The 115,343-nt window shown below is 71.6% G+C and carries 95 protein-coding genes, 3 pseudogenes and 1 riboswitch (1 of these 99 running past the window's edge); of the genes and pseudogenes, 74 read left to right on the top strand and 24 right to left on the bottom strand.

Annotation, left to right across the window (positions count from 1 at the left end; translation table 11 throughout):
- The 3 genes and pseudogenes from IE134_RS34150 to IE134_RS15275 form a co-directional block, all read left to right on the top strand.
- Window positions 1-790 (top strand): annotated as a pseudogene (locus tag IE134_RS34150) (hypothetical protein); the annotation flags it as partial.
- Window positions 787-1,491, top strand: coding sequence for a Pvc16 family protein (locus IE134_RS15270; RefSeq protein ID WP_030714990.1), 705 nt, complete (start codon window positions 787-789; stop codon window positions 1,489-1,491). The pseudogene IE134_RS34150 and the gene IE134_RS15270, both read left to right, overlap by 4 nt.
- Complete coding sequence (locus IE134_RS15275; RefSeq protein ID WP_189430764.1) at window positions 1,488-3,623, top strand: ATP-binding protein; 2,136 nt, start codon at window positions 1,488-1,490, stop codon at window positions 3,621-3,623. The genes IE134_RS15270 and IE134_RS15275 overlap by 4 nt, the downstream gene beginning before the upstream one ends.
- A 102-nt stretch (window positions 3,624-3,725) precedes the next feature.
- Here IE134_RS15275 and IE134_RS15280 read toward each other — a convergent pair whose 3' ends face one another.
- From IE134_RS15280 to IE134_RS15295, 4 genes are all read right to left on the bottom strand, one after another.
- Window positions 3,726-4,982: an arginine deiminase gene (locus tag IE134_RS15280; protein ID WP_098018562.1), complete on the bottom strand. Its 1,257-nt coding sequence runs from the start codon at window positions 4,980-4,982 to the stop codon at window positions 3,726-3,728.
- A 47-nt stretch (window positions 4,983-5,029) separates the two neighbouring features.
- Window positions 5,030-6,469 (bottom strand): basic amino acid/polyamine antiporter, encoded by a 1,440-nt coding sequence (locus IE134_RS15285; protein ID WP_189430766.1) that lies wholly within the window; start codon window positions 6,467-6,469, stop codon window positions 5,030-5,032.
- A gap of 172 nt (window positions 6,470-6,641) precedes the next feature.
- Window positions 6,642-7,841, bottom strand: coding sequence for a S1 family peptidase (locus tag IE134_RS15290; RefSeq protein WP_030714981.1), 1,200 nt, complete (start codon window positions 7,839-7,841; stop codon window positions 6,642-6,644).
- A gap of 186 nt (window positions 7,842-8,027) precedes the next feature.
- The gene (locus IE134_RS15295) at window positions 8,028-9,608 is read right to left on the bottom strand and encodes an ABC transporter substrate-binding protein (protein WP_189430768.1); all 1,581 of its coding nucleotides are present in this window, start codon (window positions 9,606-9,608) and stop codon (window positions 8,028-8,030) included.
- Between the two features lie 330 nt (window positions 9,609-9,938).
- On the opposite strand from IE134_RS15295, the gene IE134_RS15300 reads away from it, so the two are divergent.
- Entirely contained in the window at window positions 9,939-10,262 is a 324-nt protein-coding gene (locus IE134_RS15300; RefSeq protein WP_189430770.1) for a hypothetical protein, read from the top strand.
- Between the two features lie 32 nt (window positions 10,263-10,294).
- Here the strand turns inward: IE134_RS15300 and IE134_RS15305 are convergent, their stop codons facing one another.
- Window positions 10,295-13,093, bottom strand: coding sequence for a helix-turn-helix transcriptional regulator (locus IE134_RS15305; RefSeq protein WP_126930714.1), 2,799 nt, complete (start codon window positions 13,091-13,093; stop codon window positions 10,295-10,297).
- Window positions 13,094-13,560: 467 nt separating this feature from the next.
- Here IE134_RS15305 and IE134_RS15310 point away from each other — a divergent pair, with 467 nt between their 5' ends.
- Window positions 13,561-14,067, top strand: coding sequence for a cupin domain-containing protein (locus IE134_RS15310; protein WP_189430772.1), 507 nt, complete (start codon window positions 13,561-13,563; stop codon window positions 14,065-14,067).
- Window positions 14,068-14,266: 199 nt separating this feature from the next.
- Here IE134_RS15310 and IE134_RS15315 read toward each other — a convergent pair whose 3' ends face one another.
- The 6 genes from IE134_RS15315 to gcvT all read right to left on the bottom strand — a co-directional run bounded on the left by IE134_RS15315 (window position 14,267) and on the right by gcvT (window position 19,621).
- Window positions 14,267-14,659, bottom strand: a complete 393-nt coding sequence (locus IE134_RS15315) for a type II toxin-antitoxin system VapC family toxin (RefSeq protein ID WP_126930713.1) — start codon at window positions 14,657-14,659, stop codon at window positions 14,267-14,269.
- Entirely contained in the window at window positions 14,656-14,928 is a 273-nt protein-coding gene (locus IE134_RS15320) for a hypothetical protein (RefSeq protein WP_097887073.1), read from the bottom strand. Before IE134_RS15320 ends, IE134_RS15315 begins: the two co-directional genes overlap by 4 nt.
- A gap of 241 nt (window positions 14,929-15,169) precedes the next feature.
- Window positions 15,170-16,555 carry an L-serine ammonia-lyase gene (locus IE134_RS15325; protein ID WP_030714969.1) on the bottom strand — a complete coding sequence of 462 codons (1,386 nt, stop codon included), beginning with the start codon at window positions 16,553-16,555 and terminating at the stop codon, window positions 15,170-15,172.
- A 171-nt stretch (window positions 16,556-16,726) separates the two neighbouring features.
- Window positions 16,727-17,986, bottom strand: coding sequence for a serine hydroxymethyltransferase (gene glyA, locus IE134_RS15330; RefSeq protein WP_097985901.1), 1,260 nt, complete (start codon window positions 17,984-17,986; stop codon window positions 16,727-16,729).
- Window positions 17,987-18,005: 19 nt separating this feature from the next.
- Complete coding sequence (gene gcvH, locus IE134_RS15335) at window positions 18,006-18,383, bottom strand: glycine cleavage system protein GcvH (RefSeq protein WP_010060008.1); 378 nt, start codon at window positions 18,381-18,383, stop codon at window positions 18,006-18,008.
- 122 nt (window positions 18,384-18,505) lie between these two features.
- Window positions 18,506-19,621, bottom strand: coding sequence for a glycine cleavage system aminomethyltransferase GcvT (gene gcvT / locus IE134_RS15340; RefSeq protein ID WP_030714965.1), 1,116 nt, complete (start codon window positions 19,619-19,621; stop codon window positions 18,506-18,508).
- Window positions 19,622-19,798: 177 nt separating this feature from the next.
- Window positions 19,799-19,896: riboswitch (glycine riboswitch) on the bottom strand.
- A gap of 204 nt (window positions 19,897-20,100) precedes the next feature.
- Here gcvT and IE134_RS15345 point away from each other — a divergent pair.
- From IE134_RS15345 to IE134_RS15390, 10 genes are all read left to right on the top strand, one after another.
- Window positions 20,101-20,775: an AAA family ATPase gene (locus tag IE134_RS15345; RefSeq protein ID WP_030714964.1), complete on the top strand. Its 675-nt coding sequence runs from the start codon at window positions 20,101-20,103 to the stop codon at window positions 20,773-20,775.
- An 89-nt stretch (window positions 20,776-20,864) separates the two neighbouring features.
- Window positions 20,865-21,635 carry an enhanced serine sensitivity protein SseB gene (locus IE134_RS15350; RefSeq protein ID WP_010060002.1) on the top strand — a complete coding sequence of 257 codons (771 nt, stop codon included), beginning with the start codon at window positions 20,865-20,867 and terminating at the stop codon, window positions 21,633-21,635.
- A gap of 188 nt (window positions 21,636-21,823) precedes the next feature.
- Window positions 21,824-22,612: an enhanced serine sensitivity protein SseB C-terminal domain-containing protein gene (locus IE134_RS15355; protein ID WP_030714961.1), complete on the top strand. Its 789-nt coding sequence runs from the start codon at window positions 21,824-21,826 to the stop codon at window positions 22,610-22,612.
- Window positions 22,613-22,864: 252 nt separating this feature from the next.
- Window positions 22,865-24,535: an ABC transporter substrate-binding protein gene (locus IE134_RS15360; RefSeq protein ID WP_097985904.1), complete on the top strand. Its 1,671-nt coding sequence runs from the start codon at window positions 22,865-22,867 to the stop codon at window positions 24,533-24,535.
- 85 nt (window positions 24,536-24,620) lie between these two features.
- Entirely contained in the window at window positions 24,621-25,625 is a 1,005-nt protein-coding gene (locus tag IE134_RS15365) for an ABC transporter permease (protein WP_030714956.1), read from the top strand.
- A 1-nt stretch (window position 25,626) separates the two neighbouring features.
- Window positions 25,627-26,589 (top strand): ABC transporter permease, encoded by a 963-nt coding sequence (locus tag IE134_RS15370; protein ID WP_030714954.1) that lies wholly within the window; start codon window positions 25,627-25,629, stop codon window positions 26,587-26,589.
- 6 nt (window positions 26,590-26,595) lie between these two features.
- The gene (locus tag IE134_RS15375) at window positions 26,596-27,588 is read left to right on the top strand and encodes an ABC transporter ATP-binding protein (protein ID WP_030714952.1); all 993 of its coding nucleotides are present in this window, start codon (window positions 26,596-26,598) and stop codon (window positions 27,586-27,588) included.
- Window positions 27,585-28,877 carry an ABC transporter ATP-binding protein gene (locus IE134_RS15380; protein ID WP_189430774.1) on the top strand — a complete coding sequence of 431 codons (1,293 nt, stop codon included), beginning with the start codon at window positions 27,585-27,587 and terminating at the stop codon, window positions 28,875-28,877. The genes IE134_RS15375 and IE134_RS15380 overlap by 4 nt, the downstream gene beginning before the upstream one ends.
- A gap of 29 nt (window positions 28,878-28,906) precedes the next feature.
- Complete coding sequence (locus IE134_RS15385) at window positions 28,907-29,578, top strand: trimeric intracellular cation channel family protein (protein ID WP_010059993.1); 672 nt, start codon at window positions 28,907-28,909, stop codon at window positions 29,576-29,578.
- Window positions 29,579-29,663: 85 nt separating this feature from the next.
- Window positions 29,664-30,545, top strand: coding sequence for a thioesterase family protein (locus IE134_RS15390; RefSeq protein WP_189430776.1), 882 nt, complete (start codon window positions 29,664-29,666; stop codon window positions 30,543-30,545).
- Between the two features lie 108 nt (window positions 30,546-30,653).
- Here the strand turns inward: IE134_RS15390 and IE134_RS15395 are convergent, their stop codons facing one another.
- Window positions 30,654-31,292, bottom strand: coding sequence for a TetR family transcriptional regulator (locus IE134_RS15395; RefSeq protein ID WP_030714939.1), 639 nt, complete (start codon window positions 31,290-31,292; stop codon window positions 30,654-30,656).
- 116 nt (window positions 31,293-31,408) lie between these two features.
- On the opposite strand from IE134_RS15395, the gene IE134_RS15400 reads away from it, so the two are divergent.
- From IE134_RS15400 to IE134_RS15410, 3 genes are all read left to right on the top strand, one after another.
- Window positions 31,409-31,564 carry a hypothetical protein gene (locus IE134_RS15400; RefSeq protein WP_030714935.1) on the top strand — a complete coding sequence of 52 codons (156 nt, stop codon included), beginning with the start codon at window positions 31,409-31,411 and terminating at the stop codon, window positions 31,562-31,564.
- 73 nt (window positions 31,565-31,637) lie between these two features.
- Window positions 31,638-32,015 (top strand): DUF4190 domain-containing protein, encoded by a 378-nt coding sequence (locus IE134_RS15405; protein ID WP_030714925.1) that lies wholly within the window; start codon window positions 31,638-31,640, stop codon window positions 32,013-32,015.
- A gap of 176 nt (window positions 32,016-32,191) precedes the next feature.
- A complete protein-coding gene (locus tag IE134_RS15410; RefSeq protein WP_189430779.1) occupies window positions 32,192-33,361 on the top strand; it encodes a cysteine desulfurase family protein in 1,170 nt (389 codons plus the stop codon).
- Window positions 33,362-33,383: 22 nt separating this feature from the next.
- On the opposite strand, the gene IE134_RS15415 is transcribed toward IE134_RS15410, so the two are convergent.
- A complete protein-coding gene (locus IE134_RS15415; protein ID WP_030714919.1) occupies window positions 33,384-34,121 on the bottom strand; it encodes an N-acetylmuramoyl-L-alanine amidase in 738 nt (245 codons plus the stop codon).
- Window positions 34,122-34,182: 61 nt separating this feature from the next.
- Between IE134_RS15415 and mnmA the strand changes: the two genes are divergently transcribed.
- On the top strand, window positions 34,183-35,319 hold the full coding sequence (gene mnmA, locus IE134_RS15420) for a tRNA 2-thiouridine(34) synthase MnmA (protein ID WP_030714916.1): 1,137 nt from the start codon (window positions 34,183-34,185) through the stop codon (window positions 35,317-35,319).
- A 50-nt stretch (window positions 35,320-35,369) separates the two neighbouring features.
- On the opposite strand, the gene IE134_RS15425 is transcribed toward mnmA, so the two are convergent.
- Window positions 35,370-36,173, bottom strand: coding sequence for an alpha/beta fold hydrolase (locus tag IE134_RS15425; RefSeq protein ID WP_030714913.1), 804 nt, complete (start codon window positions 36,171-36,173; stop codon window positions 35,370-35,372).
- A gap of 76 nt (window positions 36,174-36,249) precedes the next feature.
- Window positions 36,250-36,585, bottom strand: coding sequence for a DUF427 domain-containing protein (locus IE134_RS15430; RefSeq protein WP_030714909.1), 336 nt, complete (start codon window positions 36,583-36,585; stop codon window positions 36,250-36,252).
- A 105-nt stretch (window positions 36,586-36,690) separates the two neighbouring features.
- Between IE134_RS15430 and IE134_RS15435 the strand changes: the two genes are divergently transcribed.
- From IE134_RS15435 to IE134_RS15510, 16 genes are all read left to right on the top strand, one after another.
- The gene (locus IE134_RS15435; protein ID WP_030714906.1) at window positions 36,691-37,230 is read left to right on the top strand and encodes an LOG family protein; all 540 of its coding nucleotides are present in this window, start codon (window positions 36,691-36,693) and stop codon (window positions 37,228-37,230) included.
- An 83-nt stretch (window positions 37,231-37,313) separates the two neighbouring features.
- Window positions 37,314-38,003: an SDR family oxidoreductase gene (locus IE134_RS15440; protein WP_030714904.1), complete on the top strand. Its 690-nt coding sequence runs from the start codon at window positions 37,314-37,316 to the stop codon at window positions 38,001-38,003.
- 46 nt (window positions 38,004-38,049) lie between these two features.
- Entirely contained in the window at window positions 38,050-39,078 is a 1,029-nt protein-coding gene (locus tag IE134_RS15445; protein WP_030714900.1) for a methionine synthase, read from the top strand.
- Window positions 39,079-39,110: 32 nt separating this feature from the next.
- Window positions 39,111-41,342, top strand: coding sequence for an NAD-dependent DNA ligase LigA (gene ligA / locus IE134_RS15450; protein ID WP_030714897.1), 2,232 nt, complete (start codon window positions 39,111-39,113; stop codon window positions 41,340-41,342).
- A gap of 370 nt (window positions 41,343-41,712) precedes the next feature.
- On the top strand, window positions 41,713-43,905 hold the full coding sequence (locus IE134_RS15455; protein WP_030714894.1) for a putative bifunctional diguanylate cyclase/phosphodiesterase: 2,193 nt from the start codon (window positions 41,713-41,715) through the stop codon (window positions 43,903-43,905).
- Between the two features lie 116 nt (window positions 43,906-44,021).
- Window positions 44,022-44,318 (top strand): Asp-tRNA(Asn)/Glu-tRNA(Gln) amidotransferase subunit GatC, encoded by a 297-nt coding sequence (gatC, locus tag IE134_RS15460; RefSeq protein ID WP_003966094.1) that lies wholly within the window; start codon window positions 44,022-44,024, stop codon window positions 44,316-44,318.
- A gap of 5 nt (window positions 44,319-44,323) precedes the next feature.
- The gene (gene gatA / locus IE134_RS15465; RefSeq protein ID WP_030714891.1) at window positions 44,324-45,817 is read left to right on the top strand and encodes an Asp-tRNA(Asn)/Glu-tRNA(Gln) amidotransferase subunit GatA; all 1,494 of its coding nucleotides are present in this window, start codon (window positions 44,324-44,326) and stop codon (window positions 45,815-45,817) included.
- 5 nt (window positions 45,818-45,822) lie between these two features.
- Window positions 45,823-46,056 (top strand): hypothetical protein, encoded by a 234-nt coding sequence (locus tag IE134_RS15470; RefSeq protein ID WP_010059966.1) that lies wholly within the window; start codon window positions 45,823-45,825, stop codon window positions 46,054-46,056.
- 16 nt (window positions 46,057-46,072) lie between these two features.
- Window positions 46,073-47,581, top strand: coding sequence for an Asp-tRNA(Asn)/Glu-tRNA(Gln) amidotransferase subunit GatB (gene gatB, locus IE134_RS15475; protein ID WP_030714889.1), 1,509 nt, complete (start codon window positions 46,073-46,075; stop codon window positions 47,579-47,581).
- A 115-nt stretch (window positions 47,582-47,696) separates the two neighbouring features.
- The gene (locus IE134_RS15480) at window positions 47,697-48,935 is read left to right on the top strand and encodes an arsenic transporter (protein ID WP_373296731.1); all 1,239 of its coding nucleotides are present in this window, start codon (window positions 47,697-47,699) and stop codon (window positions 48,933-48,935) included.
- Window positions 48,936-49,069: 134 nt separating this feature from the next.
- Entirely contained in the window at window positions 49,070-51,172 is a 2,103-nt protein-coding gene (locus IE134_RS15485; protein WP_189430781.1) for a phosphocholine-specific phospholipase C, read from the top strand.
- 190 nt (window positions 51,173-51,362) lie between these two features.
- Window positions 51,363-53,603 carry an MMPL family transporter gene (locus IE134_RS15490; protein WP_098894675.1) on the top strand — a complete coding sequence of 747 codons (2,241 nt, stop codon included), beginning with the start codon at window positions 51,363-51,365 and terminating at the stop codon, window positions 53,601-53,603.
- Window positions 53,581-54,138: a GNAT family N-acetyltransferase gene (locus IE134_RS15495; protein WP_030714878.1), complete on the top strand. Its 558-nt coding sequence runs from the start codon at window positions 53,581-53,583 to the stop codon at window positions 54,136-54,138. Before IE134_RS15490 ends, IE134_RS15495 begins: the two co-directional genes overlap by 23 nt.
- A 59-nt stretch (window positions 54,139-54,197) precedes the next feature.
- The gene (locus IE134_RS15500) at window positions 54,198-54,830 is read left to right on the top strand and encodes a hypothetical protein (RefSeq protein ID WP_098018584.1); all 633 of its coding nucleotides are present in this window, start codon (window positions 54,198-54,200) and stop codon (window positions 54,828-54,830) included.
- Window positions 54,831-55,064: 234 nt separating this feature from the next.
- A complete protein-coding gene (locus IE134_RS15505) occupies window positions 55,065-55,241 on the top strand; it encodes a hypothetical protein (RefSeq protein ID WP_179888043.1) in 177 nt (58 codons plus the stop codon).
- A gap of 2 nt (window positions 55,242-55,243) precedes the next feature.
- A complete protein-coding gene (locus tag IE134_RS15510; RefSeq protein WP_189430783.1) occupies window positions 55,244-58,486 on the top strand; it encodes a helix-turn-helix transcriptional regulator in 3,243 nt (1,080 codons plus the stop codon).
- Between the two features lie 27 nt (window positions 58,487-58,513).
- Here the strand turns inward: IE134_RS15510 and IE134_RS15515 are convergent, their stop codons facing one another.
- Window positions 58,514-59,728, bottom strand: coding sequence for a PQQ-dependent sugar dehydrogenase (locus IE134_RS15515; RefSeq protein ID WP_078614416.1), 1,215 nt, complete (start codon window positions 59,726-59,728; stop codon window positions 58,514-58,516).
- Between the two features lie 128 nt (window positions 59,729-59,856).
- Window positions 59,857-60,813 carry an aldo/keto reductase gene (locus IE134_RS15520; protein WP_030714865.1) on the bottom strand — a complete coding sequence of 319 codons (957 nt, stop codon included), beginning with the start codon at window positions 60,811-60,813 and terminating at the stop codon, window positions 59,857-59,859.
- 164 nt (window positions 60,814-60,977) lie between these two features.
- On the opposite strand from IE134_RS15520, the gene IE134_RS15525 reads away from it, so the two are divergent.
- From IE134_RS15525 to IE134_RS15570, 10 genes are all read left to right on the top strand, one after another.
- Window positions 60,978-61,925 carry a 2-hydroxyacid dehydrogenase gene (locus IE134_RS15525; protein WP_030714862.1) on the top strand — a complete coding sequence of 316 codons (948 nt, stop codon included), beginning with the start codon at window positions 60,978-60,980 and terminating at the stop codon, window positions 61,923-61,925.
- Between the two features lie 408 nt (window positions 61,926-62,333).
- The gene (locus IE134_RS15530; protein WP_030714859.1) at window positions 62,334-65,159 is read left to right on the top strand and encodes a putative bifunctional diguanylate cyclase/phosphodiesterase; all 2,826 of its coding nucleotides are present in this window, start codon (window positions 62,334-62,336) and stop codon (window positions 65,157-65,159) included.
- 218 nt (window positions 65,160-65,377) lie between these two features.
- Window positions 65,378-67,234: an acetolactate synthase large subunit gene (locus tag IE134_RS15535; protein WP_073774728.1), complete on the top strand. Its 1,857-nt coding sequence runs from the start codon at window positions 65,378-65,380 to the stop codon at window positions 67,232-67,234.
- A 23-nt stretch (window positions 67,235-67,257) separates the two neighbouring features.
- Window positions 67,258-67,785 carry an acetolactate synthase small subunit gene (gene ilvN / locus IE134_RS15540; RefSeq protein WP_006127785.1) on the top strand — a complete coding sequence of 176 codons (528 nt, stop codon included), beginning with the start codon at window positions 67,258-67,260 and terminating at the stop codon, window positions 67,783-67,785.
- A gap of 110 nt (window positions 67,786-67,895) precedes the next feature.
- Entirely contained in the window at window positions 67,896-68,897 is a 1,002-nt protein-coding gene (ilvC, locus tag IE134_RS15545) for a ketol-acid reductoisomerase (RefSeq protein WP_010056416.1), read from the top strand.
- A gap of 263 nt (window positions 68,898-69,160) precedes the next feature.
- Window positions 69,161-70,753, top strand: a complete 1,593-nt coding sequence (gene serA, locus IE134_RS15550; protein ID WP_006127787.1) for a phosphoglycerate dehydrogenase — start codon at window positions 69,161-69,163, stop codon at window positions 70,751-70,753.
- Between the two features lie 193 nt (window positions 70,754-70,946).
- Complete coding sequence (locus tag IE134_RS15555; RefSeq protein ID WP_030714853.1) at window positions 70,947-73,508, top strand: Tox-REase-5 domain-containing protein; 2,562 nt, start codon at window positions 70,947-70,949, stop codon at window positions 73,506-73,508.
- 61 nt (window positions 73,509-73,569) lie between these two features.
- A complete protein-coding gene (locus tag IE134_RS15560; protein ID WP_098896218.1) occupies window positions 73,570-74,268 on the top strand; it encodes a hypothetical protein in 699 nt (232 codons plus the stop codon).
- A complete protein-coding gene (locus tag IE134_RS15565; RefSeq protein ID WP_030714847.1) occupies window positions 74,265-74,795 on the top strand; it encodes a hypothetical protein in 531 nt (176 codons plus the stop codon). Before IE134_RS15560 ends, IE134_RS15565 begins: the two co-directional genes overlap by 4 nt.
- A gap of 105 nt (window positions 74,796-74,900) precedes the next feature.
- Window positions 74,901-75,683 carry an isoprenyl transferase gene (locus IE134_RS15570; protein WP_030714843.1) on the top strand — a complete coding sequence of 261 codons (783 nt, stop codon included), beginning with the start codon at window positions 74,901-74,903 and terminating at the stop codon, window positions 75,681-75,683.
- 15 nt (window positions 75,684-75,698) lie between these two features.
- Here IE134_RS15570 and IE134_RS15575 read toward each other — a convergent pair whose 3' ends face one another.
- Window positions 75,699-76,847 (bottom strand): PucR family transcriptional regulator, encoded by a 1,149-nt coding sequence (locus tag IE134_RS15575; protein WP_126930706.1) that lies wholly within the window; start codon window positions 76,845-76,847, stop codon window positions 75,699-75,701.
- Window positions 76,848-77,038: 191 nt separating this feature from the next.
- Here IE134_RS15575 and IE134_RS15580 point away from each other — a divergent pair, with 191 nt between their 5' ends.
- From IE134_RS15580 to IE134_RS15665, 19 genes are all read left to right on the top strand, one after another.
- Window positions 77,039-77,965: a proline dehydrogenase family protein gene (locus IE134_RS15580; protein ID WP_030714837.1), complete on the top strand. Its 927-nt coding sequence runs from the start codon at window positions 77,039-77,041 to the stop codon at window positions 77,963-77,965.
- A gap of 53 nt (window positions 77,966-78,018) precedes the next feature.
- Window positions 78,019-79,650, top strand: coding sequence for an L-glutamate gamma-semialdehyde dehydrogenase (gene pruA / locus IE134_RS15585; protein ID WP_030714834.1), 1,632 nt, complete (start codon window positions 78,019-78,021; stop codon window positions 79,648-79,650).
- A gap of 236 nt (window positions 79,651-79,886) precedes the next feature.
- Window positions 79,887-80,954, top strand: a complete 1,068-nt coding sequence (locus IE134_RS15590; protein ID WP_126930705.1) for a S1 family peptidase — start codon at window positions 79,887-79,889, stop codon at window positions 80,952-80,954.
- A 209-nt stretch (window positions 80,955-81,163) separates the two neighbouring features.
- A complete protein-coding gene (locus IE134_RS15595) occupies window positions 81,164-81,712 on the top strand; it encodes a GNAT family N-acetyltransferase (protein ID WP_098895138.1) in 549 nt (182 codons plus the stop codon).
- Between the two features lie 339 nt (window positions 81,713-82,051).
- A complete protein-coding gene (locus tag IE134_RS34435; protein ID WP_098018916.1) occupies window positions 82,052-82,180 on the top strand; it encodes a hypothetical protein in 129 nt (42 codons plus the stop codon).
- Window positions 82,181-82,308: 128 nt separating this feature from the next.
- The gene (locus IE134_RS15600) at window positions 82,309-83,352 is read left to right on the top strand and encodes a 3-isopropylmalate dehydrogenase (RefSeq protein ID WP_030714825.1); all 1,044 of its coding nucleotides are present in this window, start codon (window positions 82,309-82,311) and stop codon (window positions 83,350-83,352) included.
- 255 nt (window positions 83,353-83,607) lie between these two features.
- Entirely contained in the window at window positions 83,608-84,711 is a 1,104-nt protein-coding gene (locus IE134_RS15605; RefSeq protein ID WP_030714822.1) for a branched-chain amino acid aminotransferase, read from the top strand.
- A 164-nt stretch (window positions 84,712-84,875) separates the two neighbouring features.
- Window positions 84,876-85,907: an agmatine deiminase family protein gene (locus tag IE134_RS15610; RefSeq protein WP_189430785.1), complete on the top strand. Its 1,032-nt coding sequence runs from the start codon at window positions 84,876-84,878 to the stop codon at window positions 85,905-85,907.
- A gap of 50 nt (window positions 85,908-85,957) precedes the next feature.
- The gene (locus IE134_RS15615) at window positions 85,958-86,605 is read left to right on the top strand and encodes a TetR/AcrR family transcriptional regulator (protein ID WP_189430787.1); all 648 of its coding nucleotides are present in this window, start codon (window positions 85,958-85,960) and stop codon (window positions 86,603-86,605) included.
- Window positions 86,606-86,882: 277 nt separating this feature from the next.
- A complete protein-coding gene (gene cimA, locus IE134_RS15620) occupies window positions 86,883-88,490 on the top strand; it encodes a citramalate synthase (protein WP_032783898.1) in 1,608 nt (535 codons plus the stop codon).
- Between the two features lie 290 nt (window positions 88,491-88,780).
- A complete protein-coding gene (locus IE134_RS15625) occupies window positions 88,781-89,755 on the top strand; it encodes a LacI family DNA-binding transcriptional regulator (protein ID WP_030714813.1) in 975 nt (324 codons plus the stop codon).
- An 86-nt stretch (window positions 89,756-89,841) separates the two neighbouring features.
- Complete coding sequence (locus IE134_RS15630; protein WP_030714810.1) at window positions 89,842-91,518, top strand: ABC transporter substrate-binding protein; 1,677 nt, start codon at window positions 89,842-89,844, stop codon at window positions 91,516-91,518.
- A gap of 42 nt (window positions 91,519-91,560) precedes the next feature.
- Window positions 91,561-92,694: an ABC transporter ATP-binding protein gene (locus IE134_RS15635; RefSeq protein WP_229823581.1), complete on the top strand. Its 1,134-nt coding sequence runs from the start codon at window positions 91,561-91,563 to the stop codon at window positions 92,692-92,694.
- Entirely contained in the window at window positions 92,691-93,671 is a 981-nt protein-coding gene (locus tag IE134_RS15640) for an ABC transporter permease (protein WP_032770450.1), read from the top strand. Before IE134_RS15635 ends, IE134_RS15640 begins: the two co-directional genes overlap by 4 nt.
- 3 nt (window positions 93,672-93,674) lie before the next feature.
- The gene (locus tag IE134_RS15645) at window positions 93,675-94,679 is read left to right on the top strand and encodes an ABC transporter permease (RefSeq protein ID WP_098895134.1); all 1,005 of its coding nucleotides are present in this window, start codon (window positions 93,675-93,677) and stop codon (window positions 94,677-94,679) included.
- Complete coding sequence (locus tag IE134_RS15650; RefSeq protein ID WP_126930703.1) at window positions 94,676-95,662, top strand: ABC transporter ATP-binding protein; 987 nt, start codon at window positions 94,676-94,678, stop codon at window positions 95,660-95,662. The genes IE134_RS15645 and IE134_RS15650 overlap by 4 nt, the downstream gene beginning before the upstream one ends.
- A 32-nt stretch (window positions 95,663-95,694) precedes the next feature.
- Window positions 95,695-97,110: a GH1 family beta-glucosidase gene (locus IE134_RS15655; protein ID WP_098018927.1), complete on the top strand. Its 1,416-nt coding sequence runs from the start codon at window positions 95,695-95,697 to the stop codon at window positions 97,108-97,110.
- Window positions 97,111-97,178: 68 nt separating this feature from the next.
- Window positions 97,179-100,280 (top strand): glycoside hydrolase family 3 N-terminal domain-containing protein, encoded by a 3,102-nt coding sequence (locus IE134_RS15660; RefSeq protein ID WP_098895132.1) that lies wholly within the window; start codon window positions 97,179-97,181, stop codon window positions 100,278-100,280.
- Between the two features lie 58 nt (window positions 100,281-100,338).
- Window positions 100,339-101,718 carry a hypothetical protein gene (locus tag IE134_RS15665; RefSeq protein WP_189430789.1) on the top strand — a complete coding sequence of 460 codons (1,380 nt, stop codon included), beginning with the start codon at window positions 100,339-100,341 and terminating at the stop codon, window positions 101,716-101,718.
- Window positions 101,719-101,838: 120 nt separating this feature from the next.
- Here IE134_RS15665 and IE134_RS15670 read toward each other — a convergent pair whose 3' ends face one another.
- Both IE134_RS15670 and IE134_RS15675 read right to left on the bottom strand, forming a co-directional pair.
- Window positions 101,839-104,139, bottom strand: a complete 2,301-nt coding sequence (locus IE134_RS15670; RefSeq protein ID WP_189430791.1) for a FlgD immunoglobulin-like domain containing protein — start codon at window positions 104,137-104,139, stop codon at window positions 101,839-101,841.
- 121 nt (window positions 104,140-104,260) lie between these two features.
- Window positions 104,261-105,265 (bottom strand): YdcF family protein, encoded by a 1,005-nt coding sequence (locus IE134_RS15675; protein WP_189430793.1) that lies wholly within the window; start codon window positions 105,263-105,265, stop codon window positions 104,261-104,263.
- Between the two features lie 133 nt (window positions 105,266-105,398).
- Here IE134_RS15675 and IE134_RS15680 point away from each other — a divergent pair, with 133 nt between their 5' ends.
- Window positions 105,399-105,632: a hypothetical protein gene (locus IE134_RS15680; RefSeq protein WP_010056370.1), complete on the top strand. Its 234-nt coding sequence runs from the start codon at window positions 105,399-105,401 to the stop codon at window positions 105,630-105,632.
- A 67-nt stretch (window positions 105,633-105,699) separates the two neighbouring features.
- Here IE134_RS15680 and IE134_RS15685 read toward each other — a convergent pair whose 3' ends face one another.
- The gene (locus IE134_RS15685; RefSeq protein WP_098018939.1) at window positions 105,700-106,287 is read right to left on the bottom strand and encodes a TetR/AcrR family transcriptional regulator; all 588 of its coding nucleotides are present in this window, start codon (window positions 106,285-106,287) and stop codon (window positions 105,700-105,702) included.
- A 145-nt stretch (window positions 106,288-106,432) separates the two neighbouring features.
- On the opposite strand from IE134_RS15685, the gene IE134_RS15690 reads away from it, so the two are divergent.
- The 3 genes from IE134_RS15690 to IE134_RS15700 all read left to right on the top strand — a co-directional run bounded on the left by IE134_RS15690 (window position 106,433) and on the right by IE134_RS15700 (window position 108,721).
- A complete protein-coding gene (locus tag IE134_RS15690) occupies window positions 106,433-107,380 on the top strand; it encodes an NAD(P)-dependent oxidoreductase (protein ID WP_098018942.1) in 948 nt (315 codons plus the stop codon).
- Between the two features lie 25 nt (window positions 107,381-107,405).
- Complete coding sequence (locus tag IE134_RS15695; protein WP_098018945.1) at window positions 107,406-108,281, top strand: AraC family transcriptional regulator; 876 nt, start codon at window positions 107,406-107,408, stop codon at window positions 108,279-108,281.
- Window positions 108,282-108,478: 197 nt separating this feature from the next.
- Window positions 108,479-108,721, top strand: a complete 243-nt coding sequence (locus IE134_RS15700; protein ID WP_003966035.1) for a hypothetical protein — start codon at window positions 108,479-108,481, stop codon at window positions 108,719-108,721.
- 72 nt (window positions 108,722-108,793) lie between these two features.
- Here the strand turns inward: IE134_RS15700 and IE134_RS15705 are convergent, their stop codons facing one another.
- Together IE134_RS15705 and IE134_RS34645 are read right to left on the bottom strand one after the other, a co-directional pair.
- Entirely contained in the window at window positions 108,794-108,976 is a 183-nt protein-coding gene (locus tag IE134_RS15705; RefSeq protein WP_189430809.1) for a DUF397 domain-containing protein, read from the bottom strand.
- A pseudogene (locus IE134_RS34645) lies at window positions 108,907-109,886 on the bottom strand (helix-turn-helix domain-containing protein). Before IE134_RS34645 ends, IE134_RS15705 begins: the two are co-directional and overlap by 70 nt.
- A gap of 130 nt (window positions 109,887-110,016) precedes the next feature.
- On the opposite strand from IE134_RS34645, the pseudogene IE134_RS15715 reads away from it, so the two are divergent.
- From IE134_RS15715 to IE134_RS15735, 5 genes and pseudogenes are all read left to right on the top strand, one after another.
- Window positions 110,017-110,283 (top strand): annotated as a pseudogene (locus tag IE134_RS15715) (ATP-binding protein); the annotation flags it as partial.
- A 96-nt stretch (window positions 110,284-110,379) separates the two neighbouring features.
- Window positions 110,380-111,345 carry an NAD(P)/FAD-dependent oxidoreductase gene (locus IE134_RS15720; protein WP_189430795.1) on the top strand — a complete coding sequence of 322 codons (966 nt, stop codon included), beginning with the start codon at window positions 110,380-110,382 and terminating at the stop codon, window positions 111,343-111,345.
- A gap of 82 nt (window positions 111,346-111,427) precedes the next feature.
- On the top strand, window positions 111,428-112,033 hold the full coding sequence (locus tag IE134_RS15725) for a dihydrofolate reductase family protein (RefSeq protein ID WP_030714756.1): 606 nt from the start codon (window positions 111,428-111,430) through the stop codon (window positions 112,031-112,033).
- A gap of 188 nt (window positions 112,034-112,221) precedes the next feature.
- Window positions 112,222-112,488: a GlsB/YeaQ/YmgE family stress response membrane protein gene (locus IE134_RS15730; protein ID WP_006127827.1), complete on the top strand. Its 267-nt coding sequence runs from the start codon at window positions 112,222-112,224 to the stop codon at window positions 112,486-112,488.
- 138 nt (window positions 112,489-112,626) lie between these two features.
- The gene (locus tag IE134_RS15735; protein ID WP_030714753.1) at window positions 112,627-114,150 is read left to right on the top strand and encodes a catalase; all 1,524 of its coding nucleotides are present in this window, start codon (window positions 112,627-112,629) and stop codon (window positions 114,148-114,150) included.
- A gap of 65 nt (window positions 114,151-114,215) precedes the next feature.
- Here IE134_RS15735 and IE134_RS15740 read toward each other — a convergent pair whose 3' ends face one another.
- Window positions 114,216-114,689 carry an NUDIX hydrolase gene (locus IE134_RS15740; protein WP_098895126.1) on the bottom strand — a complete coding sequence of 158 codons (474 nt, stop codon included), beginning with the start codon at window positions 114,687-114,689 and terminating at the stop codon, window positions 114,216-114,218.
- Window positions 114,690-114,785: 96 nt separating this feature from the next.
- Here IE134_RS15740 and IE134_RS15745 point away from each other — a divergent pair, with 96 nt between their 5' ends.
- Window positions 114,786-115,343: the 5' portion of a GNAT family N-acetyltransferase gene (locus IE134_RS15745; RefSeq protein ID WP_098895125.1), read on the top strand. The gene runs 60 nt beyond the window's last position; the window shows 558 of its 618 coding nt (coding positions 1-558); its start codon is at window positions 114,786-114,788; the stop codon falls past the right edge of the window.

The raw sequence follows: 115,343 nt of genomic DNA on the forward strand, positions 1-115,343 counted from the left end.
GCCGCCCACCCCGCCCCCGACGACGCCTCCGCCGACCACGGACCCGCCGTCCCCGACCCCCACCCCGACGACCCCGGCGCCCACCCCGCCGCCGACGACCACACCGCCCCCGCCGCCGGCCCCCGCACCCCCGCCGCCCGCGCCCGAGGCCGGACCCGCCGTCACCGTGCGGGCCCAGCCCAGCCCCGGCTACGTCGGCGGCAAGGTGGTCGTCACGTACACCGTGCGCAACGGCAGGAACGCCCTGGCCACCGGCCTCCGGCTGGACCTCGGACTGCCCCGGGGCATCCCCGCCGGCGCCCTCCCTGCGGGCTGCGCCCGTGGCGCGTGCACGCTCCCCGACCTCGCGCCCCGCGCGTCCACGGTCATCAGCGTCGTCCTCTCGCCCGACAAGGCGCTCCGTACGACCATCACCGCGTCGCTCACCACCACCGGCACCGACGCGAACCTCCGCGACAACGTCTCCCGGATCCCGCTGCGCATCCTGCAGCCCCGGATCATCGCGGTGCCCGAGGTCGGCAAGCCCGGGTTCGTCACCTCCGTACGCGGCAAGGACTTCCCGCCCGGCGCACCCGTCACCCTCAGCTGGAAGCCCGGCATCACCGCCGCGGCCGCCCCGACCCGGCCGCTGGGCGACGGCACGTTCATCGCCCAGCTCCTCATCCTGGCCAAGGACGAGACCGGGCCGCGCGACATCATCGCGAAGGGCCCCGGGTTCAGCCCGGTGAAGACGGACTTCCTCGTCGTGCTCGGCACCATCACGCCGCCCGACACGGTGATCCGCCGATGATCCACGAAGTCGACGAAGGGCTACGGCTGTTGCTTGCCGAGGCCGGACTGGAGGACAGCGGCGTCGACCTGGTCTTCGACGCCCCGACGAAGGACTGGTCCGCCCGCCGCAACGCCCCGACCATCAGCGTCTTCCTGCACGGCATCCGCGAGGACGCGGGCCGTCGGCGTACCGGCACGGCGGAGACGCACGACGAGGAGGGCGTGATCACCGGGTGGCGGACCCCGCCGCGCTGGTTCGAGCTGACCTATCTGGTCACCGCCTGGACCAACCGGCCGCAGGACGAACACCGGCTGCTCTCCGAGGTGTTGCGCACCCTCGTCCGCACGGACACGCTGCCCGCCCGGCTGCACACCGGCAGCCTCGCCGAACTCGGCCTGACCGTCGAGCTGGAGGCGGCGGGCCCCGGAGCCGGCGGCCCGTCCGCCTCCGACGTCTGGTCCGCGCTCGGCGGCGAACTGAAGGCCGCCATCGACCTCCGGGTCCTCGCCCCGCTGGCCGGTGAACGCACCGCCGCCGGACCGCCGGTCACCGAGGGCCTCGTCATGAAGGCCGCGCCGCACGTGGACGGCGAACCCGGCGACCCGGGCCGCCGCCTGCGCTACGACGGGGCGACCGACCCCGGCGGACAGGGCTTCGCCGCACCCCGGGAACGGCGACTGCCGCCCGGCCGACGCAGGCGGGGGAACGCCGCACGATGACCCCGGCAGTACAACAGGCCCAGCAGGCACGTGAATTGACCGACGTGGAGGCGCTCTGGGAGCGGCTCGGCCAGGTCGAGCAGCGCGTCCGGGAAGCCGTCGCCGCCCGCCGGGCCGTCGACCCGGACCCCGACGACCCCTACCGGGGGCAGTACCTCACCCCCGAGGCCGCGGACCGCGTCCTGGAGACCCGCGACGCGTTCACGCCCGTACCGGCGTACGGGGACGGGGAACCGGCCGGGGAACCGTCCGGCGCGGAAGGCGGCGGCCGAATCGGTGAGTTGGCCGGACGCTTCGGCCTCGCCCCGCCGGACGTCGACCTCCTGCTGGTCGCCCTCGCCCCGGACATCGACCCCCGGTTCGAGCGGCTGTACGGCTACCTCAACGACGACCTCACCCGCCGCCGCCCCACCGTCGGCCTGGCCCTGGAACTCTGCGGGCTCCCCGCCGCCGGCTCCGGGCGCTTCCGGTTCTCGCCTGCCGCCCCGCTCGTCGCGGGCGGCCTGCTGGAGATCGCCGACACCGAACGGCCGTTGCTCTCGCGCTTGTTGTGCGTACCCGACCGGGTCACCGCGTATCTCCTCGGCGACGACGAGACCGACGGCCGGCTGCGCGGCATCGTCCGCGAGGACACCCGCGCCCCGGAGCCGGACGAACGGCCCGAGGTCCCCCGGGTCGCGGCCGCCCTCGGCACCGGCAGCGGCCTGGTCCACCTGCTCGACCGGGGCGGCGACCCCCACGGACTCGCGGTCCAGGCCCTGCGCACCGCCGGCCGGCGCCCGCTCGTCGTCGACATCGCCGCGCTCGCCACGGCCCCCGAACCAGCGCCGCTCGTAAGGGCGTTGGCGACGGAAGCCCGCCTCGGCCGGGCCGGGGTGGTCCTCGGCCCGCTCGAAACGCTCGCCCCCGAACGCCCCGAGGGGGCCCGGCTGCTGGGGTCCCTGTGCGCGGCGCTCGGCTCGACACCCCTCATCGCGTACGGGAAGAAGAACTGGGACCCGCTGTGGACCCCGGAGAGCCCGGTGCCCGTCACGGTCCCGCCGCCCGGCCCCGACGGCATGGCGCGGCAGTGGCGGCGGGCACTCGCCGACGCGGGTCGTTCGGTCGGTCTGTCCGCCGCGTACGCCGCCGCCGACGACGCGCTGATCGAGGCGGCCGCCGCCTACCGGCTCGACTCCGGACAGCTGCGCCGGGCCGCGACCGTCGCCTCCCGGCTGGCCGTCCTCGGGCCCCGGCCCGTCACCCCGGAGGACCTGCGGGCGGCGGTCCGCGCCCAGAACGGCGCGGGCCTGGAGCGGCTCGCCCGCCGCATCGAGCCCGGCGTCGGCTGGGACGACCTGGTGCTGCCCCCGGCCACCCGCACCCAGCTCGCCGAACTCGCCCTGCGCGCCCGCCACCGCGAGACGGTCCTCGGACAGTGGCGGATGCGGCCGGGCGGCGGCCGGGGGAGAGGCGTCATCGCCCTGTTCGCCGGAGAGTCCGGCACCGGGAAGACCATGTCCGCCGAGGTGGTCGCCGCCGACCTGGGCATGGAGCTGTACGTCGTGGACCTCTCCACGGTGGTGGACAAGTACATCGGGGAGACCGAGAAGAACCTGGAGCGCATCTTCGTCGAGGCGTCCGACGTCAACGGCATCCTGCTGTTCGACGAGGCCGACGCGATCTTCGGCAAGCGCTCCCAGGTGAACGACTCCCGCGACAAGCACGCCAACATGGAGTCGGCCTATCTGCTCCAGCGCATGGAGTCCTTCGACGGCATCGCCGTGCTCACCACCAACCTCCGGGCCAACCTCGACGAGGCGTTCACCCGCCGCCTCGACGTCATCGCGGAGTTCCCGATGCCCGACGCCCGCCAGCGCCTCGCCCTGTGGGACCGCTGCCTGGGCCCGGCGGTCCCGCGCGACGCCACGCTCGACCTGGAGTTCTGCGCGGACCGCTTCGAGCTGGCCGGCGGCTCGATCCGGGCCTGCGCGGTGACCGCCGCCTACCTCGCGGCCGAGTCGGGGGCCCCGCTGACCATGGACCAGCTCGTCACGGCGGTGCTCCAGGAGTACCGCAAGCTGGGGCGACTGGTGCTGGAGAGCGAGTTCGGCCCCTGGCTGGCGAAGGAACGGGCGCGCGCCGGGCGGTAGCTCGTACGGGTACGGGTGCGGGGCCCGCGCCGGGCGGTAGCTCGTACGGTACGGATCCGGGGCCCGCGCCCTCCGCGGATCCGTACCCGTGCCCGTACACCGTCAGAACGCCACCGCGTCACGGATCAGCGGGCAGGTCATGCAGTGCCCGCCGCCCCGGCCCCGCCCCAGCTCCGCGCCGACGATCGTGATGACCTCCACCCCGGCCCGCCGCAGCAGGGCGTTGGTCTGGGTGTTGCGGTCGTAGGTGAAGACCACCCCGGGCTCCAGCGCCACCGCGTTGTTGCCGCTGTCCCACTGCTGGCGCTCCGAGGCGTAGACGTCGCCGCCCGTCTCGATCACCCGCAGCTGGGGCAGGCCCAGGGCGCGGGCCACCACCTCGGTGAACGGCGTCGAACCCTCGTCGGTGATCTCGATTCCGGGCGCCCGGTCCGAGGGGCGTAGCGAGAACGTGTGGACTCCGTCCATGATGCGCGGGTACAGCGTGACGATGTCGCGGTCCGCGAAGGTGAACACCGTGTCCAGGTGCATCGCCGAGCGCAGCTTCGGCATCCCGGCGACGATGACGTGCTCGGCCGCCCCCTGTGCGAAGAGCGCGGCCGCGACCTGGGTGATCGCCTGGCGGGAGGTCCGTTCGCTCATGCCCATGAGGACGACGCCGTTGCCGACCGGCATGATGTCCCCGCCCTCGAAGGTGGCCCGGCCCCAGTCCTTCTCGGGGTCGCCCCACCAGATCGTGGAGCCCCGGAAGTCGGGGTGGAAGGTGTAGACCGCCTTCATCAGCAGGGTCTCGTCGTGCCGGGCGGGCCAGTAGAGCGGGTTGAGCGTCACCCCGCTGTAGAGCCAGCAGGTGGTGTCCCGGGTGTAGAGGGTGTTGGGCAGCGGCGGCATCAGGTACTCCCGCGCCCCCGTGCCCTCCCGGGCCAGACCCACGTAAGCCGAACGGAACTCCTCCGGGAGGTCGGCGATGGCCAGGCCGCCGATGAGATGGTCGGACAGCCGTCGCGGGGTCAGGGAGTCGAGGAAGGCGCGGGTGTCGTCGACCAGTCCGAGACCCACCTCGTTCGCGTCGATCTTCCGGTCGAGCAGCCAGGACCTGGCCGCGGGGATCTCCATGGTGGCGGCCAGCAGCGCGTGCAGTTCGACGACCTCCACCCCCCGTTCGGTGAGCTGGGCGACGAAGTCGGCGTGGTCGCGCTGGGCGTTCTCCACCCACATCACGTCGTCGAAGAGGAGATCGTCGGAGTTGGTCGGGGTCAGCCGGCGGTGGGCCATGCCGGGGGCGCAGACCAGGACCTTGCGCAGCCGCCCCACTTCGGAGTGGACGCCGAGGGCGGAGGCGGGGGCGGTAGGTGTCACGGTGGGCCTTTCACTCGGTAGGGAGGAGGGGCGACGGGTGCGGGCGCTCAGAGTTCGATCCAGCCGGCGGACAGGGCCGCGATCCCGATCGCGGCGCCGATGACCGACACCGCGCAGATGACCGCCTCACCGGGGGAGAAGAGCCTGCGTCGCTGTTCCCTGCGGGACTTGACGAAGAGGAAGGTCGCCGGGGCGTAGAGGATGAAGGAGACGAGGACGAACTTCGGCCCGGCCGCGTACAGCAGGAACGCGGTGTAGAGCGTCGCCACGACGGCGGTGACCAGCTCGCGCCGGGTGGAGCGCCCCACCGCGCCCCAGCGTTCCGGCCGGGCCGCGACCTTCAGCGCGAAGGCGGCGGCGAGCAGGAACGGGATCAGGCTCAGTGCGCTGGTCAGATCGAGGGCGAAGGTGAACGCGTCGTCGGAGAAGAGCGTCACGACGAGCACGATCTGGCTCAGGCACGTGGTCAGGAGCAGCGCGTTCTCAGGCACGTCCGCCGCGGTCGACTGCCCCAGGAAGCGCGGCATGTCCTTGTCCTTGGCGGCGACGAAGAGGACCTCGGCGGCCATCAGGGTCCAGGCGAGATAAGCCCCGAGCACGGAGACGATGAGGCCGACGCTGATGAAGACCTTCCCCCACGTCCCGACCGCCGACTCCAGTACCTCGGCCATCGACGGCTGCCGCAGCTCGGCGATCTCGGCCATCGGCAGCAGCCCGTAACTGACGATCGTGACGGAGGCGAAGACGGCGAACACGCTCAGGAAGCCCAGGACGGTGGCCCGGCCCACGTCCTCACGGCGTTTCGCGTGCCGCGAGTAGACGCTGGCGCCCTCGACGCCGAGGAAGACGAACACGGTGGCGAGCATCGTCCCGCGGACCTGGTCGAAGAGGGTGCCGGCCTCGTCGGTCCCGCTGAAGTTGTCGGCGAAGACGGACGGTTCGAAGTAGAAGAGCGCCAGCACGACGAAGAAGAGGATCGGCACGATCTTCGCGACGGTGACGATCCGGTTGATCGCCGCCGCCTCCTTCACACCTCGCCGGATCAGCAGGAAGAACCCCCACAGCCCCACCGAGGAGACCACCACCGCCGTCACCGTGTCGCCGTCGCCCAGCACCGGTGCCACCGCGCCGACCGTCGACATGATGAGCACCCAGTAGGTGACGTTGCCGACGCAGGCGCTGGCCCAGTAGCCGAAGGCGGAGAAGAAGCCGAGATACTCCCCGAACCCGGCCTTCGCGTACGCGTAGACCCCGGCGTCCAGGTCCGGCCGCCGCACGGCGAGCGCCTGGAAGACGAAGGCGAGCATCAGCATGCCCGTCCCCGCGACCGCCCAGGCGATCAGGGCCCCCGCGACCCCGGTCTCCTGCGCGAACCGGCTCGGCAGCGAGAAGACTCCGGCCCCGACCATCGAGCCGACCACCATCGCGGTCAGGGTCGGGAGCGTCAGTTTGGCGGCCGGTCGGGGCGGGGCCTCGGGGTGGCTCATGGTTTCCCTCGTCGATGCGGTCATCGGCCAACCAGGGAAAGCTAGCAACATATCGGGCGATTTGTCCCAGAGTGTGGGGCGGTGGCGCGACCGGGGGCCGCTCGCAGGTCGTGCGAGCGGCCCCCGGCCTGTTCTGTCAGGGGTGTCTCCCCTTCGGCGCCTCTGTCGGTGCCTAGTTGGTGTTGAGCGTTAGCCCGTAGTAGCGGAGGGCGTCGTCGAGCGGCTGGAAGTAGGAGGAGCCGCGCGAGTTGACCCCGCCGGTGCACTGCTGGTTGGTCGGGCCGCCGGAGGTCATGCCCTGCGCCTGGTTTCCGGAGATGTACGCACCGCCGCTGTCGCCGCCCTCGACGCAGACGCTGGAGGTGGCCAGGCCGCTGACGACCGTGTCGGGGCCGCCGTTGAGGTCGACGTAGGTGACGGTGTTGTTGTACGAGCCGATCGTGCCGCAGGTCCAGCCGGTGGTGGCGCCGGACTTGCAGACCGCGGCGCCGGACGAGGCGCGGGTGCCGCCGCGGACGGCGACCGGGCTGCTGTTGCCCCAGGTGCCGACGCTGGTGGTGATCGAGTGACCGGAGTTGATGGTCAGGATGCCCATGTCGACGCTGCGGGTGCCGAGCGCGTACCGGCTCTTGTAGCCCTGGGCGAAGGCCGCCCCGTCGTAGCGCAGGGTGTTCGTGACGCAGTGCCCGGCGGTCACCAGGTACTGCCTGCCGGAGCTGTCCCGGGCGCCGTAGCCGACGGAGCACCACTGGGTGGTGTTGTTGAACGTCATCTTGCTGCCGGGGTAGATCGCGGCCTTGGCCTCCAGTTTCTCCTGGCCGCGCACGATCCGGACGGCGGAGCCGTGCTCGGCGGCCTGGGCGAGGAACGCCTTGGCGGCGGCTCCCCGCTCGTTGTTGACCTTCACGGTCACCTGGTCGGCGGGCAGGTCCACGGACCAGGCGACCACACCGGAGGGGGTCTTCCCGGCGGCGAGGCGGTCCAGCTCGGCCTTGATCCTGTCGAGTGCGGCCTGGCCTCTGGCGGGCACGCGGGCATCGAGGCCGGCCTGCTCGATCCGGGCCGCCTCGGCCTGGTCGCCGGCGTTGACGGTCAGCCGGCCCGAGGCGTCGAAGAACGCCCCGTCGCCGGATATGCCGCGCTTCCGCAGCTCGGCGAGCTTGCCCTGCTGGGCGTCCTGCCGGTCCAGCCGGTCGGCCGCGGCCTTCTCGCTCACACCGAGCGAAGCGGCCAACGCCCGGACCATCTCGGGCTGGTAGCGGGGCGTGGTCGCCGCGTCCTGTGCCTGCGCCATGCTCTGGGTGCCCAGAACCGTGGCGGCCGAGAGCAGGACGCCCGCGGCGGCAAGGCTGTACTTCCGTGTGTTGCGCACGCTGATTCCTTCCGGATGACAGCCGGAGACCCGTATGGGGGGTGAAGCGCCGGGCCCCGGCCGACGGCGAGTTCAGAACTCGCCGCGAGCCGAACTATTGAGGCCCGGCGTTCGCCGGGATACCCGGAGCGGCGCATTCACGGATACGCAGATAATGCGAAGGGAGCTTCCGAGGCTCAAGGCGCCTCAGAGCCGGCGGAGTTCCCACAACCGCCAGATCGCGTCCTCGGCGAGCAGATGCCCGCCCAGGACGGTGGAACGCGTCACGACATGGCGCTGTTTGTGCCAGACGGGAATCAGGGGAGCGTCCTTCGCGATCGTGTCCTGGACCGCCCGGAACCGCTGAATGGCCTTGCTGCGATCGGTGAACCGCTGGGTGTCCCTGATGGCGTGGTCGACCTCGGCCGATGTGTAGCCGTTGCCGAGGACGTTGCCGGTCCCCACCAAAGGCTGGACGAACGTGTCCGCGTCGGGGAAGTCCGGTATCCACTGGTAGAGGTGGACGTCGAACTCACCCTTCAGGCTGCGCTTCTGGTACGTCGTGAAGTCACGCTCCTCGACCAGCTCCACCCGGAACAGGCCGTCCTTCTCCCACTGCTCCTTCAGCGCACGCGCCTCGACGGCGGCGATCCCGTTCTGGTGGCCGAGCTTGATGCGTACCGGAGTGCTGACGCCGGCGGACCGCAGGCGTTCGGCCGCGTACGTGGCGTCCGCCTCCGGGTAGCGGTCGAAGAACGCCGTGCTGTGTCCGACGACGCCCTGCGGGACGAGTGAGTACAGCGGCGTCACGGTGTGCTCGAACACCTCGCCCGCCAGGTGCCCGCGGTCGATGAGCGAGGCCAGGGCTCTGCGGGTCTCGGCGCGCCCCAACGGCTCCCGCTGGGAGCGCATGTTCAGCACGAGGTAGTGGGCTTCGGCGCTGTCTCCGGCGGAGAGGCGTACGTCCTCGTCGCTGGGGTCGATCCCGGCGAGGGTGGCGGCCGGAAGTCCCGCGTAGGCGATGTCGACCGTCCGGGCGTTCCAGGCCTCTTCGACGTTCTGCGATGTCTCGAAGTAATGGACCTCGACCGCGACCCCGCGTCTGGTCACGGCGCCCTTGTACGCGGCGTTCGGCTTCAGGGTGATGGACTTCTCGGCCGTGTAGGACGCGATGACATAGGGCCCCGAACCCGAGGCGCTCTTCTCCTCCCGCAGCCGGTCCGCCGGGAACTCCGCCGGGTCGACGAGGGACCCGGCTCCGGTGGCGATCTTCGACGGCCAGGTGGCATCCGCGGTCGCGAGACGGAACGTCACGAGGGAACCCCGGGCGTCCACGGAAAGGAGGTTCGCGAACAACGGGCCGGGCCCCAGCGGATCGCGGATACGCAGAATGCGTTCGAACGAATGCTTCACCGCCGTCGCCGTGAGGGGATTCCCGTTGGAGAACGTGAGGCCGTCACGGAGTTCGCACCGGTACGTGGTGAGTGCGGGGGAGGTGAATTCACAGGACTCGGCCGCGTCGGGCTTCGGGGTGGGCGACCCCGGTTCGAAGGTGAGCAGGTTCTGGTAAATGTTGGTGAAGACCGCCCAGGAGCCGGCGTCGTACACCCCGGCGGGGTCCAGTCCCGCCAGAACACTGGACGTCCCGATGGTGATGGGCTTTTCGTCCGCGGAATCGGTGGGGGATAACTGGCAGCCACTGGCGAACAGAAGTGCGAAGGATCCTGCCAGGATTCCGGGGCGGATGAATGTCATGGAGGTGCTCATGCTTCCCTTGGTCATGGGCATGGCGATGTTGCGTCGGTGGGGGAACCTAGTGACAGAGCGTGCGCGTTTTTTATCCGTGGGCGTGAATCACGGATACGGCGTTGTGCGCACGGACCGGCCCGCTGCGGTGTGCGTCGCGGCGGGGCCACGGCGTCGGGCACGCCGCTCGCCCGCCGTCGCCGGGCTCCGGTCGGCCGGATGCGGGGCGAGCGCGGCCGGGATTGCCCTTCGGATGCCGGGATACGTACGGGGCGCGTACGAGATACGTATAGGTGATCGGGTCATTCCGGATATTGAGGGCCGGACGCACCTCGTACGTTGGAGATACCGCGACACCGAGGAGATGGCGTCATGGCCGAGTTCTACTTCCAGGTCAATGTCCCCACCCGGAACACCGTGCAGCCCGACCGGTGCGGCCTGCACGTCTTCACCGGGTGCGCGGAGACCGAGTCGGATGCCCTGCGCATCGCGCGCGAGGCGTGCGACGCGGCGGTCGCCGCACAGAAAGCCGGCTTCGCCATCCCGCGCCGGCGCCCGGACGGCTGGGGAGCGCGCGGCGTACGTTCCGGCTGGGTGTTCGACTGGGCGGCCGCGACCGTGGCCGTCTGGGAACACGACCGGACCTTCTGGGCCGCCAGGTCCTTTCTGCCGGTGGACGCCCCTCGGAGCCGGTGAGCCCGGAGCCCGTGACCTCGGAGCCGGTGACCTCAGAGCCGGTGGGTGAGGTCGCGGCGGGAGAGCGCGCCGGTCTTCCGCATGGCACCGGCGATGTGCTGCTCCACGGTCCGCGGGGAGAGATGCAGGGTCGCGGCGATCTCCCGGTTGGTGAGGCCGGAGGACGCGAGCTGCGCGACCTCCGCCTCCCGGGGGGACAACTGGTCGGAGTGCGACGGACGTCCGGGCGGGCGGCCCTTCTTGGCCGGCTGCCGGGTACGCAGCAGGGCCCGGGCCCGCGTCGCGTCCCAGACGGCGCCGAGGTCGGTGAAGTGCTGGGCGCAGGACTCCAGTTCGGCGATGGCGGAGGCGGTGGTGGCGGGGTTCGGGGAGCTTTCCGGACCTGCCGGGGCCGCCGGCCCGGTCCGGCCCTCACCCGCGCCGGCCGCCGCTGACTCTCCGGCCCCGCCCTCCGCCACGCCCTCCGTGTCCGCCGCGAGTTCGCACCGCGCCGCGCACTCCGTGGTCAGTGCCTGGCTGTAGGGGCGCGGAAGCTCCGCGTAGGCCGCCGCCGCCTTCCGGTACGTCTCCGCGGCTGCCGGCAGGCCGTCCGGCCGCCCCTCGGCCAGGGCCTCGCTCTCCGCGAGTACGGCCCGGCTCCAGGTCAGCGCGGCCCTGGCGGCGGGCGCGTCCGCATCGCCGAGGCCCTGGGCGAAGTCCCGGACCATCGAGTGCGCCGTGGCTGTGTCGCCCGCCCGCGCCAGGGCCTCCACGGCCCACGGCGCGAGTTCCGCGGCCCAGGGCCACACCCCCTTGTCGGCCACCACCGTCCATGCCGCCCGTGCCTGTTCCGCCGCGTCGGCCACCTCCTGGCGGGCCAGCGTCAGACGGATCACGGCGCCGGCCGCCGTCGCGCCCAGGGGCACCGGCAGGTTCTCCGTACCGAACGTTCCGCGCTGGGACAGCCAGGCCCGGGCCTCTCCCCAGTCCCCCTGGGCGACGGCGAGCAGGCCGCGTACGACGTAGGCGTCGGAGGAGAGGAACGGCATGTCCGCCGTGTCGGCGACGAAGTCCTCGCACCGCTTGGCCAGGCCCAGCCACTGGCCGGTCCACCACTCCTGGAGCAGCCGCGTCCCCGACGCGCTGTGCTCCGTGTACGGCGCGCCGCTGCGGGTGGCCAGCTCGCGGCCCTCGGTGAGCAGACCGTCCACGCGCCGGTAGAAGCCGAGCCAGACGGCGGAGTCGGCGGCGTTGCACAGACCGCGCGCCGCCTGCCGGGCGCAGGCGGGGTCCGTGCTCTGTACGGGCAGCCGCTCCACCAGGTCCCAGGCCTCGGGGTCGGCCCAACTCATGGCCAGCCCCACGTGGTTGGCCAGCACCGCCGTCCGCATGGCGTCGTCCCCGCTGTCGTCCGCGGCGGCCGCCGCCTTGATCAGCCACCCCCGGTGGACGTCGAGGGAGGCGCCCGGCCAGTAGGGGGTGACCAGGGCCGCCATGGCGCGGGCGGCCAGCACGGATCGCACCTCGCGCAGTTCGGCGGCGGCGACCTCCAGGACCCGCCAGCCCTCGGCGAACCGGCCCATCTGGTTGGAGAGCATCAGCCCCAGGTCGAGCCGCAGCTCCCCGCGTACGGCCGGCGGAAGATCCGCGTCCCGCACGATCTGCTCCAGCACCTCCACGGTCTGGTCCGAGCGCAGCCCGGTCACCGCGTTACGGGCCAGCAGCGGCGCCAGCCGGGCCCGGGCCTGCGGAGGGATGCCCGGGGTGGCGAGCGTCCGCTCCAGCAGGGTGATCGCCTCCTGGTGCCGGCCGGACGCCGCCGCCGACTCGGCCGCCTTCTCCACCGCCCTGAGCCAGCCGCGGTGCTCGCCGGCCGCCCGGTGGTGTGCGCCCACGGCGGCCCACGGCACGGGCTGCCTGCGGCTGAGCACCCCGGCCGCCCGCCGGTGCAGGTCCTGCCGTACGGGACCGGGCACGGTGTCCCGTACGGCGTCGGCGGCCAGCGGCACGGCGAAGCCGTAACGCCCCTCGCCCAGCTCCGCCAGCGCCGCGCTCTCCAGGGCCCGCAGCAGCGCGTCGCTCCCCGGTACGGCCCCGAGCCCCGACACCGCGATCAGCTCGTCCCGGGCGGCGGGCCCGTCCAGGACGGCGGCCGCCCAGACCAGCGGCCGGTGCGCCGGGGACACCGCGTACGTGCGGCTGAGCACCAGCTCCGCCAGGCGGGCCGGCACCCCGGCCGCGGCCACCTCGGCGGCGGTGCCGGTGAAGGCGGGCCGCTGTTCCCGCAGCATGGCCAGCAGATCGACGACCGCCCGGGGAACCCCGCCGGTGCGCTCGCGCAGCGCGCTCACGGCCTCGGCCGTACAGCTCTCGCCCAGCACCTCGGCGGCGGCCCGGCGGACGCGGTCCTCGTCCCAGGGCGCCAGCCGGTCCCCGAGCACCGTCAGCCGGAAGGGGTACGTCATGGCGGAGCCGCCCAACGGCATGCCGGGGACGGGGAGTTCCTCGGGGCGGTAGGTCACGGCGGCCGCCGATCCGGGCTCCATCCCCGCCAGCACCCGGCGCAGCTGTCGCAGCTCGTCCTCGTCCGCCCGGTGGACGTCGTCCACCAGCAGCAGGGCCGGCTCCCGCCAGACCTCGCCCTCCGCCGGCTCCGGCCGCCCGCCGTCGGCCCCGCACCGCCACCACAGGCGGGCCACATCCGGTGTCCCGGGCAGCTCGGCCAGCTCGCGCAGCAGATGCGTCTTGCCGAGGCCGGCGGCGCCTTCGACGAACAGCAGCACCGGCCCGGCGTCGGGGGCGGCGAAGGCGCGGGCGAGGGACCGCCGGGCAGAACCACACGTCGCGATCACGTCGCCACCCTCGCTCTCCGTCGTCCCGCTGCCCCGGCCCACCACAGTGATGCCCAGGCCCATTCTCGGCGAACGACAACGGACGTACCTCTTCACGGGTAGTCGCCCGCGGTCACGGTCCGCGCACGCGGGGGGATGCGGATGCCCGGGCGTACGGAAGGCCCTTCGGCGAAACGGCGCGCAGCGGAGCACGCCCGGCCGACTGCTGCCCGCAGGGCGCAGGGCCCTTCCGGCTGGGACCCGGGAGGACGACGCGCGCAGGTTCCTTCCGCAAGCCCGGTCACCGCGGCCCGAAGCTATGCCACGGCTGTGCCTACGGATATCCGAGGAGGCGGATCCACGGATACGCAATCAAATGCTCGCCGTGCCGTGAGCCCGCCCCGGGACCGGCGGACTGCGGCGATGGCCGGGACGGAGCAGAAGCGGAATGATGGGACAGCGGGACGGATCGGAGACGGTGGTGCGGTATGAGTGATCCGGCAGTGGTGGCGGCCGGCCAGGGACGCAGGTTTCCCGGCCCGACCGGAGCGCCGATGACAGTGAAGATCGACAGCTCCGCGACCGGAGGGGCGTACTCGCTGATCGAGTACTCCCACGCTCCCCACGCGCCGGGCCCGCCACCCCATGTGCACGAGCACCACGATGAGGCTTTCCGGGTCCTTGCTGGCGAGCTGAGCCTGGATGTGGGCGCGCGGACGCTGACACTGAGCGCGGGGGAGTACGCGGTCGTGCCCCGGGGCGAGGTCCACCGGCCCTACAACGCCGGAGAGGTCGAGTGCCGGTTCCTGTTCATCACCTCGCCGGCCCTGGACGGGTTCTTCGCGGAGATGGCGGACCTGAACGCGGCGACGAACGGCCATCCGCCGACCGCCGCGCTGAAGGAACTCGGAGCGCGCTGGGACTGCGTGTTCTCCGAGCTGCCCGAGGCGGGAGACGCGGTGACCCGCATGGTGAACGAGACGCCCTCGTCCTGACCCGGGGCGTCATCGCTCGGAGAATGCCCCGGGGACTTCCGGACCCCACGCCCATCAGCACGGGTCAGGGCCCACTCCCTCAGCACTCGATGATGTTCACCGCGAGCCCGCCCCGCGCCGTCTCCTTGTACTTCACGCTCATGTCGGCCCCACAGTGCTCTGATTCGCACAAGAGGTGGGTCGGGTCGCGGCCTCGCGGTCAGACCTTGATGACGCGGATGCTGGGGCCGCAGAGCATCAGGAGGTCTTCGGGGTCGGATGTCAGGACGGTCGCTGGGGTTGGCGAGGTGAGTGCGGTGGCGGCCACGATGGCGTCGAGGGCGTACTTGTGGCCGTGCAGTCCGGCCGCGGCCAGGAGCTTGCTCGCTTGGCGGGCGACGGCTTCGGTGGGCGGGATGATGTTCACGCGGGAGACTGCGTAGTCGAATCGGGCCTGGTTGACCCTGGGGTCGCGTGCTTCGACGAGGGTGACGGAGCTGGTGATGACGCGGATGTCTTCGGCTTCGGCCGCGGCCAGCCACTCGCTGATCTCGGGCGTGCGTCGCACCAGTTTGGACAGGCCTTCGCAGTCCAGGACGAGCGTGCCGCTCACGCGGCGTCCGCCGAGCCCGCGGCGTCGCCGCGGAGAATGGCGCGTTTGGCGTCGACCGCCGCCTGATCGACCGGGCCGTGTTCGGCTTCCGCGTCTTCGATGAGCTCGCGCAGGCGGTCCCGTTCCAATTGGCGCTGGATCAGGGTCTCGACGTAGGCGGACATGCCTCGTTTGCCTGTACGTGCCTTGAGGGCAGCGATGGTGCCTTCGTGGAGGGAGACCGATACGGGTCGGACGGGTCCTTCGCCGGGCGCCTGGGAGGTAGCCATGCGGCCGAGTTTAACAAAACTCTTGTTATTGGATGAGGATGATTCTCCGACCGGGTGTGTCGGAGAGACATCCACAGATGCGCGGGTGTCGCGAACTTCCAGGTCAAGCGCACATCGCCGAGGGACCCGGCAGGGACTTTCGCGTCCGGCCCAGGGGCGGTCCAGGGACTTTCCGCCGTGCAAGCAGGGAAGGCCCTGACAGCGCTGAAAGATATAAACGCGCTGGTCAGGGCCCACGTCCTCAGCACTCGATGATGTTCACCGCGAGCCCGCCCCGCGCCGTCTCCTTGTACTTCACGCTCATGTCGGCCCCGGTCTCCTTCATGGTCTTGATGACCTTGTCGAGGGAGACCTTGTGGCTGCCGTCGCCCCGCAGCGCCATCCGCGCCGCCGTGACCGCCTTCACCGCCGCCATGCCGTTGCGCTCGATGCAGGGGATCTGGACGAGGCCGCCGACCGGGTCGCAGGTCAGGCCCAGGTTGTGTTCCATGCCGATCTCGGCGGCGTTCTCCACCTGCTCGGGGGAGCCGCCGAGGACCTCGGCCAAAGCGCCGGCCGCCATCGAGCAGGCCGAGCCGACCTCGCCCTGGCAGCCGACCTCGGCGCCGGAGATCGAGGCGTTCTCCTTGAAGAGCAGGCCGATCGCGCCCGCCGCGAGGAGGAAGCGGACGACGCTGTCCTCCTTCTCCGCCTCGGTGCAGCCGTGGGACGCGAAGTTCATGTAGTAGTGCAGGACGGCCGGGATGATGCCCGCCGCGCCGTTCGTGGGGGCGGTGACGACGCGGCCGCCCGCGGCGTTCTCCTCGTTGACCGCCATCGCGTAGAGGGTGATCCACTCCATCGCGTGGGCCTGCGGGTCGCCCTCGGCGCGCAGCTGGCGGGCCGTGTTCGCGGCGCGGCGGCGGACCTTGAGGCCGCCGGGGAGGATGCCCTCGCGGGACATACCGCGCGAGACGCAGGCCTGCATGACGCGCCAGATGTCCAGCAGACCGGAGCGGATCTCCGCCTCGGTGCGCCAGGCCAGCTCGTTCTCCAGCATCATCGAGGAGATGGACAGGCCGGTCTCGCGGGAGAGCCGCAGCAGTTCGTCGCCGGTACGGAAGGGGTGTTTGAGGACCGTGTCGTCCGGGACGATCGGGTTCTCCCCGGCCACCGCGTCCTCGTCGACGACGAAGCCGCCGCCGACCGAGTAGTACGTCTTCTCCAGGACCGGGGCGCCCTCGGTGTCGTACGCGAAGATCGTCATGCCGTTGGCGTGGTACGGGAGCGCCTTGCGGCGGTGCAGGACCAGGTCGTCGTCGAAGGCGAACGGGATCTCGTGCATGCCCAGCAGGTTGATCCGGCCGGTGGAGCGGATCTCCTCCACGCGGGTGTCGGCGCTCTCCACGTCCACCGTCTGCGGCGACTCGCCCTCCAGGCCGAGCAGGACCGCCTTGGGTGTCCCGTGCCCGTGGCCGGTCGCGCCGAGGGAGCCGTACAGCTCGGCCCGTATCGAGGCGGTGTGCGCGAGCAGGCCCTCGTTCTTCAGGCGGCGCGCGAACATCCGGGCGGCGCGCATCGGTCCCACCGTGTGGGAGCTGGAGGGGCCGATACCGACCGAGAAGAGGTCGAAGACCGAGATGGCCACGGGAAGACTCCTTGGGGGGTGGGAAGACGCCGTTGTCTGCCTGGGTGGTGCGGGACAAGCGGGGCAAGCGGGATGAGTAGGACCGGCGGGGGCAAGGAACGGGGCACCGCGCTCACTTTTCTCCAGTGTGCGCGGTGCCCCGTCCGGATGCGCGGAACCGCAGGCCAGGTGCTACTTCAGGCCGGGGTACAGCGGGAACTTCTCGGCCAGCGCGGCGACGCGGGCCTTGAGGTCGTCCGCGTCGTACGACGGCTTGAGGGCGGAGGCGATGATCTCCGCGACCTCCGCGAAGTCCTCGTCGCCGAAGCCGCGGGTGGCCAGCGCCGGGGTGCCGATCCGCAGGCCCGAGGTGACCATCGGGGGACGCGGGTCGTTCGGGATGGCGTTCCGGTTGACCGTGATGCCCAGCTCGTGGAGCCGGTCCTCGGCCTGCTGGCCGTCCAGCTCGGAGTTGCGCAGGTCGACCAGGACCAGGTGCACGTCGGTGCCGCCGGAGAGGACGGAGACGCCCACCTCGGTGACGTCCGGCTGGACCAGGCGCTCGGCCAGGATCCGCGCGCCGTCCAGGGTGCGCTGCTGGCGCTCCTTGAACTCCTCGCCCGCCGCGACCTTGAACGAGACCGCCTTCGCCGCGATCACGTGCTCCAGCGGGCCGCCCTGCTGGCCCGGGAAGACCGCCGAGTTGATCTTCTTGGCGAGCTCCTGGGTGGAGAGGATCACGCCGCCGCGCGGACCGCCGAGGGTCTTGTGCGTGGTGGTGGTCACGACGTGGGCGTGCGGCACCGGGTTGGGGTGCAGCCCGGCGGCGACCAGGCCCGCGAAGTGCGCCATGTCGACCATCAGGTACGCGCCGACCTCGTCCGCGATCCGGCGGAAGGCGGCGAAGTCCAGCTGGCGCGGGTAGGCGGACCAGCCGGCCACGATCAGCTTCGGCTGGGACTCCTTGGCGAGGCGCTCGACCTCCTCCATGTCCACGACGCCGGTCTCGTCGACGTGGTACGGGACCACGTTGTAGAGCTTGCCGGAGAAGTTGATCTTCATGCCGTGGGTCAGGTGACCGCCGTGGGCCAGGTTCAGGCCCATGATCGTGTCGCCCGGCTTCAGCAGCGCGAACATCGCGGCCGCGTTCGCCTGCGCACCGGAGTGCGGCTGCACGTTCGCGGCCTCGGCGCCGAACAGGGCCTTGATCCGGTCGATCGCGATCTGCTCGACGACGTCGACGTGCTCACAGCCGCCGTAGTAGCGGCGGCCGGGGTAGCCCTCGGCGTACTTGTTGGTGAGGACGGAGCCCTGCGCCTCCATGACGGCGACCGGAGCGAAGTTCTCCGAGGCGATCATTTCGAGGGTGGACTGCTGACGGTGGAGCTCGGCGTCGACGGCGGCGGCGACGTCCGGGTCCAGCTCGTGGAGGGAGGAGTTCAGAAGCGACATCAGGGGGTCCCTTAAGGTCTCAGTTGCCGGAGAACGCGGTGTACTCGTCGGCGGAGAGCAGATCGGCCGGCTCCTCCGCGACGCGCACCTTGAACAGCCAGCCGCCCTCGAAGGGAGCGGAGTTCACCAGCGAGGGGTCGTCCACGACGTCCTGGTTGGCCGCCGTCACCTCACCGGTCACCGGCGAGTACAGATCGCTGACGGACTTGGTCGACTCCAGTTCGCCGCAGGTCTCGCCCGCGGTCACCGTGTCACCGACCTCCGGGAGCTGGGCGTAGACGACGTCACCGAGCGCGTTGGCCGCGTACTCCGTGATGCCGATGGTGGCCACGCCGTCCTCGAGGGCCGACAGCCACTCGTGCTCCTTGCTGTACCGCAGCTGCTGGGGGTTGCTCATGACCTGAATTCTCCTGTACGCGGGGGAGTGCTGATGAACGGTGGTCTTGCGGTGTGAGACGGAGGTACGTCACTTCTGTGACGCCCGCACGCTGGCATGAGGGTCCGGGTTGTTCCGGAATATCACTTCTGGCGCTTGTAGAACGGCAGCGCGACGACCTCGTACGGCTCGTGCGCGCCCCGGATGTCCACGCCCACGCCCTCGGTGCCCGGCGCGGCGAAGGCCGCGTCCACGTACGCCATGGCGATCGGCTTGCCCAGGGTGGGGGAGGGGGCGCCGGAGGTGACCTCGCCGATCACCTTGCCGTCGGCCACGACCGGGAAACCGGCGCGCGGGACCCGGCGGCCCTCGGCGACCAGGCCGACCAGCTTGCGCGGCGGGGCGGTCTCGGCGCGCTCGGCGGCGGCCTTCAGCGCCTCGCGGCCGACGAAGTCGCCCTCCTTCTCGAACTTCACGACCCGGCCGAGGCCCGCGTCGAACGGGGTCAGCGCGGTCGTCAGCTCGTGCCCGTACAGCGGCATGCCCGCCTCCAGGCGCAGCGTGTCCCGGCAGGAGAGCCCGCACGGGATCAGGCCGTGCGGCGCGCCGGCCTCGGTCAGCGCCCGCCACAGCTGCTCGGCGTGCTCGGGCGCCACGAACAGTTCGAAGCCGTCCTCGCCGGTGTAGCCGGTACGGGCGATGAGCGCGGGGACCCCGGCGACCGTGCCCGGCAGGCCCGCGTAGTACTTCAGCCCGTCCAGATCGGCGTCGGTGACGGCCTTCATGATCGCGGGGGACTCCGGGCCCTGGACCGCGAGCAGCGCGTAGGCGTCCCGGTCGTCGCGCACCTCGGCATCGAAGCCGCCGACGCGCCCGGTCAGCGCGTCCAGCACGATCTGGGCGTTGCCCGCGTTGGCGACCACCATGTACTCGGTCTCGCCCAGCCGGTAGACGATCAGGTCGTCGACGATCCCGCCGTCCTCCTGGACGATCATCGTGTAGCGGGCCCGGCCGTTGCCGACGGTGGCGATGTTGCCCACCAGCGCGTAGCTCAGGAAGGCGGCGGCCTCGGGCCCGGTGACGGTGATCTCGCCCATGTGAGAGAGGTCGAAGAGACCGGCCCGGGTGCGTACGGCGTTGTGCTCGTCGCGCTCGCTGGCGTACCGCAGGGGCATGTCCCAGCCCGCGAAGTCGGTCATGGTGGCGCCGAGCGAGCGGTGCAGCGCGTCGAGGGCGGTGAGACGGGGGGCAGTGCTCATGGATACGGCTCCAGGGCATGACGACGTCAGGACGGAAAATCCTCCCCATCTGTCATCGGAACCTGAGAGGTTCGCCGATAGCCCCTGGCGGGGTATGCCCCTGGAGGGCGCCCCTGTTCAGGGGGCTCGGCTTGCACCTTGGGTGGAGTCGCGGGGCGACTCGCTTTTCAGATCTGCCTCATCCACGCGGTACGGGGCCTGAGAGATTCAAGGGAGGATCTTGCTCCTTCGGCGCCCGGCTCACACTGTGGCCGGAACTCTCCCGCGCGGATTCGAACGGCCGGTATGCAGTTGGCGGGGTCATCATCGCATGCATCGGGCCGGAGTGGGGGGCCCGGTCTCCACTCCGTTCCCCGGAGACGTGAAGCCCCGCGATCGGGGCATGATCCGGACGGCGGGTCCGATGTCGGTTGTGCCGCATTGCCTTTTCTTTACACTTCAGAAGCAGATGGGCGAGACCCGACAGCAGGGGGATGGCGATGACGTTGCAGCGGTCGGTACCGGCCGCGGGGGTCGCGCACGGCGCGGTGCCCGCCCGGCGCAGCGCTCCCGTGCGGGAGCTGCTGGAGACCCGTGCGCCGGTGGTACGTGACCTGCGCGGGCGCACCGGCAACGGCCCGTACAGCCTCGATCTCACCGCCGGTGACATCGTCGTGGTCTCCGGGCTCCCCGGCAGCGGCAAGTCCACCCTGATCCGGCGGGCCGTGCAGGGGCGTGCCATCGACTCCCAGAACACCCGCGACAGCTGGGCCGCCGCCGTGCCCGGATTACTGCCCTACGCCCTCTACCGGCCCCTCGTCCGCGCCGCGCACTACCTCGGCCTGCGGAAAGCCCTGCGCTCCGGTGAGTCCGTCGTCGTGCACGACTGCGGCACCCAGACCTGGGTACGCCGCTGGCTCGCCCGGCACGCGGTGGCCCGGGGCCGCACCTTCCATCTGATCCTGCTCGACGTGACGCCCGAGGTGGCCCGGCAGGGGCAGCGCGAGCGCGGCCGCGGGGTCTCCGGCTACGCCTTCGCCCGCCACCGGCACGCGGTGGCCCGGCTGCTCCGCGACACCGAACAGGGCCTGCTGCCCGCCGGCTGCACCTCCGCGGTGCTGCTCGACCGCGAGGCCGCGGGGGCGCTCGGCCGGATCTCGTTCACGGACGCCTGAGCTTCCACCGCCCGCTGCGGTTAGGGTGCTGGCCGGAGCAGAGGGCCGCCGCGGCGCGGCCCGGGCGGTTGAGAGAGGGCACAGAGCCAGTGGACATTCCGGCACCCGCACCGGCCCACCCCCAGCAGGGGTGGCCCGCCAACGAGCTCGAAGAGGTACTGACGGCCTCGCTCGGCGTCCCGGACGCGGGCGGCCGCCTGGTCGAGGTGCTCGGTCGCAGTTCCGTCTGGGTGCCCCTGCCGAACGGCGGCACCCCCGCGAGCGCGGACCTCGACCTGCCGATGATGGAGATCGACGGCGCCGCCTTCGTCCCGGTCTTCAGCTCGGAGGCCCAGTTCCTCAGCTGCGTCGGCAGCCACATGTCCTTCACCGTCGCGCCCGCCCGCGACTTCGCCCGGGGCCTGCCCCCGCAGGTCGGGATCGCCGTGAACCCGGGCGGCGCCGTCGGCATACCGCTGCCGCCGCCCGCCGTCGCCGAACTCTGCCGGGCGGGCCGCACGGCCTTGGACGGGCCCGCCACCGGCGGCCGGGTCCGGCTGTTCGAGCCGGACTGGCAGCACGACCCGGTCGACTTCCTCACCGCCGTGGCCGAGGAGTTCGAGGCCACCGGGGTCGTGAGCACCGCCCGCCGGACGCTGGCCAGCATCGAGGGCGGCGACCCGGTCCTCTTCGTCGGCGTCGAGTTCGCCACCTGGGACGGAGCGGGGCAGAGCGCCCCCATGGACGCCATCGGCCGGGCCCTCGGCCGGGTCCAGGTGCCCTGGCCGGTCAACCTGGTCCTGCTCGATGTGGCCCAGGACCTCGTGGGCGACTGGATGCGGGAGAAGGTACGCCCGTTCTACCGCCGCGAGGGCCACTGAGGGCCACTGACTCATCGGCGCGAGGGCCGGTGAGGGCCGCGGGGCCGGGCGCCGCGGGACCGCGGCGTCAAGTCGGTCCCTGAAGTGGCGCATAAGCTGGTTTGATGGCGTGGTCGCTCCCGTGTGCCCGGGAACGATGGCGTGAATGCGACGGATCTGCGACGGATCGACGAGGGGCGGAACCCAGGGTGAGTGCGTCAGGCACCGCGGCGGCCGGAAAGGTGGAGCAGCTGCTCCGCCAGGTGACCCCCGGGCGTTACGACGCCTACGAGGAGCTGCTCTCCGCTGTCGCCGAGGGCCGGATCTGGATGCTGCTCTGGCACGGGACGGCCGGCTCGCCGGACGCCCAGTACGGAAACATGGAGATCGACGGTCTGGGGTACGCCCCCTGCGTCACCTCCGCCCAGGAGCTCTCCGCCAGTGGCTGGAACCGGGCCCACGAGCTGGTCACCGGACGCGAGATCGCCCGCGCCCTGTTCCCCGACCGCTGGGGCATCTGGCTCAACCCGCACGCCCCCGGCGGCGGCGTCGGCATCCCCTGGCTCGATCTGCGCCGTATCGCGACCGGCCTGGACCGGCTGCCCGCCGGACCGCTCCGGCTGAGCGAACCCGCCATCGAACTCCCGCAGTTCTACGCCCTGCTCACCCAGAACGCCCACCGCACCCCCGCGATCCGCTCCCTGCGCCGCGCCTGGGTGCACCCCGCGATCGGCGTCCCGTACCTCGCGATCGGCCTCGACCTCTACGACACCGGCCGCGCCGCCGTCGAATCGGTGCGCGAGATGATGCGGCAGTCGGTCGGCGCGGTCCCCGACGGGCTGCCCGTCTCCACCGTCGCGCTCTCCGACGAGTACGACCCGGTCGGCATGTGGCTGCGCGCCAACACCCGCCCGTTCTACGACCGCGAGGCCCACGCCCCGGCGGGCCCGCCGCCGGCCTCCGCACCGGGCTACGGCTACCCGCCGCTTCCGCGCTGACCCGAAGAGCCCCGAGGGTCCGACGAACCCCCGTCGCGGGGAAGGGCTCCGCCCTCCGTCACCCTCCGTCGAACACCCCTCGATGTCCGGCTTGTTAACTTCCCCCGGGAGGATGTCCCGGAACTGGACGGTTTGTTAACTGTCCGGGTCTCGACTAGGTCTCACCGCTATCCGGACTGTTCTCTTGCGGCAGGCACCGTCTGTAGTGTGCGGCCATCAAACCTCACCACATGGCGAACCAGGGGTGGACCCATGCGCATATTCAAGTCCCGGGCTGTCCGGGCGATCACGACAGCGGTCGCTGTCGGTCTGATCGCCACGGGCTGTTCCAGCGATCGGGACGGGGGTGACGCCAAGGGGGGCGACAAGGACACCTTCGTCTTCGCCGGAGCCGGTGACCCCGGTTCCCTCGACCCGGCCCTCGCGAGCGACGGCGAGACGTTCCGCGTCACGCGTCAGGCCTTCGAGGCGCTTCTGGAGCACGAGCCCGGCGGCAGCAAGCTCGTCGGCGGTCTCGCCGAGAAGTGGTCGAGCGACGAGGCCGGCAAGGTCTGGACGTTCAACCTCCGCCAGAACGTCAAGTTCCACGACGGCGAGGCGTTCAACGCCGCCGCGGTCTGCGCGAACTACGACTACTGGTTCAACTGGAAGGGCACGTACCAGTCCAGCGCGGTCTCCTACTACTGGCAGACCATCATGGGCGGGTTCGCGAAGAACGAGGACCCCGAGACGCCCAAGCCGAACTACAAGTCCTGCACCGCCAAGGACGACAACACGGCTGTCATCGAGGTGAACGAGCCCTCGGCGAACCTCCCGGGCGGCTTCTCGCTCCAGGCCCTGGCGATCCACTCGCCGAAGGCCCTCAAGGAGTACGCGAAGCAGGACGCCAGCGCCAAGGGCGACGCGATCACGTACCCGAAGTACAGCCAGGAGGCCGGCACGGTCGCCGGCACCGGCCCGTACAAGATCACGAAGTGGAACAAGGGCAACAAGGAAGTCTCCTTGACGCGCTTCGACGACTACTGGGGCGCCAAGGCCAAGGTGAAGAACCTGGTCTTCCGCACCATCTCCACCGAGGAGACCCGCCGCCAGGCGCTCCAGGCGGGTGACATCGACGGCTACGACCTGGTCGCGCCGGCCGACGTGACGACGCTGGAGAAGGAGGGTTACGAGGTTCCGACCCGTGACGTCTTCAACATCTTCTACATCGGCATGAGCCAGTCGGCGAACCCGGCGCTGAAGAAGCCCGAGGTCCGTCAGGCGATCACGCACGCCATCGACCGCGAGAACCTCGTCAACACCCAGCTGCCCGAGGGCGGCAAGGTCGCGACCCAGTTCATGCCCGACACGGTCGCCGGCTACTCGGACAAGGTGAAGACCTACCCGTTCGACACCGCCAAGGCGAAGGACCTCCTCAAGCAGGCCGGTGAGGAGAAGCTGAGCATCGACTTCTGCTACCCGACCGAGGTCACCCGCCCGTACATGCCTGCCCCGCAGGACATGTTCGAGCTGATGAAGGCCGACCTGGAGAAGGCCGGCATCACCATCAAGCCGAAGGCCATGAAGTGGGCCCCGGACTACCTGGACGCCACCGAGGCGGGCTCCTGCGCCCTGCACATGCTCGGCTGGACCGGTGACTTCAACGACGGCTACAACTTCATCGGCACCTGGTTCGCCGGACCGGACAAGCAGTGGGGCTTCAAGGACCAGAAGGTCTTCGACGCCGTGAACGCCGCTTCGAAGATCACGGACCCGGCCGGCCGCACCGAGGCCTACAAGAAGGCCAACGAGGCCATCGCCGAGTACGTCCCGGGCGTGCCGATCTCCTCGTCGCCCCCGGCCATCGCGTTCGCGAAGAACGTCAACCCGCCGAAGGTCTCCCCGCTGACGCAGGAGAACTTCGCCGAGGTCTCCTTCAAGTAATCGCACACCAGCGGGTCCGCCCGGCCACAGCAACCAGGTGGCCGGGCGGTCCTGCTTCGACGCACGTGAGAAAGGGGCATGCGGGGTGCTGCGACTCGTCGTAAGAAGACTTCTCCAGCTCATTCCCACCCTGCTCGGCCTGTCGGTCCTGCTGTTCCTCTGGCTGAACCGACTGCCCGGCGGACCCGCCACAGCGATCCTGGGCGAGCGGGCCACCGAAGCCGAAGTGGCGAGAATCAACCGCGCACTCGGGCTCGACGAGCCGGTGCACGTCCAGTACTGGCGCTTTCTCAAGCGCATCTTCGAGCTCGATCTCGGAACCTCCACCCAGACCGGCCAGCCGGTGTGGGACGAATTCACCCGCGCCTTCCCCGCCACCGTGGAGCTGAGCCTCGCGGCGATCCTGATCGCCGTCGTCGTCGGCATCCCGATGGGCTACCTCGCGGCCAAGCACCGCGGCGGCTGGCTGGACGTCGCCTCCGTCTCCGGATCGCTGCTCGGCATCTGCATCCCGGTCTTCTTCCTGGCCGTGCTGCTGCGCGGGATCTTCTCCGTACAGCTGCAGTGGTTCCCGAGCCAGGGGCGGCTCGACTCCGGCATCAACGCCACCGACGTCACCGGATTCGCCGTCCTGGACGGCCTGTTGACCGGTGAGTTCGACGCGAGCTGGAACGCGATCATGCACTTGATCCTGCCCGCCGTCGCACTGTCCTCGATCCCCCTCGCCGTCATCGTCCGGATGACCCGCGCCAGCGTCCTGGAGGTGCTCGGCGAGGACTACATCCGCACCGCCGAGTCCAAGGGCCTCGACAAGAAGACCGTGCGCGGACGCCATGTGCTGCGCAACGCGCTGCTGCCGGTGATCACCGCGGTCGGCCTGCTGACCGGCAGCCTGCTCTCCGGAGCGGTGCTCACCGAGTCCGTCTTCGACTTCGGCGGCCTCGGCTCCTTCATCCGTACCGCGATCGACGGCCGCGACTACCCGGTCCTCGTCGGGTTCATCCTCTTCATCGCGATGGTGTACGTGCTGATCAACCTGCTGGTCGACCTCGCGTACAGCATCATCGACCCCAGAGTGCGGGTGCACTGACGTGACGATCCTGACCAACAAAGCAGACAAGATCGACCGTCTCGCCGAGCTGACGCAGAGCTCGGAGGCCGTCACGGGCACCAGCCTGTGGCGCGAGGCGTTCCGCCGGATGCGCTCCAGCAAGATGGCGATCATCGGCGCGGTCATCATCGGCGCGTTCGTCCTCGTCGCGATCATCGGCCCCTGGGTCGCGCCGCACGGGCCCACCGCGCAGAACTGGCGCAGCGAAGTCTTCCCCAACCAGGGCAAGTTCGTCGGCATGCGTGGCGAGAACTGGTTCGGCCTGGACCACCTGGGCCGCGACATGTTCTCCCGCTGGCTCGTCGGCGCCCGGCAGACGCTGCTCGTCGGTGTGGTCTCCATGCTCATCGGCCTGATCGTCGGCGCGCTCGTCGGTGTGCTCTCCGGAGCCGCCGCCACCCTCGGTGGCAAGGCCGGTCAGCGCGTCGACACCGTGATCATGCGCTTCACCGACATCATGCTGTCGCTGCCCTCGCTGCTGCTCGCGGTCTCCATCGCCGCCGTGCTCGGCCAGTCGCTGACCACCGTGATGATCGCCGTGGGTGTCGTCCAGATCCCCATCTTCGCCCGCCTGCTGCGCGGTTCGATGCTGGTGCAGGGCGGCGCGGACTACGTGCTCGCCGCGAAGGCGGTCGGCATCCGGCGCAAGCGGATCGTGCTCACGCAGATCCTGCCGAACTCGCTGAGCCCCGTGATCGTCCAGGCCACCCTGAGCCTGGCCACCGCGATCATCGAGGCCGCGGCCCTGTCCTACCTGGGGCTCGGCAACCCCGACCCGGCCATTCCCGAGTGGGGCGTGATGCTCTCCCAGGCGCAGCGCTTCTTCGACAACGAGCCGATGATGGCCGCCTACCCGGCCGTCGGGATCATCATCACCGCCCTCGGCTTCACCTTGCTCGGCGAGGCCATGCGCGAAGCCCTCGACCCGAAGTTGCGAGGCTGAAGTCCCATGTCACTGCTCTCCGTTGAGGAACTCAGCGTCACCTTCACCGCCCGCGGCCGCAAGGACGCCACGGCCGTGGACGGCGTCTCCTTCGCCGTCGACCAGGGCCAGGTCGTGGGCCTGGTCGGCGAGTCGGGCTGCGGCAAGTCCGTCACCTCGCTCGCCCTGATGGGGCTGCTGCCCCGCAAGGGCGTGCGGATCGGCGGCCGCGCCGAGTTCGACGGCCAGAACCTGCTGACCATGAGCGAGCGCAAGCTCCGCGACATGCGCGGCAGCCAGCTCGCGATGATCTTCCAGGACCCGCTGTCCTCCCTGAACCCGGTCGTCCCGATCGGCATCCAGGTCACCGAGATCCTTGAGCGCCACCGCGGCCTGAAGGGCGAGAAGGCCCGTAAGGAAGCGGCCTCGCTGCTCGACCGGGTCGGCATCCCCGACCCGGCGCGGCGGCTCAAGGAGTACCCGCACCAGCTCTCCGGCGGTATGCGCCAGCGGGCGCTGATCGCCATGGCGGTCGCCTGTGCGCCCCGTCTGCTGATCGCCGACGAGCCGACGACGGCACTCGATGTGACCATCCAGGCGCAGATCCTGGAGCTTCTGAAGGAACTGGTCGACCAGGAGGGCACCGCCCTCCTGATGATCACGCACGACCTCGGTGTCGTCGCCGGTCTCTGCGACGAGGTCAACGTCCTGTACGCCGGACGGGCGGTGGAATCGGCGGGCCGTCGCGAACTGTTCGCCCACCCCACCCACCCGTACGCGCACGGGCTGCTCGGCTCCATCCCGCGTCTGGACGCACCGCGCGGCGAGCCGCTCAACCCGATCCGCGGTTCCATCAACGACAAGATCGCCTGGGCCGACGGCTGCGCGTTCGCACCCCGGTGCGACCACTACACGATGGAGTGCCTCACCGGCACCCCCGAACTGACCGAACCACGCACGGCCGGACACCAGGTGCGCTGCGTCAACCCGGTCCTGCCCACAGCGGAGGTCCCGGCATGAGCCTGCTCGAACTGGACGACGTCAAAGTCCACTTCCCGGTCAAGAAGGGCCTCTTCTTCGACCGTACGGTGGGCCACGTCTACGCGGTCGACGGCGTCTCGCTGTCCATCGAGGCCGGTCAGACGTACGGCCTGGTCGGCGAGTCGGGCTGCGGCAAGACGACGCTCGGCCGGGCGGTCCTGCGGCTGAACGACATCACCGACGGCGGGGTCGTCTTCGACGGCACCGACCTGGCGAAGCTGCCGTCCGAGGAGATGCGGGCCTTCCGCCGCCGCCTCCAGATGGTCTTCCAGGACCCGCTGGGCAGCCTCAACCCCCGGCAGAACATCGAGTCGATCCTGTCCGAGGGCATGGCCGCCCACGGCATCGGCAAGGACCAGACGGAGCGCCGGGAGAAGATCAAGGACATCCTGGCCAAGGTCGGCCTGCCGTCCAACGCGCTCTCCCGCTACCCGCACGAGTTCTCCGGCGGCCAGCGCCAGCGCATCGGCATCGCCCGCGCGCTGGTCCTGGAGCCGGACGTGATCATCTGCGACGAGCCGGTCTCCGCGCTCGACGTCTCGGTCCAGGCGCAGGTCATCAACCTGCTGGAGGAGCTCCAGGAGTCCCTCGGCCTGACCTACCTGGTGATCGCGCACGACCTCGCGGTCGTCCGGCACATCTCGGACGTCATCGGGGTGATGTACCTCGGCGGGCTCGTCGAGGAGGCCCCGAGCGACGCGCTGTACGCGAAGCCCCGGCACCCGTACACCAAGGCGCTGATGTCGGCCGTCCCGGTGCCCGACCCCGAGGTCGAGGACCGCCGCGAGCGCATCCTCCTCCACGGCGACCTGCCCTCCCCGGCGAACCCGCCGGCCGGCTGCCGCTTCCACACCCGCTGCCCGTGGGTGCAGGAGACCAAGTGCGCCACGGAGCGTCCGCCGCTGCTGGACACCGGCGACGGGCACAAGGTGGCCTGCCACTTCACGGCCGAGATCGAGGCCGGCACGGTGAAGCAGACCCTGGCCACCGGCATCGAGGCGGTCACGGGGACGGAGACGGTGGCGGCCGAGGCGGTGGAGGTCTCGGAGGGCGAGACCGAGACCGAGGTTCCGGCGGCCGACGCCCCTGAGAAGGCGCCCGTGACCGTACCGGCCCAGGCCGACGCGGACGCCAAGGAGAAGGCGGCGGCCGCCGAGGAGACCGGGGCGAAGGCTTCGGACGCCACGGACGTCGAGAAGGAGACGGCCGACGCCACGGACGAGGCTTCGGGCGCCACGGAGAAGGCGGAGGGCAGCCCCAAGGCCTAGGGAGCGTCCGGGACCGGCACAATTGCCCGGTGCTCACCGAACTGTTCACGCCCTCCGTCCAGCATGCGCTCGACCTCGTCGGGATCTTCGTCTTCGCGATCTCGGGCGCCCTGCTCGCCGTCCGCAAGAACTTCGATGTCTTCGGCATCGCGGTTCTCGCGGAGGTGACAGCGCTGGGCGGAGGGCTGTTCCGTGACGTCATGATCGGCGCGATCCCGCCCGCCGCCTTCACCGACCTCGGCTACTTCATCACCCCGCTGTTCGCCGCCGGCCTGGTCTTCTTCCTCCACCCGCACGTGGAGCGCATCCAGGTCGGCGTCAACGTCTTCGACGCGGCGGGGCTCGGCCTGTTCTGCGTGACCGGCACGGTCAAGGCGTACGAGTACGGCCTCGGGCTGACCGCGTCCGCCGCGCTCGGCCTGGCCACGGCGGTCGGCGGCGGTGTGCTGCGCGACGTCCTCGCCAACGAGGTCCCTTCGCTGCTGCGCTGGGACCGCGACCTGTACGCGGTGCCCGCGATCGTGGGCGCGACCATGGTGGTCCTGTGCATCCGCTTCGACACCCTGAACGCGCTGACCAGCGGGATGGCGGTGATCGCCGCGTTCGTCCTGCGGCTGCTGGCGCTGCGCTTCCACTGGCGGGCGCCCCGCGCCTACAACCGGTCCTCCGCACGGGCCGAGGAGGGCTCGGCGGCGACCTAGGGTGCCTTGCACCGCGATCCGCCCGCCATGATTCGGCAACGAAAAAGCTACCGCTCAGTAATGCAATGGATGTACCGTGCATGCCATGGCACAGGCAGCGACTGAGGCAGTGACCGGAGCGGCGCGGACCGCCCCGGCGACCATCGGCGACAGCGAGTTCGACCGCGACACCGCGGTCACCCTGCGCGAGGAGGGCGTCTACGGCGCCGAGCTCTCCGCGGGCTGGACGATCATCCACGCCGTCAACGGCGGCTATCTGCTGGCCCTGCTCGGCCGGGCCCTGGGTGAAGCCCTGCCGCATCCCGACCCGTTCTCCGTCTCGGCGCACTACCTCACCGCCTCCGTGCCCGGCCCCGCGGTGATCCGCACCCAGACCGTCCGGACCGGCCGCACCCTCTCCACGGGCCAGGCCTCCCTCTTCCAGTACGCGGAGGACAGCAGCGAGATCGAGCGCATCCGGGTCCTGGCCACCTACGGCGACCTGGACACGCTCCCCGACGACGTCCGCACCACGGCCCTGCCGCCCGCCATGCCCGACCGGGACCACTGCCTCGGCCCGAGCGACGGCGCGCCCAGGATCCCCGGCAGCTCCGCCATCACCGACCGCCTCGACATCAAGCTCGACCCGGCCACCGTCGGCTGGGCGATCGGCGCCCCGTCCGGCAAGGGCGAGATGCGCGGCTGGTTCGGCCTGGCCGACGGCCGCGACCCGGACCCGCTGTCGCTTCTGCTCACCGTGGACGCCCTGCCGCCGACCTCGTTCGAGCTGGGCCTGACCGGCTGGACCCCCACCGTCGAGCTGACCACCCACATCCGCTGCCGCCCCGCGCCCGGCCCGCTGCGCGTCGCCATCACCACCCGCAACCTCGCCGGCGGCTTCCTGGAGGAGGACGCCGAGGTCTGGGACAGCGCCGACCGCCTCGTCGCCCAGTCCCGCCAGCTCGCCAAGGCCCCGCGCACGAAGTAATGCGTACGTACTAAGGCTTACGGACGTAAGGGAACGGCTCCCGCGCCCGTCCGGGGCGGCCCCGGGCGGGCGCCGCCGTAGTCGGTCCCGGGCGGGGCGCCGTCCCTGTCAGTCCCTGGCGGGTGCCTCGTCGAGCCAGTGCGCCCGGCCGATGGTGACCAGCCGCAGGCGTCGCCGGGCCACCCGGACGACCTCCGCCTCGCCCTCGGGTCCGGCCTCCAGCAGGGTCGACGTGGTGATCACCATGTGGTCCACATAGAGGCCGCCGAGCATCAGCAGATCCTCCTCGCTCCACCCCGCCGCCCCCGGCTCCTGGCCGAGCGCGCACGCCACCTCCTCGGCGAACCGCCGCAGTTGAGCCGCGATCGCCGCGCGCACCGGGCCGACCCCGCCGTGCTGCTCACGCGCGATGAACCGGAAGTGGGCGGGCTGCGCACCGACATGACGCGCTATCACCGCCACGCTGCGGTCCAGCCGCTCCTCGCTGTCGCCCGTCTCCGCGAGCACCGCGGCGATCAGCCCGTGCAGGCTGCCCAGGGTCTCCTCCACCAGGGCGACGCCGAGCGCCGCGGTGTCCTCGAAGTGCCGGTAGAAGGCCGTCGGCGTGACCCCGGCGGCCCGGGTCACCTCCCGCAGTCCCAGGCTGCTCAGGCTCTGGTGCTCCAGGAGGGCGAGCGCCGCGTCCAGGAGGGCCTGGCGCGTCCTGAGCTTCTGGGTCTGGCGAATGCCGGCGGGAGTGTGACTCATGCCATTCAGTAAACAACCGTTCTCCGAGTCTGGGGAAGGGTGCGGGGTTTAGACTTTCGAGTCAGTGAACACTCGTACTCCGAACGGCTTTCGTCGTCGAACAGAGAGGTTCCGCCGTGCTCGTCCTCGTCGCCGCGCTGCTCCTGCTGGGAATCCTCCTCGGGGCGGTCGCCCACCTCCCGCTGCCGCTGACCCTGGCCGCCACGGCCGTGATCGGCTGCTGGCTGCTGATCTTCGCCGTACGCGAGCGCACATCGCGCCGCACCCACTGACCCGCCGTACGTACCGACTCGCCGCACCCGCCGAGCCTGCCGTTTCCCGGACCGATCCGAAGGAGCTCGCACCATGACCCTCACCCTCATCGACCGCACCCACCGCACGGACGCCGCCCCCGACAGGGGCGCGGACACGGCCCTCGACAAGGACGTCGTCGGCACGGATGCGGCGCCGGAGATGGCCCCCGACTCCGCTCCGCGCCGGGCCGTCGGCCGTGAGGCGGACGGTCTCGCCGTAGCCTCGTTCGTCCTCGGCCTCGTCGGGCTGCTGGTCTTCAACATCGTGCTCGGGCCGATGGCGATCGTGATGGCGCTGCTGGCCCTCGCGCGGCACACCCGCCGCCGGGGCCGCGCCTTCCTCGGCCTCGCCCTGGGCGTCGCCGACCTCGCCGTGCTCGCCGCCCTGGTCACCGCCAACGGCACCGTCGCCTGGAGCATCGGGGGCTGACACAGGCCCCGAAGCGGCCCCGTGAGTCGCTCTCCCCGTTCCGGATCGGGCTCCGGACCGGGACCTTCGGCCGGTCTCCGTACCGGTCCGCCGCGCTCCGTGAAGGCGTGCGCGGGGACCAGGCCGTGACGCGCCCGGCATGCGCCCCACCCCAGGCTCGTAGAATCGGCCCCACCATGGCTTACCTCGACCACGCCGCGACCACCCCGATGCTTCCCGAAGCGATCGGGGCGATGACCGCCCAGCTCTGCGTCACCGGCAACGCGTCCTCACTGCACGCCGCCGGACGCCGGGCCCGCCGCACCGTCGAGGAGTCCAGAGAAGCCCTCGCCGACTCCCTCGGCGCCCGCCCCAGCGAGGTGGTGTTCACCTCCGGCGGCACGGAGGCCGACAACCTCGCCGTCAAGGGCCTCTACTGGTCCCGCCGCGATGCCGACCCCCGCCGCACCCGGGTCCTCGCCGGCCCCGTCGAACACCACGCCGTCCTCGACGCCGTCGACTGGCTCGCCGAGCACGAGGGCGCGAACGTCGACTACCTCCCCGTCGACCGCCACGGCCGGGTCCACCCCGAAGACCTGCGCGAGGCGATCCTCAAGAACCCCGACGACATCGCCATGATCACCGTGATGTGGGCCAACAACGAGATCGGCACGATCATGCCGGTACGTGAACTGGCGGCGGTGGCAGCGGAGTTCGGGATCCCCATGCACGCCGACGCGGTCCAGGCCTTCGGTCAGCTGGAGGTCGACTTCGCCCGCTCCGGACTGGCCGCGATGACGGTCAGCGGACACAAGATCGGCGGCCCGTTCGGCATCGGCGCGCTGCTGCTGGGCCGCGACCACACCCCCGTGCCCGTCCTGCACGGCGGCGGCCAGGAGCGGCACGTGCGCTCCGGCACCCTGGACGTGCCCGCCGTCGCCTCGTTCGCCGTCGCCGGAGGGCTGGCGGCCGAACGGCGCGAGGAGTTCGCCCGGCGCGTGGGCGCCCTGCGCGACGAACTGGTGACCGCCGTGCGCCTGGCCGTGCCGGACGCCGTGCTCGGCGGCGACCCGGACCCCGCCGGACGCCTGCCCGCCAACGCCCACTTCAGCTTCCCCGGCTGCGAGGGCGACTCCCTGCTCCTGCTGCTGGACGCGCAGGGCATCGAATGCTCCACCGGCTCCGCCTGCACCGCCGGGATCGCCCAGCCCAGCCACGTACTCCTCGCCACCGGAACCGATCCCGACCTGGCCCGGGGCACCCTGCGCTTCTCGCTCGGCCACACCTCGACCGAGGACGACGTGAAGGCGCTCGCCGAGGCGATCGGCCCCGCGGTCGAGCGGGCGAGGACGGCCGGACTCAGCTGACGAGGGCCGCCACCCGGCTCCGCTACGCCTTCGCCGACGGCGAGGGCGTGGGGCTCGGCGGCGCCGTCGCGGCCCGCCGCACCAGCTCCAGGTACCGCTCCCAGTCCCAGTGCGGCCCCGGATCGGTGTGGTCGGTGCCCGGCACCTCCACATGCCCGATGATGTGCTCCCGGTCGATGGGTATGCCGTGCCGCGCGCAGATCGACGCCGTGAGCCGCGCCGACGACGCGTACATCGCCTTCGTGAGGTCCTTCGGCCGGTCCACGAACCCCTCGTGCTCGATGCCGACCGCCCGCTCGTTGAACGACCGGTTGCCCGCCTGGTACGCCACGTCCAGCTCGCGGATCATCTGCACCACCCGCCCGTCCTGCCCCACGATGTAGTGCGTCGCGGCCTGGTGGGCGGGGTCCTGGAACACCTTCACCGCGCTGGCGAAGCTGCCCTGGGTGACATGGATGATCACCCGGTCGATGGGGAAGTCGTCGGGCCGGTCCGCGCGCCGCCAGTTCGCCTCCGACGCGGCCACCCAGGTCGCCCCCGCGTAGTCCAGCTCACCCGGCTTCCGCGGCTTCTCGACGCCGGGGACCTGCCACCACAGGCGCTTCACCTGGTCGCGCGCGAGCACGGCGGCGGTGCCGGCGGCCGCCACCACGCCTCCGCCGATCAGCAGTGCGCGGCGGCTGACGCCGTCCGCCGGCTTCTTCCGCGAAGGCTTTCCCGAGGGCTTTCGCGCGGCCCGGGTGCTCCCGTTGTTCCCCATGTGATCGTCAACGCTTATCCGCGAGCGTTCGGTTCCCGGCGACCCGTACCCTGGAGGGGCTATGACTCAGACTTCCCAGCGCCCCCTGCGTGTCCTCGCCGCGATGTCGGGCGGCGTGGACTCCGCCGTCGCCGCCGCCCGCGCCGCCGAGGCGGGCCACGACGTGACCGGTGTCCACCTCGCCCTGTCCGCGAACCCCCAGTCCTTCCGGACCGGGGCGCGCGGCTGTTGCACCATCGAGGACTCCCGGGACGCCCGCCGCGCGGCCGACGTCATCGGTATCCCGTTCTACGTCTGGGACCTGGCGGAGCGCTTCCGCGAGGACGTCGTGGAGGACTTCGTCGCGGAGTACGAGGCCGGGCGCACGCCCAACCCCTGCCTGCGCTGCAACGAGAAGATCAAGTTCGCCGCGCTGCTCGACAAGGCGCTTGCCCTCGGCTTCGACGCCGTCTGCACCGGCCACTACGCCACGGTCGTGCTCACCGAGGACGGCAGCCGCGAGCTGCACCGGGCGTCCGACATGGCCAAGGACCAGAGCTATGTGCTCGGCGTCCTGGACGAGAAGCAGCTCGCCCACGCCATGTTCCCGCTCGGCGACACCCTCACCACCAAGGACGAGATCCGCGCCGAGGCCGAGCGCCGGGGCCTGGCCGTCGCCAAGAAGCCCGACAGCCACGACATCTGCTTCATCGCCGACGGCGACACCCAGGGCTTCCTCGCGAACCGCCTCGGCGGCCCGGCCGAGGGCGACATCCTCGACGAGTCCGGTACGAAGCTGGGCACCCACGAGGGCGCGTTCGGCTTCACCATCGGCCAGCGCAAGGGCCTGAAGATCGGCCACCCGGCCCCCGACGGCAAGCCGCGCTACGTCCTCGACATCTCCCCGGTGAACAACACCGTCACCGTCGGCCCCGTCGAGGCCCTGGACGTCACCGCCCTGACCGCGATCAAGCCCCGCTGGTGCGGAACGCCCCCGTCCGGCCCGGGCACGTACACCGCCCAGCTCCGCGCCCACGGCGGCGAGACCGAGGTCACCGCCGAACTGGTCGACGGCTCCGAGCTGAACGTCACCTTCACCGAGCCGGTCCGGGGCGTCGCCCCCGGCCAGGCGGTCGTCCTCTACGACGGCACGCGCGTGGTCGGCTCGGCCACCATCGCGACGACGGTCCGCCGCGAACGAGTGGCGGCGGGCGGCTGAGACCGGGCGACGCGGGCCCAGGGGCCGACTGGGCCCCGCCCGCGTACCGGCTAGGAAGCCCGCCCGTACGCGTACACGTCCCTCGCGAAGAACTCCGTCAGGACCGGCGCCAGCACCTGGGGCGCCACCTCGCGCATCTGGCCCGTCAGGGTGCGGTGCCGGCCGCGCGGCAGGGCCTCGGCCAGCGTCCGGGTCGCCGCCCGTGCCGGGGCGCTGCTGAAGCCGCCGCAGATCACCAGGGTCCGGGCGGCGACGGCCGAGAACCGGGCGGCGGGGATCGCCCCGTCGCCCAGCAGCGCGTCGTCGTACGCCAGCGTGTGCGCCCTCGCCTCCAGCTCCGGCCACACCGGGGACCGCCGCATCCGGGCGGCCGTCTCCTCGGCTACCCCCGTCATCGACAGGAACAGCTCCACCGCCCCGCCCCGGTCCCCGGCCGCCAGCAGCCGTTGCAGCCGTGCCGTGCAGCGGGCCTTGAACCGCAGCCCGGACGCCCCCGGGGTGTAGGGCGGCTCGTACACGGCGAGCAGCTCCACCGGGAGCCCGGCGGCGGCCGCCTCCAGGGCCAGCGCCCCGCCGGAGGACATCCCGAAGACCGACGTGCCCGCCCCGGCCGCGCCGACGACGGCGGCCAGGTCCTCGACCTCCCGCGCCACGGCACAGCGCCCGGTGTCACCGCTGGCGCCCCGGCCCCGCCGATCGTAGGTGATCACCGTGAAGCGCGGCGCGAGCAGCGCGGCCAGCGCCGCGTCGGTCGCCGCCACGCTCAGCGCCCCGCCGACCAGCACCAGCGGCGGCCCCTCGCCCTGGCGGCGGTAGGCGATCGGCGTGCCGTCGGCGGAGAGAATCCTGTCCATGGGAGAGGAGACCGGGGTGGGCCGGGAAACTCATCGCTCGCCCGGAAAAAACTTCCCCGGGCGAGCGGATCGAGGGTCAGTCCGCCACCGTCTCCGTGGCGTAGAAGCAGAAGTGGTCCTTGATCGCGGCGACTTCGGGCTTCGGGTCCGGGTAGGCCCAGACCAGATCGGCGGCCCCGGGCCGCGACCAGTAGGAGGCATCCCCCTTGAACGGGCAGTGGGTGGAGGTGTCCGACGGGGCGAGCAGTTCGGTGCGGACGTCCTCGGGCGGCAGGTAGTAACGGACCGGACAGCCGGTCTCGCGGAGCACGAGCGGGCGGCGGCTCTCGGCCAGCACCTGTCCGTCGTGCACGGCCCGCACATGCTCGGTGCCCTGCTCGACGGTGATGCGGTGTCCTCGGGTGGCAGTCATGCCTGTTTCAGCGGCGTACGGGGCTGGCTTCTTCCCCGTACGCCGAACTTCGCCAGGAACTTCCCCCGGGCGGGGGGTGTCCGAGGCGGGTCGTACGGTGGCTCCATGAACATCTGCGTCTTCCTCTCCGCCGCCGACCTCGACGACCGTTACACCGTGCCCGCCCGCGAGTTCGCCGAGCTGCTCGGCCGGGGCGGGCACACCCTCGTCTGGGGCGGATCGGACAAGGGGCTGATGAAGGTCGTCGCGGACGGTGTGCAGACGGCGGGGGGCCGGCTTGTCGGGGTGTCGGTCGAATTCCTCGCCGCGAGCGCCCGCCCGAGCGCCGACGAGATGGTCATCGCCCGCGACCTCGCCGAGCGCAAGGCGCTCCTCCTGGAGAAGGCCGACGCCGTGGTGATCATGGTCGGCGGGACCGGGACGCTCGACGAGGCCACCGAGATCCTGGAGCTGAAGAAGCACGGCAAGCACACCAAGCCCGTCGTCCTGCTCAACACGGCGGGCTTCTACGACGGGCTGCGCCAGCAGTTCCAGCGCATGGAGGACGAGGGCTTCCTGCCGCTGCCCCTGACCGACCTCGTCTTCTTCGCCAAGGACGGCGTCGGCGCGCTCGCCTACCTGGAGGAGAGCGCCGGACTCCAGTGAGCGGCCCGGACCCGGGACCGGCGCTCGCCCACCCGGCGGAGACCGCCGGACGCCGGTAAGAGACGCGGATCTAGGATCGGCCCATGGCTACCCACCTCATCACCGGCGCCGGTTCCGGCATCGGCGCCGCCGTCGCCCGCCGTCTCCAGGAGCGCGGCGACGACCTCGTCCTGCTCGCCCGCGACGCCGGGCGCGCCAAGGAGTTCGCCGAGCGCTACCCTGGCGCGCGCACCCTCGTCGGCGACCTCGGCAACCCCGACCGGCTGTCCTGGGCGTTCGGCCAGCAGTCCATGCCCGAGCGGATCGACACCCTGCTGCACATCGCGGGCGTCGTCGAGCTCGGCGAGGTCGGGGAGCTCACCCCCAAGGCCTGGCACTTCCAGCTCAACGCCAACCTGATCGCCCCCGCCGAGATCACCCGCCTCCTCCTGCCGCAGCTCCGCGTCGCCCAGGGACATGTCCTCTTCGTGAACTCCGGCGCCGGACTCAACGCCCACGCCGGGTGGAGCGCGTACGCCGCGAGCAAGCACGGCCTCAAGGCGCTCGCCGACTCGCTGCGCCACGAGGAACACGGCAACGGGGTCCGCGTCACCTCCGTCTACCCGGGCCGCACCGCCAGCCCCATGCAGGCCAAGGTGCACCAGCAGGAGGGCAAGGAGTACGACGCGGAGCGCTGGATCGACCCGGAGTCGGTGGCCACCACGATCCTCATGGCGATCGACCTGCCGCGCGACGCCGAGGTCAACGACCTCACGGTTCGCCCCGGCCGCTGAGCGGCCCAGCGCGCTACCGGCGCACGGGGGACCGTAGGCTTCCCGGGTGAGCGAGAAGAGCAAGTTCAGCGGGTGTCCGGCGACCGGCATCGGGTCGATGCCCGGGGGAGACGCGAGGGAGGCGGCGAAGACCGTCACCGGCTCCTTCGCCGACGGCCAGGGCATGCCGTACCTGGCCGAACTGCCCGCGCGCGGGCCGGGCGCCGACATGATCGGCCGGAGCGTCGGCCTGCTCGTCGAGATGTACGGGCACGTGGAGCCGAGCGGCTGGCGGATCAGCGACCGGCCGGGCCGCGACACCCGCAGGGCCCGCTCCTGGCTGGGGGAGGACCTGGACGCCCTGGAGGAGTTCACCCAGGGGTACGAGGGGCTGCTCAAGGTCCAGGCCGTCGGGCCCTGGACGCTCGCCGCCGCCCTCGAACTGCGCGGCGGCGAAGCCATGCTGGCCGACGCGGGCGCCTGCCGCGACCTGGCCGGATCCCTGGCCGAGGGGCTCCGCGCCCACCTCGCGGAGGTCCGCCGCCGGATGCCCGGGGCCAACGTCGTCCTCCAGCTCGACGAACCCTCCCTGACCGCCGTCCTGCTGGGCCGGGTCCGCTCCGCCAGCGGCTACCGCACCTACCGCGCCGTCGACCGCCAGGTCGTCGAGAGCGCCCTGCGCGACGTCCTCGCGGCGGCCGGCGAGGACGGCACGGCGCTCGTCCACTCCTGCGCGCCCGAGGTGCCGTTCGCGCTGCTGCGCCGGGCCGGGGCCGACGGCATCTCGTTCGACTTCTCGTTGCTCACGGAGCGTGAGGAGGAGGCGATCGGGGAAGCGGTCGAAGGCGGCACCCACCTCTTCCTGGGCGTGGTGCCCTCAACGGACGCGGCAACGGGGGCATTGTCAGACCCGGGCGGTAGCGTCATGGGAGTCAGGACGCTGTGGAGCAGACTGGGGCTGAATCCGGGGACTCTCGCCGAGTCCGTCACGATCACCCCGTCGTGCGGCCTCGCGGGCGCGTCGCCCGCGTACGCCCGTACCGCGCTCGCCCACAGCGCCCGGGCGGCGAGGTCGCTCGCGGACAACCCTGAGTGACGGGGACGACGGGTACACAGGAGGACGGGACGATGGCGGGCGAACAGCGGGTGGAGCAGGAGAGTTCGGTCCCGGCGGAGGCGCGGGAGGAGCACGCGCTGCTGGCCGAGCAGATCGAGGAGCACCGCTTCCGGTATTACGTGAAGGACCAGCCTGTCGTCAGCGACGCCGAGTTCGACCGGCTGCTGCGCTCCCTGGAGGCCCTGGAGGAGGAGCACCCGGCGCTCCGCACCCCTGACTCCCCGACCCAGAAGGTCGCCGGGCCCTACATCACGGAGTTCACCTCCGTCGAGCACCGCGAGCGGATGCTCTCCCTGGACAACGCCTTCGACGACGAGGAGCTGGCCGCCTGGGCCGACCGCGTCGCCAAGGAGACCGGCACCCCCGACCACCACTTCCTGTGCGAGCTGAAGGTCGACGGCCTCGCGGTCAACCTCACCTACGAGCACGGCCGCCTCACCCGGGCGGCCACTCGCGGCGACGGCCGCACCGGCGAGGACATCACCCCCAACGTCCGGACGATCGCCGAGATCCCGCACCGCCTGAAGGGCGAGAACATCCCCGCGCTCGTCGAGGTCCGCGGCGAGGTCTTCTTCCCCATGGAAGGCTTCGAGGAGCTGAACGCCCGTCTGGTCGCCGCCGACGACAAGCCCTTCGCCAACCCGCGCAACGCGGCCGCCGGATCGCTGCGCCAGAAGGACCCCAAGGTCACCGCCACCCGCCCGCTGCACATGGTGGTGCACGGCATCGGCGCCCACGAGGGCCTGAGCATCGACCGCCTCTCCCAGGCCTACGAACTCCTGCACGCCTGGGGTCTGCCCACCGCCCAGCACAACAAGGTCGTCGACTCCCTCGCGGGCGTACGGGAGTTCATCGCGTACTTCGGCGAGCACCGGCACTCCGTGGAGCACGAGATCGACGGCGTCGTCGTCAAGCTCGACGAGATCCCGCTCCAGGGCCGCCTGGGCTCCACCTCGCGTGCCCCCCGCTGGGCCATCGCCTGGAAGTACGCCCCCGAAGAGGTCAACACCAAGCTGGTCAACATCCGCGTCGGCGTCGGCCGCACCGGCCGTGTCACTCCGTACGCCCAGGTCGAGCCGGTCGAAGTGGCCGGTTCCGAGGTCGAGTTCGCCACCCTCCACAACCAGAACGTGGTCAAGGCCAAGGGCGTCCTCATCGGGGACACCGTGGTCCTGCGCAAGGCGGGCGACGTCATCCCGGAGATTCTCGGCCCCGTCGTCGATCTGCGCGACGGCACCGAGAAGCCCTTCGAGATGCCGGCCCACTGCCCCGAGTGCGGGACGGAGCTGCGCCCGATGAAGGAGGGCGACATCGACCTCCGCTGCCCCAACGCCCGCACCTGCCCGGCCCAGTTGCGCGAGCGCGTCTTCTACCTCGCCGGGCGCAAGAGCCTCGACATCGACCACTTCGGCTATGTGGCCGCCGCCGCCCTGACCCGCCCGCTGGAGCCCGCCGAGCCCGTCCTCAAGGACGAGAGCGATCTGTTCTCCCTCTCCATCGAGCAGTTGCTGCCGATCCGGGCGTACGTCCTGGACCAGGACAGCGGGCTGCCCAAGCGCGACCCGAAGACCGGCGAGGAGAAGATCGCGACGGTCTTCGCCAACCAGCAGGGCGAGCCGAAGAAGAACGCGGTGGCCATGCTGGAGGGCATCGCCGCCGCCAAGGAGGCGCCCCTCGCCCGGATCCTCACCGGGCTCTCCATCCGCCATGTCGGCCCGGTCGCCGCCCAGGAGCTGGCCCGCCAGTTCCGTTCCGTCGACCGCATCGACGAGGCGACCGAGGAGGAGCTGGCCGCCGCCGACGGCGTCGGGCCCACCATCGCTGCCTCGGTCAAGCAGTGGTTCGCCGAGGACTGGCACCGCGAGATCCTGCGCAAGTGGCGCGAGGCCGGGGTGCGAATGGCCGACGAGGGCTCCGACGAGGACCAGGGTCCCCGCCCCCTCGAAGGGCTCACCGTCGTCGTCACCGGCACCCTCGCCACCCACACCCGCGATGGCGCCAAGGAAGCCCTCCAGACGCTCGGCGCCAAGGTCACCGGCTCGGTGTCCAAGAAGACCGCGTTCGTGGTCGTCGGCGACAACCCCGGCTCCAAGTACGACAAGGCGATGCAGCTGAAGGTGCCCGTGCTCGACGAGGACGGATTCGCGATCCTGCTCGAGGACGGACCCGAACGCGCCCGGGAAGCAGCCCTGTCCGTCCCCGAAGCCGCGCCCGAGGCCGCCCCGGAGGACAGCGGGGCGTAGACGGAGCATGGACGGGGAGTGACCGCCCGCCGGGCCGCCGTTCGCTCCCCGTTCCCCGGATCGAGACGCCTTCGAGACGATGCCCCGGCGTGGCGCGGCCCGCGCGGGGGAAGAAACGGGGCAGAGGGGTGAAGAAGGGTCGGCCGCTCCCCGAATGGCCCTGCCGTACCACCCGTTCGGGCCAATAGCAGATGGTGACGGGTCGTCGGTTCGCATTCGGGCAAGAGCTGTAGAGCGCTGCCCCTCGAAGCCTTTCGCGGCCTACTGTTGAGAGGTGCGCCCGCCGTGCACGGCCCTCGACCGGGCCGTGGTGCCACGGAAGCGGGCGCCACCGAGGGCCATCGGCACCGCCGGCTGTGAGAGGGACGGAATGAAACCGACCGAGAGCGCCGCCCCGGTGTCGCGGCTGCAAGGTTTCGTCGGCCTCACGCCCCCGGTGGGCGCCGCCGTCGTGGGGATCGCCGCGTTACTGCTGGCGGTCGGGTCGTACCGGACGGTCCAGCAGGGCCACGCGCTCTTCCCGGACGGAGTGGTGGGCTGGTCCCTCGCCGTGCTCACCGGGATCATCGTCGGCCACCTGGTGGCCCTCGGCCGCGACCGGTGGTGGGGCGGCACCGGCTCCGGCGCCGCCCTCACCCTCGCCGTGCTCCTGCTGTACGGCTGGCTGCCGGCCGTCCTGGTCAGCCTCGCCGTCGTGGTGCTCGTCGGGACCGCCCGCCGGCACCGCTGGTGGCAGGGGCTGCTGCACGGCGGGGTCGACATGCTCGGCATCGGCGCCGCGGCGCTCGTCCTGGCCGCGTTCGGCGTGGTCCCCACCGTCGAGGAGCCCTGGCGGCCACTCGACTGGGGCATCACGGCCGTCCCGGAACTGCTCCTGACCGCGTCGACGTATCTGCTCGTCACCCGGGTCCTCCTGTGGTACGCCCAGGCCCCGCACAACGGCGGGCTGCCCACCATCGCCCGTACCGCGATGCTGCGCCAGGGACTCGTCGCCGTCGCGCTCCTCGGGCTCGCCCCGCTGATCTGCGCCGTCGCGATGTCCATGCCCATACTGCTGCCGCTCTTCGCGGTGCCGCTGATCGCCCTGGACTCCACGCTCTGGATCGCCCGCGCCCGCGCCGAGGAGCAGCTGCGCGACCCGCTGACCGGGCTGCCCAACCGCCAGTGGCTGCTGGAGCGGACCTGGTCGGCGCTGGAGGACGCGGAGTCCATCGGCACCCGCTCCGCGCTGGTCCTCATCGACCTGGACCGCTTCCGCGCGGTCAACGACACCCTCGGCCACCTGGCCGGGGACCGGCTGCTGCTCCAGATAGCGGAGCGGCTGCGGCTCGCCCTGCCGCGCGGTGCGGAGGCGGCCCGCCTCGGCGGCGACGAGTTCGCCGTCCTCCTCCCGCACACCGACTCCACCACCAGCGCCCAGCAGGTCGCCCGCCATCTCGTCGCCGAGCTGTCCTCGCCGCTCGACCTCGACGGGCTCACCCTCGTGCTGGAGGCCAGCGCCGGAGTCGCCGTCTACCCCGACCACGCCCTGGACGCCGAGGGCCTGCTGCGCCGGGCGGATGTCGCGATGTACCAGGCCAAGCGGGACCGCACGGGCGTGGAGGTCTACGAGTCCAAGCGGGACAGCAACACCCCCGACCGGCTCGGTCTCCTCGGCGACCTGCGCCGGGCGCTGGACGCGGGCGAGGTCGAGCTGCACTACCAGCCCAAGGTCCGCTTCGACGGGCAGGTCGCGGGACTTGAGGCGCTGGTGCGCTGGGTGCACCCGGAGCGCGGCCGGGTCCCCCCGGACGAGTTCATCGCCATCGCGGAGTCCTCCGGGCTGATGCCGCACCTCACGGAGTACGTCCTGGAGACGGCGCTCGCGCAGGTCGCCCGCTGGCGGGCGCAGGGCCTGTGCGTGCCCGTCGCGGTCAACGTCTCCCCGCGCGACGTCCACACCCCGGGCTTCGCGGGGGGCGTCGCGGCCCGCCTCGCCCGCCACGGCGTGCCCGCGGGAGCGCTCCAACTGGAGATCACCGAGCATGTGCTGCTGGAGGACCCGCAGCGCGCCGCCGACACCCTGGCCGGGCTCACCGCGCACGGCGTCAAGATGTCGCTGGACGACTTCGGTACCGGCTACTCATCCCTGGTCCACCTGCGCCGGCTCCCGGTCAGCGAGCTGAAGATCGACCGCTCCTTCGTGGCCCGGCTGGCGGTCGACCACGAGGACGCGGAGATCGTCCGCTGCACCATCGACCTGGCCCACTCGCTCGGCCTGGTCGTCGTCGCCGAGGGCGTCGAGGACGACACGACCTGGGAGCGGCTGCGGGATCTGCGGTGCGACGCGGTGCAGGGCTGGCTGGTGGCGGCCGCGATGCCGCCGCAGGAGACGACGGCCTGGCTGCGGGCGCGCGGCGAGCACGGCTGGCGCAGGCCCGCCGAGCTGAAGGCCCAGGCGGCAGCCGCCGCGGGGTCGGCCACGGCCTCGGCGACCGGCTCGATGAACGGGTCGCTCAACGGCGCCGTGAACAGCGCGGTCAATGGTGCGGTGAACAGCGCGGCGGAGACCGACACCCCCTGAAGATCCCGGGCAGTGGACCAGGCAGAGGCGTAGCCCGATCGGGCCGGGGCACCCGCCCCCGGGAGACCCCATAGGATTGGGCTCAAAACCACACACCAACCCCTGAGGATCGCTGCATGCCTGGCATCACGCGCGAGGAGGTCGCCCACCTCGCCCGGCTGGCGCGTCTGGAGCTGAAGGGCGAAGAGCTCGATCACTTCGCCGGTCAGCTCGACGACATCATCGGCGCGGTCGCCCGCGTCTCCGAGGTCGCCGACCAAGACGTACCGCCGACCTCCCACCCGCTGCCGCTGACCAACGTCATGCGCGCGGACGAGGTCCGTCCGTCGCTCACCCCCGCGCAGGCGCTCTCCGGCGCCCCGGCCCAGGAGCAGCAGCGTTTCAAGGTGCCGCAGATCCTGGGGGAGGACTAATCGCCATGACGGACATCATCAAGCTCACCGCGGCCGAGATCGCCGCGAAGATCGCCTCCGGCGAGCTGACCGCCGTCGAGGTCACCGAGGCCCACCTGGCCCGGATCGACGCCGTCGACGAGAAGGTCCACGCCTTCCTGCACATCGACCGCGAGGGCGCGCTCGCCCAGGCCCGTGCCGTGGACGCCAAGCGCGAGGCGGGCGAGAAGCTCGGCCCGCTGGCCGGCGTCCCGCTCGCGCTGAAGGACATCTTCACCACGAAGGACATGCCGACCACCGTCGGTTCCAAGATCCTCGAAGGCTGGGTCCCGCCGTACGACGCCACGCTCACGCAGAAGCTGCGCGACGCCGACGTCGTCATCCTCGGCAAGACCAACATGGACGAGTTCGCCATGGGGTCCTCCACCGAGAACAGCGCCTACGGCCCCACCGGCAACCCCTGGGACCTCACCCGGATCCCCGGCGGCTCCGGCGGCGGCTCCTCCGCCGCCCTCGCCTCCTACGAGGCCCCGCTCGCCATCGGCACGGACACGGGCGGCTCGATCCGCCAGCCCGCCTCCGTGACCGGCACCGTCGGCGTCAAGCCCACCTACGGCGGCGTCTCCCGCTACGGCATGGTCGCCTTCTCGTCCTCCCTGGACCAGGGCGGGCCCTGCGCCCGTACGGTCCTGGACGCGGCACTGCTGCACGAGGCCATCGCCGGCCACGACCCGCTGGACTCGACCTCCATCGACGCCCCGGTCCCGCCGGTCGTCGAGGCCGCGCGCAACGGCTCCGTCCAGGGCATGCGCGTCGGCGTCGTCAAGCAGTTCCGCGGCGAGGGCTACCAGGCCGGTGTCCTCCAGCGCTTCGACGAGTCGGTCGAGCTGCTGAAGTCGCTGGGCGCGGACATCGTCGAGCTGGACTGCCCGTCCTTCGACCTGGCGCTCTCCGCGTACTACCTGATCGCCCCGTCCGAGTGCTCCTCCAACCTGGCCCGCTTCGACGCCATGCGCTACGGCCTGCGGGTCGGCGACGACGGCACGAAGTCGGCCGAGGAGGTCACCGCGCTGACCCGCGAGGCGGGCTTCGGCGACGAGGTCAAGCGCCGCATCATCCTGGGCACGTACGCGCTCAGCTCCGGCTACTACGACGCGTACTACGGCTCGGCCCAGAAGGTCCGCACCCTCATCACCCAGGACTTCGAGAAGGCCTTCGAGCAGGTCGACGTGATCGTCTCCCCGACGACCCCGACCACCGCCTTCCCGATCGGCGAGCGCGCCGACGACCCGATGGCGATGTACCTCGCGGACCTGTGCACCATCCCCACCAACCTGGCCGGCAACTCCGCCATGTCGCTGCCCTGCGGCCTGGCCCCGGAGGACGGCCTGCCGGTCGGACTGCAGATCATCGCCCCCGCCATGAAGGACGACCGGCTGTACAAGGTCGGATCCGCCGTCGAGGCCGCTTTCGTGGAAAAGTGGGGGCACCCGCTGCTTGAGGAGGCTCCGTCGCTGTGAGTGCCATGGCAAAGAAGGCCAAGAACTTCCAGAAGTCCAAGACGGGCGCGTACATCGCCATCGGCACGACCGCGTTCGGCGCGATCAGTGTCGTCAAGCAGGCGAAGCTCGCCCGCCACGACAACGACGTACTGCGACTCGTGGACGCGGCCGTCTCCGCCGCCGCCATCGTCACCGGACTCGCGATCCTCTATCGCGAACTGAAGCGTCTCGGCGACGACGACGTCCTGCTGGGCTGAGAGGGAAAGTTTCACCGTGACTGTCACTGACCTGGTGTCGTACGAGGACGCGCTCGCGTCCTACGACCCCGTCATGGGCCTCGAAGTCCATGTCGAGCTCGGCACCAAGACCAAGATGTTCTGCGGCTGCTCCACGGAGCTGAAGCAGGGCGCCAACTCCCAGACCTGCCCGGTCTGCCTCGGACTGCCCGGCGCGCTGCCGGTCGTCAACGAGATCGGCGTGGAGTCGGCCATCAAGATCGGTCTCGCCCTCAACTGCGAGATCGCCGACTGGTGCCGGTTCGCCCGGAAGAACTACTTCTATCCGGACATGCCGAAGAACTTCCAGACCTCGCAGTACGACGAGCCGATCGCCTTCAACGGCTATCTGGACGTCCAGCTGGAGGACGGCGAGATCTTCCGGGTGGAGATCGAGCGCGCCCACATGGAGGAGGACACCGGCAAGTCGACGCACGTCGGCGGCGCCACCGGCCGGATCCACGGCGCGTCCCACTCCCTGCTCGACTACAACCGGGCCGGTATCCCGCTCATCGAGATCGTCACCAAGCCGATCGAGGGAGCCGGGGCCCGCGCGCCGGAGGTCGCCAAGGCGTACGTCGCCGAGCTCCGCGAGCTGATCAAGGCCCTCGGGGTCTCCGAGGCCCGCATGGAGATGGGCCAGATGCGCTGCGACGTCAACCTGTCGCTGCGCCCCAACGGCACCGAGAAGTTCGGCACGCGCTCCGAGACGAAGAACGTCAACTCGCTTCGTTCGGTCGAGCGGGCCGCCCGCTTCGAGATCCAGCGGCACGCCGCCGTGCTGTCCTCGGGCGGCACGATCGTGCAGGAGACCCGGCACTTCCACGAGGAGGACGGCTCCACCACGGCCGGCCGCATCAAGGACAACGCCGAGGACTACCGCTACTTCCCCGAGCCGGACCTGGTCCCCGTCGCGCCCGCGCGCGACTGGGTCGAGGAGCTGCGCAAGGGCCTCCCCGAGCTGCCCCGGCTGCGCCGGGCGCGGCTCAAGGAGGAGTGGGGCGTCTCCGAGCACGACATGCAGTCCATCCTCAACGCGGGCGCGGTCGACCTGATCGTCGCCACGATCGAGGCGGGCGCTCCGGCGGACCAGGCCCGCAAGTGGTGGATGGGCGAGCTGGCCCGTAACGCCAACGAGACCGGCCGCGGTCTGGACGAGCTGCCGATCACCCCCGTGCAGGTCGCCCGGGTGGCCGCGCTCGTCGCCGCGGGCGACCTCAACGACAAGCTGGCCCGCCAGGTCATCGAGGGCGTCCTCGCGGGCGAGGGCGACCCGGACACCGTCGTCGAGAAGCGCGGCCTGAAGGTCGTCTCGGACGAGGGCGCGCTGTCCACGGCCGTGGACGAGGCCATCGCGGGCAACGCGGCCATCGCGGACAAGATCCGCGGCGGCAAGGTCGCGGCGGCGGGCGCGCTCGTCGGCGCGGTCATGAAGGCCACCCGCGGCCAGGCGGACGCGGCGCGCGTGCGCGAGCTGATCCTGGAGAAGCTCGGCGTCGAGGGCTGATCCCCCCGTCATCACCCTGAAGGGGCGGTGCACCCGCACAACGCGGGCGCACCGCCCCTTCACCCGTGAACCCCTCCCGCTCTGAGAGACCCCCCTGAACACCGTCACCGCCGAGATCGTCTCCTTCGCCCTGCTCCTGGGCGTCCTCGCCTTCGCCGTCCTGCGCCCCCGGGGCCTGCCGGAGGCGACCGTCGCCGTGCCCGCCGCCGTCCTCGTGGTGGCCCTCGGCGCGGTGTCCTGGCCCGAGGCGCGGGAACAGGTCGGCGAGCTGCTGCCCGTCGTCGGCTTCCTCGCGGCGATCCTCGTGCTGGCCCAGCTCTGCGCGGACGAGGGGCTGTTCCGGGCCGCCGGTGATCTCGTCGCCCGCGCCTGTCGCGGGCAGACCCGGCCCCTGCTCGGCGGGGTCTTCGTCGTCGCCTCGCTCATCACCGCCGTCCTCAGCCTGGACGCCACCGTCGTCCTGCTCACCCCGGTGGTCCTCGCCACCGCCGCCCGGGTCGGCGCGCGGCCCCGCCCGTACGTCTACGCCTGCGCGCACCTCGCCAACTCCGCCTCCCTGCTGCTCCCCGTCTCCAACCTCACCAACCTCCTGGCATTCACCGCGAGCGGTCTCTCCTTCACCCGGTTCGCCGCGCTGATGGCCCTGCCGTGGCTCGCCGCGATCGCCGTCGAGTACGCCGTCTTCCGCCGGGCCTTCCGGGACGACCTGGCCGCCGGGGCGCACGCGCCGGATCCCGAGGCGGAGCGCACACCGGTGCCCGTCTTCACGCTCGTCGTGCTGGCGCTGACGCTGGCCGGGTTCGTCGTCACCTCGTTCGAGGGGGCCGAGCCGCTGTGGGCGGCGCTCGCGGGGGCCTTGGTGCTCGCCGTACGGGCGCTCGCCAAGCGGGAGACCACACCGCTCGCCGTCGTCCGCTCGGCCAACCCGCTGTTCTGCCTCTTCGTCCTCGCGCTCGGCGTCGTCGTCAAGGCGGTCGTCGACAACGGCCTCGGCGACGGGATCGCCGCCCTGCTGCCGGACGGCGACACCCTGCCCGCCCTCCTCGGCGTCGCCGTGGTCGCGGCCCTGCTCGCCAACCTGATCAACAACCTGCCCGCGATCCTCGCCCTGCTGCCGATCGTCGCGGCGGCCGGGCCCGGACCGCTCCTCGCCGCCCTGATCGGGGTGAACCTCGGGCCGAACCTCACGTACGTCGGCTCGCTGGCCACGCTCCTGTGGCGGCGCATCCTGCACGCGCACGGGGACGCACCCGAGCTGGGCCACTTCACCCGGCTGGGGATCGCGACCGTACCGGCGACGCTGCTGGCCTCCACCCTCGCGCTCTGGGGGTCCCTGCACCTCATCGGAGTGTGAGGAACCCGTCACTCCGGGTTGGACTTTCGGACCGGACCTCTTGGACGTTCACCACCGGGCCGTGCACAGTCCTTCCCGACGCCACCCGGTCTGACTAGCTTCCCGGCTGTAACCACCGCAACCAGGAGGCTCTTTTGACCACGGACATGTCACGGCGACGGCTCTTCGCGCTGGGCGGCGGCGCACTCGGCGCCGCTGCGGCCGGATCGTTCCTGCCGCCGTCGCTCCAGGCCGCCATCGCCGCGCAGCCCGCCCACGCGGGGTCCGGCGGGCTGGGGTCGATCAAGCATGTGGTGATCCTGATGCAGGAGAACCGGTCCTTCGACCACTACTTCGGCACCCTGCGCGGGGTCCGCGGCTTCGGCGACCGTAACGCCATCGAGCTGCCGACCGGCTCCACCGTGTTCGAGCAGCCCGGGGCGGCCGGCTCCACCGTGCTGCCCTTCCCGGTGCGCGGGGCGGCCGAGGAGCAGAAGAAGGACCTCCAGTACATCGGCGCCCTCGACCACTCCTGGAGCGGCGGGGCGAAGGCCTGGGGCGGCGGCTGGATGAACGGCTGGATCAGCGCCAAGACCGCGGCCACGATGGCGTACTACGACCGCCGCGACATCCCGCTCCACTACGAGCTGGCCGACACCTTCACCGTCTGCGACGCCTACCACTCCTCCATCCACACCTCCACCAGCCCCAACCGCAACCACCTCTGGAGCGGGAAGACCGGCTTCGAGGCGAACGGGAAACGGGCCGTCGGCAACGACGCGTACAACGAGGGCACCCACCCCGGCTACGACTGGTCCACCTACGCCGAGCGGCTGGAGAAGGCCGGGCGCAGCTGGCGGACGTACACCGAGTGGGAGAACTTCACCGACAACCAGATCGAGTTCTACGCCACCTTCAAGGCGATCGCCCGCAAGGCCCTGGCCAAGACGGGCGGCCATACGTACATGGAAGCCTTCTACGCCAAGGTCCGCGGCGCCTCCGAGGCCGAGCGCACCCGGCTGCTCGGGCTGCTGGACGAGGGTGTCGCGACGCTCACGCGGCAGGAGCGCAGCCTGTTCGAGCGCGGGCTGCGCAGGGTGCCCACCGGGACGCTCGCCGACGCGTTCGCGAAGGACGTGGCCGCCGGGACGCTGCCGGAGGTCTCCTACCTGGTCCCCTCGGCGATCGACTCCGAGCACCCCAGCACCTCATCGCCGGTGCACAGCGCCACGATCGTCTACAAGATCCTCGACGCGCTCGGCAAGCACCCCGACGTCTGGCGGCACACCGCCGTGCTGATCAACTACGACGAGAACGACGGCTTCTTCGACCACGTCCCGCCGCCCGTCGCACCCCCCGAGGCGACCGAGGAGCAGTGGGAGGGCCGCCCGACCGGCCTCGGGATCCGGGTGCCGCTGCTGGTCGTCTCGCCGTGGACCGTCGGCGGATACGTCTGCTCCGAGGTCTTCGACCACACCTCCGTGATCCAGTTCCTGGAGCGCTGGACCGGGGTGAAGGAGCCCAACATCGGCGACTGGCGGCGCCGCGTCACCGGCGACCTCACCTCCGCCTTCGACTTCACCCGGGCCCGCCGGCAGCCCGCCGTGCAGAGCCCCGGGGCCATCCCGCCCTTCGAGGGCCGCTGGCAGCCGAAGCCGCCCGCCGTCCAGCACCTCCCGGAGCAGGAGCCCGGCCTGCGCCCGGCGCGCCCGCTGCCCTACCGGCCGGACGCCCAGGCGCGGCGGGCCGACGGCGGACTGCGGGTGGAGCTGGACAACAGCGGCCGGTCCTCGGCGCACTTCACGCTCTACCCGTACGCGGACGAGTTCCCGGCCCCGCAGCACCGTGACGTCCGGGGCCGCGCGCACTGGACGGTCCCGGTGGCGGGGGAGGCGTACCGCTTCACGGTCACCGGCCCGAACGGCTTCCGGCGCGAGTTCGCCGGACCGGCCGACGGGGGAGCGGAGGTCGCCAGCCGCATCGACCACCGCGACCGCGACATCCACCTCACCCTGCGCAACACCGGCCGCCGGGCCCTGACCTTCCTGGTGCGGCCGCTCGGTTACGTCGACGAGGACGACGTACGGGACTGGACGCGCCGCGTCACGGTCAAGCCGGGCCGCAGCCGGTCGCTGGTGCACTCGGCGGCCGACGCCCACGGCTGGTACGACCTCGACGTCACCGTGGACGGGGAGGACGGCTTCCGGCGGCGGCTCATGGGGCACATCGAGAACGGCCGGGCGAGCGTCTCGGGCTGACCGGTCGCCGAGGCCGCCGGGCCTGATCCGTCCCGTATAAGGGGCAGATCAGGCCCTGTGACCATGGCCACGAAACGGACAAAGGATCACGATCTGCTGTCAGAGTGGGCGGTCTCAGGTCATGAGACGTTTACGGGCAGATCACGTTATCTGCGGGTAAAGGTCCACGAACCCGCAGGGAGCTCGTCCGTTGGCTGCCATCGCTCGCTGGTGCATCAGGCACCGTCTCGTCGCCGTTCTCATCTGGCTCGCCGCTCTCGGCGGGACCGCCGCAGCGGCGGGCATCGCCGGTTCGGCGTACTCCAACGACTACGAGGTCCCCGGCACCGAATCCGGCCGGGCCACCGAACTCCTCTCGCAGGGCTTCACCGACCTCGGCGGCGACACCGACACCGTCGTCTGGCACACCACCGACTCCACGGTCAGAGCCGCCGACGTCGAGCAGACGATGACCCGCACGCTCCACGCGATCGAGGACCTGCCGGGCGTCGGCGCGGTCACCGGCCCCTACGGCACCGCGGGCCCCGGCCAGATCAGCCAGGACGGCCACACCGCCTACGCAACCGTCACCTTCGACCGCCCCGCCGACGAGATCCCCGCCTCCCAGGCGCAGGCCCTCGTCGACACCGCGAAGGCCGCCGAGGCCGACGGACTCCAGGTCGAGCTGGGCGGCACCGCCGTCGCCCTCACCGAAGCGCCCTCCGTCCACTTCGCCGAAGGCATCGGCGTGATCGTCGCGGCCGTCGTGCTCTTCCTCGCCTTCGGCTCCCTGGCCGCCAGCCTGCTGCCCATCGCCACCGCCCTCGTCTCCGTCGGCACCGCCTACGCGGGCACCGTGCTGCTCGGCCATCTGATGACCGTCGCCGACTTCGCCCCCATGCTCGGCATGCTCATCGGGCTCGGCGTGGGCATCGACTACGCCCTGTTCATCGTCACCCGGCACCGCAGAGGGCTCCGGCGCGGCATGTCCGTGCCCGAAGCGGCCCAGAACGCCGTCGCGACCACCGGCCGCGCCGTCGTCTTCGCCGGGGTCACCGTCTGTATCGCCCTGCTCGGCATGCTGATCCTGCGGCTCGACTTCCTCAACGGCGTCGCCATCGCCGCCTCGCTCACCGTCGTCCTCACCGTGCTGGCCTCGGTCACCCTGCTGCCCGCCCTGCTCTCCCTCATCGGGATGCGGGCCCTCAGCCGCCGCGAACGCCGGCAGCTCGCCGAACACGGACCGCGCCCCGAACTGCCCACCGGCTTCGCCGCCCGCTGGTCCGCCTTCGTCGAGCGCCACCCCAAGCTGCTGGGCGGGGTCGCGGCCGTCGTCATGCTGGTCCTCGCCCTGCCCGCCCTCGGTCTCCACCTGGGCACATCGGACCAGGGGAACAACCCGGCCGGCGCCACCACCCGGCAGGCCTACGACCTGCTCGCCGACGGCTTCGGGCCCGGCGTCAACGGCCCGCTCACCATCGCCGCCCAGCTCGACGGCGCGGACGACCGGCTCGCCCTGGACTCGCTGCCCGAGAAGCTGCGCACCACCGAAGGCGTCGCGTCCGTCAGCCCGGTCACGTACAACAGCGGCGGCGACACCGCCTTCCTCACCGTCGTCCCCGACTCCTCGCCCCAGTCGCAGGAGACCAGCGAGCTGGTCGACCGGATCCGGGGCGACGTGCTGCCGCCGGTCCAGGACACCACCTCGCTGGAAGCCCATGTCGGCGGGGTGACTGCCAGCTACGACGACTTCGCCGAGATCATCGTCGGGAAGCTGCCCCTGTTCGTCGGAGTCGTCATCGGGCTCGGCTGTCTGCTCCTGCTCCTGGCCTTCCGGTCCATCGGCATCCCGATCAAGGCCGCCGTGATGAACGTGGCCGCCGTCGCCTCCTCCTTCGGCGTCGTCGTGGCCGTCTTCCAGTGGGGCTGGGGGAGCGAGCTGCTCGGCCTCGGCAGCGCCGGGCCCATCGAACCCTTCCTCCCCGTGATCATGGTCTCCGTCCTCTTCGGCCTCTCCATGGACTACCAGGTCTTCCTGGTCGGCCGGATGTACGAGGAGTGGCTGGAGACCGGCGACAACCGGCGCTCCGTACGGGTCGGCCTCGCCGAGACCGGCCGGGTCATCAACTCCGCCGCCGTGATCATGATCTCCGTCTTCCTCGCCTTCGTGCTCAGCGGCGACCGGGTCATCGCCATGTTCGGCATCGCGCTGGCCACCGCCGTAGCCCTGGACGCCTTCGTCCTGCGCACCCTGCTGGTGCCCGCCCTGATGCACATGCTCGGCGGGGCGAACTGGTGGCTGCCCGGCTGGCTGGAGAAGCGGCTGCCCCGGATCTCCATCGAGCCGCCCGACTGCGTACCGCTCCATGCGAAGATCCCGGGGGCGCGCGCCACCGAGGAGGGTGTCGCGCAGACGGAGGAGGAGCACGATGTTCGCCATATCCCTGGGTGACGACAAGGCGGAGCTGCGGCCGCTGGAGATCTGGCAGGACGAGGAGTTCCTCGCCCACATGGACCGGGCCCGCGAGCTGGTCGACCCCTGGATCCCCTTCGCCTCCTTCGCCACGGACCGGGACTCGGCGCGCGCCCTGCTCCAGCGGTACGCGGAGAAGCAGGCGGCGGACACCGGACGGCTGTACGGGATCTGGCTGGACGGCACCCTCGTCGGCGGCGTCCTCTTCCGGATCTTCGACACGGCGTCCGGCAACTGCGAGATCGGCGTCTGGCTGGAGCCCGCCGCCCAGGGCCGCGGCCTGATCACCCGGGCCGCCGAGCGGCTGATCGACTGGGCGGTGTACGAGCGCGGTATGCACCGCGTCGAGTGGGACGCCTCCGCCGCGAACACGAAGTCGATCGCGGTGGCGAAGCGGCTGGGCATGACCCGCGACGGGGTGATCCGGCAGAACTACCTCTACCGGGGCGTACGTCACGACTCCGAGATCTGGTCGGTCCTCGCCCCCGAGTGGAAGGCCCGCACCGGGCGCTGAGCCCCGGCGCACGCCCGGCGTTAAGGGCGCTCTCATCCGGGCCCCCTAGCGTGCGGCGCATGAACACCACCCCCGCCAAGACGACGACCCCCGACGAGACGGCTGCCGCCCAGGACGCGGCGGCGAAGGACACGGAGACGAAGGACGCCCCGGGTACGTCGTCGGGGGCCGGCGACTCCGCGACGGCCCCCGACGACCTCTCCACGCAGCCCGAGGGCGACGCCGCCGACGACGGCATCGCGGACGAGGACCTGGAGCCCGACCCCTTCGAGACGGCCCGGCACGGCGTCGGCGCGGGCGCGGCGGCCGTCGTCTCCGCCGCCCTCGGCGTCGTCGCCCTGACCGGCGCGTGGAGCGGCCGGGTCGCCGCCGAGCGCGAGACGCTCATCGGCCAGATCAAGACCTCCGGCGGCGGCAGCGCGGCCCAGCAGATCTCGGAGATCTACGGGGACGCCTGGCACACCACCGCCCTGGTCAACGGTGTCTTCGCCGTCCTGGCCCTGCTCGTCGGCGTCGTCGTCCTGGTCCGCCCCGCCTTCGGCGCCCCCGCCGACCGGCCGCAGCCCGCCTGGGTCCGCGCGGTCGCCCTGGCCGGTGTCGCCCTCGGCGTCCTCGGTGTGCTGATCTCCGCGGGCATGTACTTCGACCTCTTCGCCTCCCTGCCCAGCGCGGGCACCCCGGCCGGCGGCTGACCCGGCCGAGTACCCGCGTAAGGCGCGCGGGCCCGCCTCCTAAGGCCCCCGCCCACCCCTCGGGCACGGGATGAGCCCGCCTAAGGCCCCCACCGCCGCGAAGATGCGGAACTCGCCCGATGCCCCACCCCCACCTGGCCGACGACAGTGGACACACAGCGAACACAGGGCCCCGGCCGACCGGCCGGGCCACCCCTCCGGTCCGCTGCCACGACCAGGAATCAGGGGAACACCATGTACGAGTACGAGATCTACCGCTCCACCTCCGCCGAGCTGATCCGCCGGGCCGACGCCGAGCGCGAGATCGGCCGGGCCCGCCGCGCCCGCCGGGCCGCCCGCCGCAGTGGGCGCCAAGACCCGGAGGGGAAGGTGAGGCAGGGCGACCGCAGCCGCTTCACCCCGGCCGCCTGACGATGGCCCGGCCCGGGACGACCCCCGTGCCGGCCCCCGGTCCCGCCGCCCCTTCCGTACCGGGCGCGGTGGGCCGGGACCGTACGGCGGGCATGGTCACCCTGCGCGAAAAGACTCCCGCCGCCTCGCACGCGTATGCGATGCTCAGCGGCGTGGAGACCAGGTCAGTCAGCCCCGTGTTCGTCGGGCGCGCCGAGGAGCTCGCCTCGCTCACCGGGGCGCTCGCGCGGGCCGCTTCCGGCGATCCGCAGGCGCTGCTGATCGGCGGTGAGGCGGGTGTGGGGAAGACCCGTCTGGTCGAGCAGTTCGTCTCGGCGGCCGAGCGGCGCGACGCCGTGGTCGCCGTCGGGTCCTGCGTCGAGATCGGGGCCGACGGGCTGCCGTTCGCCCCCTTCCCGACCGCCCTGCGCGCCCTGCGGCGTGCTCTGCCCGAGGAGATGGCCGCCGCCTGCGCCGGCAAGGAGGGCGAGCTGGCCCGCCTCCTGCCCGAGCTGGGCGAGGCCCACCGGGACGCCACCGACGAGCACAGCACCGCCCGCCTCTTCGAACTCGCCGCACGCCTGCTGGAGCAGATCTCCGCCGACCGCCCGGTCGTCCTCGTCCTGGAGGACCTGCACTGGGCGGACGCCTCCACCCGGCATCTGCTCGCCTATCTCTTCCGCACCCTGAACACCGGCCGCCTCATGGTCGTCGGCACCTACCGCGCCGACGACATCCACCGCCGCCACCCCCTGCGCCCCCTCCTCGCCGAGCTGGACCGGCTGCGCACCGTCACCCGCGTCGAACTCGACCGGTTCAGCCACGACGAGGTCGGCCGCCAGCTCGCCGGGATCCTCGCCGAGATCCCCGAGGCCGCACTCGTCGACGAGATCTTCGAACGCTCCGACGGCAACGCCTTCTTCGTCGAGGAGCTGGCCAGGTCCCTGGAGTGCTGCGGCGACAGCTCCGGGCTCTCCGAATCGCTCCGCGACCTCCTGCTCGTCCGCGTGGAGGCGCTCCCCGAGCACGCCCAGCGGGTCGCCAGGATCGTCGCGGAGGGCGGCTCCTTCGTCGAACACGAACTGCTCGCCGCCGTCGCCGGGCTCGGCGAGGACGACCTCGACGAGGCCCTGCGCGCGGCCGTCGGCGCCAACCTGCTGCAGCCCGCGCCCGACAGCGACGGCTACCGCTTCCGGCACTCCCTGGTCCGCGAGGCCGTCAGCGACGACCTGCTGCCCGGTGAACGCACCCGCGTCAACCGCCGCTACGCCGAAGCCCTGGAGGCCGACCCCTCCCTCGTCCGCGACGACGAACGGGCCACCCGTCTCGCCAGCTACTGGTACTACGCCCACGACGCCGCCAAGGCCCTGCCCGCCGTGCTCCGCGCCGCCGTCGAGGCCCGCCGCCGCTACGCCTACTCCGAGCAACTGCGGCTGCTGGAGCGGGCGATGGAGCTCTGGGACGACGTCCCCGGTGAGGTCCTCGCCACCCTGCGCCCCTTCGACTACGCCGAGGTCTACCCGGCCTCCGCCTGTGACCCCGAGAACACGCCCCTGCGCTACCTCGACGTGATGGCCGAGGCCACCGTCGCCGCCCACTTCGGCGGCGACCGCAAACGCGCGCTGGCCATCTCCAAGAAGGCCATGCGGGTCCTGGCCGCCGAGGCCGACCCGCTGCGCGAGGCCTGGTTCCTCGTGCAGCGCAGCCGGCTGGTGCAGGGGCTCGACAAGGGGGACGGCTGGGAGGAGCTGGCAGCCGCCCAGGAGCTGGTGCGGGGGCTGCCGCCGTCGTCGGTGCAGGCCGACGTCCTGACGAACGTGGCCAGTTGGAGGGCGCTCCACCAGCCGGGACCGCAGGCGCTCGCCGACAGCGACCGCGCCGTGGAGTACGCCCGGCTCGTCGGCGACGAGTACATCGAGCTGCACGCCCGCCTCACCCGCGGCTGGCTCGTCGCGGACGCGGGCGGCGTCGAGGAGGGCCTCGCCGAGATGTACGCGGTCCGGGACCGTGCCGAACAGCTCCACCTGATGAACCTCCTCGGCCGGGTCAGCGTCAACCTGCCCTCCTCGCTGGAGGCGATGGGCCGCTCGCTGGAGGCCGTCGCCGCCGCCGACCACGGCATCGAGATCTGCCACAGCCACGGTCTGGCCGACTCCGGGGCCTGGGTGTACGCCAACCAGTCCCAGTCCCTGTTCTCCCTCGGGCACTGGGCCCAGAGCGAGAGTGCCGCCGCGTCCGCCGCCCGCCTGGCGCTGGGCCTCCGGGCCAAGGGCCTCGCCGCGCTGCGCCGTACCGAACTGGCCGTCGCCCGGGGGGACACGGCCGAGGCGGAGGAGCAGCTCGCCCTGGTCCGCAGACACTTCGGGCACCGCGACCCGCAGCACCAGCACACGATCGACCCCGGGCGGCACACCATGGTGCTGGCCGCCTCCCAGGGCAGGCTCGCCGAGGCACGGACGGCGTTCAAGGAGCTGGCCAGGGTCGGCTTCCCGCCCGGCACCCAGCGCTACGCCCTGCCCCTGCTCCAGACCGCCGCCATGATCGAGGCCGACGCCCGCGGACTGCCCGCCGCCGAACCGGACCGCCCGGAGCTGCTCGCCCTGATCCGCCGGTGCGTGAAGCCGATCCCGATGCTCGTCCCCGTATGGCAGGCCTACGGCGTCTTCATCGAGGCGGAGCTGGCCCGCGCGGAGGGCACGGACACCCCCGGCCACTGGGCCCGTGCCGCCGAGGCCTTCGGCCCGCTGTGCCGCCCGTACCAACTGGCCCAGATCCACCGCCGGTGGGCCGAGTCCCTGCTCATCGCCCCCGGCGAGCGGTCCACCGCCACGGCCCTGCTGCACCGCGCCCAGGAGACCGCCGGGCGCCTCGGCGCGCGCCCGCTCGCCGAGGCGGTCGAACAGCTGGCCGCCCGCGCCCGCATCACCCTCGACGGCTCCGGCACGGTACCCGGCCCCGACCCCGGGATCCCCCCGGCCGTCCTGGCCCCCGTATCCGCCGCCGACGGCCCCGGCCGGCCGCCGGCCGAGGAGGAGGAGGACCCCGCCATCGCCGCCGTGGCGTCCTTCGGGCTGACCCCGCGCGAGCAGGACGTGCACCGGCTGGTCGCGGCCGGACACACCAACCGGCGGATCGCCGAGGAGCTGTTCATCTCCCCGAAGACCGCGAGCGTCCACGTCTCCAACATCCTGGCCAAGCTGGGCGTCTCCAGCCGCGGCGAGGCAGCCGCCCTCGCCCACCGCCTGAGGCTCTACCCGGCGGCCTAGGGGGTGTCTTGCCGGGGCGGCGGCCCGCTACTCCACCTCGACCTGAAGGACCCTGTCGTCCCCGTTCTGCTGTGTGCCGCGCCCGTCCGTGTTGCTGGTGAGCAGCCACAGGCGGTCGCTCCCCGCGCTCACCACCGTGCGCAGGCGGCCGTGCTCCTCCTCCAGGAACGCCTGGGGGTCCGCGAGAGGCTCCCCGGCCTTCTCACCGGACAGCGGGATCCGCCACAGCCGCTCACCGCGCAGCCCGGCCATCCAGATCGAGCCCTCCGCGTATGCGATCCCGCTGGGGGAGGCCTCCGAGGTCTTCCACTGCGCCACCGGGTCGATGAACCCGTCCTCGCCCTCCCGGCCCTCCACCTCGGGCCAGCCGTAGTTACCGCCGGGCTCGATCAGATTCAGCTCGTCCCAGGTGTTCTGCCCGAACTCGGCGGCCCACAGCCGCTTCTCCGCGTCCCAGGCGAGCCCCTGCACATTGCGGTGCCCGTACGAATACACCACCGAGTCCGCCTCCGGATTGCCGTGCACCGGCTCGCCGTCGGGCGTCATCCGCAGGATCTTGCCCGCCAGCGACTCCTTGTCCTGCGACAGCTCCGTGTCCCCGGCCTCGCCCGTGCCCGCGTACAGCATCTTGTCCGGGCCGAAGGCGATCCGGCCGCCGTTGTGGATGCTGCCCTTGGGGATACCGCGCAGCACCGTGTCCGGGGCGCCGAGCTGCTGTCCCGCCGGGCGCTTCTCGTCGTAACTCATCCGGACGATGCGGTTGTCGGACGTGGTCGTGAAGTACGCGTACACCAACTGGTCCGCGCCGAACGTGGACGAGACGGCGAGCCCGAGCAGTCCGCCCTCGCCGGCCGGGGCGACCCCGGGCACCGAGCCCAGCAGCGTCTGCTTGCCGCTCTCGCCGTCGATCCGGTGGATCGTCCCCTCGTCCCGCGAGGACACCAGCAGATCACCGCCCGGCAGCGCGGCCAGACCCCAGGGCGACTTCAGGTTCTCCGTCAGCGTCGAGACGACCTTCGCCGAACCCTTCTCGGGCGGCAGGTCCGCCGACCGGCTCGGCGAGGCCGGGGAAGCGGAGCCCGAGGCGGTCGGGGAACCGGCCGGCCGGCCGGACGCACCACCGTCCCCGTCCCCGTCGCCGGAACACGCGGCGGACAGCAGCAGGGCGGCCGACGCCACCGCGGCCAGCACCCCCCTGCGCACGGCCGGGGACTGCACATGTCCGAACAGAGCACCACGCACGGAACCGATCCTTTCGACGGTTGCCCGACTACCTGCCCCCACACCGCGTTCCCTCACAGTGTTCCTACCTCCCGGCGGGGCCAGAAGTTCCCGATCCGCCCATTCTCCCGCCGTACGGGGCGCGACGCTCAGTCCCAGGACTCGCGGGCGGCGGGCAGCGCGTCGATCTCCGCCAGGTCCCGGTCGTCCAGGACCACCCCGGCCGCCCCGGCGTTCTCCACCGCCCACTGTTCCCGCTTCGTCCCCGGCACCGGCACCACATGCGGGCCCTGGCGCAGCACCCACGCGAGCGCCACCTGCGCCACGGTCGCCCCCCGGCGCTCCGCGATCCGCCGCAGACCGGCCACCACCGGCTGGTTCGCCGCCATCACCTCGGCCGTGAACCGGGGATGCCGGGCCCGCAGATCCTCCGGCTCGAACCCCTGCCCCGGCTTCAGCGTCCCAGTCAGATAACCGCTGCCCAGCGGCATCGCGGCCAGCAGCCCGACCCCGCGCGCCACGCACCACGGCAGCAGCTCCGCCAGCGCCTCCCGCGACCACACCGACAGCTCCGCCTCGACGGCGCTGACCGGGAAGACCTGCTGGATCCGTTCCAACTGCCGGATCGTTCCCTCGAACGGGCCCTCGCCCGACCGGCGCGGGGCCCGCGCCCCCACGGCGCACAGCCCCAGCGAGCGCACCTTGCCCACGGTGACCAGCTCCGCCATCGCGCCCCAGGTCTCCTCCACCGGCACCTCGGGGTCGGCCCGGTGCAGCTGGTACAGGTCGATCACATCGGTCTGGAGCCGTCGCAGCGAGGCGTCGCAGGCCCGCCGGACGTACCCCGGCCGACCGTTCGCGACGATGTGCTGATCGCCCACCAGCAGCCCGCACTTGGTGGAGACGAACGCCTCCTCGCGGCGGCCCTTCAGCGCCCGCCCCACCAGCAGCTCATTGGTGAAGGGGCCGTACATGTCCGCGGTGTCGAGCAGCCGGACGCCCGCGTCCAGGGCCGCGTGCACCGTCCGCACCGAACGGTCGCCGAGCCGCTGCGACGCGCTGTAACCCCAGCTCATCGGCATGCAGCCGAGCCCGACCGCACCCACGGCAAGCCCCGCCGCCCCGATAGTCCTGCACTCCAACTCCCCGAACCCTCCCTCGTACATGCGGCTACGGGGCCGTACCGCACCCCAAAGTAACCTCTGGCCTCCCGAGGTCTTCTCCCAGCCGCCCTGGAGCGCTCGCACACCCGTCGCATAGCCTCCCGACCATGACTGCGACGACTGCTGACGTATGGCTGCCCTTCCCGGCCGAGGAGATCGACGGGCTTCCGGACGGGCCCAACTACCTCTTCTGGAACGGTGGCCCGGACTTCCCCGCCGATCCGGCCGACTGCGCCTACTACGTCGTTCCCTACATGCAGGGCCCCGAGGTCGCGCAGCGCCCGCTGGCCGCCATGAGCGGCGTCCAGGTGGTCCAGACGCTCTCCGCCGGCATCGACCACGTCGAGCCCGGCCTCTCCCTGCTGCCCGCCGGGGTGCGGCTCTGCAACGCCAAGGGGGTGCACGAGGCGTCCACCGCCGAGCTGACCCTCGCGCTGATCCTGGCCTCCCTGCGCGGGTTCCCCGGGTTCGTCCACGGCCAGGACGAGGAGGAGTGGCGCTCCGGCTTCTACCCGGCGCTCGCCGACAAGTCCGTCCTCATCGTGGGGTACGGCTCCATCGGCTCGGCCATCGAGGACCGGCTCGCCCCCTTCGAGTGCGCGCGGGTGGCGCGCGTCGCGCGCTCCGCGCGGACCACCGCACGCGGTCCCGTACACACGCTCGACGGTCTGCCCGCCCTGCTGCCCGAGGCCGACGTGGTGATCCTCTCCACCCCGCTGAACCCGTCCACGCAGGGGCTGGTGGGCGCCGACTTCCTCGCCGCGATGCCCGACGGTGCACTCCTCGTCAACGTCGCACGCGGCGGAGTCGTCGACACCAAGGCCCTGTTGGCCGAACTGGAATCCGGACGGCTGCGAGCCGCGCTCGACGTGACCGACCCCGAACCCCTGCCCCAGGGCCATCCCCTCTGGCATGCTCCGAATGTCTTGATCACGCCTCATGTGGGCGGCAGCACCTCGGCGTTCGAACCCCGCGCCAAGCGGCTGCTGGCCGCACAGCTCACCCGGTTCGCCGCCGGAGAGCCGGTGCGGAACGTGGTCGTCACCACCGGCTGACCCCGCCGAGGCGGCCACGCTACGGGGTGGTCCGGATGCACGCAGTGCCGCTCACCTCGTGTTTCGTCACGGAGCGTAGAGAAGCTATGGCCCTGAGTGACGGATCTGGTGTATCGTCCGATCCGGGGCGCTGCGCCGTGAAAGGGACGGCGCGGGGGAGCATCGGAACGCGAGGGGGCGACGGGCGATGTGCTGGCCATGGAGAGACGAGCCGACGCGGACGAGCGGGCGGTCGCGGCCGTCCGCGCCGACGGGGCGCACCGGCCGCCGATGGCCGGATCCATGCCCCGGAGCGGTCTCCCGGGAGCGGCCCCGGCCGCCGCGGAGCGAGCGACGCCGGAGGGGCTCCGTGAAGAGCCAGGCGCCGGGGGGCACGTGCCCGGCGGGCCCGGGGCGGGGAGCCCTCCGGTGAGCGCGCTGGGGGCCCTGCTCGCCACGCGGTCCGAGTCCGGCTCCACCGGGATGCGGTCCCGCATCCTGCTCGGCCTCGTCTGCGCGGGATATTCGGTGGGCGCCGCCTTCGGCTGGGGCTCACCGCAAGTCGCCGTCTTCATGGGGGACTTCGGTCTCGCCGCCGCGGCACTGGTCGCCGCGGTCTCCTGCTTCCTCTACGCACGGACGGGCGCGGGCCGGCTGCGCCCCGCCTGGCTGCTGTTCTCGCTCTCCTCCCTCATGGCGGCCTGCGGAAACGCCGTCTGGGGGTGGTACGAGGTGATCCTCGGCGTCCCCGTGCCCACCCCCTCCCTCGCCGACGTCTTCTTCCTCTGCTTCGCCCCGCCCGCCATCGTCGGGCTGCTCGTCCTCGCCAAACGGCCCGTCACCCGGGCCGGCTGGGTCTGCCTCGCCCTGGACGCCTGGCTGATCGGCGGCTCCCTGCTGACGCTCGCCTGGAGCCTCGCCCTCGCGCACACCGCGCATCTGGCGGGCGTCCAGGACACCAGTGTCGCGCCCGCGGCCCTCTCGCTGGCCTATCCGCTGCTCGACATCGTGCTCGTCTCGATGGTGCTCGCCCTGCACTTCCGGCGGGCCGGGGTGAACCGCTCCGCGGTGAACACCGCCATCGCCGCTCTGGCGCTCACCGTGCTGAGCGACGCGGTGTTCACCTCGCCGCTGCTGCGCTCCACCTACCACTCGGGCCAGCTCCTCGACGCCGGCTGGTTCGCCGGGTCGCTGCTCCTCGCCTACGCCCCCTGGGGCGCCCGCCGTGGAGCCCGCCGGCCCGCCCGCCCCGGCCCGCCGCGCGCCACCACCGTCAGCCGCCCGATCGCCGGCTCCCTCGCGGCCCTCACCCCGTATCTCGCCGCCGCCGTCTGCACCCTGGGCATCCTGTACAACGTGGTCGACGGCCGCCGGGTGGACCGGGTGGTCATCTTCACCGGCTGCACCGTCGTCCTGGCGCTGGTCGTCCGGCAGGGCATCATGCTCCTCGACAACATCTCCCTCACCCAGGAGCTGGCCCAGAAGGAGAACCACTTCCGCTCCCTGGTGCAGGGCTCCAGCGACGTCATCATGATCGCCGCGCCCAACGGCACCCTGCGCTACGTCAGCCCCGCCGCCGCCGGGGTCTACGGGCGCGAGGCGGAGGGGCTCGTCGGTGCCGAGCTGTCCTCGATCATCCACCCCGACGATCTCGGCCGGTTCGTCCACGAGGTGCGGCGCTTCCTCGCCGCCCCGCCCCACGAGGAACCCACCACCCGTATCGAATGCCGCTTCCGCTCGGGCACCGGCGACTGGCTCAACGTCGAGTCCACCGTCAACCGCCACCAGGGCGGCCTCCTCCTCAACAGCCGGGACGTCACCGAACGGGTGCGGCTCCAGGCCCAGCTGCAGCACAACGCCGAGCACGACCCGCTCACCGATCTGCCCAACCGGGCCCTGTTCACCGCCCGGGTCCGCCAGGCGCTCGGCGGCCGGCGCGCGAGCGACCCCGGCACCGCCGTCCTCTTCATCGACCTCGACGGCTTCAAGCAGGTCAACGACACCATCGGCCACCAGGCGGGCGACGAACTGCTCATCCAGGCCGGCCGCCGCCTCCAGGACTCCGTCCGGGCCGGCGACACCGCCGCCCGGCTCGGCGGCGACGAGTTCGCCGCGCTCATCATGGGCGACGGCACCCGCGACCAGGGCGCCCGCGAGTACCAGGTCCACGAGATCGCCGACCGGCTGCGTCTCACCCTCTCCCAGCCCTACCGGATCGGCGCCAGCGAGGTCCGGGTCGCCGCGTCCATCGGGGTGGCCTTCGCCGAGCCCGCCATCAGCCCCACCGACCTCATGCGCAACGCCGACCTCGCGATGTACCGCGCCAAGGCCGGCGGCAAGGACCGGGTCGAACTGTACGCCCCGCAGATGCAGGCCGACGTCGTACGCCGCTCCGAGCTGGCCACCCGACTGCGCACGGCCCTGCGCGACGGCGAGTTCGCCCTGCTCCACCAGCCCGTCGTGCACCTCGCCAGCGGCTCCGTCGCCGCCGTCGCCGCCCAGGCCCGCTGGCGCTCCGCCCAGGGCATCCTGTTCACCCCCGCCGAGTTCCTCCGGGTCTCCGGAGACGACGACCGCACCGCCGAGCTCGGCCGCTGGCTCCTGGAGGAGGCGGTCGCCCAGGCCGCCGACCGGGCCAGGGCCGGGCACCCCGTCGCCGTCTCCGTCCGCCTCTCCGCCGCCCGGCTGCTGGACGCGGCCCCGCCCCTCGGCTCCATCGAGGCGCTGCTCACCCGCCACGGGCTGCCCTCAGGCGCCCTGATGATCGAGGTCGCCGACAGCGACCCGCGCGTCTCCTTCGACGCCCTGGAGCAGCGCCTCGTGGCCCTGCGCCGGCTCGGCGTACGGATCGCGCTCGACGGCTTCGGCAGCGGCTTCGCGGCGATCAACGCGCTGCGCCGGCTCCCCATCGACGTACTGAAGCTCGACCGGAACCTGGTGGAGGGGGTGGTCGAATCGGCCAGACTGCACAAGATCACCAGCGGCCTCCTGCGGATCGCCTGCGACCTCGGCCTCCAGTCCGTCGCCGACGGCGTCGACGTCCCCGAGCAGGTCCTCGCCCTGCGCGCCATGGGGTGCACCCACGGCCAGGGAATGGCCTTCTCCGGCCCGCTCGACGAGTACCGGCTGCGCCGCGCCCTGGTGCGCGGGGAGTTCCCCGTACCGGGCATTCCCAGCCCCCGGCCGGTGATGGCGGGCGGCTCGATCCCGCTGCTCACCGGATCACATACTGAGACGCCTGTCCCACCCACTTGACACGTCATGCGTGCCGGAGAGAGGGTCAATGCCATGCGCACCCGAATTCTCGTACTTGGAAAGCGCGTCGGCTGAAGCAGAGTCACTCCACGACACTCTGCGGACCGCACCCGGCGCGCTCCCCTCGCTTGCCTCACGGCACGAGGGGTTTTTTGTTGCACTGACACCTCTCAAAACGCTGCAAAACACCCGCGAAAACCCTCAGCTTCGAGAAGAGAATGCCGATGACCGAGCAGGCCACCGGGGCCCACCACCCGCAGCCGCGCGCCCGTACCGGCGGACAGCCGTCCGTCACCGTTGAGCACGTCACGGGCGCGCAGTCCCTCATCCGTTCTCTCGAGGAAGTCGGCGCCGACACGGTATTCGGCATTCCCGGCGGTGCGATCCTCCCCGCCTACGACCCGATGATGGACTCCACCCGGGTCCGCCACGTCCTGGTCCGCCACGAGCAGGGCGCCGGCCACGCCGCCACCGGATACGCGCAGGCCACCGGCAAGGTCGGCGTCTGCATGGCCACCTCGGGCCCCGGCGCCACCAACCTGGTCACCCCGATCGCCGACGCGCACATGGACTCCGTGCCGCTCGTCGCGATCACCGGCCAGGTCGCCTCCAAGGCCATCGGCACCGACGCCTTCCAGGAAGCCGACATCTGCGGCATCACGATGCCGATCACCAAGCACAACTTCCTGGTCACCAAGGCCGAGGACATCCCGCACACCATCGCCGAGGCCTTCCACATCGCCTCCACCGGCCGCCCCGGACCGGTCCTCGTCGACATCGCCAAGGACGCCCTCCAGGCGAAGACCACCTTCAGCTGGCCGCCCACCCAGGACCTGCCCGGCTACCGCCCGGTGACCAAGCCGCACGCCAAGCAGATCCGCGAGGCCGCCAAGCTGATCACCCAGTCCAAGCGCCCCGTGCTGTACGTCGGCGGCGGCGTCCTGAAGGCCGGGGCCACCGCCGAGCTGAAGGTCCTCGCGGAGCTGACCGGAGCGCCCGTCACCACCACCCTGATGGCGCTCGGCGCCTTCCCCGACAGCCACCCGCTGCACGTGGGAATGCCGGGCATGCACGGTGCGGTCACCGCCGTCACCGCGCTGCAGAAGGCCGACCTGATCGTCGCCCTCGGAGCCCGCTTCGACGACCGCGTCACCGGCAAGCTGGACAGCTTCGCCCCGTACGCCAAGATCGTCCACGCCGACATCGACCCCGCCGAGATCGGCAAGAACCGCACCGCCGACGTGCCGATCGTCGGCGACGCCCGCGAGGTCCTGGCCGACCTGGTCCAGGCCGTCCAGGCCGAGCACACCGAGGGCAACACCGGTGACTACGCCGCCTGGTGGAAGGACCTCAACCGCTGGCGCGACACCTATCCGCTGGGCTACGACCTGCCCGAGGACGGCAGTCTCTCCCCGCAGCAGGTCATCCAGCGCATCGGGCAGCTCGCCCCCGAGGGCACGATCTTCGCGGCCGGTGTCGGACAGCACCAGATGTGGGCCTCCCACTTCATCGACTACGAGCAGCCCGCCACCTGGCTCAACAGCGGCGGCGCCGGAACGATGGGGTACGCGGTCCCCGCCGCGATGGGCGCCAAGGCCGGCATGCCCGACCGCACGGTCTGGGCCATCGACGGCGACGGCTGCTTCCAGATGACCAACCAGGAACTGACCACCTGCGCGCTCAACAACATCCCGATCAAGGTCGCCGTCATCAACAACGGCGCCCTCGGGATGGTCCGCCAGTGGCAGACCCTCTTCTACAACCAGCGCTACTCCAACACCGTGCTGCACTCCGGCGCGGACACGGACGGCAACGCCGCCAAGGGCACCCGCGTCCCGGACTTCGTCAAGCTGTCCGAGGCCATGGGCTGCCACGCCATCCGCTGCGAGGACCCGGCCGACCTGGACAAGGTCATCGAAGAGGCCAACTCCATCAACGACCGCCCCGTCGTGATCGACTTCATCGTCCACGAGGACGCCATGGTCTGGCCGATGGTCGCCGCCGGCACCTCCAACGACGAGGTCCAGGCCGCGCGCGGCGTCCGCCCCGACTTCGGCGACAACGAAGACGACTGAGAGACAGAGAGAGAACGACTCCCATGTCCGAAAAGCACACGCTCTCCGTCCTGGTCGAGAACAAGCCCGGTGTCCTCGCCCGGATCACCGCCCTGTTCTCCCGACGCGGCTTCAACATCGACTCGCTCGCGGTCGGTACGACCGAGCACCCCGACATCTCCCGCATCACCATCGTCGTGAATGTCGAGGGCCTGCCCCTGGAGCAGGTGACCAAGCAGCTCAACAAGCTGGTCAACGTCCTGAAGATCGTCGAACTCGAGCCGTCCGCTGCGATCCAGCGGGAGCTCGTCCTGGTGAAGGTGCGCGCCGACAGCGAGACCCGCTCCCAGATCGTCGAGATCGTCCAGCTGTTCCGCGCCAAGACCGTCGACGTCTCCCCGGAGGCCGTCACGATCGAGGCGACCGGAGGGGCCGACAAGCTGGAGGCGATGCTCAAGATGCTGGAGCAGTACGGCATCAAGGAGCTCGTCCAGTCCGGCACCATCGCCATAGGGCGCGGCGCGCGCTCGATCACCGACCGGTCCCTGCGCGCCCTCGACCGCTCCGCCTAGCGGCACCGGGAGCGGCGCCCGCGCCGCTCGCATGGCGAGACCCGACAACGCATACGACGCACCCCGCCGTACGGTGGGACGCAACACCTGCACACCAAGGAGAAGACCCAGTGGCCGAGCTGTTCTACGACGACGATGCCGACCTGTCCATCATCCAGGGCCGCAAGGTCGCGGTTCTCGGTTACGGCAGCCAGGGCCACGCCCACGCGCTGTCGCTCCGCGACTCCGGCGTCGACGTCCGCGTCGGTCTGCACGAAGGCTCGAAGTCCAAGGCCAAGGCCGAGGAGCAGGGTCTGCGCGTGGTGACCCCCGCCGAGGCGGCCGCCGAGGCCGACGTCATCATGATCCTCGTCCCGGACCCGATCCAGGCCCAGGTCTACGAGGAGTCCGTCAAGGACAACCTCAAGGCGGGCGACGCGCTGTTCTTCGGCCACGGCCTGAACATCCGCTTCGGCTTCATCAAGCCGCCGGCCGACGTCGACGTCTGCATGGTCGCCCCCAAGGGCCCCGGCCACCTGGTCCGCCGCCAGTACGAGGAGGGCCGCGGCGTCCCCTGCATCGTGGCCGTCGAGCAGGACTCCACGGGCAAGGGCCTGGAGCTCGCCCTGTCGTACGCCAAGGGCATCGGCGGCACCCGCGCCGGCGTCATCAAGACCACCTTCACCGAGGAGACCGAGACCGACCTGTTCGGTGAGCAGGCCGTCCTCTGCGGTGGCACCGCCGCCCTGGTCAAGGCCGGTTTCGAGACGCTGACCGAGGCCGGCTACCAGCCCGAGATCGCGTACTTCGAGTGCCTCCACGAGCTGAAGCTCATCGTCGACCTCATGTACGAGGGCGGCCTGGAGAAGATGCGCTGGTCCATCTCGGAGACCGCCGAGTGGGGCGACTACGTCACCGGCCCCCGGATCATCACCGACGCCACCAAGGCCGAGATGAAGAAGGTCCTCGCCGAGATCCAGGACGGCACCTTCGCCAAGAACTGGATGGCCGAGTACCACAACGGTCTGCCCAAGTACAACGAGTACAAGAAGGCCGACAGCGACCACCTGCTGGAGACCACGGGCCGCGAGCTGCGCAAGCTCATGAGCTGGGTGAACGACGAAGAGGCCTAGGCCTCGGGGGAGCGGGGCGGGTCCATGACGGACCCGCCCCGCTCCACAGTGCCCCAGGGGCGTTCCGTACGGGTGTACACCACGTCCACCCTCGTGCGGGTGATCCTTCCACGGGGGCGCGGTACACAGCCCGTCGCATGACTACACTTCTCAACACATACACGCGTCAGGGCCCACAGTGTCGTGCGTCTACCACGCGGCTAGCCCCTCCACCGCCTGCGGCCGTCGGGACGGCCGTCCGCACTGGACTTGTGAGGACTCACGTGAGCTCGAAACCTGTCGTACTCATCGCTGAAGAGCTGTCGCCCGCCACGGTCGACGCCCTGGGTCCGGATTTCGAGATCCGGCACTGCAACGGCGCGGACCGCGCCGAGCTGCTCCCCGCGATCGCCGACGTCGACGCGATCCTGGTGCGCTCCGCCACCAAGGTCGACGCCGAGGCCCTGGCCGCCGCCAGGAAGCTCCGGGTCGTGGCCCGCGCGGGCGTCGGTCTGGACAACGTGGACGTCTCCGCCGCCACCAAGGCCGGCGTGATGGTCGTCAACGCCCCGACCTCCAACATCGTCACCGCCGCCGAGCTGGCCTGCGGTCTGCTGGTGGCCACCGCGCGCAACATCCCGCAGGCCAACACCGCGCTCAAGAACGGTGAGTGGAAGCGCTCGAAGTACACCGGGGTCGAGCTCAGCGAGAAGGTCCTCGGCGTCGTGGGCCTCGGCCGCATCGGCGTCCTGGTCGCCCAGCGCATGTCGGCCTTCGGCATGAAGATCGTCGCCTACGACCCCTACGTCCAGCCGGCCCGCGCCGCGCAGATGGGCGTCAAGCTCCTCAGCCTGGACGAGCTCCTGGAGGTTGCCGACTTCATCACCGTGCACCTGCCGAAGACCCCCGAGACCCTGGGTCTCATCGGCGACGAGGCGCTGCACAAGGTGAAGCCGTCGGTCCGCATCGTCAACGCCGCGCGCGGTGGGATCGTCGACGAGGAGGCGCTGTACTCCGCCCTCAAGGAGGGCCGCGTCGCCGGCGCCGGCCTCGATGTGTACGCGAAGGAGCCCTGCACGGACTCCCCGCTGTTCCAGTTCGACCAGGTCGTCTGCACCCCGCACCTCGGCGCCTCCACCGACGAGGCGCAGGAGAAGGCGGGCATCGCCGTCGCCAAGTCCGTGCGCCTCGCCCTCGCCGGTGAGCTGGTCCCGGACGCGGTCAACGTCCAGGGCGGCGTCATCGCCGAGGACGTACGCCCCGGTCTGCCGCTCGCCGAGAAGCTCGGCCGGATCTTCACCGCGCTCGCGGGCGAGGTCGCGGCCCGCCTCGACGTCGAGGTGTACGGCGAGATCACCCAGCACGACGTGAAGGTGCTGGAGCTCTCCGCGCTCAAGGGTGTCTTCGAGGACGTCGTCGACGAGACCGTGTCCTACGTCAACGCCCCGCTGTTCGCGCAGGAGCGCGGTGTCGAGGTCCGCCTCACCACCAGCTCCGAGTCGCCCGACCACCGCAACGTGGTCACCGTGCGCGGCACGCTCGGCAGCGGCGAGGAGGTCGCGGTCTCCGGCACGCTGGCCGGCCCGAAGCACCTTCAGAAGATCGTGGCCATCGGCGAGCACGACGTCGACCTGGCGCTCGCCGACCACATGGTCGTCCTGCGCTACCAGGACCGTCCCGGTGTGGTGGGCGCGGTCGGCAAGATCCTCGGCGAGGCCGGGCTGAACATCGCGGGCATGCAGGTCTCGCGTGCCGCGGAGGGCGGCGAGGCGCTGGTCGTCCTCACCGTCGACGAGACGGTCCCGCAGCCGGTGCTGACCGAGATCGCCGAGGAGATCGGCGCGTCCTCGGCCCGCTCGGTGAACCTCACCGACTGACCCACCTGTACGACCCCGGCTGCCGGGCGCCCACTTCACCGGGGCGCCCGGCAGCCGCGTTTTCGGGGGCCGATCGGCCCGATCCGCCCCAATGGGCCCGGGGTTGGGCCCTGGGGCCCACGACGCGCGAGGCGCCCGACCCTAGGGTGACCGGTTGTCATGTCACTCATGGGCACCGGGGGTCGGATCACGTATGTCTGCTGTCGGTGGCATACCCGTAGCGGGAGGCCCGGCTCCGGCCGCCGCCCCCCGGCGTGACCTCCCGGGCCCGCTCGCCGCGGTCCGGGTGGCCCTCCTCGTCCTGCTCGGCGCGACGGTCCTCGGCGCGGTCGGCCTCTCCGGCTCCGCGATCGCCGCCGACGCCATGGGCGCCCAGGTGTTCGGCATCCTGCTGTACGCCTCCGCGCCCGGGGTGCTCTGCGCCCTGCTGGCCCGGCACCTGCGGACGGGCGGCAGGCGCGTGCTGTGGGGGATCGTCGCCGTCCAGATCTGGCTGATCATCGGCGGCCTCGGCAACGTGTCGGACGGGTCGCCGGACGGGTTCACGCAGCTGGTGCTGCCGGTCCTCATCCTGGTGCTGCTGCGCCGTCCGCAGAGCCGCGCGTGGTTCCTGCTGCCGCCCCGGGAGCGCGGGGAGCCGCCGAAGTTCTCGCTCCCGCACATGATCACGTGGAAGCGGGACCGGGGGCAGACAGCCCTGGAGTATCTGGGCCTGGTCCTGATCGTCGTCGCGCTGATCGGGGCGCTGACGGTGGGCGGCCTCGGCGGCCGGATCACGGAGGGGCTCCAGTCGGCGATCTGCTCGCTGACGGGCAGCTCGTGCCCGGTGTCGCCCGGAGGCAGCGACACGGTGGCGGGAGACGACCCGGGCGGTGGAGCGGACGGCGGTACGTCGGCGGGCGCGGACGGCGGCGCGGATGGCGGAGCCGACGGGGGCGCTGACGGTGGTGCCGATGGCGGAGCCGACGGGGGTGCCGCCGACGGCGGTTCGACCACTACGGGCGGTACGACCACGGGCGGCACGACCGGCGGCGACGCGACGGGTGGCTCCGGCGGCGACGCGACGGGCGGCACGGAAGGCACCGGCGGGACCGGCGGCACGGAAGGCACCGGTGGCTCTGAAGGCACCCAGGGCAGCGGCGGTACGACCGGCGGGACCGGCGGGGAGAGCTCGGGTGGCCCCGGCTCCACCACGACGGGCGGCGGCACCGGCGGTCCCGACGACAACGGGCGCCCCGGCACCGGCGAGGACACCTTCCCCGAGGACCACGAGGAGCCCGAGGCCGCCTACGACGTACAGGCGTCCGACGACGGCGAGGGTGAGGGCGGCGAGCAGGCCGAGGAGCAGGAGGACTGCGGCGGCTGGGGCTTCTTCGGCTGCGCCTGGGACCGTACGACCCAGGTCTTCAAGGGACTGGTGGTCGACGGGATCTGGGGCGACATCTCCGGGATCATCGACCTGTTCAAGCCGGAGACCTGGTCGGGCCTGGTCGACTACGGCAAGCAGCTCGGCGACCAGTGGGTCAAGGACTCCTCGGGCGCGGGCGACAAGTGGGCCGACGGCGACTACCTGGGCGCGCTCTGGGACTGGGGCGGGGCCTCCGTCAACACGGTGATCACGGTCGGCGACGACATCTTCGTCGGCGACGAGGTCCGCGAGCGCTGGAACAACGGCGAGAAGACCCGGGCCGTCACCGATGTGATCTGGAACGTCGGCTCGCTGTTCATCCCGGGCTACAACGTCGCGAAGGTGGTCGGCAAGGCCGGCAAACTCGGCAAGCTCGGCAAGGTGGCCTCCGAGGTCGCGGACGCGGCGGGCGATGCGAGCACGGCCGCCCGCCGGGCCCGGCAGGCCGCGGACGCGGGCGATCTCGACGGCGTACGCAAGGCGGCGAAGGAGGCCGACGAGGCGGCGGACAGTGCCGAGGACGCGGCGCGCCGCACCGGCTGCGCGATCGCGGGCGGGCCGCCGAGGGTGCCGTACGGCGGAGGCGGCGGCGGGTCCGGCGGTGTGCCGGGCGCCGGCACCGGGGTGCTCGCGGGCGGCTCGCCGGGCCGGATCCTCCTCGCCGAGGGCGGCTGCGACGAGGCGGCCAAGAAGGCGGCCGAGGACGCGCGGGCGGCGGAACGCCAGGCCCACCTGGACCAGAAGCGGCTGGAGGAGCCCGAGCGGGCCCGGCAGGCGCAGCTGGACAAGAAGCAGCACCCGGAGCCGCAGCGCAACGACACCAGCGACCCGCGCAACTACAACCCGCCCTCCTGGGCGGACGAACTCACCACCCGCACCCTCGGTGACGCGGACGCGGGCGACGGCTACTGGGCGGGACGGGACCGTAACCCCGTGCCCAACTGGAAGAACGAGTCCTGGCTGCGCTACCAGGAGCAGATCACCGGCACGAACCGGGGCCAGGAGTACGTCGTCCCGCACCCGCGCGAGGGCAAACCCGCGGTGGAGTACGACGGGTGGGACTCCTCCCGGCAGACCTACCTGGAGGCCAAGAACGGCTACGACTCCTACCTCTCGCAGTCCCGCCCGGGAACGCTCACCCCCTCCGGCAGGGACAAGTTCGTCGCGGAGGCCCGCGCCCAGGTGGAGGCGGCCGGCGGCAAGCCCGTGGAGTGGCACTTCTCGAACCCGGAGGTCGCGAAGGCGGCCCGCGCGGCGTTCCGGGAGGCAAGGCTGCCGATCAAGGTGGTTCCGACGCCGGTGAGACCGGGCGACAGCACGAGGAAGCCCGGCGCCTTCGACGAGTAGCCGAGTAGCCTGCCCCTGTGGGCGACCCGGTGCGGTCCGGCGACGGAGGAGAGAGATCAGCATGCGATGTCTGGTGCGAGGCTTCTGGGGCCCGAGGCCGGAGCCGGTCGAGTCCCTGGCCGGTCGGTGGCAGCGGACCCTGGACGGACTGACCGGGCTGCTCCCGCAGGCGGCGGCTGCCTGGAGCCAGATCCACGCGAACGGACCCGCGACGGCCGTCGCACCCGACGAGGACGCCCTGCTCGGCGCGGTGCGCGCCGCCCAGAGCGCGGCCGACTGGTCGGATCTGACGGGTACCGGGCTGCGGGTGGTCGGCACGGGCATGCCCGGCTGGGAGGTGGAGGTCAGCGGAGTCGCGGGCGGCACACCGGAGTTCCTGCTCCAGTCGATCATGGTGGTGATCCACGCGCCGGACGGAGCACCCGTCCCCGAGGAGGACGTCCTCGCGCTCCTGGCCCGGGTGTGGGAGCCGGACTTCGGCGATGTGAGCGACAACGACGTGCTGGACGCCCTGGAGGACGAGGCCGGGTTCTCGGTCGAGGACCCGGCCGTGGGCCGGGTCGGCTACCTCTCCCCGGCCCGTGCCGCCCTCGTGCCGGCCGGTCTGGAAGCGGTCCGTCAGGAAGTCCCGGGCGGTGGAGAGCTGTTGAGCATCGCGGCACCCGGTGACACCGCGGCGGTGGTGCGCGCGTGCGAACGGCTCCGCGAGGCGGGAGCCCTGGCGCCGCTGCCCCGCCCGATGGACCGGGCGGTGCTGTGACCTCCCGGGCGGGCGAGCCCTTCGACACGGACCGTGCGGCGGCGGAGGTGACCGACCTGCTCACCGCGCCCGTGCCGGCCGACGGTCCCGTCACCGCCGAGGGCGACCCGGTCACCGAGGAGTGGACGGTCACCGCCGGGGCGGGCTTCCGCATCGTGCCGCTCTGGGAGGGCGACCCCCTCACCGGTGTGTACGCCCCCGAGTGGAACGACGCCGAGGAGGCCGCCGCGTCCCATCTGGCCGAGCTGGCCCGGGCGTTGGACGCCCGCTGGGGGCCGCACCGCAGGGTGCGGCTGGACGGGCCGCTGATGCGCCGGCAGGGCGGATCGCCGGTGGAGCCGCTGTTCGAGGCGCTGTTCTCGCAGGACCTGTACGGGGACCTGGAGGTCTGGGGCCCCCTCGACCCCGGCGGCCGGTGGATCGGCCTGATCTCCGGCCACAGCGACGGGGACGCGCCGTTCGTGCTCGCCGCCCTGGTCAGCGACCGTCCGATCCCCGAACCGGCGGACTTCGACGGGCGGTTGTGAGGCCCGCCCGGCGCCGCCGGGATCCGGCGGGTGGCGGCCGGAGCCGCTGATAAGGTCCGTCGGCATCAGCTGTCCCGTGCTGGTGTCCCGCGCTGGAGAGGGTTCATGAAGCTGCTCCCCCTGTTCCTCCGAAGGCCCATCGAAGCGGTGTACGAGCGTCGGCTCGCCGCGACCCTGGTGGGTCTGCCGCGCCCCCAGCACGTCGGGATCATGGTCGACGGCAACCGGCGCTGGGCCCGCAAGGCCGGGCACACGGACGTCCGGGAGGGCTACCGGGCGGGCGGCGCCAAGGTGACCACGTTCCTGGGCTGGTGCACGGCCGCCGGGATCGAGCACGTGACCCTCTTCATGCTCTCCGACGACAACCTGGGCCGCCCCGCCGAGGAACTCGGCCCACTGATCGAGGTCATCGAGGAGACCGTCCGGGACATCACGGCTGAGGGCCGGGACTGGGAGGTCCGGGCGATCGGCTCGCTCGACATGCTGCCCGGCACCAGCGCCCGGGTGCTCAAGGAGGCGACCGCCGCCACGACCGGCCGCGGCGGCCTCAAGGTGGACGTGGCGGTCGGCTACGGCGGCCGGCGCGAGATCGTCGACGCCGTGAAGAGCGCCTTCGAGGAGCACATCGCGGCCGGCGGCGACCCGGCCGAACTGGTCGCCCGGTTCGGGATCGACGACATCTCCCGGCACCTCTACTCACCCGTCGCCGACCACACCGACTTCATCATCCGCACCTCCGGCGAGCAGCGCCTGTCCGGCTTCCTGCTCTGGCAGTCCGCGTACGCCGAGATGCACTGGGTGGACTGCTACTGGCCGGCCTTCCGCCACGTGGACTTCCTGCGCGCGCTGCGCTCGTACGCCAACCGGGAACGCCGCTTCGGCAAGTGAGCGGTCCAGGACCGGCTAGAGCCGCGCCCGCTTCACCGCCATGTGCAGCAGCAGCCGGTCCTCCCCGTCGTTCAGGTCGAGGCCGGTGATCTGCTGGATCCGGGAGAGCCGGTAGTAGAGCGTCTGGCGGTGGATGCCCAGGGCGGCGGCCGTCCGGCTCGCCTGGCCCGCGCAGTCCAGGAACACCTCGGCGGTGTGCGCCAGCTCCCGGTGCAACGGGGTCAGCAGCGAGGCGGCGGCCGGGTCCCCGGGGTCCGTGGCGGTGCCCGGGAGCGCGGTCAGCAGGCGGTACGGGCCGATCGCCGACCACTGCGCCACCGGGCCGAGACGGGGCTCGGCCCGGGCCGCGCGGGCCGCCGCCGTGGCCTCGCGCCAGGAGACCGCCAGCTGGTCCAGGCCCCGGCGCGGCGTGGCGATCCCCCCGGTGACGGCCGGGTCCCCGCCCGCGCGCAGCCGGTCCGCCGCGCTCAGGGCGGGGTCCAGGCGGTCCGGCGAGCGCAGCCGGACGAGCGCGGCCAGCGACAGGGGTCCGGCGGCCCCCGGCGCGGGGACCGTCGCCAGCGCGGCCGCCGACGCCACGCCCCGTACCGACGGCGTGTCGTCGGCCCACGGGGTCACGCACACCACCGTGTGCAGCCCCTCCGCGTCCCGGCCCAGGGCCTCGCCCAGCGCGGCGACGGCGGTGTCGCGCTGCCGGCCGGGGCCCGCCGTGAGCACCGCGCCGAACTCCCGTGAGAGGTCCGCGCCCGCCCGCGCCTCGTCGAAGAGGAGTGCCCCGATCCGGGCGGCCACCTCCATCGCGGCGGCCAGCTGCTCGTCGGTCGGGCCCGGGTCCGCGTCGAGCAGCCAGACGTAACCGAGGACGACACCCCGATGGCGTACCGGAAGGCAGATGCGGTCCCGGAACACCCCGGCCTCGGGCGCGGCGGGGATCCGGACGGGTCCGGTGGCCCGGGTGATGCCGAACCCCTCGAACCAGGCGCGGACGGCGGGGGTGGAGCGCCGGGTCAGGATCGAGCGGGTGCGGACCGGGTCCATCGCGCTGTCGTCGTCGCTGTCGTGGGCTCCGAAGGCGACCAGGCCGAAGTCCCGGTTCTCCAGGGTGGCCGGGGCGTCGAGGAGGGAGGAGATCTCGTCGACCAGTTCCTGGTAATCGCCTGTCACTCCGCCATTCTGCACCTCCGCGCGGCCATCCTCATACAGATGTCTGAGATGGCGGCCACGGATGCGTGACAGGTGTCGATGGCACAGCACGCACGGGGTACCTAGATTTCACAGTGGTTATCCGTGCCGTACCGGTTCGTTCATGTTCGTACCGTTACGGCCCCTCGTCCGTACATTCGTGGAGGTGCCCCGTGCTGGGTCCCGTGATTCTCGCCGCATCGCGCAGCGACAAGATGCGCCGGTTCATCTCGGCCGCGCCCGGCACCAAGCAGGTCGTCGACCGCTTCATCGCCGGCGAGACCGTCGACCAGGTCGTGCCGATCGTCGAGGACGCCGCGGACAAGGGCCTGGAGGTCACGCTCGACGTCGTCGGCGAGGACATCACCACCCCCGCGCAGGCCGAGGCCGCCCGCGACGCCTACCTGGAGCTCATCGAGCGCCTGAAGGCCCTGGACCTGGGCCCGCGCGCCGAGATGTCCGTCAAGCTGTCGATGTTCGGCCAGGCGCTGGAGGGCGGCCACGAGCTGGCCCTCGCGAACGTCCGCCCGGTCGTCGAGGCGGCCGCCGCCATCGGCACCACGGTCACCCTGGACGCCGAGGACCACACCACCCTCGACTCGATGTTCGCCATCCACGAGGAGCTGCGGAAGGACTTCCCGCAGACCGGCTGCGTCATCCAGTCCTACCTCTTCCGCACCGAGGACGACGCCCGCCGCCTGGCCGAGGCCGGCAGCCGCGTCCGCATCGTGAAGGGCGCCTACAAGGAGCCCGCCTCCGTCGCGTACCAGGACAAGGCCGAGATCGACAAGGCGTACGTCCGCATCACCCGGATCCTGATGGAGGGCGCGGGCTACCCGATGATCGGGTCGCACGATCCCCGTCTCATCGCCATCGCCCAGGAGCTCGGCCGCCAGGCCGGGCGCAAACTGGACGAGTACGAGTTCCAGATGCTGTACGGCATCCGCAGCGACGAGCACGTCCGGCTCGCGGCCGAGGGCCACCGGATGCGCGTCTACACGGCGTACGGCACCGACTGGTACGGATACTTCATGCGCCGCCTCGCGGAGAAGCCGGCCAACCTGCTGTTCTTCGGCCGCTCGATCCTCACCAAGGGCTGAGCGGCCCCCGGGCCGACCCACACCCCCGCCGACATCAAGGAGACAAGGCACTCATGGACGCCGTCACCCAGGTCCCCGCGCCGGTCAACGAGCCGGTCCACTCCTACGCCCCGGGCTCCCCGGAGCGCGCCCGCCTGGAGGTGAAGCTCAAGGAGCTCGCCGACAACCCGATCGACCTGCCGATGACCATCGGCGGCGAGAAGCGGATGGGCGGCGGCGAGCGGGTCAACGTCGTACAGCCGCACAACCACAAGGCCGTCATCGGCACCTTCGCCGGCGCCACCGAGCAGGACGCCCAGGACGCCATCGACGCGGCCCTCGCCGCCGCCCCGGCCTGGCGCGCGATGTCCTTCGACGACCGCGCCGCGATCATCCTGCGCGCCGCCGAGCTGCTCTCGGGCCCCTGGCGCGAGACGCTGGCCGCCTCCACCATGCTCGGCCAGTCCAAGACCGCCCAGCAGGCCGAGATCGACACCCCCTGCGAGCTCATCGACTTCTGGCGCTTCAACGTGCACTACGCGCGCCAGATCCTCGCCGAGCAGCCCCCGGCCAACTCCCCGGGCGTGTGGAACCGCATGGACCACCGCCCGCTGGAGGGCTTCGTCTACGCGATCACGCCGTTCAACTTCACGGCCATCGCGGGCAACCTCCCCACCGCCCCCGCCCTCATGGGCAACGTCGTGGTGTGGAAGCCGTCCCCGACGCAGACCCACGCCGCCGTGCTGCTGATGCAGCTCCTGGAGGAGGCCGGGCTGCCCAAGGGCGTCATCAACCTGGTCACCGGCGACGGCATCGCCGTCTCCGAGGTGGCGCTGAACCACCGCGACCTGGCCGGTATCCACTTCACCGGCTCGACCCCCACCTTCCAGCACCTGTGGAAGACGGTCGGCAACAACATCGCCAACTACCGCACCTACCCGCGGCTCGTCGGCGAGACCGGCGGCAAGGACTTCGTCGTCGCGCACCCCAGCGCCGACCGCGCCATCCTGAAGACCGCGCTGACCCGTGGCTCCTTCGAGTTCCAGGGCCAGAAGTGCTCCGCTTCCTCGCGGGCGTACGTCCCCGCCTCCATCTGGAACTCCGGTTTCAAGGAGGAGTTCGCGGCCGAGGTCGACGGCATCACGATGGGTGACGTCACCGACCTGAGCAACTTCATCGGTGCCGTCATCGACGACCGCTCGTTCGCCAAGAACAAGGCCGCGATCGACCGCGCCAAGTCCGACCCGACCTGCACGGTCATCGCGGGCGGCACCTACGACGACTCGGTGGGCTACTTCGTCCGCCCGACCGTCATCGTCTGCACCGACCCCGAGAACGAGGTCTTCACGACCGAGTACTTCGGCCCGATCCTCGCGATCCACGTGTACGAGGACGAGAAGTACGACGCGATGCTGGAGCAGATGGAGTCGGTCTCCGACTACGCGCTGACCGGCTCGGTCATCGCGGGCGACCGCGCGGCCGCCGCGTACACGATGGACAAGCTCCGCTACGCCGCGGGCAACTTCTACATCAACGACAAGTCGACCGGCGCCGTCGTCGGCCAGCAGCCCTTCGGCGGCGGCCGCGCCTCCGGCACCAACGACAAGGCGGGCGCCCCGCAGAACCTCCAGCGCTGGACCCTGACCCGGGCCATCAAGGAGACGCTGGTCCCGCCGACCGACTACACCTACCCCCACCAGGGCTGACGCCCTCCCGGGGCACCGCAGCACGGCGCCCCGGATCCGGGGTCCTTTTGAGGGCCCCCACAGAGCACCGCCCCCCGACCGGCCCCCCTGCCGGCCGGGGGGCGGTTTCCATGTGCGCGCCCGCGTACGGGGCCTTCGGCGCGGTCCCGGGTCACGCGGTCTTGTGGTTTAGGTAATGGGCATGTCAAATTCCTTCTCGGTACGTCCCCACACGTCACCCGAGAAGGAGTTCCCCCATGAGACGCAACTCCCGCGCGCGCATCGGCGTTTCCCTGCTGCTCGTCGCCGGCGCCCTCGGCCTCGGAGCCGCCCCCTCCACCGCCGCCGACACCCCCGCCGCCGCCCCCTCGGCGATCCCCGCCCCGTCCGCGTACGCCCTCGACGCCCAGGTCGACCGCGCGCTCGGGACCGCCACCGCCGGAACCTACCTCGACGCGAAGACCGGAAAGCTGGTCGTCACCGTCACCACCGACCGGGCCGAGGAGCAGGCCCGCGCGACCGGCGCCACCGTCCGCCGGGTGGCCCGCAGCGCCGCCCAGCTCGACGCCGCCATCGAGACCCTGGAGGCCGAGGCGAAGATCACCGGCACCTCCTGGGGCATCGACCCGCGCACCAACAAGGTCGCCGTCGAGGCCGACTCCTCCGTCTCCGCCCGCGACATGGCCCGCCTCGAAGCCGTCGCCGAACGGCTCGACGGCGCGGTCGCCGTCAAGCGCGTCCCCGGTGAGTTCCGCCGCGAGGTGCTGGGCGGCGGCGCGATCTACGGTGGCGGCAGCCGCTGCTCGGCCGCCTTCAACGTCACCAAGGGCGGGGCCCGTTACTTCGTGACCGCCGGACACTGCACCAACATCTCCGCCAACTGGTCCGCCAGCTCGGGCGGTTCGGTCATCGGCGTCCGGGAGGGCACCAGCTTCCCGACCAACGACTACGGCATCGTCCGCTACACCGACGGCTCCTCGCCCGCCGGAACCGTCGACCTCTACAACGGCTCCACCCGCGACATCACCTCCGCCGCCAACGCCGTCGTCGGCCAGGCGATCCAGAAGAGCGGCTCCACGACCAAGGTGACCTCCGGCACGGTCACCGCGGTCAACGTCACCGTCAACTACGGCGACGGGCCCGTCTACAACATGGTCCGCACCACCGCCTGCTCGGCCGGCGGCGACAGCGGCGGCGCGCACTTCGCCGGATCCGTCGCCCTCGGCATCCACTCCGGCAGCTCCGGCTGCTCGGGCACCGCGGGCTCGGCCATCCACCAGCCGGTCACCGAGGCGCTCTCCGCGTACGGCGTGACGGTGTACTGAGCCGCGCCCCGTACGACGTGAAGGTCGGCCCGGCCGCGCCACGTGCGACGTGACGGTCGACCGACACGCTCCGCACGGCATGACGGTGCACTGACCCGCCGGCGCTCCCGTACCGCAGCGAACCGATGCCCGCCCGGACCACCCATCGCCCCGGTCCGGGCGGGTTATCCGTGTGCGGGCGGCCGCCCCCGCGCGCGAGGATGGGCCCCATGACCGAGCCCGCCGCGCGCACCGCCCCCACCTTCGAACTGGCCGCCGCCGAGCGAGCGGAGATCCGCGACCTGCTCGACGCCGCCTTCGAGGGCGACTTCGCCGACGAGGACTGGGAGCACACCCTCGGCGGCGTGCACGCCCTGATCCGGGACGCGGACGGCCACCTGATCGCCCACGGCGCCGTCGTCCAGCGCCGCGTCCTGCACGCGGACCGCTCCTACCGCGCCGGTTACGTCGAAGGCGTCGCCGTCCGCGCCGATCACCGCCGGGGCGGCCTCGGCCACCGGATCATGGCCGCCCTGGAGCACGTCATCGACGCGGCCCACGACTTCGGGGCCCTCTCCGCCTCCGACGCGGGCGCGTCCCTGTACGCCGCGCGCGGCTGGCAGATCTGGCCGGGCCGGCTCACCGCCCTCGGCCCGGACGGCCCGCTCCCGCTCCCGGAGGAGGAGGGCAGCACCTACGTCCGACCGGCGGCCGGACACCCCCTGCCCGCTCCCGCCCACGCGCTGGCCTTCGACTGGCGGAACGGCGACCTCCTCTGAGCCGACGGTCCGCTCGGAGCTGACGGGGCCGCTCGCGGACGGACTGCCTCCAGGGCTGTGACCTGCACCGATCCAAGAGGCCGTCTCAGATAGTAGGAAGTCCGACTAACTGTGGAGACAGGACGGCCCGACTGTCCTAACTTGGTAGAAGCCGAACGCATCGCTCGATCGAGCGACCGGCGGATGGTGGCGCACGCCCGAGGCAGGCAACCCCTGCCGCGTACGCTCCCCGCCCCTTCCGGCACCTCGAAATCCGATCCCGTTCCCCACCACCGCGCGGCGCTGTGCCGCCCGTGCCGGTGCCACGCGATCTCAGGAATCTCAAGGAGTCGATCCATCATGGCCGAGACCACTGTCCGCCGAGTCCGTCACACCTCCCGCCAGGCCGAGGTCGAGCGCCGCAACGCCGCAGCCGCCCTCCAGCGCGCCCTGGACCGCCGCGACAACGGCGGCGAGACCGGCCACTGAGCCGCCGCCTCCGCAGCCGTATTCCACCCGTTCCGCCGTACCACCCACCCCACCCCGAACATCCTTGCGTCCGTCCATATGGTGGACGGCGGATGTCATGGGGTGGGACGCACCGTTAGGCTCCCGGCATGTCTCGCAGCATCGATCTCGCAGTGATCCCCGGTGACGGAATCGGCCAGGAAGTCGTGGCCCAGGGCCTCAAGGTCCTCAACGCTGTCCTCCCGCAGGACGTGAAGCTGGAGACCAAGGAGTACGACCTCGGTGCCCAGCGCTGGCACCGCACCGGCGACACCCTCCCGGACGCGGAGCTGGAAGCCCTCAGGAACCACGACGCCATCCTCCTCGGCGCGATCGGCGACCCGTCCGTGCCGTCCGGCGTCCTGGAGCGCGGGCTGCTGCTGAAGCTGCGTTTCGCCTTCGACCACTTCATCAACCTGCGCCCCTCCAAGCTCTTCCCGAACACCGCGACCCCGCTCGCCGGCCGCCCCGACATCGACTTCGTCGTCGTCCGCGAGGGCACCGAGGGCCCGTACACCGGCAACGGCGGCTCGCTGCGCACCGGCACCCCCGCCGAGGTCGCCACCGAGGTCAGCGTCAACACGGCCTACGGCGTCGAGCGCGTGGTCCGGGACGCCTTCGAGCGTGCGGCCGCCCGGCCCCGCAAGAAGCTGACGCTGGTCCACAAGAACAACGTCCTCGTCTACGCCGGCCACCTGTGGAAGAACACCTTCGACCGGGTCGCCGCCGAATACCCGCAGGTCAGCACCGACTACCTGCACGTCGACGCCGCGACGATCTTCTTCGTCACCCAGCCGGAGCGCTTCGACGTCATCGTCACCGACAACCTCTTCGGCGACATCCTCACCGACCTGGCCGCCGCCGTCACCGGCGGAATCGGCCTGGCCGCCTCCGGCAACATCAACCCGACGGGCGCGTTCCCGTCGATGTTCGAGCCGGTCCACGGCTCCGCCCCCGACATCGCCGGGCAGGGCAAGGCCGACCCGACCGCCACGATCCTCTCCGTCGCCCTCCTGCTGCGTCACCTCGGCTACGACGCCGAGGCCACGCGCATCGAGGACGCCGTCTCCGCCGATCTCGCGGAGCGCGACGGGGGCACCGCGCGGACGACCGACGAGATCGGCGACGCCCTCGCGGTACGCGTAGCGAGCTGACCCGACGACTCCACTTCGAAGCCGCCGGGTCGCATCAGCGCCCGGCGGCTTCTCCTGTGCGGCCCCCGGGTGCCACCATCGACCTCTGGACCGCATTCACACCATTTCGTGCACGGCCCTCCGCAAGTGATAATCGAACGCGGGGCCGTGGCTCGCGGTGAAGCTCGGACGTCCTAGGACCTGACCGGAAAACGTCGGGCCGAGGTGGCGTGAGCGCGGTCCATCACACACAAGACCGGTGAAGGACACGCACTCATGACGACGCCCACGATCGAGCTCAAGCCCTCCTCGAACCCGCTGTCCGACGCGGAGCGCGCGGCGATCCTGGCCAGCCCCGGATTCGGCCGGCACTTCACCGACCACATGGTGACCATCCGCTGGACCGAGGGCCGCGGCTGGCACGACGCGCAGCTGGTCCCCTACGGCCCGCTGTCGCTGGACCCGGCCAACATGACCCTGCACTACGCGCAGGAGATCTTCGAGGGGCTCAAGGCCTACCGCCAGCCCGACGGCACGGTCGCCTCCTTCCGCCCCGACGCCAACGCCCGCCGCTTCCAGCGCTCGGCCGCCCGGCTCGCCATGCCCGAGCTGCCCGTCGAGACGTTCATCGCGGCGTGCGACGCGCTGGTCCAGCAGGACAAGGCGTGGGTCCCGGCCCACGGCGGCGAGGAGTCCCTCTACCTGCGCCCGTTCATGATCGCCACGGAGGTCGGCCTCGGTGTGAAGCCGGCCAACGAGTACCTCTTCCTGGTCATCGCCTCGCCCGCCGGCGCCTACTTCCCCGGCGGCGTGAAGCCGGTCTCCATCTGGCTGTCCGAGAACCGCGTCCGCGCCGTCCCCGGCGGCATGGGCGACGCCAAGACCGGCGGCAACTACGCCGCCTCCCTCCTCGCCCAGGCCGAGGCCGCCGAGCACGGCTGCGCCCAGGTCGCCTACCTCGACGCGGTCGAGCACAAGTGGGTCGAGGAGCTCGGCGGCATGAACCTCTACTTCGTGTACGCCCAGGAGGACGGCTCGAAGAAGATCGTCACCCCGTCCCTCACCGGCTCCCTGCTCGCCGGCGTCACCCGCGACTCCCTCCTCAAGGTCGCCCAGGACCTCGGTTACGGCTCCGAGGAGGGCCGGGTCTCCATCGACCAGTGGCGCGACGACTCCGCGAACGGCACCCTCCTGGAGGTCTTCGCCTGCGGCACCGCCGCCGTCATCACCCCCGTCGGCCTGGTGAAGTCCGAGGGCGGCGAGTGGACCCAGAGCGGCGGCGAGCCCGGCGAGGTCACCATGAAGCTGCGGGAGCGCCTGCTCGACATCCAGCGCGGTGTCGTCGAGGACACCCACGGCTGGATGCACCCGCTCGGCTAGTCCCACCCGGGCCCCTCGAGAAGGCCGCACCGGCTCCGCTGCCGGTGCGGCCTTTTCCGTACCCGGGACATTGAACACTGCTCGAAGCAAGGGCCGAAGCCCTGTTGTACGGCGCGCCGAGAAGGTTAGAGTGATGCTCTAAAGCAGTCGTCCCAGGAGTCTCCATGCCCACCACCCCCGCCCCCTTCCGTATGCCCCCCGAGTGGGCCCCGCACGAGCGCACCTGGATGGCCTGGCCCGGGCCCAACCCCACCTTCGACTCCGACGCCCAGCTGGCAGAGGCCCGCCGTGCCTGGGCCGCCGTCGCCCGGGCCGTACGCCGCTTCGAGCCGGTCACGATGGTGGTCGGGCCGGGGCAGGAGGAGGGGGCGGCAGCGCTGCTCGGGCCCGACGTCGAGCTGGTCGTACGGCCGCTCGACGACGCCTGGATGCGGGACATCGGCCCCACCTTCGTCACCGACGGCCGCACGCTCGCCGCCGTCGACTGGACGTTCAACGGCTGGGGCGCCCAGGGCTGGGCCCGCTGGGAGAACGACCAGCACATCGCCCGGGCCGTCGCCGAGCTGGCCGGGACCCCCGCCCACAGCTCCCCGCTCGTCAACGAGGGCGGCGCGATCCACGTGGACGGCGAGGGCACCGTCCTGCTCACCGAGACCGTCCAGCTCGGCAAGGAGCGCAACCCCGGCTGGAGCCGTGAGCAGGTCGAGGCCGAGATCCACGCCCGCCTGGGCACCGAGAAGGCGATCTGGCTGCCCCGCGGGCTGACCGGCGACTACGGGACGTACGGCACGCTCGGCCATGTCGACATCGTCGCCGCCTTCGCCCGCCCGGGCACCGTCCTCGTCCACGTCCAGCCCGACCCCGCCCACCCCGACCACGCGGTCACCCGGGAGCTGCTGGCCGTCCTGCGCGCCGCCACGGACGCCAGGGGCCGCGCCCTGGAGGTCGTCGAGGTGCCCGCGCCCACCGTGCTGCGCGACGAGGACGGCGAGTGGGTCGACTACTCCTACATCAACCACTACCTCTGCAACGACGGCGTGGTCCTCTGCGCCTTCGACGACCCGCGCGACGAAGAGGCCGCCGCGATCTTCCGGGGCCTGTTCCCTGACCGTACGGTGACCCCCGTCGACGCCCGTACGATCTTCGCCGGTGGTGGAGGTATCCACTGCATCACCCAGCAGCAGCCGAAGATCTGACGCATCCCGGAAGTCGAAAAGCCAAAGCCGAAAGCCGAGAGCCCGCGCCCATGGCCCCCGCCCCCCGTCGCACCCACCACGCCGCCCCGCCCCGCGAGGACGTCCTCGCCGCCGCCATGGCCACCATCGCCGAGCGCGGGCTCGACGGGCTGACCATGGCCGGGCTCGGGCGGGACGTCGGGATGAGCAGCGGGCACCTGCTCTACTACTTCCGCACCAAGGACGAACTGCTGCTCCGGACCCTGGAGTGGAGCGAGAGCCGCCTCGGGGCCGAGCGCCGCGCCCTGCTCGCCCGGCCGGGGAGCGCCCGCGAACGGCTGGAGGCGTACATCGGCCTCTACCTCCCCGCCGGGCACCGCGACCCCCACTGGACGCTCTGGCTGGAGGTGTGGGGCCGCTCGCAGAACGCCGACGACGACGCCCGCGCCCGGCAGGCCGCCATCGAGGGGGCCTGGCACCGCGACCTGGTGGCGCTGCTCGCCGAGGGGATCTCGCGCGGCGAGTTCCGGCCGGTGGACGCCGACCGGTCCGCCGCCCGGCTGCGGGCGCTCCTGGACGGGTTCAGCATCCACGTCACCGTCGGGATCCCGGGGACGGGCCGGGAGCAGGTGCTCGCCCAGGCGGCGGAGTTCCTGGACGAGACGCTGACGCCCGCACGGTCCGGGGGAGATGCGACCGGCGTCACGACCGCATCCTGAGACACCGCCGTCAGGCGGCCCGTGCTGTGCCAGACTGCTGTCGTGTCCTCGTTCGTCATGATTATTGGCAGCAGGCGCGCCGGTCCGCAGTGACCGTCCCGTACCACCCCGTACGGCACGGCCACCGTGCCCCAGACCCGCGCGCAGACCTCTCGCACCCGCGAGGGGTTTTTTCGTTTTCCGGCCCGCACCCGGGTCGGAACGAGGCAAGCGGGATGATGGGGGCAAGTGGAACCCGATCGTCCGGATCCACTCATCCGACAGGAGCCAGATCAGCATGACCACCAAGGCCAACGCCACCGACGACAGTTTCCATGTCTTCGACACCACACTGCGCGACGGTGCTCAGCGTGAGGGCATCAACCTGACGGTCGCCGACAAGCTGACCATCGCCCGTCATCTGGACACCTTCGGTGTGGGGTACATCGAGGGCGGCTGGCCGGGGGCCAACCCCCGCGACACGGAGTTCTTCGCCCGCGCCCAGAAGGAGATCACCTTCGAGAACGCCCAGCTCGTGGCGTTCGGCGCGACCCGCAGAGCCGGTGGCAGCGCGGCCGACGACCCGCAGGTCAAGGCGCTCCTGAACTCCGGCGCCCCGGTGATCACCCTGGTGGCCAAGTCCCACGACCGCCATGTGGAACTGGCCCTGCGCACCACCCTGGAGGAGAACCTGGAGATGGTCCGCGACACCGTCTCCCACCTGCGCGAACAGGGCCGCCGGGTCTTCGTGGACTGCGAGCACTTCTTCGACGGCTACCGGGCCAACGCCGCGTACGCCAAGTCCGTGGTCCGCACCGCCCACGAGGCGGGCGCCGAGGTCGTCATCCTCTGCGACACCAACGGCGGCATGCTCCCCGCCCAGGTCCAGGCCGTCGTCTCCACCGTCATCGCCGACACCGGCGCCCGGCTCGGCATCCACGCCCAGGACGACACCGGCTGCGCCGTCGCCAACACCCTGGCCGCCGTCGACGCGGGCGCCACCCACGTCCAGTGCACGGCCAACGGCTACGGCGAGCGGGTCGGCAACGCCAACCTCTTCCCCGTCGTCGCCGCCCTGGAACTCAAGTACGGCATGAAGGTGCTGCCCGAGGGCGCGCTCGCCGAGATGACCCGGATCTCGCACGCCATCGCCGAGGTCGTCAACCTCACCCCCTCCACCCATCAGCCGTACGTGGGCGTCTCGGCCTTCGCCCACAAGGCCGGGCTGCACGCCTCCGCGATCAAGGTCGACCCGGACCTGTACCAGCACATCGACCCCGAACTGGTCGGCAACACCATGCGGATGCTGGTCTCCGACATGGCGGGCCGCGCCTCCATCGAGCTGAAGGGCAAGGAGCTCGGCGTCGACCTCGGCGACGACCGCGCCCTGGTCGGCCGGGTCGTCGAGCGGGTCAAGGAACGCGAACTCCAGGGCTACACCTACGAGGCCGCCGACGCCTCCTTCGAACTGCTGCTGCGCGGCGAGGTCGAGGGCCGGGCCCGCCGCTACTTCCGTACCGAGTCCTGGCGGGCGATCGTCGAGGACCGCCCCGACGGCACCCACGCCAACGAGGCCACGGTCAAGCTCTGGGCCAAGGGCGAGCGCATCGTCGCGACCGCTGAGGGGAACGGCCCGGTCAACGCCCTGGACCGGGCGCTGCGCGTCGCCCTGGAACGGATCTACCCGCAGCTCGCCAAGCTGGAGCTGATCGACTACAAGGTCCGCATCCTGGAGGGCCGCACCGGCACCGAGTCCACCACCCGCGTCCTCATCACCACGGGCGACGGCGCCGGCGACTGGGCGACCGTGGGGGTCGCCGAGAACGTCATCGCCGCTTCCTGGCAGGCCCTGGAGGACGCGTACACCTACGGACTGCTGCGCGCGGGTGTCGAGCCCACGGAGTAGCCCGCCCCACGACCTCCTCGTACGAGAGCCGCCGCCCGTCGCCGGGCGGCGGCTCTCGTACATTCCCCGAGCATTCAATAGGTGAACGCACAACCCCGCCTGCCCGCCCGGCAGATGAGACCCGTCCAATCTCGACGTGAAGTATTGACGGCCCTGTTGCGGCGCGGTTAACTCACGCCGCAACGCCGGTACCGGTTCCGGAACCGGTACCGAAGCACCTCTCCCCCCGCATGCCCGCGCCCTACCCCCGCCTGCCCTCTTCCGCCCCGCCTGGCCCCCTGGAGGACCGGATGCGCGTCACCATCGCCGATGTCGCCCGTGAGGCCGGCGTCAGCAAGACGACCGTGTCCCGGGTCATCAACACCAAGGGCGAGGTGGACCGCACCACGGCCGCCCGTGTTCGTGAAGTGATCGCACAGCTCGGCTACGTACCCAGCTCGGGCGCCGTCGGTCTCGCCCGCGGCTCCAGCCGTACGGTCGGCATGCTCGTGCCCTCGCTGACCTGGCCGTGGATGGGCGAACTGCTCCAGGGCGTCGTCGACACCGTCGAGGCCGCCGACTACGGGCTGCTGCTGTTCACCTGCAACCGCGGGGCCGAGTCCGTCCAGCGCTTCACCAGCCAGGTGTCCGCGCGCGCCTTCGACGGGCTCGTCGTCGTGGAACCCGAGAACACCCTCGGCCACCTCACCGAACTGCACCGCGACGGCCTGCCGATCGTGCTCATCGACGACCGCGGCCACCACCCCGAGTTCCCCTCTGTCGTGACCACCAACCACGAGGGAGGCGCGTCCGCGGCCCGCCACCTGCTCGCCGCCGGACGCACCCGGCCCCTGGTCCTGACCGGCCCCCAGCACTTCGGCTGCGTACGGGACCGGCTGAACGGCTTCCGTTCCGTCCTGCCCACCGATCTGGTCGTCGAGGGGGACTTCACCGAACGCGGCGGCCGGCTCGCCGTCGAGGAACTCCTCGCGCGGGACGTCACGTTCGACTCGGTCTTCGCGCACAACGACATCAGCGCGGCCGGCGTGCTCCGCGCCCTGCGGGCCGCCGGACGCCGGGTCCCGGACGACATCGCCGTCGTCGGCTTCGACGACATCCCGATGGCCGAACACACCGAACCTCCGCTGACCACCGTGCGTCAGCCCACCCGCCGCATGGGCGAGACGGCGGCCCGGATGCTGCTCTCCCACCTCGGCGGCACGCCCGTACCCGACGGACCGGCCGTGCTGCCCACCGAACTGGTCGTGCGCCACTCGGCGCCGTAACGGACCCGGCCGCCCGGCCGCGCCCCGCCTCGCACCTTCCGCCCGCCGGGATCTCCCAGACCCGGCAGCCCCATCCTGGAGTCGCCATGTCCGTACGCCGTCGCACCACCCTCAGAGCGGTCGCCGCAGCCACCGTCGTGGTGGCGCTCGCCGCCGGTTGCTCGAACGCCAACTCGGGTGCCAACAAGGGCGGCGGGGCCGCCGGTGTACTGACCCTCGGCAAGCCGGACGGCCCGCAGACGAACAACAGCAACCCGTTCCTCACGACCTCGGCCGGAGCGGTCCTCGGCTACCGGCACATGATCTACGAGCCGCTCGCGATGACGAACATGATCCGGCCCACCGAGAAGGCCGACCCCTGGCTCGCCACCGAGTGGGCCTGGGAGGACAACTTCACCAAGGTCACCTTCACCCTGGACGACCGGGCCAAGTGGGCCGACGGCAAGCCCCTGACCGCCGCCGACGTCGAATTCACCTTCAACCTGCTGAAGAAGCACCCCGCCCTCAACGGCGACGGGGTCCCCTTCGACGGGATCGCGGTCAAGGGCAAGCAGGTCGTCCTGACCTTCAAGGAGAGCCAGTTCGTCAACCAGAACAAGATCATCCAGACCTTCATCGTGCCCAAGCACATCTGGGAGAAGGTCGAGAACCCGGAGACCTGGCCCAACCGCACCCCGGTCGGCTCCGGACCGTACAAGCTCAAGACGTTCACCCCGCAGACCACCACCCTGACCGCCACGCCGACCTACTGGAACGGCGACACCAAGGTCAAGGAGCTGCGCTACACCGCCTACAACGACAACAGCGCCGCCACCACCGCCCTGGCCACCGGCAAGATGGAGTGGTCCTTCGTCTTCATGCCGAACCACAAGCAGCTGTTCATCGACAAGGACCCCAAGAACCACCAGCTCTGGTTCCCCTCCGGCCTCGGCATCCACGGCCTCTGGTTCAACACCACGCGCAAGCCCTTCGACAACCCGGCCCTGCGCAAGGCGATGGCGATGGTCGTCGACCGCAAGGCCATCCACATCCAGGCTCAGGCCACGCTCTACCCGGAGATCACCAACCCCACCGGCATCCCGCTCCCCGCCGGTGAGCCCTTCCTCGCCCCCGAGTACGAGGACGCCACCACCAAGCCCGATGTCGCCGGGGCCAAGAAGGTGCTCGCCGAGGCCGGGTTCGAGCTCAGCGGCGGTGTGCTCAAGGACCCGAGCGGCAAGCCGGTGACGCTCACCTTCACCGACCCGGCCGGCTGGAACGACTACATCACCGGGCTCGCGATCATCAAGGACAACATCAAGGAGATCGGCATCGAGGCCAAGGTCAAGACCCAGACCGCCGAGGCCTGGGGCACCGACGTGGCCAACGGCAACTTCGACGCCACCCTGCACTGGACCAACAGCGGCGCCACCCCCTACGACATGTACCAGAACATCATGGACGGGGCGATCGCCCAGCCCATCGGCAAGAGCTCCCAGGCGGGCAACTTCGGCCGCTTCAAGAACCCCGAGGCGACCGCCGCGCTCAAGGAGTACGCCAACGCCACCACCGACGCCGCCCGCACCAAGGCCCTCAACACCCTCCAGAAGATCTTCGTCGAGCAGGCCCCCATGATCCCGACGGCCGCCGCGCCCATCGGCGCCGAGTTCTCCACGAAGAACTGGATCGGCTGGCCCTCCGAGGCCAACCCCTACGCCCCGCCGCAGCACACCCAGCGGACCGCGCTGGAGATCGTGCTCAACCTCAAGCCCTCCACCAAGTAGGCACGGGGAAAGACCGGACGGGAAGAAGACGGGAAACCGGCCATGACCAGCGATCAGCCCGAGCACGCACGGACCGGCTCCGCGACCACGCGGACCGGCTCCGGGCCCGCGCCCACCGGCACCGACGTGGTGCTGGAAGCGCGCGGAGTCACCAAACACTTTCCCCTGCGCCGCACCGCCCGCGACCTGTTCGCCCGCGAGCGCCGCAGCGTCCACGCCGTCGACGACGTCTCGCTCCGGCTGAGACGCGGCACCGTCACGGCTCTGGTGGGGGAGTCCGGCTCGGGCAAGTCCACCGTCGCCCGCCTGCTGGCCCAGCTCCATCCGCTCACCTCGGGCGAGATACGGCTGGGCGGCGAGCCGGTGGTCGCCGGTCGCGGCCGGTCCTTCCGCCGTTACGTACGCCGGGTCCAGCTGATCTTCCAGGACCCCTTCGCCTCGCTGAACCCGGTGCACACCGTGCGCTACCACCTGACCCGCGCCCTGAAGATCCACGGCCGGGCGGGCAGCGGGGAGACGGAGCTGGAGGAGAACCTGGCCGCCCTGCTGAACCGGGTCCAGCTCACCCCGCCGCAGCAGTTCCTGGACAAGTTCCCGCACGAGCTGTCGGGCGGGCAGCGCCAGCGCGTCGCCATCGCCCGGGCCCTCGGCGCCGACCCGCAGGTCCTCCTCGCCGACGAACCCGTCTCGATGCTCGACGTGTCGATCCGGCTCGGCGTCCTCAACCTCCTGCGCGACCTCAAGGAACGCCTCCACCTGGCGATCCTCTACATCACCCACGACATCGCCTCCGCCCGCTACTTCGCCGACACCACCCTCGTCATGTACGCGGGCCGGATCGTCGAGGGCGGCGACAGCGAACGCGTCACCCAGCACCCCGCCCACCCCTACACCCAGCTTCTGATCGCCTCCGCGCCCGACCCGGACCGGATCGTCGCCGACGAGGAACAGGAGGAGACCGGCACCGGCGAACCGCCCTCGCTGATCACCCCGCCCGCCGGCTGCCGCTTCCACCCCCGCTGCCCGCAGGCGATGGAGCGCTGCCGCACCGAACTGCCGCCGCGCTTCGACCTGCCGGAGGGGCAGTGGGCGGCCTGCTGGCTCTACGACGGGGCGGCCGCGAACGGCACGGAACCGGTGGCGGACCGCACGGCCGTGAAGGAGGCCACCCGGTGAAGTACCTCCTCCAGCGCCTCGCCTTCTACGCCGTCACCGCGTGGGCCGCGATCACCATCAACTTCCTCATCCCCCGGCTCATGCCCGGCGACCCCATCCAGGCCCTGCTCAGCCGCTACCAGGGTCAGCTCGACACCAAGGCCATCGACTCGCTCAAGGCCCTCTTCGGCCTCGACGAACAGCAGTCGATGTGGCAGCAGTACACCGACTACTGGGCCCACCTCCTCGACGGCGACCTCGGCCTCTCCTTCACCTTCTTCCCCACCCCGGTCAGCGAGGTCATCGGCCAGTCCCTGCCCTGGACCCTGGCCCTGGTCGGCACGACCACGCTCATCAGCTTCGTCCTCGGCACCGGCATCGGCGTCTACAGCGGCTGGAAGCGCGGCTCCTGGCTGGACGGGCTGCTGCCCGTCACCACCTTCATCTCCTCCATCCCGTACTTCTGGCTGGGCCTCGTCGCCATCGCCGTGTTCGCCGAGAAATGGGCGCTGTTCCCCAACTCCGGCGGCTACGACAACGCCTTGGTCCCGGCCTTCGACTGGCCGTTCATCTCCAGCGCCCTCTACCACGCGGTCCTGCCCGGCGTGACGATCGTCCTCAGCGCGGTCGCCGGCTGGATCCTCGGCATGCGGAACATGATGGTCACCGTCTCCTCCGAGGACTACGTGATGGTCGCCCAGGCCAAGGGGCTCTCCGAGCGGCGCGTGATGTTCGGCTACGCGGCCCGCAACGCGGTCCTCCCCAACATCTCCGGGTTCGCCCTCTCCCTCGGCTTCATCGTCGGCGGCACGCTGCTCGTCGAGATGGTCTTCACCTACCCGGGCATCGGCTTCCAGCTGCTCCAGGCGGTCGGCGCCAAGGACTACCCCCTGATGCAGGGCGTCTTCCTCATCATCACGCTCTCCGTCCTCGCCGCGAACCTGCTCGCCGACCTCGTCTACGCCGCCCTCGACCCCCGTACCCGGAAGGAGGCATAGGGCATGTCCATCACCGCCACCGACGTCGCCGTCCTCGACGGCGCGCCCCCGCCCACGGCCCCCACCCGCCGGGCCCGGCTCCGCTTCCTGCGCGGCGGGAAGACCCGCACCGGCCTGATCATCCTGGCGTTCTTCGTCCTGCTGGCCATCGCCGGACCCTGGCTCGCCCCGTACGACCCCGACGCCATGAGCGACCAGCTGCTCCAACCGCCCTCCGGCGACCACTGGTTCGGCACCACACACACCGGGCAGGACGTCTTCTCGCAGATCCTCGTCGGCACCCGGGGCGTCCTCGTCGTCGGACTGCTCGCCGCCGCCATCGCCACCGCCCTGTCCGTCCTGATCGGGGTCAGCGCCGGATTCCTCGGCGGAGCGGTCGACGAGATCCTCTCCGCGCTCTCCAACATCTTCCTGGTGCTGCCCGGACTCCCGCTGATCATCATCGTCGCCAGCTTCGTCCCCGACACCGGCGACCTCGTCATCGCCGTCGCCATCGCCCTGACCTCCTGGGCCTGGGGATCGAGGATCCTGCGCGCCCAGACCCTGTCCCTGCGCCGCCGCGACTACGTCGAGGCGGCCCGCGCCACCGGCGAGTCGACGCCGCGCATCATCCTCTTCGAGATCCTGCCGAACCTCACCGCCGTCATCGCCTCCGGCTTCGTCGGCACGGTCATCTTCGCCGTCCTCACCGAGATCACCCTCGCCTTCATCGGCGTCGCCGACATCTCCCACTGGAACTGGGGCACCGTCCTCTTCTGGGCCCAGTCCAACCAGGCCCTCGCCCAAGGGGCCTGGTGGTGGTTCGTCCCGGCCGGCCTGTGCATCGCCCTGCTGGGCACCGCGCTCGCCCTCATCAACTTCGGCATCGACGAGTTCGTCAACCCCCGCCTGCGCACCGCCACCGGCTCCTCCCGGAAGGTGAAGATGCGCGTCGGTTTCACCCCGGTCGCCCGGAAGTCCACCGGCGAGGGACCCCGCGAGCACAGCAGCAAGGAGCCGCGAACATGAGCGCCGAGCCGGTCCTGACCATCAGTGGACTCAACGTCGACTACGGCACCGACGCGGGCGCCGTCCACGCCCTGCGCGACATCGACCTCACCCTCCACCGGGGCGAAGTCCTCGGCCTGGCAGGGGAGTCGGGCTCCGGCAAGTCCACGCTCGCCTACGCCGTGACCCGGCTGCTGTCCCCGCCCGGCGTCATCACCGGGGGAGGGGTCCACTACCACCGCCCCGGCGGCGACCACGTCGACATCCTCTCCCTCGCCCCGCGGCAACTGCGCGCCTTCCGCTGGCAGGAGCTGTCCATCGTCTTCCAGGGTGCGATGAACTCCCTCAACCCCGTGCACACCGTCCACAGCCAGCTCACCGACGTCCTCGCCGCCCACCGCCCCGAGCTGAAGAAGCGCCAACGCACGGACCGGGCCAAGGAGTTGCTGGAGCTCGTCGGCATCTCCGCCGACCGGCTCGCCGCCTACCCGCACCAGCTCTCCGGCGGGATGCGGCAGCGCGTGATGATCGCCATGGCCCTCGCCCTGGAACCCGAGATCGTCATCATGGACGAGCCGACCACCGCGCTCGACGTCGTCATGCAACGGCAGATCCTGCGACGGCTCGTCCAGTTGAGGGAACAGCTGAACTTCTCGGTCGTGTTCATCACCCACGACATCTCCCTCCTGATCGAATTCTCGGACCGGATCGCGATCATGTACGGGGGCCGCATCGTGGAGCAGGCGGGTGCGGCGGAGATCTACCGCGACCCCCGCCACCCCTACAGCGACGGGCTCCTGCACTCCTTCCCCGCGCTCCACGGCCCGCGCCGCGAACTGACCGGCATCCCCGGCTCCCCGCCGCATCTCTCCGCGATGCCCACCGGCTGCGCCTTCCACCCGCGCTGCGGCAAGGCCTTCGCGCCGTGCGCCGGGCAGATCCCCCTGCTCGCCCCGCCCGCCGACGGACCGGGCCGCGCGGTCGCCTGCCATCTGCACGCCTGACCAGGTCCCTCCCCTCCTACGTACGGAGACCGATGAACCTCGCCACCACTCCGCAGCGCATCCTCTCTCCGGCCCCGGTACGCGGACTCCCGGCCGATTTCCGCTGGGGCGTCGCCACCTCCTCGTACCAGATCGAGGGAGCCGCCGCCGAGGGCGGCCGTACCCCGTCCATCTGGGACACCTTCTGCCGGGTGCCCGGGGCGGTGGAAGGCGGCGAGCACGGCGACGTGGCCTGCGACCACTACCACCGGATGCCCGAGGACGTGGAGCTGATCGCGGGCCTCGGCGTCGACACGTACCGCTTCTCGCTCGCCTGGCCCCGCATCCAGCCGGGCGGCCGGGGCCCGGCCAATGCGCAGGGCCTCGACTTCTACAAGCGGCTGATCGACGAGCTCCGGGGGCGCGGTGTCACCCCCTGGATCACCCTGTACCACTGGGACCTGCCGCAGGAGCTGGAGGACGCGGGCGGCTGGCCCGCGCGCGACACCGCCCTGCGCTTCGCGGAGTACGCCTCCCTCGCGTACGAGGCCCTCGGCGACCGGGTCGAGCACTGGACCACGCTCAACGAGCCCTGGTGCTCGGCGATGCTCGGCTACGCCTACGGACTGCACGCCCCCGGCCGCCGCGACCTGGGCGACGCCATGGCGGCTGTCCACCACCTGCTCCTGGGCCACGGCCTCGCCGCCGGTGCGTTGCGGGATGCGGCCGGAGGCAACCCATTGGAGCTCGGCATCACCCTCAACCTCGGCACCGCAACGCCGGAGACCGGCAGCGAGGCCGACCGGGAGGCGGCCCGTCGCGCCGACGGCATGGGCACCCGGCTCTACCTCGACCCGCTCGTCCACGGCCGCTACCCGGAGGACATCGTCGCTGACCTGGCCGCCCAGCACATCGAACTCCCCGTTCGGGAAGGCGACTTGGCCGCCATCGCCACCCCGCTCGACGTGCTCGGCGTCAACTTCTACCGGGGCATGCAGTTCTCCGGTGTCACCGAGGACGGCTCGCCGCTCGACGCCGAGGGCCTGCCGGTCGTCCGGGCGGTGGACCGCGACCTGCCGCGCACCGCGATGGACTGGGAGATCACCCCGACCGAACTCACCGACCTGCTGGTGCGGTTGGAGCGCGACTACGGGCTGCCGACCGTCATCACGGAGAACGGCGCGGCCTTCGACGACGCGGTCGCCGCCGACGGCTCGGTCCCCGACGCCGACCGCACGGCCTACCTCGCCGACCACATCGACGCCGTGGTCGCCGCCCGCGCCCGAGGGGTCGACGTCCGGGGCTACTTCGCCTGGTCGCTGATGGACAACTTCGAGTGGGCCTACGGCTACGCCAAGCGATTCGGCATCGTCCGCGTCGACTACGACACCCAGACCCGCACGCTCAAGGACAGCGCCAAGTGGTACCGCGACACGATCCGCCTCACCCGCGACGCCGATACCGCGTAGCGCACCGACACCCCTGATCCGTAACAACGTCCGGCACCCCCGACCCCGGAAAGAGAGCGCTCCCAAAAATGTCCCGCATTCCGTACGCCCGCCCCCGCAAGGGCAGAAGCAGACCCGCGACGGCTGCCTTCGCCGCCGCGGCCGTCCTGGCCACCCTGCTCGCCGGGTCGGCCACCGGCCCCGCGGCGGCGGCCGACGAACCCGCCCCCGTCCTCATCGACCGCTTCGAGGGCGAGGTGCCGCTCGGCAACAACCCGCCCGCCGACGCCATCTTCACCTGGGGCGGCGACGCGGACGACCACCCGCAGCTGAAGCTGGCCGAACGCGCGGACGCCCCCGAGGGTGAGCAGGTCCTCGAAGGCTCCTACGACATCAGCGCGTACGGCGGGTTCAGCCACGAGTTCGCCGTGGACACCCCGCCGCAGAACTGGACCGCCCACAAGGGCATCCGCTTCTGGTGGTACGGCCAGAACACCGCACCCCTGCCGCCCGGTTCGGGCAAGCGCGTCAACTTCGAGATCAAGGACGGCGGCGCGAACGGCGGCGCGTCCGAGCTGTGGACCACCTCCTTCACCGACGACTGGGAGGGCTGGCACCTCGTCGAGATCCCCTTCGCGGACTTCGTCTACCGGGCCGACTACCAGCCCGTCGGCGGCATCGACCAGATCCTCGGCCTCAACGAGATGTGGGGCTACGCCCTCACCCTCCCCGGCGGGGCGCCCGGAGAATTCGCCCTGGACGCGGTCGAGTTGTACGGCAAGGCGGAGCCGGCGCTCACCGCGAGCGTCGTCACCGACACGGCCGTTCGCCCGGTGAAGAACGGTGCGAGCGCGGAGCTGACGCTGTCCGTCGCCACCACCGGCTCCGTCCCCACCGAGGAGCCGGTGACCGTCACGTACGCCACCAAGGGCGGCACGGCGGAGGCCGGCAAGGACTACGCCCCGGTCACCGGCAGCCACACCTTCCCGGCCGGCACCGCGTCCGGCACCACCCACAAGGTCACCGTCCGCACGGCGAAGGCGTCGAAGCCCGCCGAGGCGAAGACGATCCCGCTGGAGCTGACCGTCACCGGCGCGAAGGCCCCCCGGGAGAACCCGCAGGTCGTCATCGACGCCCACGGACTCCCGTACCAGAACGCCAAGCTGCCCGTGAAGCAGCGGGTGGCCGATCTGTTGGGACGCCTCTCGCTCTCCGAGAAGGCCGGCCAGATGACCCAGGCCGAGCGCAACGCGCTCCGCGCCCCCGGTGACATCGCCGCCTACGACCTCGGCTCGCTGCTCTCCGGCGGCGGCTCGGTCCCCACCCCGAACACGGCGGCCGCCTGGGCCAAGATGGTCGACGCCTACCAGCTGCGCGCCCAGGCCACCCGCTTCCAGATCCCGCTGATCTACGGCGTGGACGCGGTGCACGGCCACAACAACGTCGTCGGCGCGACGATCATGCCGCACAACATCGGCATCGGCGCGGGCCGCGACCCGAAGAGCGCGGAGAGGACCGGCGCGATCACCGCGAAGGAAGTCCGCTCCACCGGTGTCCCGTGGGACTTCGCTCCTTGCGTCTGCGTCACCCGTGACGAGCGCTGGGGCCGCAGCTACGAGGCGTTCGGCGAGGACCCGGCGCTGGTCGAGGCCATGGAGACGGTCATCCAGGGCATGCAGGGCAGCCCGTCCGGGAAGGACCTGCACCGCAACGACAAGGTGCTCGGCAGTGCGAAGCACTTCGTCGGCGACGGCGGTACCGAGTTCGGCTCCTCCACCACCGGCTCGTACACGACCGACCAGGGCATCACCAAGGTCACCCGCGAGGAGCTGGAGGCGGTGCACCTGTCGCCGTTCGAGGAGTCGGTGAAGCGGGGCGTCGGCACGATCATGCCCTCGTACTCCTCCCTCGACATCCTGGGCGACGACCAGGGCCCGGTGAAGATGCACGCCAACGCCGAGATGATCAACGGCGTCCTCAAGGACCGGATGGGCTTCGAGGGCTTCGTCATCAGCGACTGGCAGGCCATCGACCAGATCCCCGGCGACTACCCGAGCGACGTCCGTACGTCCGTCAACGCCGGACTCGACATGATCATGGTCCCGACCGCGTACCAGGACTTCACCAAGACCCTGAAGGACGAGGTCACCGCGGGCCGGATCAGCGAGGCCCGGATCGACGACGCGGTCGCCCGCATCCTCACCCAGAAGTTCCGCCTCGGCCTCTTCGAGAAGCCGTACGCGGACACCACCCACCTCGACAAGGTCGGCTCGGCCGAACACCGAGCGGTGGCCCGTGAGGCGGCCGCGAAGTCGCAGGTCCTGCTGAAGAACGACGGGGCGGTCCTGCCGCTCAAGCCGAACCAGAAGGTGTACGTCGCCGGGTCCAACGCCGACGACATCGGCAACCAGGCCGGCGGCTGGACGATCAGCTGGCAGGGCTCCTCCGGGAAGACCACCACCGGCACGACGATCCTGGAGGGCATGAAGAAGGCGGCGAAGAGCCCGGAGTCCGTCACCTACTCGCGCGACGCCTCGGCCGCCACGGACGGCCACGACGTCGGTGTGGTGGTCGTCGGCGAGACCCCGTACGCCGAAGGCATCGGGGACGTCGGCAACGGCCACGACCTGGAGCTGACGGCGGCCGACAAGGCGGCGGTCGACAAGGTCTGCGCGGCGATGAAGTGCGCGGTACTCATCGTCTCGGGCCGCCCCCAGCTCATCGGCGACCAGCTCGGGAAGATCAACGCGCTGGTGGCCTCCTGGCTGCCCGGCTCCGAGGGCGACGGCGTGGCCGACGTGCTCTACGGCAAGCGCGCCTTCACCGGGCAGCTCCCGGTGACCTGGCCGAAGTCGGAGGCCCAGCTCCCGATCAACGTCGGGGACGGGACGTACGACCCGCAGTTCCCGTACGGCTGGGGCCTGACCACCCTGAGGAAGCCCCCGGCCGGCGGTGAGCTGACCTTGTCCGCCCTGGCTCTCGCCGCGCAGGTGGCGGAGAAGGCGAAGCTGGGGAAGACCCCGGCGGGCAAGGCGATCGTGGACCAGGCCCGGCTGCTGGTCCAGCAGAAGATCGGCGGAAAGTTCGGCCAGGCGGTCGCCAAGCCCTTCGCGGAGGCGGACCACCTGCTGCTCAAGGGTGACCTGACGGGCGCGGTGGCCAAGCTGCGCACGGCCTACCGAGCCGCGTAGGCTCCCCGCTCTCCGGACGGGCGACGGCGTTCGTCGCCCGTCTGGAGTAGCGTTAAGTATGAGGAAAAGGCTCTTCCCCGCGCTGCTGGCGGGCCTGCTGCTCATCATCGCAGCGGCGGCTCTCGCCCTGACCTCGCCCGCGTCGGCGGCCCCGGCCGCCACGATCCAAGACGCCGCCCAGGCCCTGCGCGACGACCCGGTGTACGTGGACCCGGGCGCCCGCGATCAGCTCTCCGTCGCTGACGAGAAGGCCCTGGAAGACAAGATCACGGACGCCGACAAGCCGGTCTTCGTCGCCGTCCTCCCCGACACCTCCGCCTTCCCCGAGGAAGGCCTCCTCCCGACCCTGCGCAGCGACACCGGCATCACCGGCGTCTACGCGATACGCCTCGGCGACGGCTTCGACGCGGGCGCGGACCCGCAGGTCATGCCGACCCGAGCCGTCGAGAACCTCACCGCAGCCGTGGAGAACCCCACCACCGCCGGCAACGCCGACGCCCAGCTCAACGCCTTCGTCGACCGCGCCGTCGAACAGGCCCGCGGCACCGCCCCCGCCTCCTGGTCCGGCGGCGGAGGGGCGGCCGACGAGTCCGGGGCCCCGGTCGGCGGTCTGATCACGCTCGGCGCACTCGTCGCGGCGGGCGGCGCCGGCGCCTACGCGATCTCCCGCCGGAACAAGCGCCGCAAGGAGGAAGAGGAGCGCATTGCCCTCGAAAAGCTCCGGGTCGTCGTCGACGAGGACATCACCGCGTACGGCGAAACCCTGGAACGCCTGGACTTCCACCCCGCCGAGAAGGGCGCGGACGACACCATGCGCGCCGACTACGAACGGGCCCTGGACTCCTACGAGAGCGCCAAGACCAGGATGGACCGGGCCACGCACCCCTCGGACGTCCGCGGCGTCACCCAGTCCCTGGAGGACGGCCGCTACTCCCTCGCGGTCCTGGACGCCCGCCGCACCGGCAAGACCATCCCGGCCCGCCGCCCGCCGTGCTTCTTCGACCCCCGCCACGGCCCCTCGGTCGCCGACGTCCTCTGGACCCCGTCCGGCGGCGCGGCCCGGGAGGTCCCGGTCTGCGGCGCGGACGAGGTCCGCCTCAGCCAGGGCGAGGACCCCATGAGCCGCACGGTCGACGTCGGCGACGGCAACCGCCGCCCGTACTGGGAAGCGGGCCCGGCGTACGGCCCCTGGGCCGGCGGCTACTTCGGCGGCGGCCTGCTCCCCGGCCTCCTCGTCGGCACCATGCTCGGCTCGATGCTCGCCACCCCGGCGTACGCCTCCGAGTACGGCGGCGGTGACTTCGGCGACGGCGGCGCGGGCGGCGACTGGGGCGGCGGCGACTTCTCCGGCTCCGACTTCGACTCCTCCGGCTTCGGCGGGGGCGGCTTCGGCGACGGCGGAGGCTTCGGGGGCGGGTTCGACGGCGGGGGGTTCTGAGCGCCCCGGGTTCCGGTGGATCCCCTCAGCCGGGGCCCGGGGTCCGGGGGCGTCCAAGGGGCACCGCTCATGCGGACGGCCCCGGGAGCGGCGGAGTGCCGCCCCCGGGGCCGTACGCGCTCAGCCCGCCGTGACCCGCAAGGTGCCCGACGCCGCGACGTCGTCGCCCGAGCCGTCCGCCGGTGCGGCGGACAGCCGCCAGGTGTAGCCGCCCGCCAGGACCGGATCGCCGGAGGCGGACGTACCGTCCCATTCGACCCGCACCGTGCCGCGCGTGTCCTCGCCCGTCCAGGTGCGGACGGTCTCACCGGTCGAGCGGCGCACCAGCGTCACCTTCCAGGACGCGGCCGGCTTGGACAGCCACCAGGCGGCCTTCCATCCGCCCGCCGAGGCGGCGGGAACGGCGGAGTGGGTGACGACCGGCGGGGAGACCGCCTGCTGCGGGGCGGTGACGTGGACGGTGTCGTCGGTCCCGACCCAGGCGAGCTTGCCCGCCGCCGGGTCCAGGGTCCACGTGGTGCCGCGCCCGTCGTCGTCCGTGGGCGGCTTGAGGCCGGTGACCGTGCCCAGGTCGCCGGTGGAGCCGTCCGGCCGCAGAGCGGTCAGGCGCAGGGCGCCCGACGCCTCCCGGGCGGCCAGGAAGCGGTCGCCGAGCAGGACCCGGGACACCGGGGCGGGGTAGTCGCGGTGCGTCACCGTGTCGTACACGCCCGCCGCGTCCCGGGAGGCGCAGCTCCAGTACACGAGGCTCCCGCTGACCTGGAGTTCGGAGGGCACGCAGTCGACGCCCAGATCGTGGCTCGCGGTTGCCCGCCCGGAGCGCGGGTCGACCACGTTCACCGTGCCGGGCTTGCCGGGCGCCGACTTGTACAGCCGGTCCCCGGCCAGCGCCGCGCCCTGCGCCCGCTGGTCGCGGACGACGAGGTCGTGGGCGATGTCGACGACGTACTGCCGCCCGCCCGACTCGTACAGCACGAACTCCGGTGACGTGTCGACGATGCGGCCGCCCGTGCCGGGCAACACCAGGCCCTCGGACGACTGCTGGAGATCGTCGCCGGTTACCAGCGCGTCCTTGCCGGTGGCCGGGTCGGTGACCAGCCGGGCCAGACCCTCGTCCGTGCCCTCGGCGAAGCGGCCCGCCGCCAGGCCGGGGAAATCGGCGAGCCGGGCGCCCTCCGCCGGGTCGAGGCCGGTCCCGACGGCCTTGCCGTGCAACGTGTCCTTCCCGGCCAGCGAATTGACGTACCGCAGCCGCCCCCGGTCGAGGCTCAGTGCCCCGATCTCGCCGTCCGCGCTCTTGACGCCGGGCACCTCCCGCATGACCAGGTCGAAGACGGTCCCGCTGCCGTCCTGGTGGAAGGAGTGGATGGCCCGCTTGCCCTCGGCGTCCTTGCCCAGTGCCAGCACGCTTCCGTAACCCTCGGCCCTGAGCTGGGCGAACTCCACGCTGGCCAGGAGCGTGCGCTCGGTGTCCACGCCGGTGTGAGGTGTGAGCCGCAGCGGGCCGCCGAGGCCTTCGTGCCAGACGACACTGTCCTCCGCCAAGAGCGCGGTGACCTCGCTGTCGGGGGACTCCGTCGCCAGCGGGACCACCTTGGGGCTGCCCGTGCCGCTGCGCGGGAGGATCCGTACCCCCTGGCCTCCGTCACCGTTCCTCGAGAACCAGGTGACGTTCATCTGGGTGATACGGAAGCTGCTCGCGTCACCGGTCACCGGCAGCGGCTTCACCCGGCCGTCGTAGGCGGTGAGGATGCCGTATCCCGGGGAGCCGTCCGCCAGCCGGTAGCCGATGAGGACCTCGCTGCCCTGCGCACCGAGCACCACGGGCTCGGCGCCCGTGGTGGCTCCGGCGGGCAGCCGCACGAGGGGATCGGCCGACGGGTCCCCGCCCCGGGGCACCCGCATCTCGTACGTTCCGTCGCCCTTGTCGACGGTGGCCACCGTCCAGCCGCCCGCGAAGCGCAGGTTGAGGTACCGGGCGGGCACGGTGGAGGTGTGGGTGAAGGCCGGGTCCTCGATGCCGATCCGGACGATGTCCGTCCCGCCGTCCGCCCGCTGCTGGGTGTAGATCGCCCGGTTGTGCTCGTCGTGGCCCCCCACGAGCAGCTCTTCCGGGACGCCTGCCAGCTCGGTGACGACCCTGGTCCGGCTGTTGTACGAGTTCGTCCAGAGGTAGTCGTCGCCCTCGCGGTGCAGTACGCCCTGCCTGCCGGTCGCCAGGATCTTCTCCGGCCCCTCGCCGAACGCGTCGGGCGCGGGTATCAGGACCTCCGCCGCCTCCGCCTTCCCGGCGGCGTGTGCGGTGGACGGCAGCGCCGTGGCGAGCCCCGCGGCCAGCACCACCGCGATCGCCGCCGCCCCCGTGGTCAGCCCGGTACGCCGTTTGTGGGCGCGGTTGTTCGTGTACAGGTGTCGGGACACCTGACCCCCCTTGTCAGTTGACCGATCGTGCGCATCTGCGATGCGAACGCGATCAACCTTATGCGGGTGTGGGGGAGTTGTGTGTGAAGTATGCGCAACTGGTGGTGTGCATGGGACTGTCTCAGCTCGCCCACCACGCGGCCACCCCGCCGAGAACGATGATCACGCACATCGCCGCGTTGCTCTGCCGGTAGTCCACGAGGATCGCGGCGAACTCGCGGAGCATCGCGTTGGGCCAGAAGTACGCGGCCGTGGGGGAGCCCACCACCTGCCCCCGGATGCGGACCCGCCGGGCGATGAGGGCGGCCCGGAAGGCGTGGTAGTTGTTCGTGACGACCACGCACCGGTAGCCGGGCTTGGCCGCCTCCATGATCTCCTTGCTGAAGCGCAGGTTCTCCTCGGTGTTCCGCGAACGGTCCTCCCGCTCGATGAGGTCGGCCGGGAACCCCTCGGCCACCAGGTGGTCGGCCATCGCGTGGGACTCCGGCAGCTTCTCGTCGGGGCCCTGCCCGCCCGAGGTGATCAGCACGGGCGACCCGCCGCGCCGGGACAGCCGCTCATGCACCTCGCGCCCCCGCTTCAGCCGGCTCGCCAGCAGCGGGGGCACGGTGGAACCGCCGATCAGCCCCGACCCCAGCACCACCACGAAGTCGGCCTTGCGCCGCACCTGGAGCCGCCCGTAGAGGAACGCGTAGCAGACGAAGCAGAGGAACAGGAACGAGAAGTACAACGCCAGCCCGCCGGCCGCCCACGCCACCCCGATCAGCACCGGAGTCCGCAGCACGGCGGCCGCGACCAGTAGGGCGACCACGCCGAGGACGGCGAACGCGGCCAGCAACGACAGCAGATGGGCCGGGCTCCGGCCCTCCTTGCGCAGCATGCGTACGCCGTTGAGGAACAGGAAGCACACCAGCACGAGCAGGGCCACCGCCGCCAGGGCCACCAGCGCCCCGACGACGTAGGGCACCGAGGGCGACTCGGAGCTGACCAACCGGTACAGCAGGGCACCCAGCGCGCAGAGCACGGCGAGCCCCAGGACGACGGCGTTGCTGAACTTACGGCGTTCGAGCAGCACGCTCACGCAGAAGACGAGGAAGAGAAGCGCCGCGGGGGCGTAGGCGAGCATGCGCACAGACTAGGCAGCGTCCCGGCGGCCGTCGACGGCGAGGTGGGTCGTCCGGAGTGGGCCGGAGGCGGGGGCGGGAGCCGCCAGGGAATCGGGGCGTGCCCTTTGTGGGGTTTCTGCCGTTGAACCCGGCATGAAGAAGCGAAGCGTACTCGCCGCCGTCACCCTCGCCACCGGAGCGGTCATCGCCGCCATCGCCCCGCACCCGGGCGGCGGGGACACCGCACACGCCGCCGAACCGGCCGTCTCGCTGGGCGCGCTGGACGACGTCGGCGACCTCGGCAAGCTGGTCGACGGCGCGGCCGGGGCGACCACCTCCACCGCAGGCACGGTCACCAGCACCGTGGAAGACGCCAAGCTCAGCTGAACCGGCTGGGACAAGGACAGGGGCGGCCGCAAGGCCGCCCCTGTCGGCGTTCCCGGGCCGGGCGCGGTCAGCGGCGAGGCGGATCGATCCCGTACGACCGGACGAGACGGGCCAATTGGCGGCCCGCCGCCAGAAGGGGCTCCTCGCTCCGGTTGACCTGGGCGGTCACCTCGGCGCCCTCGATGGCGCTGATGACGGTGGTCGCCAGTTCCCGGGCGTCGTCCGCCGGGAATCCGCAGCCCAGCAGCTTGTCGAGGACGAGCCGCTCCCAGCCGTTCAGCGCGTCGGCGCACGCCTTCTGCAGCTCCGAGTCGGCCCCGAGGGTCTCCAGGGCCGCCGCCGTCACCGGACAGCCGTCCACCCAGCCCGACTCCTTGAGCCCGGCCGCCAAATCGCGGGTGCAGGACATCACCGCCTCCGCCGGATCGGGCTCGCTGTCCAGCGCTTCCTTCAGCAGCGCCGCGAACTCCTGTTCCCCGTGCCGGATCGCGGCGACGGCAACGGCCTCCTTGCCGCCCGGGAAGAAGTGGTAGATCGAGCCGAGGGTGGCCTGCGACTCCGTGGCGATCTGCTTGATGCCGGTGCCGACGTACCCCTGCCGCTGAAGAAGGCGCGCGGTCGCCACGACGATCCGGTCCCGGGTGCTGGTCTGCATGCCGTCACTGTAGCGGAATTGGGTAGAGCGTTCGTTCTAGAGCTGTGCTACGTTCTCGGCACGCGCTAAATAGAGCGTTCGCTTTAGTCAGGGTGGGTGCGCGGAACGGCTTCCGCCTGCCCCGACCGACCCGCTGGAGGCGGCTATGAACAACACAGCGACGAAGCACCCGGGCTCCGTGACCGTCATAGGACTGGGGCCCATGGGCCGGGCGATGGCCGGGGCCCTGCTCGACCGCGGCTACGGTGTCACCGTCTGGAACCGCACCGCTTCCCGCGCGGACGACCTGGTGGCCAGGGGCGCGGTCCTCGCGCCCAGCCCCGCCGACGCCGTCGCGGCGAGCGAGGTGGTCGTCCTCAGCCTCACGGACTACGAGGCGGTCCGCGCCGTACTGGAGCCGGCCGCGCAGGCCCTGGACGCCAAGGTCCTGCTCAACCTCACCTCCGCCACCCCCGAGGAGGCCCGCACCGGAGCCCGCTGGGCGGCCGGGCACGGTGCCGCACAGCTCACCGGCGGCGTCAACTCGCCGCCCTCCGGCATCGGGCAGCCCGACTCGGCCACCCTCTACAGCGGGCCGCGCGAGGCCTTCGACCGGCACCGGCCGGTGCTCGAAGCGCTGACCGGACGGGTCGAGCACCAGGGCGAGGACCCGGGGCTCGCAGCGCTCTCCTACCAGCTCGGCATGGTCGTCTTCTGGACCTCGATGCTGAGCTTCTGGCAGGCCGTCGCCCTGGCCCGCGCGAACGGGCTGAAGGCGGCCGACATCCTGCCGCACGCCACGGAAACGGCGGACTCCCTGGCGCAGTTCTTCGCCTTCTACGCCGAACGCATCGACGCCGGAGTGCACGACGGCGACGTCGACCGCCTGGCCATGGGGGTGGCGAGCGCCGAGCACGTTCTGCACACCCACACCGAAGCGGGCGTCGACTCCACCCTCCCGGCGGCGGTCGTCGACCTGTTCCGGCGAGGCATGGAGGCGGGCCACGCCGGGGACAGCTTCTCGTCCCTGGTGGAGCTGCTGGCGAAGCCCGGCGACCCGACCGGACCGGGCACGGACGGTCGGGTCCGGGAGGATGGCCTCTCCCTACGGTGAACGGGCAAGGGAAGGGAATCAGGAGTTGCTGGAACGGCTGAACGACGCGATGGAGCACATCGAGGCTCACCTCGGTGAGCGCATCGAGGCGGCGGACCTCGCCCGGATCGCGATGACGTCGGAGTACCACTTCCGCCGGATGTTCTCCGCGCTGGCGGGCCTCCCGCTGTCGGAGTACATCCGTCGCCGCCGCATGACGGTCGCGGGGGCGGAGGTGCTCGGTGACCGTGACCGTTCGCTGCTGGACGTGGCGATGCGGTACGGCTACGACACGGGGGAGGGCTTCGCCCGGGCATTCCGGGCCGTCCACGGCATCGGCCCCGGGGAGGCCCGCCGGACGGGCGCGGTCCTGCGGTCCCAGCAACGCCTGACCTTCCGACTCGTCGTCGAAGGGAGTAGCGCCATGCGCTACAGCTTGGTGGAGAAGAACGCGTTCCGGGTGGTTGGAAAGAAGGCCCGCGTCCCGCTCATCCACGAGGGACCGAATCCGGCCATTGCGGAGTTCATCCGGGGCATCGGCCGGGAGGAGCTGGACCGCATCGCGGCCCTCTCCGACCAGGAGCCTGCGGGCATCGTCGGGGTGAGCGACCAGCTCGACCCGAGCCGCGCGGAGGGCACCGAACTCGATTACTACCACGGGGTGGTGAGTTCGGCTGAGCCTCCGCCGGAGGACCTGGACGCCTTGGACGTACCAGCAGGTACGTGGGCGGTCTTCGAGAGCGAGGGCGCGTTTCCGCAGGCCCTCCAGTACCTCTGGCGGGATGTGTTCACGCAGTGGTTCCCGTCGAACCCGTACGCATCGAGGCCCGGCCCGGAGATTCTGCGGGTGCGGCTGACGGAGGACGGGAAGCGGGCGGAGGCCGAGCTCTGGATCCCGGTCGAGCGGTCGGCCGAAAGCTGACGTGCCGAGCGAAATATGCGGCACGGCAGAGGTTTACGGCCATGGGGCATATGCGGTGACCTATTGGTCCAGACCTATTGTGCGGGCGTTCGCGGCTCGCTAGCTTTCTCGTGGCGGCGCGCGCTGTTCGGATCGGCTCGACTCATTCATTCACTGATGCACAGTCATGTGCGTTGACTGAAAACGGAGTTACCGACATGCACAGACGTATTGCCGCACTCGCGGTGACCGTGGCGACCGCCGGAGCGATGCTCCTCGGCACCGCCTCGACCGCCTCCGCCACGGGCCCCGGATTTTGGCTCCGCAGCCATCACGCGAGCCTGGCGGAGTGCCAGGCGGTGGGGAACGCCGGCGCCGACAACGCCCTCTGGAGCCGGGTCTTCATCTGCAACCCGTTCGCCGGGAAGCCGGGCGTGTACGAGTTGTGGGTGCGCTACTGAGGCTGAGGTAGCGGGTGGACAGTGAACCGCCCCGGCTGCGGCGGCGGCCGGGGCGGTTCACTGTCGGACTGCTCAGAGGGTGGTGCTGCCGTGGACGAAGGTGCTCCAGGTGGCGGGCTCGACGGTGAGGACGGGGCCGTCGGTCACCTTGGAGTCGCGGATGTGGACGGCGCCGGGGTGGGTGGCTACCTCGACGCAGGCTCCACCGTCACCGTCGCTGTAGCTGGACTTGCGCCAGTGGTAGGCGACTTCGATGCAGGCCCCGCCGTCACCGTTGCTGTGGCTGGACTTGAACCAGTGGAGGTCGGTAGGGCCGGAGGCGGGGTGTGCTGCGCGGGACATGTCTCTCCAAGCAGTGCGTCCAGTAGCCGGGTGCTCTCCGCGACGGTGAGCGCCTGGGAGCGCAGCATCCCATACCTCTGCATAAGTGCGCTGACGTCGGCGGGTTCGTCGTACAGCTCTCCGCGCAGCTGACCATCGACGTAGGCAAGTCCGTCGTGATCGGGCGTCTCCAGCAGAATCAGCGGCCCCGAGAGTCCGGCGTGCCGAGGGGTGCTGCGGGGCATGATCTGAATGGTGACGAACGGTAAATCCATGCAGCGTCGCAGGTGGAGAAGCTGCTCCCGCATGACGTCGGGGTCGCCCAACTCCGTGTGGAGGATGCTCTCCTCCAGGATGAAGTGAAGGATCGGCCGGGGTTTACGCTCCAGGATCTTCTGGCGGTCGAGCCGGTCCGCCACCCGCTCTCGATCTCGTCCTCTTCGAGCGGCGGGTAGTTGCAGCCGAAGAAGAAGCGCGCGTACGCGTCGGTCTGAAGCAGCCCCGGAACGAGCTGTGACTCGTACCAGAGCAGGCTTGCCGCGTCCTGCTCGTACTGCACGAAGTCCTTGACCAGCGCCTGGTAGCGCTCCTTCCGCGGGATCCTCTCCACCGCGACCCGCAAAACGCCCTTGGTGTCCAGCAGTTCATCGAGCTGGATGGCCAGGTCTGACTGGAGCGCCCGTCGCCCCTGCTCGATCGAGGCGATGGTGTCCTCGCCCACCCCGGCCTGCTCGGCGAGTGCGGCCTGTGTCAGCCCGGCGAGTTTGCGGAAGTGGCGCAGCTGCGCCCCGACCACCTGCCACGAAGTAACCCGCCTGATGCCACTCTGCTTTCCCGGTTGCATGACCTGGCTTCTCCCCGTTCCGGCCCCGCTGTCAACCCGTCAGAACCCGTACAAAACCTTTTGTACGTCTCTCAGCTCTGCTTCAGCCTAGTAACTCCGTGTGAGCGTGGAAGCATGAACGAGACAACCCACCGAGCTGGCGACCAACGCGCTCCGGCATGGCGTACCTCCGGGGCGCGGCTTCAAGGTCCACATCTACCTGGAGCGGGTCGAGAGCATCATCCGCGTCGAGATGCACGACAGCGGGGGCGGTGTCGTGCGCGCGGCGGACGGGCCGCCGGAGCCCGACGACGAAGGTGGGCGCGGGCTGCTGCTCGTCGCCGCGCTGGCCGACAAGTGGGGCGTGGCCGAGCGGAACCCCGGCAAGATCGTGTGGTGCGAGTTCAGCATCGTATGACTTGCTGTTTCGGCAAGGATGTTTGTCGTTTCGGCCTGCACGGGCGCACTCTCGTCGTCGAGCGGTGGTGATGCCGCGTGACGAAGGAGGAGCGACATGAAGCAGCAGCGGTACGACGTGGTGATCGTGGGCGGCGGGGCCGCCGGCCTGAGCGGGGCGCTCGCCCTGGGGCGGGCCCGGCGCTCGGTTCTGGTGATCGACGCGGGGGAGCCCCGCAACGCTCCCGCCTCGCACGTCCACAACTACCTGGGCCGCGAGTCCACCCCGCCGGGCGAGCTGCTGGCGATCGGCCGGGGCGAGGCCGCCGGGTACGGGGCGGAGATCGTCGAGGGCCGGGTCGCCTCGGCCGAGCGGCTTCCCGGCGATGGGGAGCAGGGCTTCCGGGTCGTGACCGAGGACGGCCGGAGCGTCGAGGCGCGGCGGCTGCTGGTGACGACGGGGCTCGTCGACGAGCTGCCGCCCGTGCCGGGGCTGGCGGCGCGGTGGGGGCGCGAGGTGCTGCACTGCCCGTACTGCCACGGCCACGAGGTGGCGGACCGCCCGATCGGCGTGCTCGCCACCGGCCCGCTCGCGGTGCACCAGGCGCTGATGTGGCGGCAGTGGAGCGACGACGTGACCCTCTTCCTCCACACGGGCCCGGAGCCCACGGAGGAGGAGTACGAGCAGCTGGCGGCCCGGGGCGTCGCGGTCGTGGACGGCGAGGTGACGGGCCTGGAGGTCACGGACGACCGGTTCACCGGCGTCCGGCTGGTGTCCGGCCGGGTCGTCCCGCGTGAGGCGCTGGTGGTGCAGGCCCGGTTCACCGCCCGCTCGGCGGTCCTGGAGTCGTTGGGGCTGAAGCCGGTGGCGCAGGAGATGGGCGGGGTGGTGATCGGTTCGTACATCCCGACCGACCCGACCGGCGCGACGGAGGTCCCCGGCGTCTGGGCGGCGGGCAACGTCACCCGTCTCACCGAACAGGTGATCGGCGCCGCTGCGGCCGGCCTCATGGCGGGAGGCGCGGTCAACGGCGACCTGATCACCGAGGACACCCGACTGGCGGTGGCGGCCCGGCGGGCGTGACCGGTCCGATGAGTTTGTGGCCCGCCGCCGGTCCAAGTTCATGACACCCAAGGTTCATGACACCTCAGGAAGGAACACTGCCATGTCGGAGCTTCTCGTCGACTTCATCACCTCCCTCGACGGCTATGCGTCCGGAGAGGGCTGGCCCGGGTTCTGGGGCCTGGAGGGCCCGGAGTACCTCGCCTGGCTCGGTGAGCAGCCCGAGGTCACCTACCTCATGGGAGCGAAGACGTACCGCCTGATGTCCGGCTTCGCCGCCGGGGAGGTCCCGGGTGGCCAGGACGAGTTCAGGCCCGAGGAAGAGGCGTCCGTCGACGAGCTCACGCGAGCGCCCAAGGTGGTGTTCTCCTCCTCGCTGGAGGCGCCGCTGCCGTGGGCCAACACCACGCTCGTCCGCGACGACGCCGTCGCCACGGTCCGCGCGATGAAGGAGAACGGCTCGGGGCTCCTCAGCACGATCGGCAGCCTCAGCCTGTGCCGGTCCCTGCTGCGGGCCGGGCTCGTCGACCGCTTCCGGGTCGTGATGTTCCCGGTGATCACCGGTGCCACGGGCTCGGAGCGCATCTACGACGGCTATCCGGACGTCGCCCTGGACATGATCGGGCACCGGACCTTCGACGGCCGCACCCAGCTGGTCGAGTACAAGCCCCGCGTGCTGGAGCACCCGCCGCTCGGTGCCCCCGCGTGACGTCGTTCCGTGCGCAGGCGGGCAGCTCCACGGCCCGCCCCCGTCCGGCGTAACGAGGGCGGGCGGATGACGGGTCGCGGGGGTGACGGACTTCGCCCTGCGGATGTGTGAGTTCCGTTTGGGGGGATACGCGGAGGGTGCCCGGGGCAACGAGGACGCCGGGAGAGGGAACACAGAGGGAGACTTTCGTGGGCATCATCGCCTGGATTCTCATCGGCCTGCTCGCGGGCGCCATCGCCAAGGCACTGATGCCGGGCAAGGACCCGGGGGGCTGCCTGATCACGATGCTGCTCGGTATCGCGGGCGGCCTGCTCGGCGGCTGGCTGGGCAAGGTGATCTTCGGGGTCGATTCGATCGACGGGTTCTTCAGCCTGTCGACGTGGATCGCCGCAGTCGTCGGTTCCGTGATCCTTCTCGCTCTCTACCGCCTGATCGCGGGGAACAGGTCCCGTTGATCCGGGCGGCCACGATGCTTCGACGGGACGATTCATCCGCATATGCCTACATTGGCAGAGGCGCGACAGGGTAGCCGTCGGGCAGAGCCGAGCCGAGGTCTCGACGCCCGCGCACGACCGACAAGAGGACATGAGGACATGACGGACACGACCCGTAAGCCGACCACGTCCGACTCCGGTGCCCCGGTGGAGAGCGACGAGCATTCGCTCACCGTCGGCCCGGGCGGGCCGATCCTGCTCCAGGACTCCTACCTGATCGAGCAGATGGCCCAGTTCAACCGCGAACGCATCCCCGAACGCCAGCCGCACGCCAAGGGCAGCGGCGCCTTCGGGAAGTTCGAGGTGACCGCGGACGTCTCCGCGTACACGAAGGCCGCGCTCTTCCAGCCCGGCACCACGACCGACCTGGTCATCAGGTTCTCCACCGTCGCCGGGGAGCGGGGCAGCCCGGACACCTGGCGGGACCCGCGCGGCTTCGCGGTGAAGTTCTACACCAGCGAAGGCAACTACGACATGGTGGGCAACAACACCCCCGTGTTCTTCGTGAAGGACCCGATGAAGTTCCAGCACTTCATCCGGTCCCAGAAACGCCGGGCGGACAACAACCTCCGCGACCACGACATGCAGTGGGACTTCTGGACCCTCTCGCCGGAGTCGGCCCACCAGGTCACCTGGCTGATGGGGGACCGGGGCATCCCGCGCACCTGGCGTCACATGAACGGCTACACCTCGCACACGTACATGTGGATCAACGCCGAGGGTGAGCGGTTCTGGGTGAAGTACCACTTCAAGACCGACCAGGGCGTCGAGACGTTCACGCAGGACGAGGCCGACCAGATGGCCTCGGCGGACACGGATTACCACACGCGTGATCTCTTCGAGCACATCCGGGACGGCGACTTCCCGAGCTGGACGCTGAAGGTCCAGATCATGCCGTTCGAGGACGCGAAGGACTACCGGTTCAACCCGTTCGACCTGACCAAGGTGTGGCCGCACGGCGACTACCCGCTGATCGAGGTCGGCCGGATGACGCTGGACCGCAACCCCACGGACAACCACGCCGAGATCGAGCAGGCGGCCTTCCAGCCGAACAACTTCGTCCCCGGCATCGGCCCGAGCCCGGACCGGATGCTTCTGGCGCGGCTGTTCTCGTACGCGGACGCGCACCGCTACCGCATCGGGGCCAACTACCAGCAGCTCCCGGTCAACGCCTCGGTCGCGCCGGTGCACACGTACTCCAAGGACGGGGCGATGGCGTACCGGAAGACCTCCGACCCGGTCTACGCCCCGAACTCCAAGGGCGGCCCGGAGGCGAACCCGGCGCTGTTCGGTCCCCCGCCGAGCTGGTACGCCGACGGGGAGATCACCCGGGCGGCCTACGTCGACCACGCCGAGGACGACGACTGGGGCCAGGCGGGCACGATGGTCCGCGAGGTCCTGGACGACGCGGCGCGGGACCGGCTGGTGGACAACGTGGTCGGCCACCTGTTGAACGGGGTGACCGAGCCGATCCTCCAGCGGGCGTTCCAGTACTGGTCGAACATCGACAGCAAGATCGGCAAGCGCATCGAAGAGGGCGTCCGCGCGAAGGCGGGCGAGAAGGATCCGAAGGCGGGCGAGCAGGGCAACCCGGCCCGCTCGTCGATGCAGCGCAAGGCGTAAAGGGCGCGATGCCCTGGGTCCCGGCCGCCGGTCTCCCGCCAGGGGGCCGGCGGCCGGGTTCGTTCTCAGTGCTGGACGAGCCCGCCGACCGGGACCGGGGTCACGTGCCCGGTGGGCGGGAGGTGCTGCGCCAGGGCGATCCCGATGTCCACCAGCGACGACCGGCGCAGGCGAGCGACCTCGGCGACGGGGGTCCACACCGACGCGGCGGTGTCCCCGTTCGGCTCGGGACGGAGCCGGCCACCGGTGACGCGGACACCGTAGAAGACGCCGACGTTCTGCAGCTCGGGCGCGCCGGGCAGGCGGCGCTCGCCCGCCGGTATCACCCGCGAGTCCACGCCGAGCAGGCGCTCGACCACGGCCTCCAGACCCGTCTCCTCGGCGACCTCCCGGATCACCGTGTCGAACGGGTCCTCCGCGTGCTCGACCCCGCCGCCCGGGAGGGTCCAGGTGCGGTCGCCGTCCGGGCTCACGGCCAGAGCGAGCAGCACCCGGCCGTTCTCGATGCACACCGCGTACGCGGCCAGTCGTCGGTCCATCGCGCGAGGCTGTCTCCGGTATCCGGCATCGGTGTCCGGGACCGGTGTCCGGGGCCCGAGGACCCCCCTCACCTCCCAAGATCATCAACGTGCAGAATGACCCGTATGTCGATAACGAACACTCCGCAGGCGGCCACGCTCGACGACGCCCCGGAGATCAGCCGCACCCTGGCCCGCGCCTTCGCCGACGACCCGATGATGGGGTGGTTCTTCCCCGGCGGGGCCTCGCGCGAGCCCGACCTGGTCCGGTACTTCACCACGATCTTCACCCGGCAGTACGGCCGCCACGGGGTGTGCGAGCGCACCGGGTCGGCGGCCGCGTTCTGGGTGGCGCCGGAGGGGCAGGAGAAGACCGTTCCCGACGCCGGGACGGTCGCGGAACTGGAGGAGATCCTCGGCGACCGGGCGCCGCTGTTCCGGGACGCGGTCGCGGCGGCCGCCGAGCAGGGTCCCAAGGAGCCGCACTGGTATCTGGCGGTCGTCGGCGCGGACCCGGCGGCCCGGGGCCAGGGGCACGGGGCGGCGCTGCTGCGTTCCGGGCTGGCCAAGGCCGACGCGGCGGGCCTGCCGGTCTACCTGGAGTCCTCCAAGCCGGACAACCTGCCGTTCTACGAGCACTTCGGCTTCACGGTGCTCGGCGAGGCAACGCTGCCG

The organism is Streptomyces rubiginosohelvolus (assembly GCF_014649875.1).
Taxonomy (GTDB): Bacteria; Actinomycetota; Actinomycetes; order Streptomycetales; family Streptomycetaceae; genus Streptomyces; species Streptomyces rubiginosohelvolus.

What these genes read in the sequence shown, in the direction of transcription:
- IE134_RS15270 (WP_030714990.1), top strand. Translation starts at nt 787, where the DNA reads ATGATCCACGAAGTCGACGAAGGGCTACGGCTGTTGCTTGCCGAGGCC.
- IE134_RS15275 (WP_189430764.1), top strand. Translation starts at nt 1,488, where the DNA reads ATGACCCCGGCAGTACAACAGGCCCAGCAGGCACGTGAATTGACCGAC.
- IE134_RS15285 (WP_189430766.1), bottom strand. Translation starts at nt 6,469, where the DNA reads ATGAGCCACCCCGAGGCCCCGCCCCGACCGGCCGCCAAACTGACGCTC.
- IE134_RS15295 (WP_189430768.1), bottom strand. Translation starts at nt 9,608, where the DNA reads ATGCCCATGACCAAGGGAAGCATGAGCACCTCCATGACATTCATCCGC.
- IE134_RS15300 (WP_189430770.1), top strand. Translation starts at nt 9,939, where the DNA reads ATGGCCGAGTTCTACTTCCAGGTCAATGTCCCCACCCGGAACACCGTG.
- IE134_RS15310 (WP_189430772.1), top strand. Translation starts at nt 13,561, where the DNA reads ATGAGTGATCCGGCAGTGGTGGCGGCCGGCCAGGGACGCAGGTTTCCC.
- IE134_RS15320 (WP_097887073.1), bottom strand. Translation starts at nt 14,928, where the DNA reads ATGGCTACCTCCCAGGCGCCCGGCGAAGGACCCGTCCGACCCGTATCG.
- glyA (WP_097985901.1), bottom strand. Translation starts at nt 17,986, where the DNA reads ATGTCGCTTCTGAACTCCTCCCTCCACGAGCTGGACCCGGACGTCGCC.
- gcvH (WP_010060008.1), bottom strand. Translation starts at nt 18,383, where the DNA reads ATGAGCAACCCCCAGCAGCTGCGGTACAGCAAGGAGCACGAGTGGCTG.
- gcvT (WP_030714965.1), bottom strand. Translation starts at nt 19,621, where the DNA reads ATGAGCACTGCCCCCCGTCTCACCGCCCTCGACGCGCTGCACCGCTCG.
- IE134_RS15345 (WP_030714964.1), top strand. Translation starts at nt 20,101, where the DNA reads ATGACGTTGCAGCGGTCGGTACCGGCCGCGGGGGTCGCGCACGGCGCG.
- IE134_RS15360 (WP_097985904.1), top strand. Translation starts at nt 22,865, where the DNA reads ATGCGCATATTCAAGTCCCGGGCTGTCCGGGCGATCACGACAGCGGTC.
- IE134_RS15375 (WP_030714952.1), top strand. Translation starts at nt 26,596, where the DNA reads ATGTCACTGCTCTCCGTTGAGGAACTCAGCGTCACCTTCACCGCCCGC.
- IE134_RS15380 (WP_189430774.1), top strand. Translation starts at nt 27,585, where the DNA reads ATGAGCCTGCTCGAACTGGACGACGTCAAAGTCCACTTCCCGGTCAAG.
- IE134_RS15390 (WP_189430776.1), top strand. Translation starts at nt 29,664, where the DNA reads ATGGCACAGGCAGCGACTGAGGCAGTGACCGGAGCGGCGCGGACCGCC.
- IE134_RS15395 (WP_030714939.1), bottom strand. Translation starts at nt 31,292, where the DNA reads ATGAGTCACACTCCCGCCGGCATTCGCCAGACCCAGAAGCTCAGGACG.
- IE134_RS15405 (WP_030714925.1), top strand. Translation starts at nt 31,638, where the DNA reads ATGACCCTCACCCTCATCGACCGCACCCACCGCACGGACGCCGCCCCC.
- IE134_RS15410 (WP_189430779.1), top strand. Translation starts at nt 32,192, where the DNA reads ATGGCTTACCTCGACCACGCCGCGACCACCCCGATGCTTCCCGAAGCG.
- IE134_RS15415 (WP_030714919.1), bottom strand. Translation starts at nt 34,121, where the DNA reads ATGGGGAACAACGGGAGCACCCGGGCCGCGCGAAAGCCCTCGGGAAAG.
- mnmA (WP_030714916.1), top strand. Translation starts at nt 34,183, where the DNA reads ATGACTCAGACTTCCCAGCGCCCCCTGCGTGTCCTCGCCGCGATGTCG.
- IE134_RS15425 (WP_030714913.1), bottom strand. Translation starts at nt 36,173, where the DNA reads ATGGACAGGATTCTCTCCGCCGACGGCACGCCGATCGCCTACCGCCGC.
- IE134_RS15430 (WP_030714909.1), bottom strand. Translation starts at nt 36,585, where the DNA reads ATGACTGCCACCCGAGGACACCGCATCACCGTCGAGCAGGGCACCGAG.
- IE134_RS15435 (WP_030714906.1), top strand. Translation starts at nt 36,691, where the DNA reads ATGAACATCTGCGTCTTCCTCTCCGCCGCCGACCTCGACGACCGTTAC.
- IE134_RS15440 (WP_030714904.1), top strand. Translation starts at nt 37,314, where the DNA reads ATGGCTACCCACCTCATCACCGGCGCCGGTTCCGGCATCGGCGCCGCC.
- ligA (WP_030714897.1), top strand. Translation starts at nt 39,111, where the DNA reads ATGGCGGGCGAACAGCGGGTGGAGCAGGAGAGTTCGGTCCCGGCGGAG.
- IE134_RS15455 (WP_030714894.1), top strand. Translation starts at nt 41,713, where the DNA reads ATGAAACCGACCGAGAGCGCCGCCCCGGTGTCGCGGCTGCAAGGTTTC.
- gatC (WP_003966094.1), top strand. Translation starts at nt 44,022, where the DNA reads ATGCCTGGCATCACGCGCGAGGAGGTCGCCCACCTCGCCCGGCTGGCG.
- gatA (WP_030714891.1), top strand. Translation starts at nt 44,324, where the DNA reads ATGACGGACATCATCAAGCTCACCGCGGCCGAGATCGCCGCGAAGATC.
- IE134_RS15470 (WP_010059966.1), top strand. Translation starts at nt 45,823, where the DNA reads ATGGCAAAGAAGGCCAAGAACTTCCAGAAGTCCAAGACGGGCGCGTAC.
- IE134_RS15495 (WP_030714878.1), top strand. Translation starts at nt 53,581, where the DNA reads ATGTTCGCCATATCCCTGGGTGACGACAAGGCGGAGCTGCGGCCGCTG.
- IE134_RS15500 (WP_098018584.1), top strand. Translation starts at nt 54,198, where the DNA reads ATGAACACCACCCCCGCCAAGACGACGACCCCCGACGAGACGGCTGCC.
- IE134_RS15505 (WP_179888043.1), top strand. Translation starts at nt 55,065, where the DNA reads ATGTACGAGTACGAGATCTACCGCTCCACCTCCGCCGAGCTGATCCGC.
- IE134_RS15510 (WP_189430783.1), top strand. Translation starts at nt 55,244, where the DNA reads ATGGCCCGGCCCGGGACGACCCCCGTGCCGGCCCCCGGTCCCGCCGCC.
- IE134_RS15525 (WP_030714862.1), top strand. Translation starts at nt 60,978, where the DNA reads ATGACTGCGACGACTGCTGACGTATGGCTGCCCTTCCCGGCCGAGGAG.
- IE134_RS15535 (WP_073774728.1), top strand. Translation starts at nt 65,378, where the DNA reads ATGCCGATGACCGAGCAGGCCACCGGGGCCCACCACCCGCAGCCGCGC.
- ilvN (WP_006127785.1), top strand. Translation starts at nt 67,258, where the DNA reads ATGTCCGAAAAGCACACGCTCTCCGTCCTGGTCGAGAACAAGCCCGGT.
- IE134_RS15555 (WP_030714853.1), top strand. Translation starts at nt 70,947, where the DNA reads ATGTCTGCTGTCGGTGGCATACCCGTAGCGGGAGGCCCGGCTCCGGCC.
- IE134_RS15560 (WP_098896218.1), top strand. Translation starts at nt 73,570, where the DNA reads ATGCGATGTCTGGTGCGAGGCTTCTGGGGCCCGAGGCCGGAGCCGGTC.
- IE134_RS15570 (WP_030714843.1), top strand. Translation starts at nt 74,901, where the DNA reads ATGAAGCTGCTCCCCCTGTTCCTCCGAAGGCCCATCGAAGCGGTGTAC.
- pruA (WP_030714834.1), top strand. Translation starts at nt 78,019, where the DNA reads ATGGACGCCGTCACCCAGGTCCCCGCGCCGGTCAACGAGCCGGTCCAC.
- IE134_RS15590 (WP_126930705.1), top strand. Translation starts at nt 79,887, where the DNA reads ATGAGACGCAACTCCCGCGCGCGCATCGGCGTTTCCCTGCTGCTCGTC.
- IE134_RS15595 (WP_098895138.1), top strand. Translation starts at nt 81,164, where the DNA reads ATGACCGAGCCCGCCGCGCGCACCGCCCCCACCTTCGAACTGGCCGCC.
- IE134_RS34435 (WP_098018916.1), top strand. Translation starts at nt 82,052, where the DNA reads ATGGCCGAGACCACTGTCCGCCGAGTCCGTCACACCTCCCGCCAGGCC.
- IE134_RS15600 (WP_030714825.1), top strand. Translation starts at nt 82,309, where the DNA reads ATGTCTCGCAGCATCGATCTCGCAGTGATCCCCGGTGACGGAATCGGC.
- IE134_RS15605 (WP_030714822.1), top strand. Translation starts at nt 83,608, where the DNA reads ATGACGACGCCCACGATCGAGCTCAAGCCCTCCTCGAACCCGCTGTCC.
- IE134_RS15610 (WP_189430785.1), top strand. Translation starts at nt 84,876, where the DNA reads ATGCCCACCACCCCCGCCCCCTTCCGTATGCCCCCCGAGTGGGCCCCG.
- IE134_RS15615 (WP_189430787.1), top strand. Translation starts at nt 85,958, where the DNA reads ATGGCCCCCGCCCCCCGTCGCACCCACCACGCCGCCCCGCCCCGCGAG.
- cimA (WP_032783898.1), top strand. Translation starts at nt 86,883, where the DNA reads ATGACCACCAAGGCCAACGCCACCGACGACAGTTTCCATGTCTTCGAC.
- IE134_RS15625 (WP_030714813.1), top strand. Translation starts at nt 88,781, where the DNA reads ATGCGCGTCACCATCGCCGATGTCGCCCGTGAGGCCGGCGTCAGCAAG.
- IE134_RS15630 (WP_030714810.1), top strand. Translation starts at nt 89,842, where the DNA reads ATGTCCGTACGCCGTCGCACCACCCTCAGAGCGGTCGCCGCAGCCACC.
- IE134_RS15635 (WP_229823581.1), top strand. Translation starts at nt 91,561, where the DNA reads ATGACCAGCGATCAGCCCGAGCACGCACGGACCGGCTCCGCGACCACG.
- IE134_RS15645 (WP_098895134.1), top strand. Translation starts at nt 93,675, where the DNA reads ATGTCCATCACCGCCACCGACGTCGCCGTCCTCGACGGCGCGCCCCCG.
- IE134_RS15650 (WP_126930703.1), top strand. Translation starts at nt 94,676, where the DNA reads ATGAGCGCCGAGCCGGTCCTGACCATCAGTGGACTCAACGTCGACTAC.
- IE134_RS15655 (WP_098018927.1), top strand. Translation starts at nt 95,695, where the DNA reads ATGAACCTCGCCACCACTCCGCAGCGCATCCTCTCTCCGGCCCCGGTA.
- IE134_RS15660 (WP_098895132.1), top strand. Translation starts at nt 97,179, where the DNA reads ATGTCCCGCATTCCGTACGCCCGCCCCCGCAAGGGCAGAAGCAGACCC.
- IE134_RS15665 (WP_189430789.1), top strand. Translation starts at nt 100,339, where the DNA reads ATGAGGAAAAGGCTCTTCCCCGCGCTGCTGGCGGGCCTGCTGCTCATC.
- IE134_RS15675 (WP_189430793.1), bottom strand. Translation starts at nt 105,265, where the DNA reads ATGCTCGCCTACGCCCCCGCGGCGCTTCTCTTCCTCGTCTTCTGCGTG.
- IE134_RS15680 (WP_010056370.1), top strand. Translation starts at nt 105,399, where the DNA reads ATGAAGAAGCGAAGCGTACTCGCCGCCGTCACCCTCGCCACCGGAGCG.
- IE134_RS15685 (WP_098018939.1), bottom strand. Translation starts at nt 106,287, where the DNA reads ATGCAGACCAGCACCCGGGACCGGATCGTCGTGGCGACCGCGCGCCTT.
- IE134_RS15690 (WP_098018942.1), top strand. Translation starts at nt 106,433, where the DNA reads ATGAACAACACAGCGACGAAGCACCCGGGCTCCGTGACCGTCATAGGA.
- IE134_RS15700 (WP_003966035.1), top strand. Translation starts at nt 108,479, where the DNA reads ATGCACAGACGTATTGCCGCACTCGCGGTGACCGTGGCGACCGCCGGA.
- IE134_RS15720 (WP_189430795.1), top strand. Translation starts at nt 110,380, where the DNA reads ATGAAGCAGCAGCGGTACGACGTGGTGATCGTGGGCGGCGGGGCCGCC.
- IE134_RS15725 (WP_030714756.1), top strand. Translation starts at nt 111,428, where the DNA reads ATGTCGGAGCTTCTCGTCGACTTCATCACCTCCCTCGACGGCTATGCG.
- IE134_RS15735 (WP_030714753.1), top strand. Translation starts at nt 112,627, where the DNA reads ATGACGGACACGACCCGTAAGCCGACCACGTCCGACTCCGGTGCCCCG.
- IE134_RS15740 (WP_098895126.1), bottom strand. Translation starts at nt 114,689, where the DNA reads ATGGACCGACGACTGGCCGCGTACGCGGTGTGCATCGAGAACGGCCGG.